General features: G+C 67.7%; 101 protein-coding genes and 3 riboswitches (2 of these 104 only partly in view). Of the genes, 55 read left to right on the forward strand and 46 right to left on the reverse strand.

Going from position 1 to position 115,343, the window contains the following annotated elements:
• From CW348_RS07820 to CW348_RS07840, 5 genes are all read left to right on the forward strand, one after another.
• Positions 1–630: the 3' portion of a universal stress protein gene (locus tag CW348_RS07820; protein WP_104612639.1), read on the forward strand. It extends 273 nt beyond the left edge of the window; the window shows 630 of its 903 coding nt (coding positions 274–903); its start codon lies beyond the left edge, outside the window; it ends in the stop codon at positions 628–630.
• 150 nt (positions 631–780) lie between these two features.
• Positions 781–1,146 carry a hypothetical protein gene (locus CW348_RS07825; RefSeq protein ID WP_011290803.1) on the forward strand — a complete coding sequence of 122 codons (366 nt, stop codon included), beginning with the start codon at positions 781–783 and terminating at the stop codon, positions 1,144–1,146.
• Positions 1,139–1,594, forward strand: a complete 456-nt coding sequence (locus tag CW348_RS07830) for a hypothetical protein (RefSeq protein ID WP_011290802.1) — start codon at positions 1,139–1,141, stop codon at positions 1,592–1,594. Before CW348_RS07825 ends, CW348_RS07830 begins: the two co-directional genes overlap by 8 nt.
• Before the next feature lie 9 nt (positions 1,595–1,603).
• Positions 1,604–2,461 carry a sulfurtransferase gene (locus tag CW348_RS07835; protein WP_016188132.1) on the forward strand — a complete coding sequence of 286 codons (858 nt, stop codon included), beginning with the start codon at positions 1,604–1,606 and terminating at the stop codon, positions 2,459–2,461.
• Positions 2,462–2,756: 295 nt separating this feature from the next.
• Positions 2,757–4,508 carry a S1C family serine protease gene (locus CW348_RS07840; protein WP_104612638.1) on the forward strand — a complete coding sequence of 584 codons (1,752 nt, stop codon included), beginning with the start codon at positions 2,757–2,759 and terminating at the stop codon, positions 4,506–4,508.
• Here the strand turns inward: CW348_RS07840 and CW348_RS07845 are convergent.
• Together CW348_RS07845 and CW348_RS07850 are read right to left on the reverse strand one after the other, a co-directional pair.
• Complete coding sequence (locus CW348_RS07845) at positions 4,477–5,487, reverse strand: DMT family transporter (protein ID WP_016188131.1); 1,011 nt, start codon at positions 5,485–5,487, stop codon at positions 4,477–4,479. The genes CW348_RS07840 and CW348_RS07845 overlap by 32 nt on opposite strands.
• A gap of 236 nt (positions 5,488–5,723) precedes the next feature.
• Positions 5,724–6,113 (reverse strand): MarR family winged helix-turn-helix transcriptional regulator, encoded by a 390-nt coding sequence (locus CW348_RS07850; RefSeq protein WP_011290798.1) that lies wholly within the window; start codon positions 6,111–6,113, stop codon positions 5,724–5,726.
• A 174-nt stretch (positions 6,114–6,287) separates the two neighbouring features.
• Here CW348_RS07850 and CW348_RS07855 point away from each other — a divergent pair, with 174 nt between their 5' ends.
• From CW348_RS07855 to mnhG, 6 genes are read left to right on the forward strand one after another with little or no spacing between them, the layout of a single operon-like run.
• Complete coding sequence (locus CW348_RS07855; RefSeq protein WP_061783885.1) at positions 6,288–9,236, forward strand: Na+/H+ antiporter subunit A; 2,949 nt, start codon at positions 6,288–6,290, stop codon at positions 9,234–9,236.
• Positions 9,233–10,045, forward strand: a complete 813-nt coding sequence (locus CW348_RS07860; RefSeq protein ID WP_011290796.1) for a Na(+)/H(+) antiporter subunit C — start codon at positions 9,233–9,235, stop codon at positions 10,043–10,045. The genes CW348_RS07855 and CW348_RS07860 overlap by 4 nt, the downstream gene beginning before the upstream one ends.
• On the forward strand, positions 10,045–11,688 hold the full coding sequence (locus tag CW348_RS07865; RefSeq protein ID WP_104612636.1) for a Na+/H+ antiporter subunit D: 1,644 nt from the start codon (positions 10,045–10,047) through the stop codon (positions 11,686–11,688). Before CW348_RS07860 ends, CW348_RS07865 begins: the two co-directional genes overlap by 1 nt.
• Complete coding sequence (locus tag CW348_RS07870) at positions 11,685–12,260, forward strand: Na+/H+ antiporter subunit E (RefSeq protein ID WP_011290794.1); 576 nt, start codon at positions 11,685–11,687, stop codon at positions 12,258–12,260. Before CW348_RS07865 ends, CW348_RS07870 begins: the two co-directional genes overlap by 4 nt.
• Positions 12,257–12,547 carry a monovalent cation/H+ antiporter complex subunit F gene (locus CW348_RS07875; protein WP_011290793.1) on the forward strand — a complete coding sequence of 97 codons (291 nt, stop codon included), beginning with the start codon at positions 12,257–12,259 and terminating at the stop codon, positions 12,545–12,547. The genes CW348_RS07870 and CW348_RS07875 overlap by 4 nt, the downstream gene beginning before the upstream one ends.
• Complete coding sequence (gene mnhG / locus CW348_RS07880) at positions 12,544–12,891, forward strand: monovalent cation/H(+) antiporter subunit G (protein ID WP_011290792.1); 348 nt, start codon at positions 12,544–12,546, stop codon at positions 12,889–12,891. The genes CW348_RS07875 and mnhG overlap by 4 nt, the downstream gene beginning before the upstream one ends.
• Before the next feature lie 96 nt (positions 12,892–12,987).
• Here mnhG and CW348_RS07885 read toward each other — a convergent pair whose 3' ends face one another.
• Together CW348_RS07885 and CW348_RS07890 are read right to left on the reverse strand one after the other, a co-directional pair.
• Entirely contained in the window at positions 12,988–14,427 is a 1,440-nt protein-coding gene (locus CW348_RS07885; protein WP_011290791.1) for a HAMP domain-containing sensor histidine kinase, read from the reverse strand.
• Positions 14,427–15,125 carry a response regulator transcription factor gene (locus tag CW348_RS07890; RefSeq protein ID WP_011290790.1) on the reverse strand — a complete coding sequence of 233 codons (699 nt, stop codon included), beginning with the start codon at positions 15,123–15,125 and terminating at the stop codon, positions 14,427–14,429. The genes CW348_RS07885 and CW348_RS07890 overlap by 1 nt, the downstream gene beginning before the upstream one ends.
• 141 nt (positions 15,126–15,266) lie before the next feature.
• Here CW348_RS07890 and CW348_RS07895 point away from each other — a divergent pair, with 141 nt between their 5' ends.
• Positions 15,267–15,692 (forward strand): hypothetical protein, encoded by a 426-nt coding sequence (locus tag CW348_RS07895; RefSeq protein WP_011290789.1) that lies wholly within the window; start codon positions 15,267–15,269, stop codon positions 15,690–15,692.
• Positions 15,693–15,728: 36 nt separating this feature from the next.
• Here CW348_RS07895 and CW348_RS07900 read toward each other — a convergent pair whose 3' ends face one another.
• A complete protein-coding gene (locus tag CW348_RS07900; RefSeq protein WP_011290788.1) occupies positions 15,729–16,685 on the reverse strand; it encodes a CoA ester lyase in 957 nt (318 codons plus the stop codon).
• 127 nt (positions 16,686–16,812) lie between these two features.
• On the opposite strand from CW348_RS07900, the gene CW348_RS07905 reads away from it, so the two are divergent.
• The 8 genes from CW348_RS07905 to CW348_RS07940 all read left to right on the forward strand — a co-directional run bounded on the left by CW348_RS07905 (position 16,813) and on the right by CW348_RS07940 (position 27,292).
• Positions 16,813–19,143 carry a molybdopterin guanine dinucleotide-containing S/N-oxide reductase gene (locus CW348_RS07905; RefSeq protein ID WP_104612635.1) on the forward strand — a complete coding sequence of 777 codons (2,331 nt, stop codon included), beginning with the start codon at positions 16,813–16,815 and terminating at the stop codon, positions 19,141–19,143.
• 51 nt (positions 19,144–19,194) lie between these two features.
• Positions 19,195–20,394 (forward strand): hypothetical protein, encoded by a 1,200-nt coding sequence (locus tag CW348_RS07910; RefSeq protein ID WP_104612634.1) that lies wholly within the window; start codon positions 19,195–19,197, stop codon positions 20,392–20,394.
• 170 nt (positions 20,395–20,564) lie between these two features.
• Positions 20,565–21,650, forward strand: coding sequence for an iron ABC transporter permease (locus CW348_RS07915; RefSeq protein ID WP_016188125.1), 1,086 nt, complete (start codon positions 20,565–20,567; stop codon positions 21,648–21,650).
• Positions 21,647–22,687, forward strand: a complete 1,041-nt coding sequence (locus tag CW348_RS07920) for an iron chelate uptake ABC transporter family permease subunit (protein WP_011290784.1) — start codon at positions 21,647–21,649, stop codon at positions 22,685–22,687. Before CW348_RS07915 ends, CW348_RS07920 begins: the two co-directional genes overlap by 4 nt.
• A gap of 16 nt (positions 22,688–22,703) precedes the next feature.
• On the forward strand, positions 22,704–23,525 hold the full coding sequence (locus CW348_RS07925) for an ABC transporter ATP-binding protein (protein WP_011290783.1): 822 nt from the start codon (positions 22,704–22,706) through the stop codon (positions 23,523–23,525).
• Positions 23,526–23,641: 116 nt separating this feature from the next.
• Positions 23,642–24,130 carry a DUF6069 family protein gene (locus CW348_RS07930; RefSeq protein ID WP_016188124.1) on the forward strand — a complete coding sequence of 163 codons (489 nt, stop codon included), beginning with the start codon at positions 23,642–23,644 and terminating at the stop codon, positions 24,128–24,130.
• A gap of 86 nt (positions 24,131–24,216) precedes the next feature.
• Positions 24,217–26,556 (forward strand): hypothetical protein, encoded by a 2,340-nt coding sequence (locus CW348_RS07935; RefSeq protein ID WP_104612633.1) that lies wholly within the window; start codon positions 24,217–24,219, stop codon positions 26,554–26,556.
• A 385-nt stretch (positions 26,557–26,941) separates the two neighbouring features.
• Positions 26,942–27,292, forward strand: a complete 351-nt coding sequence (locus CW348_RS07940; RefSeq protein WP_061783887.1) for an STAS domain-containing protein — start codon at positions 26,942–26,944, stop codon at positions 27,290–27,292.
• A 43-nt stretch (positions 27,293–27,335) separates the two neighbouring features.
• On the opposite strand, the gene CW348_RS07945 is transcribed toward CW348_RS07940, so the two are convergent.
• The 4 genes from CW348_RS07945 to CW348_RS07960 all read right to left on the reverse strand — a co-directional run bounded on the left by CW348_RS07945 (position 27,336) and on the right by CW348_RS07960 (position 31,119).
• Positions 27,336–28,052: a M50 family metallopeptidase gene (locus CW348_RS07945; protein ID WP_011290779.1), complete on the reverse strand. Its 717-nt coding sequence runs from the start codon at positions 28,050–28,052 to the stop codon at positions 27,336–27,338.
• Between the two features lie 139 nt (positions 28,053–28,191).
• Entirely contained in the window at positions 28,192–29,115 is a 924-nt protein-coding gene (locus CW348_RS07950; RefSeq protein ID WP_011290778.1) for a DUF4097 family beta strand repeat-containing protein, read from the reverse strand.
• A gap of 34 nt (positions 29,116–29,149) precedes the next feature.
• Positions 29,150–29,809 carry a response regulator transcription factor gene (locus CW348_RS07955; protein WP_016188122.1) on the reverse strand — a complete coding sequence of 220 codons (660 nt, stop codon included), beginning with the start codon at positions 29,807–29,809 and terminating at the stop codon, positions 29,150–29,152.
• Between the two features lie 2 nt (positions 29,810–29,811).
• Complete coding sequence (locus tag CW348_RS07960; protein WP_104612654.1) at positions 29,812–31,119, reverse strand: histidine kinase; 1,308 nt, start codon at positions 31,117–31,119, stop codon at positions 29,812–29,814.
• Positions 31,120–31,378: 259 nt separating this feature from the next.
• Between CW348_RS07960 and modA the strand changes: the two genes are divergently transcribed.
• From modA to CW348_RS07975, 3 genes are read left to right on the forward strand one after another with little or no spacing between them, the layout of a single operon-like run.
• A complete protein-coding gene (gene modA, locus CW348_RS07965) occupies positions 31,379–32,146 on the forward strand; it encodes a molybdate ABC transporter substrate-binding protein (RefSeq protein ID WP_011290775.1) in 768 nt (255 codons plus the stop codon).
• On the forward strand, positions 32,124–32,945 hold the full coding sequence (locus CW348_RS07970) for an ABC transporter permease (protein ID WP_104612632.1): 822 nt from the start codon (positions 32,124–32,126) through the stop codon (positions 32,943–32,945). The genes modA and CW348_RS07970 overlap by 23 nt, the downstream gene beginning before the upstream one ends.
• Positions 32,942–34,000, forward strand: a complete 1,059-nt coding sequence (locus CW348_RS07975) for an ABC transporter ATP-binding protein (RefSeq protein ID WP_104612631.1) — start codon at positions 32,942–32,944, stop codon at positions 33,998–34,000. The genes CW348_RS07970 and CW348_RS07975 overlap by 4 nt, the downstream gene beginning before the upstream one ends.
• A gap of 58 nt (positions 34,001–34,058) precedes the next feature.
• Here the strand turns inward: CW348_RS07975 and CW348_RS07980 are convergent, their stop codons facing one another.
• From CW348_RS07980 to CW348_RS07990, 3 genes are read right to left on the reverse strand one after another with little or no spacing between them, the layout of a single operon-like run.
• Positions 34,059–34,502, reverse strand: coding sequence for an SRPBCC family protein (locus tag CW348_RS07980; RefSeq protein ID WP_011290772.1), 444 nt, complete (start codon positions 34,500–34,502; stop codon positions 34,059–34,061).
• A gap of 27 nt (positions 34,503–34,529) precedes the next feature.
• Complete coding sequence (locus tag CW348_RS07985; RefSeq protein WP_011290771.1) at positions 34,530–35,507, reverse strand: NUDIX domain-containing protein; 978 nt, start codon at positions 35,505–35,507, stop codon at positions 34,530–34,532.
• Positions 35,500–37,608, reverse strand: coding sequence for an RNA degradosome polyphosphate kinase (locus CW348_RS07990; RefSeq protein ID WP_011290770.1), 2,109 nt, complete (start codon positions 37,606–37,608; stop codon positions 35,500–35,502). Before CW348_RS07990 ends, CW348_RS07985 begins: the two co-directional genes overlap by 8 nt.
• Positions 37,609–37,916: 308 nt before the next feature.
• Between CW348_RS07990 and CW348_RS07995 the strand changes: the two genes are divergently transcribed.
• Complete coding sequence (locus CW348_RS07995) at positions 37,917–38,105, forward strand: hypothetical protein (RefSeq protein WP_016188119.1); 189 nt, start codon at positions 37,917–37,919, stop codon at positions 38,103–38,105.
• A 67-nt stretch (positions 38,106–38,172) separates the two neighbouring features.
• On the opposite strand, the gene CW348_RS08000 is transcribed toward CW348_RS07995, so the two are convergent.
• The 3 genes from CW348_RS08000 to cobN form a co-directional block, all read right to left on the reverse strand.
• Positions 38,173–38,646 (reverse strand): flavodoxin family protein, encoded by a 474-nt coding sequence (locus CW348_RS08000; protein WP_011290768.1) that lies wholly within the window; start codon positions 38,644–38,646, stop codon positions 38,173–38,175.
• Between the two features lie 92 nt (positions 38,647–38,738).
• Positions 38,739–39,527 (reverse strand): precorrin-6A synthase (deacetylating), encoded by a 789-nt coding sequence (gene cobF, locus CW348_RS08005; RefSeq protein ID WP_011290767.1) that lies wholly within the window; start codon positions 39,525–39,527, stop codon positions 38,739–38,741.
• A complete protein-coding gene (gene cobN, locus CW348_RS08010) occupies positions 39,524–43,153 on the reverse strand; it encodes a cobaltochelatase subunit CobN (protein WP_011290766.1) in 3,630 nt (1,209 codons plus the stop codon). Before cobN ends, cobF begins: the two co-directional genes overlap by 4 nt.
• Positions 43,154–43,257: 104 nt before the next feature.
• A riboswitch (cobalamin riboswitch) is annotated at positions 43,258–43,459 on the reverse strand.
• A gap of 59 nt (positions 43,460–43,518) precedes the next feature.
• On the opposite strand from cobN, the gene CW348_RS15930 reads away from it, so the two are divergent.
• From CW348_RS15930 to CW348_RS08025, 3 genes are read left to right on the forward strand one after another with little or no spacing between them, the layout of a single operon-like run.
• Positions 43,519–44,655: a nitrite/sulfite reductase gene (locus CW348_RS15930; protein WP_196794328.1), complete on the forward strand. Its 1,137-nt coding sequence runs from the start codon at positions 43,519–43,521 to the stop codon at positions 44,653–44,655.
• Positions 44,652–45,326: a precorrin-8X methylmutase gene (locus tag CW348_RS08020; RefSeq protein WP_011290764.1), complete on the forward strand. Its 675-nt coding sequence runs from the start codon at positions 44,652–44,654 to the stop codon at positions 45,324–45,326. Before CW348_RS15930 ends, CW348_RS08020 begins: the two co-directional genes overlap by 4 nt.
• Entirely contained in the window at positions 45,323–46,858 is a 1,536-nt protein-coding gene (locus CW348_RS08025; RefSeq protein WP_011290763.1) for a precorrin-2 C(20)-methyltransferase, read from the forward strand. Before CW348_RS08020 ends, CW348_RS08025 begins: the two co-directional genes overlap by 4 nt.
• A 255-nt stretch (positions 46,859–47,113) precedes the next feature.
• Here CW348_RS08025 and CW348_RS08030 read toward each other — a convergent pair whose 3' ends face one another.
• Together CW348_RS08030 and CW348_RS08035 are read right to left on the reverse strand one after the other, a co-directional pair.
• Entirely contained in the window at positions 47,114–47,884 is a 771-nt protein-coding gene (locus CW348_RS08030) for a cobalt-precorrin-4/precorrin-4 C(11)-methyltransferase (protein WP_011290762.1), read from the reverse strand.
• Positions 47,881–49,098 carry a bifunctional cobalt-precorrin-7 (C(5))-methyltransferase/cobalt-precorrin-6B (C(15))-methyltransferase gene (locus CW348_RS08035; RefSeq protein WP_011290761.1) on the reverse strand — a complete coding sequence of 406 codons (1,218 nt, stop codon included), beginning with the start codon at positions 49,096–49,098 and terminating at the stop codon, positions 47,881–47,883. Before CW348_RS08035 ends, CW348_RS08030 begins: the two co-directional genes overlap by 4 nt.
• Positions 49,099–49,173: 75 nt before the next feature.
• A riboswitch (cobalamin riboswitch) is annotated at positions 49,174–49,369 on the forward strand.
• Positions 49,370–49,405: 36 nt separating this feature from the next.
• Between CW348_RS08035 and CW348_RS08040 the strand changes: the two genes are divergently transcribed.
• Genes CW348_RS08040 through CW348_RS08050 form a run of 3 tightly spaced genes read left to right on the forward strand, consistent with a single transcriptional unit; the run spans position 49,406 to position 53,443 of the window.
• Positions 49,406–51,415, forward strand: coding sequence for a VWA domain-containing protein (locus CW348_RS08040; RefSeq protein ID WP_016188116.1), 2,010 nt, complete (start codon positions 49,406–49,408; stop codon positions 51,413–51,415).
• Positions 51,415–52,029 (forward strand): cob(I)yrinic acid a,c-diamide adenosyltransferase, encoded by a 615-nt coding sequence (gene cobO, locus CW348_RS08045; RefSeq protein WP_011290759.1) that lies wholly within the window; start codon positions 51,415–51,417, stop codon positions 52,027–52,029. The genes CW348_RS08040 and cobO overlap by 1 nt, the downstream gene beginning before the upstream one ends.
• Complete coding sequence (locus CW348_RS08050) at positions 52,019–53,443, forward strand: cobyrinate a,c-diamide synthase (protein WP_011290758.1); 1,425 nt, start codon at positions 52,019–52,021, stop codon at positions 53,441–53,443. The genes cobO and CW348_RS08050 overlap by 11 nt, the downstream gene beginning before the upstream one ends.
• Positions 53,444–53,668: 225 nt before the next feature.
• On the opposite strand, the gene CW348_RS08055 is transcribed toward CW348_RS08050, so the two are convergent.
• The 11 genes from CW348_RS08055 to ectA form a co-directional block, all read right to left on the reverse strand.
• The gene (locus tag CW348_RS08055) at positions 53,669–54,415 is read right to left on the reverse strand and encodes a cobalt-precorrin-6A reductase (RefSeq protein ID WP_011290757.1); all 747 of its coding nucleotides are present in this window, start codon (positions 54,413–54,415) and stop codon (positions 53,669–53,671) included.
• Positions 54,412–55,917, reverse strand: a complete 1,506-nt coding sequence (locus CW348_RS08060; protein ID WP_011290756.1) for a cobyric acid synthase — start codon at positions 55,915–55,917, stop codon at positions 54,412–54,414. Before CW348_RS08060 ends, CW348_RS08055 begins: the two co-directional genes overlap by 4 nt.
• Complete coding sequence (locus CW348_RS08065) at positions 55,914–56,708, reverse strand: CbtA family protein (RefSeq protein ID WP_011290755.1); 795 nt, start codon at positions 56,706–56,708, stop codon at positions 55,914–55,916. Before CW348_RS08065 ends, CW348_RS08060 begins: the two co-directional genes overlap by 4 nt.
• Positions 56,699–56,899, reverse strand: coding sequence for a CbtB-domain containing protein (locus CW348_RS08070; protein WP_011290754.1), 201 nt, complete (start codon positions 56,897–56,899; stop codon positions 56,699–56,701). Before CW348_RS08070 ends, CW348_RS08065 begins: the two co-directional genes overlap by 10 nt.
• A 27-nt stretch (positions 56,900–56,926) precedes the next feature.
• Positions 56,927–57,078, reverse strand: a riboswitch (cobalamin riboswitch).
• A 613-nt stretch (positions 57,079–57,691) separates the two neighbouring features.
• Positions 57,692–58,495, reverse strand: a complete 804-nt coding sequence (gene ehuA / locus CW348_RS08075) for an ectoine/hydroxyectoine ABC transporter ATP-binding protein EhuA (protein WP_104612629.1) — start codon at positions 58,493–58,495, stop codon at positions 57,692–57,694.
• The gene (gene ehuD / locus CW348_RS08080) at positions 58,482–59,120 is read right to left on the reverse strand and encodes an ectoine/hydroxyectoine ABC transporter permease subunit EhuD (protein WP_011290752.1); all 639 of its coding nucleotides are present in this window, start codon (positions 59,118–59,120) and stop codon (positions 58,482–58,484) included. Before ehuD ends, ehuA begins: the two co-directional genes overlap by 14 nt.
• The gene (ehuC, locus tag CW348_RS08085) at positions 59,117–59,839 is read right to left on the reverse strand and encodes an ectoine/hydroxyectoine ABC transporter permease subunit EhuC (protein ID WP_011290751.1); all 723 of its coding nucleotides are present in this window, start codon (positions 59,837–59,839) and stop codon (positions 59,117–59,119) included. Before ehuC ends, ehuD begins: the two co-directional genes overlap by 4 nt.
• A 14-nt stretch (positions 59,840–59,853) precedes the next feature.
• Positions 59,854–60,744, reverse strand: a complete 891-nt coding sequence (ehuB, locus tag CW348_RS08090) for an ectoine/hydroxyectoine ABC transporter substrate-binding protein EhuB (protein WP_016188113.1) — start codon at positions 60,742–60,744, stop codon at positions 59,854–59,856.
• A 171-nt stretch (positions 60,745–60,915) separates the two neighbouring features.
• Positions 60,916–61,320, reverse strand: a complete 405-nt coding sequence (locus CW348_RS08095; protein ID WP_011290749.1) for an ectoine synthase — start codon at positions 61,318–61,320, stop codon at positions 60,916–60,918.
• A 158-nt stretch (positions 61,321–61,478) separates the two neighbouring features.
• Positions 61,479–62,744, reverse strand: a complete 1,266-nt coding sequence (ectB, locus tag CW348_RS08100) for a diaminobutyrate--2-oxoglutarate transaminase (protein ID WP_061783892.1) — start codon at positions 62,742–62,744, stop codon at positions 61,479–61,481.
• A gap of 73 nt (positions 62,745–62,817) precedes the next feature.
• Complete coding sequence (gene ectA / locus CW348_RS08105; protein ID WP_016188112.1) at positions 62,818–63,303, reverse strand: diaminobutyrate acetyltransferase; 486 nt, start codon at positions 63,301–63,303, stop codon at positions 62,818–62,820.
• A 741-nt stretch (positions 63,304–64,044) separates the two neighbouring features.
• On the opposite strand from ectA, the gene CW348_RS08110 reads away from it, so the two are divergent.
• The gene (locus CW348_RS08110) at positions 64,045–64,311 is read left to right on the forward strand and encodes a WhiB family transcriptional regulator (protein ID WP_011290746.1); all 267 of its coding nucleotides are present in this window, start codon (positions 64,045–64,047) and stop codon (positions 64,309–64,311) included.
• A 208-nt stretch (positions 64,312–64,519) separates the two neighbouring features.
• Entirely contained in the window at positions 64,520–65,152 is a 633-nt protein-coding gene (locus CW348_RS08115; RefSeq protein WP_011290745.1) for a copper resistance CopC family protein, read from the forward strand.
• Between the two features lie 64 nt (positions 65,153–65,216).
• Here the strand turns inward: CW348_RS08115 and CW348_RS08120 are convergent, their stop codons facing one another.
• Entirely contained in the window at positions 65,217–65,981 is a 765-nt protein-coding gene (locus CW348_RS08120; protein ID WP_011290744.1) for a PP2C family serine/threonine-protein phosphatase, read from the reverse strand.
• 1,324 nt (positions 65,982–67,305) lie between these two features.
• On the opposite strand from CW348_RS08120, the gene CW348_RS08125 reads away from it, so the two are divergent.
• Positions 67,306–68,547: a glycosyltransferase gene (locus CW348_RS08125; protein ID WP_011290742.1), complete on the forward strand. Its 1,242-nt coding sequence runs from the start codon at positions 67,306–67,308 to the stop codon at positions 68,545–68,547.
• 197 nt (positions 68,548–68,744) lie between these two features.
• Here CW348_RS08125 and CW348_RS08130 read toward each other — a convergent pair whose 3' ends face one another.
• Positions 68,745–69,116 carry an STAS domain-containing protein gene (locus tag CW348_RS08130; RefSeq protein WP_038043157.1) on the reverse strand — a complete coding sequence of 124 codons (372 nt, stop codon included), beginning with the start codon at positions 69,114–69,116 and terminating at the stop codon, positions 68,745–68,747.
• Positions 69,117–69,378: 262 nt separating this feature from the next.
• Complete coding sequence (locus CW348_RS08135; protein WP_104612628.1) at positions 69,379–70,128, reverse strand: GAF and ANTAR domain-containing protein; 750 nt, start codon at positions 70,126–70,128, stop codon at positions 69,379–69,381.
• 227 nt (positions 70,129–70,355) lie between these two features.
• On the opposite strand from CW348_RS08135, the gene CW348_RS08140 reads away from it, so the two are divergent.
• From CW348_RS08140 to CW348_RS08160, 5 genes are all read left to right on the forward strand, one after another.
• Positions 70,356–71,507, forward strand: coding sequence for a GAF domain-containing protein (locus tag CW348_RS08140; protein WP_011290739.1), 1,152 nt, complete (start codon positions 70,356–70,358; stop codon positions 71,505–71,507).
• 137 nt (positions 71,508–71,644) lie between these two features.
• A complete protein-coding gene (locus CW348_RS08145; protein ID WP_104612627.1) occupies positions 71,645–72,619 on the forward strand; it encodes an ABC transporter ATP-binding protein in 975 nt (324 codons plus the stop codon).
• A 32-nt stretch (positions 72,620–72,651) separates the two neighbouring features.
• The gene (locus CW348_RS08150) at positions 72,652–73,509 is read left to right on the forward strand and encodes an ABC transporter permease (RefSeq protein WP_104612626.1); all 858 of its coding nucleotides are present in this window, start codon (positions 72,652–72,654) and stop codon (positions 73,507–73,509) included.
• A 72-nt stretch (positions 73,510–73,581) separates the two neighbouring features.
• A complete protein-coding gene (locus tag CW348_RS08155; RefSeq protein WP_287463328.1) occupies positions 73,582–74,853 on the forward strand; it encodes a sensor histidine kinase in 1,272 nt (423 codons plus the stop codon).
• Positions 74,850–75,455 carry a response regulator transcription factor gene (locus tag CW348_RS08160; protein WP_011290735.1) on the forward strand — a complete coding sequence of 202 codons (606 nt, stop codon included), beginning with the start codon at positions 74,850–74,852 and terminating at the stop codon, positions 75,453–75,455. The genes CW348_RS08155 and CW348_RS08160 overlap by 4 nt, the downstream gene beginning before the upstream one ends.
• Before the next feature lie 61 nt (positions 75,456–75,516).
• Here CW348_RS08160 and CW348_RS08165 read toward each other — a convergent pair whose 3' ends face one another.
• Positions 75,517–77,748 (reverse strand): SpoIIE family protein phosphatase, encoded by a 2,232-nt coding sequence (locus CW348_RS08165; RefSeq protein ID WP_016188104.1) that lies wholly within the window; start codon positions 77,746–77,748, stop codon positions 75,517–75,519.
• 304 nt (positions 77,749–78,052) lie between these two features.
• Between CW348_RS08165 and CW348_RS08170 the strand changes: the two genes are divergently transcribed.
• A complete protein-coding gene (locus tag CW348_RS08170; RefSeq protein WP_287463386.1) occupies positions 78,053–81,985 on the forward strand; it encodes a HAMP domain-containing protein in 3,933 nt (1,310 codons plus the stop codon).
• A gap of 2 nt (positions 81,986–81,987) precedes the next feature.
• The gene (locus tag CW348_RS08175) at positions 81,988–82,608 is read left to right on the forward strand and encodes a two-component system response regulator (RefSeq protein ID WP_011290732.1); all 621 of its coding nucleotides are present in this window, start codon (positions 81,988–81,990) and stop codon (positions 82,606–82,608) included.
• 48 nt (positions 82,609–82,656) lie between these two features.
• On the opposite strand, the gene CW348_RS08180 is transcribed toward CW348_RS08175, so the two are convergent.
• The 6 genes from CW348_RS08180 to CW348_RS08205 form a co-directional block, all read right to left on the reverse strand.
• Entirely contained in the window at positions 82,657–84,078 is a 1,422-nt protein-coding gene (locus tag CW348_RS08180) for an FAD-binding oxidoreductase (RefSeq protein ID WP_011290731.1), read from the reverse strand.
• A gap of 39 nt (positions 84,079–84,117) precedes the next feature.
• On the reverse strand, positions 84,118–84,942 hold the full coding sequence (locus CW348_RS08185) for an ABC transporter permease (protein WP_011290730.1): 825 nt from the start codon (positions 84,940–84,942) through the stop codon (positions 84,118–84,120).
• Positions 84,939–85,802 (reverse strand): ABC transporter permease, encoded by an 864-nt coding sequence (locus CW348_RS08190; protein WP_107491279.1) that lies wholly within the window; start codon positions 85,800–85,802, stop codon positions 84,939–84,941. Before CW348_RS08190 ends, CW348_RS08185 begins: the two co-directional genes overlap by 4 nt.
• Before the next feature lie 6 nt (positions 85,803–85,808).
• Positions 85,809–87,047, reverse strand: a complete 1,239-nt coding sequence (locus CW348_RS08195) for a spermidine/putrescine ABC transporter substrate-binding protein (protein WP_011290728.1) — start codon at positions 87,045–87,047, stop codon at positions 85,809–85,811.
• A 53-nt stretch (positions 87,048–87,100) separates the two neighbouring features.
• Positions 87,101–88,255, reverse strand: a complete 1,155-nt coding sequence (locus CW348_RS08200; protein WP_011290727.1) for an ABC transporter ATP-binding protein — start codon at positions 88,253–88,255, stop codon at positions 87,101–87,103.
• Between the two features lie 93 nt (positions 88,256–88,348).
• Entirely contained in the window at positions 88,349–89,803 is a 1,455-nt protein-coding gene (locus CW348_RS08205) for a gamma-aminobutyraldehyde dehydrogenase (RefSeq protein ID WP_011290726.1), read from the reverse strand.
• Between the two features lie 241 nt (positions 89,804–90,044).
• Between CW348_RS08205 and CW348_RS08210 the strand changes: the two genes are divergently transcribed.
• Positions 90,045–91,433 carry an aspartate aminotransferase family protein gene (locus tag CW348_RS08210; protein ID WP_011290725.1) on the forward strand — a complete coding sequence of 463 codons (1,389 nt, stop codon included), beginning with the start codon at positions 90,045–90,047 and terminating at the stop codon, positions 91,431–91,433.
• A gap of 1,040 nt (positions 91,434–92,473) precedes the next feature.
• Complete coding sequence (locus CW348_RS15935) at positions 92,474–92,590, forward strand: LPXTG cell wall anchor domain-containing protein (protein ID WP_016188097.1); 117 nt, start codon at positions 92,474–92,476, stop codon at positions 92,588–92,590.
• A 75-nt stretch (positions 92,591–92,665) separates the two neighbouring features.
• On the opposite strand, the gene CW348_RS08220 is transcribed toward CW348_RS15935, so the two are convergent.
• Both CW348_RS08220 and CW348_RS08225 read right to left on the reverse strand, forming a co-directional pair.
• Positions 92,666–93,430 carry a crotonase/enoyl-CoA hydratase family protein gene (locus CW348_RS08220; RefSeq protein ID WP_011290723.1) on the reverse strand — a complete coding sequence of 255 codons (765 nt, stop codon included), beginning with the start codon at positions 93,428–93,430 and terminating at the stop codon, positions 92,666–92,668.
• 11 nt (positions 93,431–93,441) lie between these two features.
• Complete coding sequence (locus CW348_RS08225; protein ID WP_011290722.1) at positions 93,442–94,215, reverse strand: SDR family oxidoreductase; 774 nt, start codon at positions 94,213–94,215, stop codon at positions 93,442–93,444.
• 327 nt (positions 94,216–94,542) lie between these two features.
• On the opposite strand from CW348_RS08225, the gene CW348_RS08230 reads away from it, so the two are divergent.
• Complete coding sequence (locus CW348_RS08230; RefSeq protein WP_011290721.1) at positions 94,543–95,373, forward strand: hypothetical protein; 831 nt, start codon at positions 94,543–94,545, stop codon at positions 95,371–95,373.
• A 9-nt stretch (positions 95,374–95,382) separates the two neighbouring features.
• Positions 95,383–96,468, forward strand: a complete 1,086-nt coding sequence (locus CW348_RS08235) for an ROK family glucokinase (protein WP_011290720.1) — start codon at positions 95,383–95,385, stop codon at positions 96,466–96,468.
• On the opposite strand, the gene CW348_RS08240 is transcribed toward CW348_RS08235, so the two are convergent.
• Positions 96,445–97,788, reverse strand: coding sequence for a lysine 2,3-aminomutase (locus CW348_RS08240; RefSeq protein WP_287463389.1), 1,344 nt, complete (start codon positions 97,786–97,788; stop codon positions 96,445–96,447). The genes CW348_RS08235 and CW348_RS08240 overlap by 24 nt on opposite strands.
• A 399-nt stretch (positions 97,789–98,187) precedes the next feature.
• Here CW348_RS08240 and plsX point away from each other — a divergent pair, with 399 nt between their 5' ends.
• The 4 genes from plsX (at position 98,188) to CW348_RS08260 (ending at position 103,175) form a co-directional block, all read left to right on the forward strand.
• Positions 98,188–99,270, forward strand: coding sequence for a phosphate acyltransferase PlsX (gene plsX / locus CW348_RS08245; RefSeq protein ID WP_011290718.1), 1,083 nt, complete (start codon positions 98,188–98,190; stop codon positions 99,268–99,270).
• 52 nt (positions 99,271–99,322) lie between these two features.
• Positions 99,323–100,648, forward strand: a complete 1,326-nt coding sequence (locus CW348_RS08250; protein ID WP_016188094.1) for a hypothetical protein — start codon at positions 99,323–99,325, stop codon at positions 100,646–100,648.
• Positions 100,649–100,697: 49 nt separating this feature from the next.
• Entirely contained in the window at positions 100,698–102,428 is a 1,731-nt protein-coding gene (argS, locus tag CW348_RS08255; RefSeq protein WP_104612788.1) for an arginine--tRNA ligase, read from the forward strand.
• Positions 102,429–102,575: 147 nt separating this feature from the next.
• Complete coding sequence (locus CW348_RS08260) at positions 102,576–103,175, forward strand: YceI family protein (protein WP_016188092.1); 600 nt, start codon at positions 102,576–102,578, stop codon at positions 103,173–103,175.
• A 50-nt stretch (positions 103,176–103,225) separates the two neighbouring features.
• On the opposite strand, the gene CW348_RS08265 is transcribed toward CW348_RS08260, so the two are convergent.
• Both CW348_RS08265 and CW348_RS08270 read right to left on the reverse strand, forming a co-directional pair.
• Positions 103,226–104,182, reverse strand: a complete 957-nt coding sequence (locus tag CW348_RS08265; protein WP_051122452.1) for an alpha/beta hydrolase — start codon at positions 104,180–104,182, stop codon at positions 103,226–103,228.
• A 704-nt stretch (positions 104,183–104,886) separates the two neighbouring features.
• Positions 104,887–105,267 carry an ATP-binding protein gene (locus tag CW348_RS08270; protein WP_353801406.1) on the reverse strand — a complete coding sequence of 127 codons (381 nt, stop codon included), beginning with the start codon at positions 105,265–105,267 and terminating at the stop codon, positions 104,887–104,889.
• A gap of 386 nt (positions 105,268–105,653) precedes the next feature.
• On the opposite strand from CW348_RS08270, the gene CW348_RS08275 reads away from it, so the two are divergent.
• Both CW348_RS08275 and CW348_RS08280 read left to right on the forward strand, forming a co-directional pair.
• Entirely contained in the window at positions 105,654–106,466 is an 813-nt protein-coding gene (locus CW348_RS08275) for a helix-turn-helix transcriptional regulator (protein ID WP_258076869.1), read from the forward strand.
• A complete protein-coding gene (locus tag CW348_RS08280) occupies positions 106,463–106,651 on the forward strand; it encodes a DUF397 domain-containing protein (protein ID WP_011290709.1) in 189 nt (62 codons plus the stop codon). Before CW348_RS08275 ends, CW348_RS08280 begins: the two co-directional genes overlap by 4 nt.
• Positions 106,652–107,112: 461 nt before the next feature.
• Here CW348_RS08280 and CW348_RS08285 read toward each other — a convergent pair whose 3' ends face one another.
• Positions 107,113–109,155 (reverse strand): N-6 DNA methylase, encoded by a 2,043-nt coding sequence (locus tag CW348_RS08285; RefSeq protein WP_104612787.1) that lies wholly within the window; start codon positions 109,153–109,155, stop codon positions 107,113–107,115.
• A gap of 227 nt (positions 109,156–109,382) precedes the next feature.
• Between CW348_RS08285 and CW348_RS08290 the strand changes: the two genes are divergently transcribed.
• Positions 109,383–110,006, forward strand: coding sequence for a DUF4352 domain-containing protein (locus CW348_RS08290; RefSeq protein ID WP_011290707.1), 624 nt, complete (start codon positions 109,383–109,385; stop codon positions 110,004–110,006).
• A 93-nt stretch (positions 110,007–110,099) separates the two neighbouring features.
• Here the strand turns inward: CW348_RS08290 and CW348_RS08295 are convergent, their stop codons facing one another.
• Both CW348_RS08295 and CW348_RS08300 read right to left on the reverse strand, forming a co-directional pair.
• Complete coding sequence (locus CW348_RS08295) at positions 110,100–110,987, reverse strand: ribokinase (RefSeq protein ID WP_011290706.1); 888 nt, start codon at positions 110,985–110,987, stop codon at positions 110,100–110,102.
• Between the two features lie 36 nt (positions 110,988–111,023).
• Positions 111,024–111,818 carry an exodeoxyribonuclease III gene (locus CW348_RS08300; RefSeq protein WP_011290705.1) on the reverse strand — a complete coding sequence of 265 codons (795 nt, stop codon included), beginning with the start codon at positions 111,816–111,818 and terminating at the stop codon, positions 111,024–111,026.
• 322 nt (positions 111,819–112,140) lie between these two features.
• Between CW348_RS08300 and CW348_RS08305 the strand changes: the two genes are divergently transcribed.
• The 4 genes from CW348_RS08305 to CW348_RS08320 all read left to right on the forward strand — a co-directional run.
• Positions 112,141–112,866 carry a response regulator transcription factor gene (locus CW348_RS08305; protein WP_011290704.1) on the forward strand — a complete coding sequence of 242 codons (726 nt, stop codon included), beginning with the start codon at positions 112,141–112,143 and terminating at the stop codon, positions 112,864–112,866.
• Complete coding sequence (locus CW348_RS08310) at positions 112,863–114,287, forward strand: cell wall metabolism sensor histidine kinase WalK (RefSeq protein WP_011290703.1); 1,425 nt, start codon at positions 112,863–112,865, stop codon at positions 114,285–114,287. Before CW348_RS08305 ends, CW348_RS08310 begins: the two co-directional genes overlap by 4 nt.
• A 364-nt stretch (positions 114,288–114,651) precedes the next feature.
• The gene (locus CW348_RS08315; RefSeq protein ID WP_011290702.1) at positions 114,652–115,170 is read left to right on the forward strand and encodes a hypothetical protein; all 519 of its coding nucleotides are present in this window, start codon (positions 114,652–114,654) and stop codon (positions 115,168–115,170) included.
• 32 nt (positions 115,171–115,202) lie between these two features.
• A protein-coding gene (locus tag CW348_RS08320; RefSeq protein ID WP_104612786.1) for a winged helix-turn-helix domain-containing protein crosses the window boundary here: on the forward strand, positions 115,203–115,343 show its 5' portion. It continues 1,071 nt past the right edge of the window; only the first 141 of its 1,212 coding nucleotides appear in the window; the start codon lies at positions 115,203–115,205; its stop codon lies off the right edge, out of view.

The following is a 115,343-nucleotide window of genomic DNA, read 5'->3' on the forward strand; positions in this document are numbered from 1 at the left end:
ACCCGGGTCGCACTCCGCCGCCCCGCCGAAGCGCTCATGGAAGCCGCGGAAGAACCGGGGACCGAACTCGTCGTCGTCGGCTCGCGGGGCCGCGGCACCCTCGCCTCGGCCTTCGCCGGATCGGTCGGTGTGGAACTCGCTGCCCACTCCCCCGTCCCGGTGGTGGTCCTCCCCAAAGAACACGAGACCGCGCCCGGAGTCCGGGAACGCGTCGTCCTCGGCGTGGACGGCTCACCCGCCAGCCGCAACGCCATCGACTTCGCCTTCGCCGAAGCCCAACGGCGCGGCACCGAACTCGTCGTGGTCTGCGCCTGGCAGCCCATCACCGCCTTCGCGTTGACCATGGGGCCGCTTCCCCCCGAGATCTTCGACGAAGAACCGCTCGCCGAAGCCGCCCAGCAAACCATCGAAGAAGCCATCGCCGACTACCGGAAGCGCTACCCCGACGTCTCCGTCACCGTCCGCACCGTCCGCGCCCACCCGGCCGCGGGCCTGCTGGAAACCGCCACCCCGGCCGACCTGATCGTCGTAGGCTCCCGCGGCCGGGGAGGATTCCGGGGCCTGCTCCTCGGCTCGGTGAGCCAGGCGGTCCTCCACGGGGCACGCGGTCCCGTGGCTATCGTCCGCTGACCTGCTGCTCCCCGGCCATCCCACCCTCCCGCACCGCTCACCGCGCTCCAGTGGCCCCCGGTGCGGGAGGCGTTCTGCTATGGACTACATTGCGTCGTAGCAGTCAGGCTTCTTCGGGGAAGGTGGACGGAATGCGAGACGGAGCCAGCCGTGAGTGACCTGTGGACCACGATCGTCCAACTGGCATCGCTCGTGCTGGCCGTCTGGTGTGGGATCTCGGCGTTCCGAGGCCAGCCGATGCTGGTGCCGCACCTGATCGGACTGGCAGTGCTCGAAGTGCTGCTGCTCGTCCAACTCGTCCTGTCGATCGTGCTGCTCGTGCAAGGGCCGCGGCCGCCCGACACCGTCACCTTCGTCAGCTACCTGGTCACCCTGGTGCTGGTCCCCCCGGCCTGCGCGGTGTGGGGACTCATGGAACGCAGCAAGTGGGGCCCCGCCGTGATCGCGTTCGCCGGCCTCGTCCTGCCGGTCTTGATGGTCCGTCTCGAACAGCTCTGGAACGCGCCCGTTGTCTGAGACCACGCACACCGCCGCCACCACGCGCGCCAGCGGCCCCGGACGGCTGCTGGTCGCCGTCTACGCCCTCTTCGCGGTCGCCGCGACAGGGCGGTCCACCGTACAGATCCTCACCCGCTTCGAGGAAGCTCCCCTCGCCTACTCGCTGTCCGCGCTCGCCGCTGCCGTCTACATCGCGGCGACCGTGGCGCTCGCCCGCAGCGGGCACACCTCCCGGCGCGTGGCCCTCGCTGCCTGCACCTTCGAACTCGTCGGCGTGGTCGCGGTCGGCTTGTTCACCCTGCTGGTCCCCGAAGCCTTCCCCGACGACACGGTCTGGTCGCTCTTCGGCATCGGCTACGGGTTCGTGCCGCTCGTCCTCCCCGTGCTGGGGCTGCTGTGGCTCGGCCGGTCCCACCCCCGCACCCCTGACGCGGCATCCTCCGCACCACCCAGCCATCGCGGCTAGCCTGGATTCATGGCACGTTCCGAGTCCGCCGCATCCCCATCCTTCCCCGTTATCGTCACCGCCGACTGGCTGCGCGCCCACGCCGACGAGGTGATCCTCGCGGACGTGCGCTGGTACCTGGACGGGCGCTCCGGCCGCCAGGCATACCGCGACGGGCACCTTCCCGGCGCGGTGTTCGTCGACGTCGACACGGACCTGGCCGCCCCGCCCAGTCCCGCGGGGGGACGGCACCCACTTCCCGACCCCGCTGACTTCGCCGCGGCGCTCTCCCGGCTGGGCATTGGCGACGACAGCGTGGTCGTGGCCTACGACGACGCGGGCGGCTCCACCGCGGCCCGCCTCGTGTGGATGCTGCGCGTCCTCGGCACGCGTGCCGCACTGCTGGACGGCGGACTCCAAGCGTGGCCGGGGCCGCTCGAGACGGGTGACGTCACCGCCGAGCCCCGCACCCGCACCCCCGTGCCGTGGCCCGCAGACCGCGTGGTGGACACCGACACTGTCCGGCAGGAACTCGGCGAACCGGGCAGGCTCCTGCTCGACGCGCGGACCTTCGGCCGGTTCACCGGGGAACAGCCTGCCCCCGTGGATGCCCGGCCCGGCCACATTCCCGGGGCGCGGAGCGCAAGCTGGCAGGACAACCTCGACGACACGGGACGGTTCGCCCCGCCCGACGTCCTCCAGGCCCGCTTCCGCGCGCTCGGCGTCGACACCGCCACCAGCGTCACCGTGTACTGCGGTTCCGGGGTAACCGCCTGCCATGACCTGCTCGCTCTGGAACACGCCGGTTTCCCCGACGCCCGGCTCTACCCAGGGTCGTGGAGTGCCTGGGGAGCTGACGAGTCCCTCCCCGTGCAGACCGGCGAATGACCCGCCCTGCCCCCTCCCGGAGGCGGACAGGGATCGCCTCCGGGTCAGGCACCGCGTGGCCTGGGATAGGGGCACAGTGCACGGCCACGCGGTGAGTCCACCGGCGCCGGGGACCGGTTCCCCATGGTTGACTGCTCGGCGCACGAACCGGTGGCGACACGCCGGACCAGAGCGGACTGCCAGGTCCGTGCCTCCCGCGAACTCTTCGAAACCGGACCTTTCCGCTGTCTCACCGTGTTCTAACCCTGAATGCCGATGCTGAAGGCAAGCACCAGATGTCCGGGAGGAAACTCGCATGAGCGCGATCGACCGCGGTAGCGGTTCTTCCATGGAAGAACCAGAACGCCCTGAGGGACCGCTGGCCGACGCGGACGGCCGGGAGAGCGTCACGGACCACCAAGACACCACCGCTGCGGACACTCCGGAAGACGCCACGACCGGCTCCGCTGCCCGCTCTGAGACCGGAGCCGCACCCGACACTGCCCAGGCGGCTTCCGCACCCTCCGCAGCAGCCGCACCCGCTTCGGAGCCTGCCGCCTCCGCGGCCGAGCAGCGTGACGCTTCCCACGAGGCTCCCGCACCGGGCAGTAGGGAGACTCCGCCGCACCCGGCGCCCCGTCCCGCACCGTTCGCGCCGCAGTCCCACGCTCCCCACCCCGCATGGGGCCCGCCCGCACCCGACCAGGCCACGGCCCGGCACGGGGCGCAGGCCTACCCCGGGCCGGAGGCGCCCCAGCCGGCCCCCGGCCGTCCCGGGCCTCCGCCTGCGGGCGGCGTCCCGGCCGGTGCTGCCCAAGGCGCCTGGCAAGAACGGCCCGCTCAGCACGACCAGCCGAACTCCCCCACAGGCGCCTGGGCCGTGCCGCCGTCCCCCGGAGGGTTCTTCCCGCCGACCGGGGGATTCCCGACACTGCACGGCTCCTCCCCGTTCGAAGGCGCCCCACCGCCCGGCAAGCCGCAGCGCAGCGGCCGGGTAGTGCTGATCGCTGCCGTGACCGCCCTCATCACCAGTCTGATCGTCGGCCCGGCAGCATCCGTCGCCACCGCCTACTTCCTCAGCGAGCAGGTGGCAGCCAACCCGGCTGCCACCTCGGCGGCCTCGGGGGACGTCACCAAAGTCGCCGCGAAAGCCCTGCCGAGCGTGGTGTCCATCGCCACCGCCGAAGGCGGCGGCAGCGGGTTCATCATCAGGGACGACGGGCTCATCGTCACCAACAACCACGTGGTCTCTGACGCGCAAGAGCTGACCGTGCTGTTCCACGACGGTTCGCAGGCGTCCGCCACGATCGTGGGCACCGACCCGGTCTCCGACCTCGCCGTCATCCGGGCTCAAGGCGTCTCCGGGCTCACCCCGGCGTCCCTCGGCGACTCCGACCAGGTGGAAGTCGGAGCTGAAGTAGTCGCCATCGGCGCGCCGCTCGGCCTGTCCGGCACGGTCACCTCGGGCGTGGTCAGCGCGGTGGAACGCCCCGTCAACACGGGTGTCAGCGGACAGCAGGACAGCCCGCTCCTGCCCTCCCCCGACGAGGAGGAGCCGCAGGCCACCACGTCGACGGTGATCGACGCGATCCAGACCGACGCCCCGATCAACCCCGGGAACTCGGGGGGACCGCTCGTGAACATGAACGGCGAAGTCATCGGGATCAACACGGCGATCGCGACGACGAGCAGCAACTTCATGTCGCAGTCCGGGTCCATCGGACTCGGCTTCGCCATCCCGATCAACCAGGCCAAACCCATCATCGAAGAGCTGATCAACACGGGCAAGGCCACCTACGCCGCGATCGAAGCCTCCGTCACCGTGGCTGAGGACGGTCCCGGGGCGGAACTCGTGGAAGTGAACCGGGGCGGCGCAGCAGACCAGGCCGGGCTGCGCAAGGGCGACGTCATCATCCGGATCGAAGACCGCATGGTGACCGACCCCAACGTGCTCATCGCCGAGATCCGCTCCCACCGTCCCGGGGACACCGTCACCATCACCTACCAGCGCGGCGGCCAGACCGCGCAGACCACGGTCACGCTGGCCGCCCAGTCGCTGGACAACTGACGGTTGTCGTCCGCGTCGGAACGTCGCCAGACTTCCCCGGCCGTTCCTTCCTACGGCCCGCATCCTCAGGCCGGGGAGAGGGCTGCGGGCCGTCGCTCACCACCGAGGGCGCGGCCCGCAGCCGAGTCCTGCGCTGGCGGGCCACCGACGAACGGGCCAAGGTGATGGTGCCGCCCACCGTGGCGAGCGCACTGACCACGATCACGGTGAGCGGAAGCGCCCCCGTGGGCAGGGACTCGCCGAGCAGCGAGACCCCGATGAGCACCGCGGTGAGCGGGTCGCTGATCAGTAGCGTGGCATAGGCGAGAGCGAAGTGGTCGGTGCGGTAGGAGCCTTGGACGAGCAGGTAGCCGCACACCCCGATCACCGCGGTCACCAGCGTCAACGGGCGGAGCACCGAGAGCGGGTCGTCGAGCGCGGCCACCCCGATGACCCTGACCAGGGCGGACAGGGTCGCAAACCCGACACCCCCGCAGAGGGCCAGCACCCACGCCCGCAGCGCCCCGGAGACAAACCGGGAGACGAGCAGGCCGCCGAGCATGACCACCCCCGTTGCCGTGGGCAGAATCCACGCGGTGGACGGAGGAGGGTCGACAGGGGGACCGGAATGCCCGTACAGGGTCCCGACCAGCGCGACCAGACCGAACGTGACTGTGAGACATCCCACAATCTCTGTTCCGGTGAGTGCGCGCCGGTGCAGCACCGCCGACACCACCACAGCGCATAACAGGCCACCGACCCCGATGGGTTGGACAATCATGAGCGGCGCTCCGGTCAGCGCCCAGACATGGGCGACCGTGCCGATTCCACTGAGTCCGGTGCCTATCAGCCAGAGCGGGCTGCGGAGCAGACAGCGCAGCAGTTCCCACTGCCCCGACACCTCGGCCGGGACACCCCCCAGAATCGCTCGTTCCTGGAGTGCCGCACCGGTCGCGAAAGCAACCGCCCCTAGCGCGGCAGCGATGATGGCCCCCGTCATAGACCAGCCCCTTGCCTGACAGCGGCGCACGGCACGCGACACCTCCGAAAAGCGTTCCGGTGTCCGCGGTGCGCGACGGTTCCAGCAATCGCCCCCCGTCGCGGGCGAAACGTCGGGACCCTGAAAGGGGGACAAAGTGGAGACTACTGGCTCGGCTGACCTGGACAGCACACCGGACCGGCGTCACCCCGGACAGGCCGGCCCCGGCTCAGAAAAAAATACCGGAACACCACAGATCACAGCCGATCAGCGAGGTCACGCATAGTGTGCAGGAGGTCCACCAGCACCGGGCGCAGCCTCGGGTCGACCTGGTGGAACAGGTCGTGCAACCGGTCGCGGACGAGCGTCTGATGCGCGTGGAGCGCCCGCATACCCTCGTCAGTGACACTGACGACTGTGGCCCGCTCATCCTCCTCGGAGCGGCGGCGCCGCACCATCCCTTTCCGCTCCAACTGCTGGAGCATCCGGGTGGCAGAAGGAGAGGAGATCCCAGCAGCGTGAGCAATCTCGCCGACCGTAGGGTGGGTGACCGCGAGGGCACTTTCCAGCAGCAGGGCCTGGGCGAGAGTCAGGCGGGGCTCCGCTCCGCTCGGCACACGGCCCCGGGCACGAGCGACTGCTCGCACCAGTTCTCCCCATGCGTGTGAGAACTCCGCGAACTCAGCGTCGCTGCGCTCCACCTCTGTACCTCGCTCGACGGTTACTCCGCGCTTTTAGTTAGCATAGACAATAATTAGTCAAGTCACATAAGAAGGCGGAAAATCCGGCAACCGTATCGACCATTGTGAGGGGGGCGCATATTGATATGGCTACTGGTTGCGCACTTCACGGCTGCGGCACTAGCTCCGGCGCTAGTCCGTAAGTGGGGGCGGCAGGCCTTCTTCGCGCTCGCACTTGTCCCCGCGAGCGCCGCAATCTGGGCACTCCCCCGGGCGCCAGGCGTGATCGCCGGTGAACCGGAACTGTTCTTCCTCCCATGGGCGCCCAACTACCAGCTGGCCCTGGCCTTCCGCATGGATGCGCTCAGCCTCGTCATGCTGCTGCTGGCAGCGGGGATCGGCGCCCTCATCCTCCTCTACTGCGCCCGCTACTTCAGCGACGACGAACCGGGCCTCGGCCGCTTCGCCGGAGTCCTCACCGGTTTCGCCGGTGCCATGATCGGCCTGGTCCTCGCCAACGACCTCATCCAGCTCTACCTGTACTGGGAGCTGACCACCGTCTTCTCCTACCTGTTGATCGGCCACTACCCCGAGCGGCGCGACAGCCGGCGTGCCGCAGCCATGGCGATCAACGTGACCACCATGGGCGGCCTCACCATGCTGGTCGGCCTGGTCATCCTGGGGGAAAGCGCGGGCACCTACCTCATCTCCGGCATCCTTGCCGAGCCGCCGAGCGGGACCGCCGTCACCGTGGCGCTCGTCCTGATCCTGGTCGGTGCCCTGTCGAAGTCGGCGATCTTCCCGTTCAGCCTGTGGCTTCCCGCAGCCATGCAGGCCCCCACCCCGGTCAGCGCCTACCTGCACGCCGCTGCCATGGTCAAAGCCGGGGTGTACCTGATCGCACGGCTCACCCCCGCCTTCGGTGACATCCCGGCCTGGCAGTACACCGCGGTCATCCTCGGCACAGCGACGATGATCGGGTCCGGGTGGCGGGCCCTGCGCCAGCACGACCTGAAACTGCTGCTGGCCCACGGAACCGTGAGCCAGCTCGGCTTCCTCACCGCGATCTTCGGCATAGGGACGCGGGATGCCGCACTCGCCGGACTGGCCATGCTGTGCGCGCACGCACTGTTCAAAGCCCCGCTGTTCCTCGTCGTCGGCATCATCGACCACAGCACCGGAACGCGGGACCTGCGGGAGCTGTCCGGGCTGCGCAAGAAGATGCCCGTCGTGTTCTGGACGTCGGTAGTCGCACTGATGTCCATGGCCGGCCTGCCGCCCATGGCCGGGTTCGCCGCCAAAGAGGCCGCGTTCGGCGCGTTCGAGCACGCCGACACCCTCCTCGCCACCCTCGCCCTGGCCGGAGTGGTGGTCGGCACGCTCTTCACCGTCGGCTACAGCCTGCGGTTCCTCTGGGGCGCGTTCTTCGACAAAGAGAACACCTCCCCCACTCCGCTCCTCCATCCCCCGGGACCGCTGTTCGTCGCTCCCGCCATCGTCCTCGCGGCCCTCAGCCTCCTCGGCGGGTTCGGCGCGTCCCTCGCCGACCCGGTGTTCGCCAGCTACGCCGACACCGTTCCCGGCGCTGGGCACGACCCCGCCCACCTAGCGCTCTGGCACGGCCTCTCCCTCCCGCTGCTGCTGACCGCGCTCTGCCTGGCCGGCGGTCTCCTGCTGTTCCGCTGGCGGGTCATGGTCGCGTGGCTGGGCGCCCGGTTCGCGCTTCCCGAAGCCGGGAACGTCTACCGGCGGATCGTCTACTACCTCTCCAGCTTCGCCACCCAGGTCACCGGCCTCACCCAGCGCGGGTCCCTCCCGCTCTACCTGGGCACGATCCTCGTGTCCCTGCTCGTCGTCAGCACGGCGCCGATCGTGTGGGGACGGCTGTGGACGCTGGACGTGCCGCCGGTGCGCTGGATCGACACGCCGCCCCAGCTCATCCCGGCCGCGATCATCATCATTGCGGCGCTGTGGACGCTGATCGTGCGCGGGCGGCTGTTCGCGGTAGTGCTCGTCGGCATGACCGGCTACGGCACCGCCACCCTGTTCGCCCTGCACGGCGCCCCCGACCTGGCGCTCACCCAGTTCCTAGTGGAGACCGTCAGCCTCGTCGTGTTCGTGCTCGTGCTGCGGCGCCTCCCACCCCAGTTCTCCACGCCGGTGCTCCGCAGCCGCCGCCTCGTGAACCTGGCGATCGGCATCGGCAGCGGAATCCTGGTGGCTGTCATGGCCTACCTCACTCTCGCGGGACGGCAGGCCGAATCCATCTCCGAAGGATTCCCCGCCGCGGCGGAAGAAGCCGGGGGAAGCAATATCGTCAGCGTGCTGCTGGTGGACGTCCGCAGTTGGGACACCATGGGGGAGATCTCGGTGCTGGCCGCGGTCGCCGCCGGCGTGGCGAGCCTGCTGTTCGTCCGGCGCCGCACCCGCCTGCCCCACACCCACATCGAAACCGGGCGAATCGTGGCGCGGCTCCCCCAGCCGCCCTCCAACGGGGAAAGCGAATGGTCGCCGCTGCCGCTGACCTATGTCGGCGACATCATCACCCCCCGCGTGGCGCACAAGCCGCTGTGGCTGCCTGGGGTGCTGACCCTCGCGCAAGAGCGCCGGTCGATCATCTTCGAGGTCGTGGCGCGCCTCATGTTCCCCGTGATCATCCTCATCTCCGTCTTCCTCCTGCTCACCGGGCACAGCCACGTCGGAGGAGGATTCGCGGGCGGCATCGTCGCGGGCCTCGGCCTCATGGTGCGCTACCTGGCGGGCGGCCGCCACGAGCTGTACCTCTCGCTGCGGCTCCCCCCGGGCCTGCTCATCGGCCTCGGGCTCTCCATCACCACGGGCACGGCACTGGCCGGAGCCATCTTCGGGACCGAGATCTTCGCCGGAGGGGCGTTCGACCTGCACCTGCCCTTCTTGGAGCCGATCCACCTCACCTCGGCACTCGCTTTCGACTTCGGTGTCTACGTGCTGGTCATCGGCCTCATCCAGGACATCCTGTACAGCCTCGGCGCGGGCATCGACGAACAGGCTGAGAAGGACAGCCGTACCGGTAAGGCACCCGAATACGAAAGCGAGGAGGTGACCGCGTGAACGACACCCCTACCCTCCTGCTCGTCATCGTGATCGGTGTCCTCGTGACTGCCGGGGTGACGCTGCTGCTGGAACGGAGCCTCACCCGCATCCTGCTGGGCGTGGTCCTCCTCGGCAACGGCGTCAACCTGCTCATCCTGTCCGCAGGGGGCGCCGCGGGGGGACCACCGCTCCTCAGCCTCACCCCGGAAGGGGAGATGGCTGACCCGCTTCCCCAGGCGATGATCCTCACTGCGATCGTCATCACCCTGGGCGTGACCGCGTTCCTGCTGGCCATGGCCTACCGGAGCTGGCAGCTGCAGGGCAACGACGAAGTCCAGGACGACGCGGAAGACCGGCGTATCGCCACCGGCGGGGAGCGGCGGCGCCTGCGCCAGTACATCCGCGCGCAGAAACGGGCGCTGCGCCAGGCGATCCGCGCCCAGCGGATGGAACTGGAAGCGCAGATCGAAGCGCAGGACGAACTGGAAGAAGCCGAGCGGGCGATCCTCCGCGAACAGATCGCCCAGGCCCGCCGCGACCTGGACGAACGCTTGGAAGCCGCGGACGACAAAGACCGGGAGCGGATCATCTTCCAAGCCGATCACGCGCAAGCGGCCGCGCTGGATGAGGCCAAACGGCGGGTGCGGGAAGCCCGCAAGGAGCTCGCTGAGCACCGGCGTGCCGACCGGGAGTACGAACGCCGCCTGCGGCGGGAGCTGCGCCAGCGCATCCGCGCCCAGAAACGGCAGCTGCGTGCGAGCATCCGCGCAGAACGCGAACGCCTGGCCCGAGCCGAAGACAGCGACATGCAGGGGGTGGACTACTGATGGAGGCCCTTCTTCCCTACCTGGTGCCGCTGCCGGTGGTGGTGCCGCTCCTCGCGGCCGGCCTGAAGTTCGCGATCGGTGTCCGCTCCCCCCTCCTCAACCAGATGATCAGCGTGGTCGCCCTGGTCGTGGTACTGGCCACGGGCGGGGCACTGCTGTTCGGGGTGCACGCTTACGGACCCCAGGTCGTGCAGGTGGGCGGCTGGGAGTTCCCGATCGGGATCACCCTGGTCGCGGACCGGCTCTCCGCGCTGATGGTGACCGTCTCCTCAGCGATCACCCTGGGCGTCCTCGTGTACTCCATCGGGCAGGGGATCGCCGACCAGGAGGAAGCCACTCCGCTCGCGATCTTCTACCCCACGTTCCTCATCCTGGTGGCGGGGGTGTCCAACGCTTTCCTCACCGGGGACCTGTTCAACCTGTACGTCGGGTTCGAGATCCTGCTGACCTCCAGCTATGTGCTGATGACGCAGGGCGGCACCCTCGCCCGGATCCGGGCGGGATCCACCTACGTGGTGGTGTCGCTGCTCTCGTCCGTGGTGTTCCTGATCGCTATCGCCCTGATCTACGCGGCCACCGGCACCGTGAACATGGCGCACCTGGCGCTGCGGCTCGCGGAACTGCCGACCGAACTGCAACTGACTCTCCAGGCGATCCTGCTGATGGCGTTCGCCATCAAAGCCGCGGTGTTCCCGCTCTCGGCGTGGCTGCCTGACTCCTATCCGACCGCGCCCGCCCCGGTGACCGCGGTCTTCGCGGGGCTGCTCACCAAGGTCGGCGTCTACGCGATGATCCGCACGCAGACCCTGCTGTTCCCCGAGGACAGCGTGGTGGACACGCTCCTGCTGTGGGCGGCGCTCGCCACCATGGTGATCGGGATCTTCGGCGCGATGGCGCAGACCGACATCAAACGCATGCTGTCGTTCATCCTGGTCAGCCACATCGGCTACATGGTGTTCGGGATCGGGCTGGCCAGTGTCCACGGCATGTCGGGCGCGGTGTTCTACGTCGCCCACCACATCACGGTGCAGACCACCCTGTTCCTGGTCGCCGGGCTGGTGGAGCGGCGCTGCGGCAGCTCGTCCCTGAACAACGTGAGCGGGTTGGCGAAGATCTCCCCCGTGCTGGGCGTGCTGTTCTTCATCCCTGCGATGAACCTGGCCGGGATTCCCCCGCTCTCCGGGTTCCTCGGGAAACTGGGGCTCATCCAGGCCGGCGTCCAGGACGGGTCGCCGCTGGCCTACCTGCTGGTGGGCGGGGCCGTGGCCACCAGCCTGCTCACCCTGTACTCGATCGTGCGGCTGTGGAACTACGCGTTCTGGCGCGCCCCGGAGGAAGGCCGGCCTGTCGCGCTCGGCACCCTGCTGGAAAGCTCCGAGGACGAATCCTCCGACCTGCCCAACGGGAACGCCGTGCCGATTCCGGCAGGCCGAGCCCCGACCGGGATCGGCGGGAAAGCCGTGGTGACCTCCGACGTGTTCCCGCCGCTGATGCTGGGAGCGACGGTGGCCCTCGTCTTGCTGGGCGTGGCGTTCACCGTGTTCGCGGGACCGCTCATCAACTACAGCTATGAGGCCGCGGTCGAACTCACGGCCCGGACGTCCTACCTGAACGCCGTGATCCCGGGAGGTGCTGCCCAGTGACCCCGCCGTCGGTGATACCGAAGCGGTCGCCGCTGGATCTGCGGATCGGGCGGCGGATCATCAACCTGCCGACCCTGCTCACCCTGACCGTGGTGTGGATGCTGCTGTTCGGGGAGCTGTCGCTGACCATGGCACTGGGCGGCGTCCTGGTCGGCACGCTCATCATGCTGGTGTTTCCGCTGCCGACCGTGTCGCTGGGCCTGCGCCTGCACCCGGTGGGGCTCGCAGTGTTCCTCGGCCACTTCATCGTGGACCTGGTGGTGTCGAGCGCCCGCGTGGTCGCGCAGTCGTTCGCCCGGCGCCCCCCGCGCAGCTCGATCCTCGCCATCCCGCTGCGCACCCGCTCCGACCTGCTGCTCACCATCACCGCCATCTGCGTCTCGGTGATCCCCGGCAGTGTGATCGTGGAGGTCCGCTCCGGGACTTTCACCCTGTTCGTGCACATGCTCGGCACCGACGTGGACGCCGCGGAAGACGCGCGGCGCAAGGTCTTCGCCCTGGAAGAGCGGGTGGCGCGGGCGTTCGGCACCCGGGAGGAGATCGAACGCGTCGAGGCGGGAGGCGACACATGATCTACCTGTGGACCGTGATCGGGGTGCTGCTCGGTGCCGCGTCCCTGCTCGGCATGGCGCGGCTGCTGCTGGGGCCGACCATCCTCGACCGGGCGCTCGCGGTCGACGTGCTCCTGGCCTCGGCGATCACCGGGATCGGAGCGTACGCAGCATTCCACCGCGACCCCACCGTGCTGCCCACCATGCTGGTGCTGGCGGTGCTGGGATTCGTGAGTTCGGTCAGTGTCTCCCGGTTCGTGGCACGGCGGCAGCGGGGGATTGACGAGTCGGAGGGGGTCGACCAGTGACAGGGACGGAAATACTCGACTGGATCTCCGTGATCCTCCTGCTGCTGGGGGCGGCGCTGTCGTTCGCGGCAGGAGTCGGCCTGGTGCGGTTCCCCGACCTGCTGTCCCGCATGCACACCGCGGCGAAGCCGCAGGTGATGGGCCTGGTGCTCATCTCGGTCGGGTTGGGGCTGCGCCTGTTCCCCGACCCGCGAGTCGGCTTCCTGTTCCTAGTGGTGCTGTTCCAGATCCTCACCGTCCCGGTCGCCTCGCACATTGCGGCCCGGGTGGCGTATCGGACCGGACGGGTCCGCCGGGACCTCATCGGGGTGGACGAGCTGGAAGAGCAGCTTGAACCGCGCTGACCCCTGCGTGCGCTGCGTGAGCAGCTAGTACCAAGGCCGCGGACGGGTCCACCCCGTCTGCGGCCTTGTGGTGTCTCGAGCGGGCCCAGGGTGCGGTCACTGCGGCGGTTCGTCGGGGATCGTCGGCAGCCGCATGCCGATCACCGCGCCGCCGCCCTCCCGGTTGTAGGCGAACACGGTGCCGCCGTGGGCAGCCGCAATGTCGTGGACCATGGACAGGCCGAGCCCGGAGCCGGGCAGGCCGCGCGCGGCCGGGGAACGGTAGAAGCGTTCGAAGATGTGAGCGAGCTCGGATTCCGCGATCCCGGGCCCCCGGTCCCGGACCTCCACCACCCCGTCGCGGATGTGGATCTCGATCGGGGCCGTGCCCTCCGGGTCGAACTTGGCGCTGTTCTCCACCGGGTTGGAGATCGCGCGCTCCAACGCACCAGGCCGCCCCAGCACCGCGCTGTCGTCCGCGTCCACAATGATCTCCCGGCCGGTGCGGCGGCGGCTGCGCGCCGCTACCCGCTCCGCGACCTCCCGCAGCACGACTTCTTGGACCGGCTCGTCCTGGTAGGTCTCGGTCGCCAGGCTGACCAGCTCGTTGACCAGGTCGGTCAGCTCCCGGGTCTCCCCTTGCAGGTCGTCGACGAGCCGCTGCTGCGCTTCCGGGGAGAGCCGGTCGAACTGCTTCATCACACTGACGTTGGTCCGCAGGCTGGTCAGGGGGGTGCGGAGCTCGTGGGAAGCGTTCTGCACCAGCCGCCGCTGCTCTTCTTTCGCGGCGGCCAGCCTGCCCAGCATCTCGTTGAACGCGGCGCCGAGCCGTCCCACCTCGTCCCGGCCTCCCGTACTGGTCCCGCCGTCCGAGACGGCCCGGTCCAGCCGCCCCGTGGACGTGACGTATTCGGCGGCTTCAGTCAACCGCACCAGGCGGCTGGTGATGCGACGCGCCACCAGCCAGCCGGCGAGTCCGGCACCGACAAGCGCCACCACGCCGACCACCACCAACTGCGCGGCCAGAGTGTCCAGCAGCCGCTCGGTCGGTTGCAGGCGCTGCACGATCTGCACCGCGCCCAGCCCTTGGCCGAAGGAGACGGTGGCCACGCGCAGCGGCTCCCCGAGCGCATTGTCGTCCCGCAAGTGGACCAGCCCGCCAGCGTAGTGCCCGGCCACAGCGCGGTCGGCTTCGGTGACCGGCAGCGGAGCCGAAGCGCGGCCGCCGCCCAGCGGCACCATGATCTCGCCCGCCCCGTTGATGAGCTGGAACGAGAACCTCTCCGAGTGGACGAGGGTGAACTCGTGGAACCGGCTGTTGCCGGTCGACGAGTTCCGCAGCGTCTGGGCGACGTTGGAGACGGTGGCGTTGAACTCCTGTTCCGCACTGTTGCGGATCAGGGTGGCGGCAGCACTGTAGGCGAGCGACCCCATCAGCACGATCACCGCGGCAGCGACCGCGGCAAACGTCACCGCGAACCGGGTGCCGAGACTGGCACCCCCGAGCCCGCGGACCCAGCCGCGGACCTTCTCCCCTAGGGCAGCGGCAGCGCCCATTACTTCGGCCTGAGGGTGTAGCCGACGCCGCGGACCGTCTGGATCAGCGGTGTGGTGCCTTCCGGCTCCAGTTTGCGGCGCAGATAGCTGATGTAGACCGCCAGATTCTTCGATTCGGGACCGAAGTCATACCCCCAGATCCGGTCGTAGATCGTGGAGTGGTCCAGCACGATCCCCGCATTGCGGGCCAGCAGCTCCAGCAGGTCGAACTCGGTTTTGGACAGTTCCACTTCGCGTCCGGCCCGCCAGACGCGCCGCGCCCCCGGGTCGATGCGGAGGTCGCCGACTTGGATCAGCGGCTCCGCGGCCCCCTCCCCCGTGGTGGGCGCGGCACGGCGCAGCAGCGCCCGGATACGGGCCAGGAGCTCGTCGAGTTCGAAAGGCTTCGGCAGGTAGTCGTCGGCTCCGGCGTCCAGTCCAGCGACCCGGTCAGAGGTTTCCACCCGCGCGGTCAGCATGAGGATCGGGGTGCGGTCCCCTTCAGCACGCAGCACCCGGCACACGCCGAGCCCGTCGACCCCCGGCATCATCACGTCGAGGATGAGCAGGTCCACGGGGTCGGAGTGCACTGCGGCGAGCGTCTCCACACCGTCGGCGGCGGTGCGGGTCTGGTATCCCTCCAGTTGCAGCGCCCGTTCGAGGGACTCGCGGATAGCGCGGTCGTCGTCAGCGATCAGCACGGTGCGGGCAGGGCTCATATCCTCATCGTCACCCATGGGGGTTAGTGGTCGGTAAGAGGAAGCGCCAAGTGTGGTGAGAAAAGCCGGGCGTGCGGTTGGCCCGCGGAAAACGGGTAGTGGAAGGCCGTTTTCCGGTCCACCACCTCTGTGGAGGAGCATATGGCTTTCCGTATCGCCCACCTGCCGATCCGGCTCGCCGCGGGCGCGTACATCCTCAACTCCGGGCTGAACAAACGGGAAGCGGACGCGGACACCGCAGCCTACCTGCACTCCGCTGCTTCCCGAGTGCTGCCCACGCTGCGGGACATGCCGCCGGAGAAGTTCACCCGGATGCTGAGCAACAGCGAGATCGGGCTGGGCGCCGCCCTGCTGCTGCCGCTGCTGCCCAGTGCCCTGGTGGGCGCGGCGCTCACCGTGTTCGGGGCAGGGCTGCTCGGCCACTATTTCACGGAGCCGGGCGCGCGCATGGAGGACGGGATCCGTCCCACTCCCCAAGGCCTCGCCCTCGCCAAAGACGTGTGGCTGGTCGGCATGGGGCTGACCCTGCTCATCGACGGGATGCGCCCGCCCTGCCCCGTGCGGTGAGCGGGAACGGGCCTGCGTCCCCGCAAGGATGCGGGTCTACTCGGTGTCGGGCACGAACGTCTTGGTCCGTTTCATACCGGCCGCGCGTCCCTTGGCCGCGATGACCAGCGCCATCTTGCGGGACGCTTCGTCGAGCATCTCGTCGCCGAGCATGACCGCGCCGCGCCGCTGCACCCTGGTGGCGTAGTCGTAGGCGTCCAGGACGAGTTCCGCGTGGTCGTAGTCCTCCTGGGTGGGGGCGTAGACCTCGTTGGCCGCGTCCACCTGGCCGGGGTGCAGCACCCATTTGCCGTCGAAGCCGAGGGCCGCGGTGCGCCGCGCGGCGCGGGTGAAGCCGTCCACGTCGCGGATCTTCAGGTAGGGGCCGTCGATCGCCTGCAGGTCGTGGGCGCGGGCGGCAGTGAGGATGCGCATGAGCACATAGTGGTAGGCGTCGCCGACGTCGTAGCCGGGGGGCTGCTCCCCCACCGTCAACGTCTTCATGTTGATGCTGGCCATGAAGTCGGCGGGGCCGTAGACGAGGGTTTCCACGCGGGGTGAGGCGGCAGCGATCTCGTTGATCCGGGTCAGTCCGCGCGCGTCTTCGATCTGCGCTTCGATCCCGATCCGCCCCACTTCCAGGCCGACTGCGCGTTCGATCTGAGTGAGCAGCGTGTCCAGCCACAGGATGGGGGCGGGACCGGTGACTTTAGGCAGCACCAGGCAGTCCAGTGCGGCTCCGGCGCCTTCCACCACGGTGATGACGTCGCGGTAGGCCCAGGCCGTGGTGGCGTCGTTGATGCGGACGGTGCGCACTTTGCCGTCCCAGCCGCCCTCGTTGAGCGCGGCGACCGCGGCCTCCCGGGCTCTCTCTTTCTCCGATGGCGCGACCGCGTCCTCCAGGTCGAGGAAGAAGGCGTCTACCGCAAGCCCGCGGGCCTTCTCAATGAACCGGGGGTTGGATGCCGGGACCGCGAGCACCGACCGTCGCGAACGCGACGCGACCGCATTCATGGCTGACTCCCTGAACTGAGAAAACACCGGTATTACCGCCCCCATCCTGACAAAACAGGGGTTGGGGAGCCGGCGCGGGGCCCCTAAGCTGGCGCGCGGAGCAGTCGATGCGGGAGACGGGAGGGCCATGACGAACACCGGTCCGGTGGAGGCGTATCCGACCAGCGCGCACTGGGGCACGTTCGAAGTCCTGGTCCGCGACGGCCGCGTGGTGGGGGTTCGCCCCGACCCGGCGGATCCGGCGCCTTCCCCGCTCATCGACAACGTGCCGGACGCCCAGCACCATCCCACGCGGATCGATCGGCCCGCGGTGCGCCGGCGCTGGCTGGAGCACGGCCCCGGTCCGGATGCGCAGCGCGGGGAGCGCGACGACGAGTACGTGGCAGTGGACTGGGATACCGCGCTCGACCTGCTCGCCGCCGAACTCGACCGGGTGCGGCGCACCTACGGCAACGAGGCGATCTTCGGCGGCTCCTACGGGTGGGCGAGCGCGGGACGCTTCCACCACGCGCAAAGCCAGTTGCACCGTTTCCTCAACACGATCGGCGGCTACACCCGGTCGGTGGCCACGTACAGCCACGGGGCCGCCGAAGTGTTCCTGCCGCACGTGGTGGGTGCTGAGGGCGCCCACGCACTGCTGTACCGCGCCCCGACGTGGGAGACGATCGCGGAGCACACCGACCTGCTGGTGAGCTTCGGCGGGCTGCGCGTGTCCAACACGTGGGTGGCCTCCGGCGGGCGGGCCGCGCACACCGCGGAAGGGGGGATGCGGGAGGCGGCGCGTCGGGGCACCGAGTTCGTGTCCATCAGTCCGCTGCGGGACGACGCCGCTGCCGAGCTCAACGCCCGCTGGCTTCCGGCCGTCCCGGGCACGGACACGGCGATCCTGCTGTCCCTCATCTTCACGCTGATCGCTGAAGACCGGGTCGACACCGCGTTCCTGGAACGGTACACGGTGGGCTGGCCGCACCTGCGCGACTACGTGCTGGGGAAGCGCGACGGGGTGGCGAAGACCCCGGAGTGGGCGGCGGCGCTCAGCGGAATCCCCGCGGCTGAGCTGCGGGAGTTGGCGCTGCGGATGGCCCAGGGGCGCACGTTGATCAATGTCGGCTGGTCGGTGCAGCGCGCCCGGTACGGGGAGCAGCCGCTGTGGGCAGGGCTGGCCCTGGCCGCCTGCCTGGGGCAGATTGGTCTCCCCGGGGGCGGGTTCGCCACCGGGTACGGGTCGATGGGCAGCTACGGGGGCGGGTTCACTCCGCGCGCGCTGCCCCGCCTGCCGCAGGGCCGCAACCCGGTGGACACGCTGATCCCCGTGGCGCGGATCGCTGACATGCTGCTGTGCCCGGGAGAGCCGTTTGACTTCAACGGGCAGCGGCTGCGCTACCCCGAGATCCACCTCGTGTACTGGGCGGGCGGCAACCCCTTCCACCACCACCAGGACTTGGCCCGGCTGCGGCGGGCGTTCGCCCGCCCGGACACGGTGATGGTTCACGAGACGCACTGGACGGCGACGGCCCGCCACGCCGACGTGGTGCTTCCGGTGACCACGTCGCTGGAACGCGAGGATTTCGCGGCGAGCCGCGGGGATCTGCGGCTGCGGGTGATGCGGCGGGCGGTGCCGCCGCACGGTGCGGCCCGTGACGAGTACGCCATCTTCACCGGTCTGGCGGAGCGGCTGGGCACAGTGGAGGAGTTCACGGAAGGGCGCGACGTCCGGCAGTGGCTCCGCCACTTGTACGAGGAGTGGCGTGAACGGCAAGGGCCGGAGGTGGAGCTGCCGGACTTCGACCGCTTCTGGGCGGATGGGGGCGTCGACATCCCGCACCGCGTGATGGATACCACATTTTTCGGTGCTTTCCGTGCCGACCCGCAGGCGCATCCGCTGGGCACGCCGAGCGGACGCATCGAACTGTACTCGGAGACGATCGCCGGGTTCGGCTACCCCGATTGCCCGGGGCATCCGACGTGGCTGGACCCGCCCGAGCGGCCGGGGACGCCGCGCGCCCAGCAGTGGCCGCTCGTCTTGGTCGCCAACCAGCCCAAGGACCGGCTGCACAGCCAGCAGGACATGGGCGCCCACAGCCGGGCAGGTAAGATCGCCGATCGTGCCCCGGTGCGGCTGCACCCGGACGACGCGGCTGCGCGCGGCATCACCGACGGCGATGTGGTACGCCTGTTCAACGACCGGGGCTCCTGCCTGGCGGGCGCCGTACTGGACGACGGGGTGCGGCCGGGTGTGGTGCAGTTGTCCACGGGTGCCTGGTTCGACCCGTCCTCGCCGGACACGGCGACCTGCGTGCACGGCAACCCGAATGCGGTCACTATCGACGTGGGCGCATCGCGGCTGAGCCAAGGCTGCACCGGCCAGGTGACACTAGTCGAGGTCGAACGGTTCGACGGTGCGCCGCCCCCGGTACGCGCGTTCGTCCCCCCGCGTATCGTCGGACACACCCATTGACCGGGAGGACTTCCCCCTGGGGTCCCTCAATCCCCTGGAGTGCAAACCACCATGAAACGTCGATCCTCTTCGCGGCCTGCCCGATCTGCCCGGCCTTCGTCGCAGCGCCAGCGCTCCGGCACGGGCCGCCGTTCCCTCGGCCCGCTGCTGCGGCTCGCCCTGCCGGTGCTCGCCACCGCGCTCACCTTGGGGTCGCTTCTCATCAACGTCATGGCGGGCGGTTTCACCACGACGCAAGGGGTGACCGCGTGGGCGCTGACCGGGGTGAGCGCGCTGGTGTGCGCTTTCGCATGGTGGACCTATGTCGCGGCCTCTGCCGCGGAGAAGAAGAAGCGCGCCGCTGAGCCTCCGTACCCTGGCGTGGGGGAAGGTTTCGACTCTGAGAGCGCCTACGGTTACGGCGACGGTTACGACGACGCGGACCGGGCTGCCCCTGAGGGCCCCGCGCACGCGGACGAGGCCGCGTACGACGCTCCTGCTGACGGCGCTTACGACGGCCCCGGCGGCTCCGGGGAGAGCACTGCGGTGTGGAATCCGCCGCCCAGCGGTGGTGCAGCGGAGTCGACCGCTGTCTTCAGCCCAGGGGACACTGGCGGCCCTGCCTTGGGGGACACTGGCGGCTTCCCGCCTCCTGCGGACGCTGCGGCTCCTCCCGTCCAGGACGCCGAGCACACTATCGTCGGGGCTCGCTGGGACGCCACCCCGTCCGAACCCGACAGCACTCCGCCGCCTCCCCCCGGTCCCGCACCGTCCTCCGGCCCAGCGCCCACTCCCCCGCTGGCGGATCCGCCCGCCCCGGAAGCGGGGGACACCCGTGGTTTCCCCACCATTCCCGCACCGCCGTACAGCACGCCGTACTCCGGCGGTCCCAGCAGCACACCGCCGAGCTCTTTCGCCGACGACCCGCTCAGTGGCCCCGCCCCCGCCTCCGGGCCGTGGCGTCCCGCAGGGGAGGCTGCGCCTCGTGAGGAGCGCACCCCGTGGGCTTCGAACCCGACCGGCGGTGTCAACTCCGCGAGCGACATCCTCGGCGGCGGTCCCGCTCCGGGCCAGGGAGCGCCCCCGGCAGACCCGCTTGGCGGGCCGCCCACCCCTCCGAACAGCGGAACCGTCCCCCGCTACCCCGCCCAGGGAGTGAGCCACTACCCGGGCTACCGGGGCGACCTTTTCGCGGACCACGAGCGTCGGGAGACCGGACCCGACCGCCGTGAAGACGGCCCGTGGCCGTATCCGCCGCCGCCTCAGCACTGACCACCGGATCGCCGCACGGATCGGGGTTTCCGGCTCTCCTCCGCTACCCGACGCCAGAACAATAGGTTAGCCTTGTCTAAGTTTTTGGCGGTGTGTCCACGGAGGACTACGGTGCCTTTGCGGCTACAGCACTCCCCTGTCCGGGTTGGCATCCGGTGAGTCGAGAGCAGTTGGCTACAGTCGTCCGCGACCACGTTGACCTCGACGACGCTTCCACTGCCCGTGCCGCACTGGTCCGGCACACGTCCGCGCGGGCCACGACCCATGCGCTGCGCGCAGGCGGACTTGCTGCGGCCCTCGGCGTCCTCGTGCTGGCGGCACTCCTCAGCCTGGCCGTGGGAGCCAAACCCATCCCGCTGTCCGTGGTGTGGGACGCGCTCTGGCACTTCGACGGCTCCTACGACCACACCGTCATCCTGGGGCTGCGCGGTCCCCGGACCGTCCTGGGGGTCACGGTCGGCGCGGCCCTCGGCCTCGCCGGAGCCCTCATGCAGGTGCTGGTCCGCAACCCGATCGCCGACCCCGGGCTGCTCGGCGTCAACATGGGGGCCACCACCGCCGTGGTGGCAGCCATCTACCTGTTCGGCCTGACCGGTATCGACGCCTACGTGTGGTTCTCCTTCGCGGGGGCTGCGCTGACCGCCCTCCTCGTCTACTTCCTCGGCACGCGGGGCCGCACCAGCGCCACCCCGGTCCGGCTCGCTCTCGCGGGCACCGCGGTCAGCGCCGTCCTGCTCGGCCTCACCAACGGCGTCATCCTCTTCCACGACTTCGTCTTCCAAGAGATCCGGTTCTGGCAGGTCGGCTCCCTGGCCGGACGGGACCTGGCGATCTTCGGCACGGTCGCCCCGTTCCTCGCCGTCGGCGCGCTGATCGCCCTCGCGTTGGGCTGGTCGCTGAACGCGCTCGCGCTCGGTGAGGACCTCGCCGCCGCGCTGGGCGCGCGGATCGGCCGCATCCGGTTGTGGACCGCAATCGCCATCGTCCTGCTGTGCGGGGCGGCGACCGCCGCGACCGGGCCGATCGCCTTCGTCGGCCTCGCCGTGCCGCATGCGGCACGGCTGCTCACCGGACCGGACCAGCGCTGGCTCCTGCCGTTCTCGGCCGTGTTCGGGGCGATCCTGCTCGTGCTCTCCGACACGCTGGGCCGGGTGGTGCTGCCCAACGGGGAGCTGGAAGTCGGCATCATCACCGCACTGGTGGGCGCCCCGGTCTTCATCGTCCTCGTCCGTCGTGCGAGGTTGGTCCAACCGTGACCGCGATCCCCCTCCGCTCGCTCCGTGTGGGGCCGGTAGCGCTCCGCCTCCGCCCGCGCGTACTCGTCTCCTGCCTGGCTCTGGCTGTCCTCGTCCTCGCAGCGTTGACGGCCTGCCTCATCGTCGGCGACTACTCGATTCCGCTGCGCCGCATCCCCGCCGCGCTGTTCGGCTCCGGGGAGCGGCTCGACGTGTTCTTCGTGCGCGACGTGCGGCTGCCGCGCGCGCTCACCGCGGCCCTGGTGGGCGCGGCCCTAGGCACGGCAGGCGCCGTGTTCCAAAGCCTGTCGCGCAACCCGCTGGGCAGTCCGGACATCATCGGGTTCACCGCGGGAGCCTCCACCGGGGCGGTGCTCACCATCCTGGTGGTCGGCGGCGGCATGCTGTCCACTGCGCTGGGGGCGATGCTCGGCGGAGTGGGTACGGCCGTGCTCGTCTACCTGCTCGCCCTCCGCCGCGGCGTGCAGGGCTACCGCCTCATCCTGGTGGGCATCGGGATCAGCGCCATGCTCGGTGCGGTGACCCACTACCTCATCACCCGCGCGGAACTCACCGATGCGCTGTCCGCCCAGGTGTGGCTGGTCGGTACCCTCAACTCGCGCGAGTGGCCGCACGTAGCCGCGGTGGGGATCGGCTGCGCCGTGCTGATCCCGTTCCTGCTGCGGCTAGGCGCCCAGTTGCGGCTCATGGAAATGGGGGAAGACACCGCGCGGGCCTTGGGCGTGGCCACGCAGCGCACCCAGACACTGGCGCTGCTCGCGGCGAGCGCGCTCACCGGGATCGCTATCGCGGTCTCCGGCCCGATCGCTTTCGTCGCTTTGGCTGCCCCTCAGCTCGCCCGCCGGCTGACCCGCGCCGACGGGACGACTCTCGTGGCCTCTGCGCTCATGGGAGCAGCACTCCTGCTCTGCTCGGACCTGGTGGCGCTGCGGCTGCTGGCACCGGTCCAGCTTCCTGTGGGCGTGGTCACCACGGTTGTTGGCGGAACCTACCTGGTGTGGCTGCTGTACGCGGAGTGGCGGAGCGGCCGTGCCTGACACACGAGGTGAGAACATGTCCCAGCCCACTTCCTCCCGGTTGCGGGGAGAGAACCTGACCCTGGCCTACGACCAGCGCGTCATCTCCCGGAACCTCGAAGTGGCGATCCCCGACCACTCGTTCACCGTGATCGTCGGCCCTAACGCGTGCGGCAAGTCCACTCTGCTGCGCGCCCTGTCGCGGATGATCCGTCCGACGACGGGCGCGGTGTACTTGGACGGCAAGCTCATCCACTCGTATTCGTCGAAAGAGGTGGCACGGCGGCTGGGACTGCTGCCGCAGACGTCGATCGCGCCGGACGGGATCACCGTGGTCGACCTGGTCTCCCGGGGCCGCTACCCGCACCAGCGGTTTTTGCGGCAGTGGTCGCGGGAGGACGAACGGGTGGTCGCCGAGGCGATGGCGGCGACCCGGGTCTCCGACCTCGCCGACCGGCTCGTAGACGAGCTGTCCGGGGGCCAGCGGCAGCGCGTGTGGTTGGCGATGGTGCTGGCGCAACAGACCCCGCTGCTGCTGTTGGATGAGCCGACCACCTTCTTGGACATCGCCCACCAGCTGGACATGCTGGACCTCTGCGCTGAGCTACACCAGGAGCGCGGGCACACGCTGGTGGCGGTGCTGCACGACCTGAACCAGGCCTGCCGGTACGCCACCCATCTGATCGCGATGAAGGACGGCGCAGTGGTCGCCCAAGGGGACCCGCAGGAGATCGTCACCGCGGAGCTGGTGGCGGAGGTCTTCGGGCTGCCGTGCCAGATCATCCCCGACCCGGAGACCGGAACCCCCATGGTGGTGCCGAGCGACCGGCGGAAGCGGGCCGGGCGGAAGGCTGCGTGACCTGCGCCGGAAGGGCACACCCCTCCCCCCGGCGGGGCTTACCGCGGGGTTACCGATTTCCTACAGAGGGTATGTACCGAAACGACCATATAAGTGCCGTATCGGGGGGTAACGGCATGACCGAATATGGCTCCGATGCCGGACGCCTGCGGCGCGTCACGGCGGTACGCCTCTGGACCGGGGGACTAGCCACCGCCGTGGTCGCGGCACTCGTCATCTTCGTAGGAACCCTGCTCGTCAACGGCCTGCTCGGCGCGTCAGTGCTCTCTCCGGAAGGGTCCTGGCGCTTCAGCGCTCTCGGCATGACCGCCTACGCGGCACTCGCCGCCTTCGGTGCGCTCGCCGCCACCGGCCTGCTGCACCTGCTGCTCCCGAACACACCTCGACCGCTGCACTTCTTCTCCTGGATTGTCGGCCTGGCCGTAGCAGGGGCCACGGTCGCCCCATTCGCCCAAGACGGCCCCGTCGTCGTCACCGTCGCCACCTCGCTGATTAACCTGGCCGCGGGCGGCACCATCCTGTCGCTGCTCAGCGGCGTGGGCGCGGTGGCCCACGCGGAACTCCGCGGCAGGACGCCTGCGCGCACACCGCTCGGGAAGAGCTGACCCTTCCCCAGTTGCGCCTCCCTCTCCGCGTCGATTAGGTGACGTAGAGTAGTTTTCACGGCCTAATCGTGGGAGGGGGACCCGGTGTGGCTGTAGGCAGGTGGCTCGCCCATGTGCTGACCACGCTGGCTGTCCTGATCATCTTGGTCTCGGCGGCGCCCCCGCCTCCGGGGACCGCCGCTGCGCCGCACACCGCACCCCGCCGCGGGCCGGTCGTCCTCGTCGGGGTTCCCGGCCTCCGCTGGGACGAGATCACCCCGCAGACCACTCCCCACCTGTGGGAGCTGGCGCGCCGCAGCGCGATCGGCAACCTGTCCATCCGCACCGTCACCTCACGCACCTGCCCCGTCGACGGCTGGCTGACCGTGGCCGCGGGACAGCGCGCCGCAAGCGAACGGCAGACCTACTCCATCTGCGAAATGCCGCGCCTCCCCGAGATCGACGGGGAAGGCGCGGTCATCCCGGACTACTCCGACCACGTCACCTACAACGCCGCTTCCCGCTTCGGCGCGCGGGTAGGACTGCTCGGCGACACGGTGCGCTCCTACGGCGGGACCACTCTCGCCGTCGGGCCGGGCGCTGCCCTGGCCGCCGCAGGCAGCGACGGACGGGTCGACCGCTACCTGGGCGGCACCTCCGGGCTGACCCGCGAATCGTGGGACGGGGTCACCCTCGGCGTGATCGACCTGAAAGACCTCGCCGACCTGTACCTCGACCCGCCCGCCCCGGAACCGGTCGGCGACGAGCTTGTCGACGGCACCGGCACCGTGGACGGGGTCCCCCGCGACCTCCAAGTCCCCCTGCGGCTCCCCGGAGACACCGACCCGTTCGACGACGAGGAAGAGGTCGAACCGGAACCGGACCTCACCGAAACCAGCGAACTCCAGGAGCGGCACGAACGGCTCGCCGCGATCGACCGGGACCTGGCCACCATCCAGGCCACGCTGCCCCCCGACTCGACCCTGCTCGTCGCCGGGATCTCCGTGGAAGCTGGCGCGTCCCGCCTCAACACCGCCCTGCTGCACGGGCCCGGCCCTGACGGCACCGTCTTCACCGGCGGCTACCTCGTCTCCGAGTCCACGCGGCGCCCCGGACTGGTGGCGTTGACCGACATCACCACCACCCTGCTGTACACCCTGGACTTCCCGCCGCAGCAGGGCATGGTGGGGCGGGCGTGGCGGCAGACGCCCCGGCCCGCCGAGTTCGACACGGCAGTCGACCAGCTCCGGAAATTCGCTACCGCGGCCGAAGTCGTGGAATCGCTGGTTCCCGGCTTCTTCAGCGGGCTGGTGGCCACCCAGCTCCTCCTCTACGTGTGCGCCGCGTACGCCCTGAAACGCTACGGCGGGCGCGACCTCGCGAAACGGCGCCTCGTCCTGTCCGCGACCCGAGTGGTGGCACTCGCCGGCGCTGCTTTCCCGGTCTCCAGCTACCTGGTCAACCTGGTGCCGTGGTGGTCGGCGCCCTTCCCCCAGGCGGCCCTGCTCGGCGGGGTGCTGCTCGCCGACGCCGCAGTCGTGGCGGTGGCGCTGGCCGGGCCGTGGCGGCGGGACATCCTGGCCCCTACCACGATCGTCGCGGCGATCACCACCGTGGTCCTCTTCGCCGACCTGTGCACCGGATCCCACCTGCAGATGAACTCCCCCACCGGGTACACCCCGATCGTGGCGGGCCGGTTCTACGGGCTCGGCAATATCGCGTTCGCCACTTTCGCCACCGGCGTGCTGATGACCGCCGCGGGGATCGCCCACCACCTCCTCGGCCACGGCCGTCGCACCTGGGCCGTCGCCGTGTCCCTCGTCTTGGGGACGGCAGCGCTGTTCGCCATCGGCTGGCCGGGGCTGGGCACCGACTTCGGCGGGGTGCTGGCACTCGTCCCCGGGCTCGCGGTGACCATGCTCATGATCGCCGGGCTGCGGGTCACCGTGGGCCGGATCGCGGTGATCGGCGTTGCCGCGGTAGCCACGATCGGCCTCCTGTCGTTCCTGGATTATCTCCGGCCACCGAACGAACGCAGCCATTTCGGTTTGTTCGCGGGACAGGTCCTTGACGGCACCGCATGGCCGGTCGTATCCCGCAAAATCGATGCAATGCTGGGTTCTTTGGGCAACTGGCAGCTCACCCTCCTGGCCGCGGGGGCTTTGCTGTTCCTCTTTGTCGTATTGAACAATCCGCTGAACTGGCGGGTAGGGGTGCTCTCGCGGGTCTACGAATACGCGCCGACATTGCGGGCCGGACTCACCGGATCGCTGGTCACCGGGCTTGCAGGGTTTGCATTCAACGACTCAGGAATCGCTATTCCGGCGCTCGCGCTGACCGTTGCGGTCCCCCTCACCCTGGCGTCCTGCGTGTGGGTACTGCAACAGACCGTGCCGCTTTCCCACCCCCCCACGGTTTCGGTATGTGGTCGAACCGCAACTGTATGATCAAAACCGGAGAGAAAAGCCAAAATTCGCCGACTGCCGTGTGATATCGTCCGGGACGGACGTCCCCGCTGGCGTTCCGCACAAACAGCGATCAGGCGCAGCAGTGCCGTGTAGGACCACTTCGAACGTCCACCATCGCGCCGGGAGCGAACCGCCCCAGACGTACTGATCCACCACGGTCCGCGAAAGACTCGCAGGCGTTCGGCGACTCGTATCGTCGAAACGAGGAGTGGCACACGATATGACACAGATCTCCCGGCCGGTCCGTATGCCTGTCCGTAGGCCTTTTCGCGCCTCGTCCCAGTGTTCCGGTCAGTGGAAGGTCTCCACGCCTGCGCCCGTCCCCGACCGGATGCCAGCATCGGCGTATCTTTCCGGAGTCACCATGTCCGCGTTGCAGATCACCGTTGACGAGCGCAACGACGCCACTGTCATCGTGCTCGACGGAGAGATCGACATCGCCACCGAGAACGACTTCCGGGACGCGGTCACCAGCGCCCTGGAACAGCGCCCCGGCGGTTGTGTCGTGCTGGACTGTGCCGGTCTCGCATTCATCGACTCCAGCGGCCTTCGCGTACTGGTGCAGAGCTACAAGGCCGCACAGGAGCACAGATGCCAATTGCGGATCGCGGCTCCGCCTGAGCGGGTCGCGAAAATCCTGCGGGTGACGGCGATCGACACGCGGATCCCCGTCCACCCGACCGTCGAAGCGGCTCTGGCAGCGCCTGCCGCGTGACCCACGAGCAGGCCGCGCCGCTTCCCGCGACCGCGGCCTCCCGTCAGGTGAACAGCAGCAGCCAGACGCCCAACCCCACCATGGCCAGGTTGAACACCGCGAAAACCATCACCCACATCGTGCCGGGAACCCCGGTCAGCCGGGCCAACTGGTCGGCGTCCGAGTGCGGGGACGGATGGCGGCGGCGCTGGGACTGCAGTTCGAACACGGGACGCACGCTGGCGAACAGCATGAACCAGGTGAACAGGTAGGCGAAGAAACTCTGGACTGCGCTGGGGGTCCACCAGGAGACCGCGAAAACCACGGCTCCGGTGCCCACCACCGCCACCACACCGTAGACGTTGCGGATGAGCAGCAGCATCGCTGCCAACAGCAGGATGCTGATCCACAGCAGACCGGTGATCCGCCCGGCGGTGAGCAGGATGATCCCGGCCAAGCCCACTACGGCGGGGGCGGTATAGCCCGCCAAGATGGTGACGATCATGCCGATACCGTCGGGGCGGCCCCGGGAGACGGTCACCCCTGAGGTGTCGGAGTGCAGCCGGATACCGCTCAACTGCCGGCCGCTGAGCAGGGCGGCAAGCGCGTGACCGCCCTCATGGGCGATGGTCACCACGTTGCGGGCCACCCGCCACACCCGGCCTCCCGACACCACGACGAGCAGCGCAACCGCCCCGGTGGCGATGACGACCCACAGCGGGGGGTCGGGCTGCACGGAAAAGACGTCCTGCCACACCTGGGAGAACGAGTTGGCTGCCATGTGCCCTCTTCCGTCTCGGCTGCTACGCAACTCTAGCCATTCTGGTGCGGCCGTGACGGTTCCGGAGCTGTCCCGGCAAAACGGGACGGGTGCGCACGCGGAAGCCCCGCCCGGGCGGTGCACGGGCGGGGCCGCAGGCTCAGCGGGGGGTGATCGTGATGTCCCCGGTGTCGCTGCGTGCTTCGATGACGGAGGTGGCGTCCCTGGACTGGTCCACGGCGACCTTGGGGGATCCGACAGTGGTGTCCGCGGTCACCCGGTAGACCCGGTCGGGCACCTGCAGTTCGATGTTCCCGATCGCCGTGGTGGCATGCAAGGTCTGGAACTCGGTGTCCGTGGTGACCGTGATCGCGCCGGTGTCGCTGCGCACCCGGGCAGTGTCGAAGCCCGAACCGATGCGGATCGCACCGATTGCGCTGGTCGCCTGGACGTCGGCGGCTTGGAAGTCCTCCAGGTTGATCTCGCCGGTGTCGCTGGTCACCACGGCGCTGGGCCCGGAGCCTGCGGCGGTGATCCTCCCGGTAGCGCTCTCCGCGGTGATCTCCCCGGTGACGTCGGCCAGCCGGATCTCGCCCGTGTCGGTGGACGCGTCCACGCGGGCGGAGACCCCGGTGACGTCCACGTCCCCGGTCACGGTGTGCACGGAGACTTCGGTTCCTTCCGGGACCGCCACCTCGTAGTCGACGGAGCAGCGACCAAACACGGTGAAGATGAGACTGCAGTTCGCGGCGAGCCGCAGGGTGTCGCCTTCCGTCTCCGTGTCCCAGGAGGGCTGGGACATCATGGAGGACCACACGTCCACGCGCACGGTGACCGTGTCGGTGTCCTCGGCGACGAGGGTCACGCTGCCTTCCGTGTTGTTGTCGATCTCGAGCCGGGACGGCGCAGGAAACTCCGTTGTGTCGGTGGTGGTCTCCGAGACCGCCGTAGTGAGGATGCCCAGCACGCCCGTGCCGAGGGCGGCCAGGCCGACGATTGCGCCGATGACCAGCCACCACCGGCCGCGGCGGCCCCGGGGTTCCTTGCTGGAGGACGCGTACAGTCCTCTGGCCGTAAACGTCATGGCAGTGTCCGTTCCTTCGTGGGTGTGGGGAGGGTCACGGCTGGCGGGAGCTGGCCCGCAGGTATTGCAGGACGGCCAGCACCCTGCGGTGCTCGTGGGTGTCGGGAAGCAGGTTGAGCTTGGTGAAAATGGACCGGATGTGCTTCTCTACCGCGCGTTCCGTGATGAACAGCCGCGCCGCGATCCCGGCGTTGTTGAGGCCCTCGGCCATAGCGGCGAGCACCTCGGTTTCGCGTGGACTCAACCGGTCCAGCACGTTGTCGGTGTTGCGGCTCAGCAACTGCGCCACCACCTCCGGGTCGATGGCGGTCCCGCCGTCGGCGATACGGCGCAGGGTCTGCAGGAACTCGTCGATGTCGGCCACGCGGTCTTTGAGCAGGTAGCCGACCTTGGACGCGCCACCGCCCAGCAGTTGCGAGGCGTAGGTGCCGACCACGTGCTGGGAGAGCAGCAGCACCGCGACATCGGGATGCTCCTTGCGGATCCGGATCGCGGCGTGCATGCCTTCTTCCGAGTAGGTTGGCGGCATGCGGATGTCCACCAGGCACAAGTCCACGTCGTCGTGGCGGGCCACTGCGGCGAGGAGCGCGTCGGCGTCACCGACCTGGGCGACGATCTCGATACCCGCGTCTTCCAGAAGCCGGGCCATGCCGCCCCGCAGCAGTACCGAGTCCTCAGCGATGATCACGCGCACGGTTACGCCCTCCACGGAATGTCAGCGGTGAGGACCGTGCCCTCACCGGGCGGACTGTGGATGAACAGTTCACCGTCGACCGCCTCGACCCGGTCGGACAGTCCGTGCAGCCCGGTGCCGGACTGCGGGTCGGCGCCTCCGCGGCCGTTGTCGATGACGGTGATGCGGAGCAGGTCGTCCCGGCGGCGCCGAATCCGTTCGGCCCGGACCGTGACCGCGGACGCCTGCGCATGCTTGGCCACGTTGGTGAGCGCCTCGCAGACCACGTAGTAGGCGACGCCTTCAGCCCGTGGCGACGGTCGTTCGTCGAGGTGCACTTCGAGACGGACCGGCACCGGGCACCGTCCGGCAGCCACAGGGAGCGCGGCGTCAAGCCCATGGTCGGTGAGGACCTTCGGGTGTAGCCCGCGGGCCACCTCCCGCAGTTCCGCCATCACTGCCCGGGCTTCGCGCTGGGCTTCCTCCACCAGTTCCCGAGCCTGCTCCGGGTCGCGGTCGAATTTGGCGCGCGCCCGTGCCAAGGTCAGCGTGAGGGACAGCAGCCGCTGCTGCGCACCGTCGTGCAAGTCCCGTTCGATCCGGCGGCGTTCCGCTTCGGCCGCGTCCACCATGCGGGAACGGGTGTCGCTCAGCTCCCACAACCGACGGCGGACACGCACCTGGGGAGAGTCGAACAGGGTCCGTCGCATCACGGCGAGGTCGAGCCGCACCAGCCAGGGCGCAACCCACAGTCCGGCCACCACCAGGGGAGGCCCCGCCACGAGCACCGCCACCACCAAGGCCATACCGGTGACCTGCACCGATCCGCTCGTGAGGAGAGTGGCGGCGAGCGCGCCGATCCCACCGATCACCCCGCCCGCCCCATAGGCGATCAACAGCACGGCAAGCCCGCCGAACAGCAGCCCGGTGAGTCCGATCACCGTGGTGTGCCCCACCGCGGCCCAGGCGTCCCGGCCGACCACGAACCCGATGCCGCGGAGCAGTCGGAGCGTCCCGTCTCCCGCGGGAACCGTGGTCTCCACGATGCCGAACAGGGCCCCCGCCCGCCGTTTGTGGATGTGCACTCCCAGCCGGGCCAGGAGCGTGGCCACGGGGCCCGACCCCAGGGTGGCGGCGGAGAGGAGCAGCAGACGCCAGTCCGCAGGAGTCGTGCCGCGCACCACCTCGACGGTCGTGGACGACAAGGCGCCCACCATGACCGCCAGCAGCGCGGCCGGCACAAGGGAGACGGGAGCCAGCGCGAACGAGGTCAACAGGGAAAGCACGGCGACCAGGCGTTCCCACCACACCCCCACTCGGCTGTCTGCCATCTGCCGCTCCGTTTCGCCCGCTGGTTCATCGAACGCTTTCACGGTAGAAAACAACGGGATCCGGCACAGGAACGGCAGCACGTCAGATCACGGTGGTGTCAGCACTACCAAGCAGCGACTTTCCTGTTCTCGCCGCGCTGCTGCACCGGGTGTGCCGTGCTGCGTCCCGCAGCGCCAGGGGCACAGCGGACAGGTGGTGCGTCGGTTTCCGCTGGTGGGGATGGGGAGACAGGCTACCGTCCTCGGTAGGGTCTGCTGCGTGAGGTTCGCCCGATGTGTCGTTGCGGTGTGCGCTGTGCTGGTCGGAAGCGCGTGCACCCCCGTCGCCGACGGCTCCGCCTCGGGACCCCCCGAACGGACGCTCACCGTGTTCGCCGCGGCCTCCCTCACCGACGTCTTCCGGACGTGGGGCGCCCAGTTTGCGGAGCAGCATCCCGGCACCACCGTGGAGTTCGCTTTTGCGGGCAGCTCCGCGCTCGCCGAGCAGCTCGCGCAGGGCGCGCCCGCCGACGTGTTCGCCTCCGCCGACCAGGCCACCATGGACCGGGTCGTCGCTGACGTCGGCGTCGCCGACGAACCGGTGGTGTTCGCGCGCAACACGCTGCAGATCGCGGTCCCACCGGAGAACCCTGCCGGTATCGGCTCGCTGGACGACCTCGCCGCGGACGGGACAACGGTGGCGCTCTGCGCCGAGCACGTGCCGTGCGGTGCGGCATCCCGCGCGGTCCTGGACGCCGCCGGAGTGGCAGTGGACCCGGTGACGTGGGAGGAGGATGTGCGGGCCGCGCTCACCCGGGTCCGGTTGGGCGAAGTGGACGCCGCCCTCGTGTACCGCTCCGACGTGGTCGCCGCCGGAGGCGACGTGCACGGCATCGACATTCCGGAAGCGGCGGCCGCAGTCAACGACTATCCGATCGCGGTCCTCGCCGACGCGGCCGAACCGGAACTCGCCCAAGCGTGGACGGCTTTCGTGACCTCCCCGGACAACGCGAAAGTGCTGGACGATGCCGGCTTCCTCCTCCCCTAAGCCTGCCGGTGCCCCGCTGACAGGCCGGGTTCCCCGACTGCTGCTGGTGCCCGCGCTGCTCGGCTTCGGCTTCCTGATGCTGCCGCTGTTCGGCCTGCTTGCCCGCACCCCGTGGTCCACGCTGGGCGCCCAACTGTTCTCCACGGGGGTGCGCGACGCGCTCCTGCTCTCCCTGGCCACAGCGAGCGCAGCCACCGTGGTCTCCCTCGTGCTGGGGGTGCCGTTGGCCTGGCTGTTGGCCCGCACCGAGTTTCCGGGACGCAGCCTCGTCCGGGCCCTGGTCACCGTGCCGCTGGTGCTGCCTCCGGTCGTGGGCGGGGTGGCGCTGCTCATGGTGTGGGGGCGCAACGGGCTGCTCGGCCGCTACGTGGCCGAGTGGACCGGCTACGGGCTGCCGTTCACCCCCGCCGGGGTAGTGGCCGCGCAAGTGTTCGTGGCCATGCCGTTCCTGGTGATGAGCGTGGAAGGCGCGCTGCGCGGCATGGACCGGCGCTACGAGGAGGCTGCGGCCACGCTAGGGGCGAACCGGTGGACCGTGTTCCGCCGGGTGACGCTGCCCATGGTGGCGCCGGGGATTCTCGCCGGCGCGGTCCTGTGCTGGTCGCGGGCGCTCGGCGAATTCGGGGCGACCATCATGTTCGCGGGAAACTACCCCGGCCGCACCCAGACGATGCCGCTTGCGGTGTACTTGGAGATGCAGCGCAGTCCGGAGGCGGCGGTCGTGCTCAGCCTGGTGCTGCTCGCCGTCTCCGTTCTCATCCTCGTCGTGCTGCGGGACCACTGGCTGGGGGCACGGTGACCGCGCCCGTCCCCGTCGTGGACGCCCACCTGGTCGTCCACCATCCCGGTTTCACCGTGGAAACCCGCTTCCAGGTGGCGTCCGGCCACGTGCTGGCGCTGCTCGGCCCGAACGGTGCGGGAAAGTCCACGGTGCTGCGCGCCCTGGCCGGGCTGCTCCCCGCGCAGGGACACCTGCGGGTGGACGGGGTCGACCTGTTGTCCGTGCCCGCGGAGCGGCGCCCGGTCGGTTTCGTGTTCCAGGACTTTCTCCTGTTCCCCCACTTGACCGTGGTGGAGAACGTGGCATTCGGCCCGCGCTGCCAGGGCATGCCCGCGCGGCAGGCCCGCCGGCTCGCGCTCGACCTGCTCACCGACATGGGGGTGGCCGAGTACGCGCGTGCGCGGCCGCGCACGCTCTCCGGGGGCCAGCAGCAGCGGGTGGCGCTCGCCCGGGCGTTGGCGACCCGGCCCCGGCTTTTGCTGCTGGACGAGCCGATGGCCGCGTTGGACGCGGACACGCGGATGTCGGTCCGCACTATGCTCCGCTGCCGGCTCACCGCTTTCTCCGGGGCGACCGTACTGGTCACCCACGACCCGCTGGACGCGATGGTGCTCGCCGACCGGGTGCTGGTCCTAGAGGACGGGGTGTCCGTGCAGGAGGGGACGCCTGGGGACGTGGCGCGACGGCCCCGCACCGACTACGTGGCCCGCCTGGTGGGGGTGAACCTGTACCGGGGCCGGGCCGCGGGCACGCGGGTGCAGCTTGCGGGACCCCACGGCTCAGCCGTGGCGTTGACGGTGGCGTCTCCCCACGACGGGGAGGTGTTTGCCGCGTTCCCGCCGCATGCCGTAGCCCTGTACCGGGAGCGTCCCCACGGCAGTCCCCGCAACACGTGGCTGCTGACCGTGGACGGGGTGGAACGGTTCGGCCCCCACGTGCGGGTCCGCCTGTCCGGGGCGGTGGAGGTGAACGCCGACATCACCGCGGCCGCGCTCGCCGACCTCTCCCTCCGTCCGGGGGACCGGGTGTGGGCCGCGGTGAAAGCCACCGAAGTGGAGTGCTATCCGGTGTGAGCGGCGGGCTGCGGGGCCGGACTGCCGTGGCCTACTCCGCGAGGTGAGCGCCCGGCTCCTACTCTGCTTCCGCCAGGGCTTTCAGCCGCAGCAGCGTCTGCTCGATAGCGCGGGCGTTGCGCGCGGGATAGCCCGCCAGCTGGTAGAGGATCGCGAACGGGCCCGCCGGCGAATAGTCGAAGGTCTCCGTGACCCGGGTCGTGTGGTCGTCCACCGGTTCCAGTTGCCAGCGCCAGCGGTGCGGGCCGATGTGTCGCCAGGCGATGCGCCGGTTCTTCTCGTATTCCACTACCCGGTTGGTCATCCGGTAGGGCACGCCGAGCATCGACATGTCCATGCGGAACTCGGAGCCCGCGGTGAGGGTTTCCGGTCCGTGCAGGCAGCCGCTGACCATAGCGGACCCGTCGATCTCGGCGTGGCGGCGCGGATTCGTGAGGATCGCGAAGATCCGTTCGGCAGGGGCGTTCACGGTGATGCTGCGGGACACCTTCTGTGTGGCCATGGGCCCAACTTAACCGAGTGGCCCCGGCTAGCCGGGCAGGCCGTGGTGCTCTACCGCAACAAGAGAACCGTCTTTGGCGTCCCGGTGCACCACCCAGAACGCGCCTTTCCGCAGCGCCCACCGCGACCGGGCGGGGGCACCGGTCTGGGCGGCGGCTTCCGCCATGAGATCCGCCACGAGTTCGCCGTGCGTGCACACCAGAGTGGGCTGCCGCTCCTCGACCAGGGCCCGCATCGTCTGGCGGGCGGCCTGCGGGTCGTAAGCCTGGGCCCCGGAGCGGAGCACCCCCACGGTGAACGTGTGCTCCGTGCGGATCTCTACCCCGTGGGCGGCCGCGTACGGCACCACGGTCTCGAGACAGCGCGCGGCCGTCGAGGAGACCACGCGCAAAGGCCCGAATACGGCGAGGATGTCGGCTACTGCGCGCGCGTGGGCCCGCCCTGCCTCGTCCAACGGCCGAAGCAGGTCGTAATCGTGCCATTCGTTTTTGTTCCCGGCCGAGGCGTGCCGCAGCAGCACCAGCGGCACGGTCTGTGCGGGTCCGTGCAGGAAGTCGTCAAGGACGCGGACGTCGCTGGGATAGGTGAGCCGGGCGCGGGCTTCTGCCGCGGGCAGCCATTCGACCGCGTCCACCTCCGCGGTGGGGGTGAACTGGGCGGTCGTGCCCGGTGCGGGGGTGGCGGCCCACCAGTCGACCTGTTTGGGCCAACCGGACTTCCAGTAGCGCTGCGTGGCCAGGCGACGGCCCAGCCTCGGGGTGACCCCGGTCTCTTCCACGGTTTCCCGCACCGCGGCGACGAGGACGTGCTCCCCTTCGTCCAGTTTCCCTTTCGGCAGGGTCCAGTCGTTGTAGCGGGGCCGGTGGACCAGGGCTATTTCGCGGCCGCGGCCGGTGTCCCGCCACAGGACGGTCCCCGCGGCCCGGACAGGTTCCAGGTAGCCGCCGGGCGCGGCGGATTCCACGGCGTCCGGATGCCGGTCAGGAGTGGGCGGCGGCTCAGTCATCGACCACCCTCAGGTAGCGGTCGCCGCGCAGGGTGCTCTGTACGTCCACGAGCGGGTTTCCTTCCTCATCGTGGGTGAACCGGGTCCAACTGCCGTCCGGGTTGAGGTGCCACGACGACGTGCTGTCCGCCATGGCCAGGTCCATGAGGGTCATGAGCCGGGAACGCTGCCCCGGATCAACGATGCGGACCAGCACTTCCACCCTGCGGTCCAGGTTGCGCGGCATGAGGTCGGCGCTTCCGATCCACACCTGCGGCTCTCCGCCGTTGGCGAAGACGAAGATGCGGGAGTGCTCCAGGAACCGGCCGAGGATGCTGCGCACCCGGATCGTCTCGGAGAGCCCTGGCACCCCGGGGCGGAGGACGCAGCTGCCCCGCACCCACAGGTCGATGGGGACCCCGGCCCGGGACGCGAGGTAGAGGGCGTCGACGATCTCCTCGTCGACCAGCGAGTTGGTTTTGATGCGGATGCGGGCTGGCAGCCCTTGCTCATGGTTGGCGATCTCGTGCTGGATCTGGCGCAGCAGGGCTTCCCGCAGCGCGTGCGGGGCCACGAGCAGCCGCCGGTAGTGCTTTTTACGGGAGAAGCCGGTGAGGTGGTTGAACAGGTCGCTGAGGTCTTCGCCTACTTCCGGGTCGGCGCTGAACAGTCCGAAGTCCTCGTAGATGCGGGCGGTGCGCGGATTGTAGTTGCCGGTACCGATGTGGCAGTAGCGGCGCAGGCTGCCGTCGTCTTCTTCCCGGACGACGAGGGCGAGCTTGCAGTGGGTCTTCAACCCGACCACCCCGTAGACCACGTGGCAGCCCGCCATCTCCAGTTTGCGGGCCCAGCGAATGTTGTTCTGCTCGTCGAAGCGGGCCTTGATCTCCACGAGGACGATGACTTCTTTGCCGGAGCGGGCGGCTTCGATGAGGGCCTCCATGATCGGGGAGTCGCCGCTGGTGCGGTACAGGGTCTGTTTGATCGCCCGCACTTTCGGGTCGGAGGCCGCGAGTTCGATGAACCGCTGGGTGGTGGTGGCGAACGACTCGTAGGGGTGGTGGACGAGGAGTTCGCTGCGGCGCAGCACTTCGAAGAAGTCGTTGTGGGCGAGGACGCGCGGCTCGACCGGGACCATCGGCGGGTATTTGAGTTCCGGCCGGTCGAGTTCGTGGAGTTGGGCGAGGCCGGAGAGGTCCAGCGGGCCGGGCACGCGGTAGGTCTCTTCTTCGTCCGCGCCGAGTTCTTCGCGGAGGAGGGTGAGGATCTCGTCGGAGATGGTCTCTTCGACCTCCAGGCGCACGAGGGGTCCGAAGCGGCGGCGCAGCAGTTCCCGTTCCAGGGATTTGACGAGGTCGTCGGTTTCGTCTTCGTCCACTTCTAGGTCGGCGTTGCGGGTGACCCGGAACGCGTGGTGTTCCAGGATCTCCATGCCTTCGAACAGTTGCGGCAGGTGCGCGGAGATGACGTCTTCGACGGGGACGAAACGCTGGCCGCCGAGTTCGGTGAAGCGCGGCAGCGCCGGGGGGACTTTGATGCGCGCGAACGTCTGCCGTCCCGTGTGCGGGTCGCACACTCGGACCGCGAGGTTGAGGGAGCGCCCGGAAATGTAGGGGAACGGGTGGGCCGGGTCGACGGCGAGCGGGGTGAGCACCGGGTAGATCGTGCGGCGGAAGAAGCGGTGCATCTGCTGCTTCTCTTCGGTGGTGAGGTCGTTCCAGCGCACGATGCGGATCCCGGCTTCGGCGAGCGCCGGCGCTACCGAGGTGTGGAAGCATGCCGCGTGCCGTTCCATGAGCTCGTGGGTGACTTTGCTGATCTCCCGTAGTTGTTCGCGGGGGTCCTGCCGGGAGGAGACGGGGACCCCGGTGGCGAGGCGGCGTTTGAGTCCGGCGACCCGCACCATGAAGAACTCGTCGAGGTTGCTGGAGAAGATGGACAGGAACAGGGCCCGTTCCAGCAGCGGCAGCGTGGTGTCTTCCGCGAGTTCCAGGACCCGCTGGTTGAAGCGGAGCCAGCCGATCTCCCGGTTCATGAAGCGGTCGGGGGGCAGGAGGTCTCTGTCTCGGGTGAGCATCTGCGCTGCGTTCACCGCTACGGCCGCTGTCTTCTTCTGCACCATGCGAAGCTGCCCCCACTTCCCGTGCATCCGGGCACCGACGCCCCGCTGACCCCTGTGATATTCAGGCAACATGCCCCGGAACAGTGAACCCCAAAACGCCCACCGGGGGACTTTAGGCATATGCCACGTAACGTTCTGTGATGAATAGACCGGCGGGGAAGCGGCGGAACGCCGGAGAGGCACGGGATGCCCGGTCGGGTGCTGCGGGCCACGGCCCCGCCGCGGAACGCGGATTTCTACCCCTTGGTAGCGGGGTGTTTTCGCTATTTCACGGACAGCAGCGGGTTGTTCCCGCCATCCTGGGACGTATGCGACGCGAACGTGTGGAGTACATTGGCGGCCCGCTCGACGGCAAGATCGTGGAGCTCGGGCCAGACGAGGACGTCACGGTCGGCGCCTACCTGACCATTCCGGGGCACACTCAGCGGGCGGTCTACGAGCCGGTGCCCGGGGACATTGTGTACCGGTGGCATTTCCTGGGGTGGATCGACCGCTGACACCGCCGTGTCCGTGCCGCGGGGCGGCCCGGTCGGAATCGGCGCCGCCCGTCCGCGGCGGCCAGGCTCAGGCGGTGCGGGAAGCGGCACGCTCAGCCGCGGCCAGTGCAGTGACCGCGCCCAACTCCCAGCACGCTTCCCGGTCCGCGCGGGACAGTTCGCCGACCACGGTGACGGGCGGCCGGTGCCGGTGCCAGGACATGCCTTTGGCGATGGTCTCCACGGAGCGGACCGCGCCGGTGGTGTCGTTGTTGCCGTGCACGTAGAGCGTGTAGGGCAGGCCCGCGGTCTCTGAGAGGCACGGGTAGTACACCTGGTCGAAGAAGTGTTTGAGGGCGCCGGACATGTAGCCGATGTTGGCGGGGGTGCCGAGGATGACCGCGTCCGCGGCGAGCACGTCCACAGCGGTAGCGGCCAGTGCCGCGCGGGTCACCACTTCGACGCCGTCGATCTCGTCGGTTCGTGCTCCTTCCAGGACCGCTTCCAGCATCGCCTGGGTGCTAGGAGACGTGGTGTGGTGCACGATCAACAGTCGGGCCATGTCCCCAGTATCCCCGCACCACCGTGGCCAAGCCGATCAGGCCCGTACGCCACGCCGCCGTGCCTCTTCCCACGGCTCCGTCCGTCCACTGCTCAGCTCACAGCGGCCCGGCGCAGCAGATAGACGTCCATCACCCAGCCTTGCGCCGCCTTGGCGCGTTTTCGGGCGGCGCGGATCGCGTCCATCACCTCACCAAGCCGTCCTGCGACCAGCTCCTCGCTTGCGGTGCCAAGGTTGGCGCCCCACCAGATATCCCAGCCCGCACCGGGCAGCTCAGCACAGGACAGGCAGCCGTCGAGAAACACCACCAGAGTGTCGGCCCCGCGGGCCACATCGGTGCCGAGCCGCCGTCCGGTCGTCACCGTGATCGGGCCGCCGATGCGGTTGAGCACGATCCGGTGTCGGGCTGCGAGCAGCTGGACGCTACTCACTCCCGGAATCACCTGGTAGTCCAGGTCCACTCCGCAAGATCGGATGCGTTCCACCACCCGGATCGTGCTGTCGTAGAGGCTTGGATCACCCCAGACGAGAAAACCAAGCACCTCATCGGGGCGGGTGTGTTTCACGATGGCGTCCGTATAGGCGCGTGCTCGGGCAGCATGCCAGTCCCGGACCTGCCGGCCGTAGCCGTGGTCCGCCACGGGGGCACGGTCTCGCGGCGGGTCAGGCACCGTCACGATCCGGTAGTTGTTTCCAGTGATGTGGCGGCGGCAGATTTCTTCCCGCAGCGCCACCAAGTCACCGGTGCCTTCCCGGCCTGCCGCTGCCTCTTTGTCCGCGACAAGAAAGACGTCGACCTCGTTGAGCGCCCGGACAGCCTCGACCGTGAGCTGGTCGGGTCCGCCCGGCCCGATACCGATGAGCAGGGCTTTCCGGGTCACGTCCGATTCGTCCCCCGGTCCTCCAGTTCTCCCTCGACTTCCAGGTAGACGCGGCGCAGCGCCTCCATTGTCTGTGGGTGGGGCTCCCGCCACAGGCCACGATCAGCAGCCTCGGTGAGCCGCTCCACAATGCCCTGGAGCGCCCAGGGGTTCGCTTGCCGGAGGAACTCCTGATTCTCGGTGTCCAGGACATAGGTCTGGGCGAGGGTCTCATACATCCAGTCGTCGACCACCCCCGCGGTCGCGTCGTAGCCGAACAGGTAGTCGACAGTGGCGGCCAGTTCAAATGCGCCCTTATAACCGTGGTTCCGCATCGCCGCCAGCCACCGGGGGTTAACCACTCGGGCACGGAAAACCCGGGCGGTCTCTTCCCGCAGCGACCGGGTGCGCACCTGGTCCGGTGTGGTGGAATCGCCGATGTAGGCCTTCGGCTCGACGCCGGTGAGGGCGCGCACGGTGGCGACCATGCCGCCGTGGTATTGGAAGTAGTCGTCCGAGTCGGCGATGTCGTGCTCGCGGGTGTCCGTATTCTTCGCGGCTACCGCGATCCTCCGATAGTTGGCACGCATGTCTTCCGCAGAAGGCTCACCGTGCAGGTTGCGCCCGTAGGCGAAACCGCCCCACGCGGTGTAGACCTCGGCGAGATCAGCGTCGCTACGCCAGTCACCAGAGTCGATCAGCTGGAGCAGGCCTGCCCCGTAGGCACCGGGGGCGGAACCGAAGATGCGCCGCAGCGCGCGTTCACGGTCACCGTGTTCCGCGAGGTCGCTGCGGACGTGAGCCCGCACGTAGTTAGCGTCGTCCGGTTCGTCGAGTTCCGCCACCATGCGGACGGCGTCGTCGAGCATGGCGACCGCGTGAGGGAAGGCGTCTCGGAAGAACCCGGAGATGCGGACGGTGACGTCGATGCGTGGGCGTCCCAACTCGGGCAGCGGGATGACGCTCAGCTCCCGCACCCGGCGGGACACCTCGTCCCATTCGGGGCGCACCCCGAGGAGAGCGAGCACCTCAGCGATGTCGTCTCCAGAGGTACGCATAGCTGAGGTTCCCCATACTGATAGCCCCACCGAACGCGGATACTCGCCGGTTTCGGCGCGGTAGCGTTCAATAAGCGCGTCAGCCAATGCTTTCCCGGTCTCGTAGGCGAGCTGGCTCGGGATGGCCCGGGGGTCGACGGTGTAAAAGTTGCGGCCGGTGGGCAGTACGTTAACCAGGCCACGCAGCGGCGATCCCGACGGTCCGGCGGGAACGAAGCCGCCGTTGAGGGCATGGAGTACCGCGGTGATTTCTTGACGGGTGTCTGCGAGCCGTGGAATGACGTGCTCGGCCGCAAACCGGAGCACCCGGACCACGTCCGGAGCGGTCTCGCCGAGCCGGTCCGCCACGACCTGTGCCTGTTCCGGATCCCAGCCGGCTTCCTCCATGGCCTCGACCAGGGCGCGGGCCCGGGCTTCGACGGCGTCAACCTCCGCCCGGTTTCCGGTGTCTCCCGCCAGGCCGAGAGCACGGCGCAGTCCAGGCACAGCACCGGCCTGCCCACCCCACACTTGGACAGCACGCAGGATGGCCAGCACCAGGTTGACGCGGGCCTCGCCGACAGGCGCCCCACCTAGCACGTGCAGTCCGTCGCGGATTTGAGAGTCTTTGACTTCGCACAGCCAGCCGTCGACGTGCAGCAGGAAGTCGTCGAATTCCGCGTCATGCGGCCGCTCGGACAGCCCCAGGTCACGGTCGAGTTTGGCGGCCTGGATGAGAGTCCAGATCTGCGCCCGGATCGCGGGAAGCTTCGCCGGATCCATCGCGGCGATGTTGGCGTGCTCGTCGAGGAGCTGCTCCAGCCGGGCGATGTCGCCGTAAGACTCGGCGCGTGCCATCGGGGGCACAAGATGGTCGATGATCGTCGCGTGGGCCCGCCGCTTAGCCTGCGCCCCTTCACCCGGGTCGTTGACGAGGAAGGGGTAGATGAGCGGCACCGCGCCGAGTGCGGCATCGGTGGCGCACGCCGCGGACAGTGCGGCGTTCTTGCCGGGCAGCCACTCCAGGGAGCCGTGTTTGCCGAGGTGGACGATGGCGTGGGCGCCGAAGCCGCATTCCAGCCACCGGTATGCGGCGAGGTAGTGGTGGGACGGCGGCAGGTCGGGGTCGTGGTAGATCGCCACCGGGTTCTCTCCGAAACCACGCGGCGGCTGGATCATGAGCACCACGTTGCCTGCCTGGAGGGTAGCGAGCACGATGTCGCCGTTGTCGACGAAAAGCGTGCCGGGCGGCTCTCCCCAGTGCTCGTTCACCGCGTCAATCAGTTCACCGGGCAGGTCGGCGATCCACTCCCGGTAGCGTTCGGCCGGGATGCGCACCGGATTTCCCGCTAACTGTTCGGCGGTCAGCCACTCCTCGTCCTGTCCACCGGCTTCGATGAGGGCGTGGATGAGGGTGTTACCCGCTTCGGTCTCGTCCGCCAGGTCCACACCGGGAAACCCGTCTCCCAGGTCGTATCCGGCGTCCCGCATGGCCCGCAGCAACCGCACCGCGGAGACGGGGGTGTCCAGGCCCACGGCGTTGCCGACTCGGGAATGCTTGGTGGGGTAGGCCGACAGCACGATCGCGACCCGGCGCTGGGCGGGTGGGATGTGCCGCAGCCGGGCATGAGCGACGGCGATGTCGGCTACTCGGCGGCACCGTTCCGCATCGGTGACGTAGTGGGGCAGTCCTTCGTCGTCGAACTCCTTGAAGGAGAACGGCACGGTGATGATGCGCCCGTCGAATTCGGGGACGGCGATCTGGGATGCAGAGTCGAGGGGGGACGTCCCCTCGTCGGAAGCCTTCCACTGATCACGCCCCCACGTCAGGCAGAGCGCCTGCAGGATCGGAATGTCGAGTCGCGCTAGTTCACCAACGTCCCACGCCTCGTCGTCGCCTCCAGCACTGGCTGTGGCCGGGCGGGTTCCTCCCGCGGCGAGCACGGTGACGACCAGCGCATCCAGGGTGCCGAGCTCCGCGAGGAGTTCCGGGGATGCGCTGCGCAGCGACGTGCAGTAGATGGGGACGGCGACCGCTTCGCCGGTAGCGTCGACCGCGTCAGCCAGGTCGTGGACGAAACGAGTATTCCCGCTGGCCTGGTGGGCGCGGTAGTAGAGGATGCCAATCCTCGGCAGCCCGTCCCGGTCCGCCTGTGGTGGCGTGGACCGCTCAAGCAGGCCCCATTCGGGCAGTTCTGTCGGCGGATCAAAACTCCCACCGGTCAGCAGCACGGTGCTGCTGAGGAAGGCATGCAGCGCAGCGAGGTTGTCGGGCCCCCCGTGGGCCAGATAGCGGTGGGCTTCAGCAGCGATCCCGACGGGTACGGTGGAATGGCTCATCAGCTCCGCGTCCGGGGTCTGCTCTCCGCCCAGCACCACAACGGGGACGCCATGGGTTAAAACCTGGTCGAGGCCCTCCTGCCACGAGCGCGCAGACCCCAGAATGCGCACAATTACCAGGTCAGCGCCGTGAAGCAGGGCGTGGAGCGAACCGGGATCTGTTCCGGTGACGTCGAGACGCGACGGGTTGCCCCAGACGTAGTTTGCGCCGCTGGCACGTGCCGACAGCAGGTCGGTGTCCGAGGTGGAAAGCAGTGCTATGCGAGGCATCGGCGACCTCTCCCAGCCCCAACAATCGAGGGAGTCGGTGGACCCGCGGCGGGCGGTACAGGACGCGGCACAGCATCAGCCATGGTCATGGTCTCCAAACCCTCGTGGACATGACGCGTCGTGGCCGGTCTCCTGGCTGACGAGTCACCGCCGCCGAGCTGACCTTCCCAGGCTGGTGCCCGGTGGCCGCGGGGTGGTTTCCCCAAGCAAAGCTCGACGACTCCTCGATCACAGTGGCGAGGGCCGCGCCGGTCTTGCACCGGTCTTCCCGTTCACCACGACGCGACCACCATAGCGCAGGGCAAGAAAGCGTATGCAACCATGTTCCGGTGTTCTGTCTACAGCCACCTGACCGCTGCCCCGGCGTGCTGCGTCCCCATTTCGCAGCCGACGGCGCTCTGCTGCGTATTCGTATTCCCGGGGGGCATATTAGCCGTCGCGGGATAGCCACGCTTAGCCAGATCACCGCAAAATTCGGCGACGGTAATCTCCATTTAACTTCACGTGGAAACGTGCAAATCAGAGGGATTCCCGTCACAGATGATCAACAGATTCCCAACGAATTACCTCATATTGTGGCAGCATCCGGATTCCTGCCTTCATCTACCCATGATCGGGTACGCAATATTGTCGCTTCTCCCCTTTCCGGAATAATCGGTGGCAGAATGGATGTTCGCCCCCTCGTCTCCGCTCTAGACCGGGCACTGTGCACTGATCCACGACTGGCAGAGCTGCCCGGACGGTTCCTTTTCGGTCTTGATGACGGCCGCGGCGATCTCGCTGGAATGCCTATCGACTTAGGAATTTACGCGATCGACGAACGGTCGGCACAAATACGTGTCGGCACCTTTTCAGGGCCTGTGATTTCATCTACAGAAATCGTTGATATAATCCTTGATCTCGCTCACCGTTTTCTCGATATAAGCGAGGGAAAATGGAATGTCGTTCAGCTACCAAAAAAAGGACGAGAACTACTCAACAACGTCGAGTTTTCCAATTTTTTACGCCATACAAAAAGCGGCGATCGCTGGAGCGTTGAACGGTTTCGAAGAAACATCCTTCACGGAATTATCACCATTTCCACCGCTGAATCCGCTGTGGCGGGTTCAGTGCCGCTAGGCGTTCTCACCCCGCCCATGCAGCGGGCTCTCTTGGATGCAGCGGAGCACAGCGACAGCACGATCATCCTCACCCCGTGGCGGGGAGTGATCGTCACCCCTGTCCCCACCGACCAGGCCAGCAACGTCGCAGCTTTGCTCCAGGAAGCCGGGCTGGTCCTCGACCCGGCATCGCCGTGGAGCCGGATCAGCGCCTGCATCGGCTCCCCCGGCTGTGCTCGCAGCCGTGGCGACACCCGGTCTCAAGCCGTCAAGCTCGTCCGCCGCCTATCCTCCCCCGACACATCCGACGACGGATCCCCCTACCACATCGCCGGGTGCGAACGCGCCTGCGGTGCCCCGCACACCCCGCACACCCTCGTCCTTCTCGGGAGCAGCACGTGACACCGCATTCCGACAGGCCCACCCCGCTCTCCCCGCCGCCTCGGCGCTACACCTACGAGACCGACAGCGCAACCATCTACGCGCACTCCTTCGCCACCATCCGGGCCGAAGCCGACCTGTCCGGGCTCCCCACGGACGCCGAAAAGATTGCGGTCCGCATGATCCACGCCTGCGGCCAAACCGACCTCGCCCGTGACCTGGTCATCCACCCCAACCTGGTGCCCGCGGCCCGAGACGCGCTGCGCGGCGGGGCCCCCATCCTCACCGACGCACGCATGGTGGCGTCCGGGGTGACCCGTTCCCGGCTCCCCGCCGACAACGAGGTGCTGTGTCTGCTCAACGACCCTCGTGTTCCCCAACTCGCCACGGCGTGGGGGACGACGCGCTCCGCGGCCGCGGTGTCGCTGTGGACGGACCGCTTGGCAGGCGCAGTCATCGCGATCGGCAACGCCCCCACCGCCCTATTCCACCTGCTAGAGCTGATCGACTCCGGCGCGCCCCGACCAGCCGCGATCATCGGCGTGCCCGTCGGGTTCATCGGCGCGGCCGAATCCAAAGAAGCCCTCATGTCCCACCCCGCAGGCATCCCCTACCTGGTGGTACGTGGCCGCCGCGGAGGCTCGGCGCTAGCCGCGTCCGCGGTCAACGCTCTCGCGCAGGAGGAGGAATGAGCAGCACCCCCGGCCGCCTGTACGGCGTCGGCCTAGGTCCTGGAGACCCGGAATTCATCACCCGCAAAGCAGCCCGACTGATTGCCGAAGCCGACGTCATCGCCTACTACTCAGGGACACACGGCCGCTCTATCGCCCGATCTATTGCCGCAGATGTGATCCCGGAGGGAGTGATCGAGGAGAAACTCGTCTACCCGGTGACGACCGGAACCACGGACCATCCGGGCGGCTACGAGGGCGCCATCACCGAGTTCTACGACGCGTCCGCCCAACGGCTCGCCGCCCACCTGTCACAAGGGCGGGACGTCGTGGTGCTGTGTGAGGGCGACCCGCTGTTCTACGGCTCGTACATGTACCTGCACGACCGGCTGGCCTCCCGGTTTCCCACCGAGATCGTCCCCGGTGTGACGTCGATATCCGCGGCTTCTGCTGCGGCGGCGTGCCCGCTCGTGCGCCGCACCGACGTGTTGACGATCCTCCCAGGGACCCTGCCCCCACCCGAGCTGGCCCGGCGACTGGCCGACACTGACGCTGCCGCAGTACTGAAGCTCGGCCGCCGCACCTTCGCCGGTGTGCGCGAGGCGCTAGCCCAGGCAGGGCGACTGGAGGACGCTGTCTACGTGGAACGCGCCTCCATGGCTGAACAGCGGATACTTCCAGTAGGGGACGTAGCTTCCGACGATGTCCCCTATTTCTCGCTGATTCTCAGCTCCGGGGACAGCACGCCACGCAACCGGAGACCGCGAGGCAGAGTCCGTGCACCGCAGCGCACCCCAGCCCCCCATCATCCGGACTCGCCCGCCGAACTACTCGTGGTGGGTCTCGGCCCCGCTGGCGAGCAGTGGCTGACCCCGGAAGCAGCGCAGGCGCTCGCCAACGTCGACCACGTGGTCGGCTACGGCCCGTACGTGGACCGCGTTCCGGTGCGTCCCGGTCAGCAGCGGCACTCCAGCGGCAACACGGTCGAATTGGATCGGGCCCGGTTCGCTCTTGACCTGGCCTTAGCCGGGGAGCGGGTGGCCGTGGTCTCAGGCGGGGACGCTGGCGTGTTCGGGATGGCCTCGGCGGTCTTCGAAGCGGCCCAGGATCCCCGCTACGCGGACGTTCCTGTGCGGGTACTGCCAGGGCTGACCGCGGTGCAAGCAGTGGCGGCACGAGCGGGCGCGCCCATTGGCGGGGATTTTGCGGTGCTGAGCCTGTCCGACCGGCTCAAACCGTGGGAGGTGATCGAAGCCCGGTTGGAGGCGGCAGCCCGCGCCGACTTAGTGCTGGCGATCTACAACCCTGCGTCCCGTTCCCGGCGCACCCAGGTGGCGCGAGCCCGCGACGTCCTGTTGCGACACCGGCGGGACAACACCCCGGTGGTGGTCGGCCGTGACGTGGGCCGCGAGGGCGAGTCGGTGGAGGTCACCACGCTGGGAAAGCTCGACCCGGAAGGCATCGACATGCGGTGCCTGCTCATCGTGGGCTCCTCCAGCACCTCCGTGACGGCTGCGGGAGCGGTGTGGACACCGCGGTTTGTGGCGGAATAGCTCACGCAAATCCCGCTTCCGGGCAAGCACGCGGCGGGAAACACCCCTGCGCTGCAGCGGGGAACTCTCGTGGCCGTGCCGCGGCTGGCGGGGTGCGGTGCGCGCGCCGCACAGGGCGGCACTGCGCGGCCGGGTACACCCGCCCACACCCTCTCGGCAGGTCCTAGCCGCCCACGGCCTGCTCTACCCGTTTCCCGCCCCAACTGCGGTTCGCTCACGGACGTCCCGGTTTCCCCACATCCGCTGCCAGGGGATTTAGCTCGCCTCGCGGTTCCGCTCACGGGCCGGGTCGTACAAGTGCGAGCAGACGATCTCCGACACATCCCACTCGCGGCTGGCCAGCGCCCGCCCCACCAGGATGACCGCGGTATGGCGCAGCCCTGCCGCCTCCACGTGGTCGGCGATATCGGTGAGGGTGCCGCGGAGCACGAGTTCGTTGGGTCGGGTCGCGTGAGCGACGACCGCCACAGGACAATCAGCCCCGTATTCGGGGACCAGCTGCTCGGCAAGAACCCGGATGTGTCGGATCGCCAAGTGCAAGACGAGAGTCCCGTGGATCTTCGCGACGTTCTCCAACGCCTCCGATTCCGGCATTTTCGTGGAGCGTGCCCGGGTGCGGGTAAGCACCACCGTCTGCGCCACCTCCGGAACCGTCAACTCGGTGCCGAGCAGGGCCGCGGCCGCCGCATAGGCGGGCACCCCAGGGGTGACGTCCCACGCCACCCCTGCCTCGTCAAGCCTTCGTGTCTGCTCGGTTAGCGCGCTATAAAGCGACGGGTCTCCAGAGCAGAGCCGGACCGCGTCCAAACCGCGCCGGTCCGCGTCGACCAGGTGGGCGATGATCTGGTCCAGGTCGAGGTGCTGGGTGTCCACTAGTTCCGCGTCGTCAGGGCAGTGGGCCAGGATCTCAGCGTCGATATAGGTACCCGCATACAAGCAGACAGGAGTGGTGCGCAGCAGTTCGACCGCGCGTAGCGTCAGCAGGTCAGCTGCGCCGGGGCCAGCACCCACGAAATGAACCGTCATGTCTCTCTTCCCTGATCTGTTTTGGTCGCGGCCCACTGGACAACCGGACGGGCCGGACGCCATCCCGTGAACGACCCCAGGGGGGCAGCCCGTTCCACCGAGAGGCGTGTCAACTCTCCGCCGTGGCGCCGCCACCGTTCCACCAAGACTGCTTCCGTCTCCAAAGTCACGGCGTGCACTACGATGCGGCCCCCGGGCCGCAGGGCCGCCCAGCACCGGTCCAGCACGGACGGGTCGGTAGCCCCACCACCGACGAACACCGCATCGGGTGGCTCCAGTCCGCTCAGCGCGTCAGGCGCACTACCGTGGACCACGCGCAGGGAGGGCACACCAAGCCGGGCAGCGTTACGCGTGATCCGGTGCACCCGTTCGGGGTGCCGCTCAATCGCAACAGCCCGGCACCGCGGGTCGGCGCGCAGCCATTCCACGGCCACCGACCCTGCTCCCGCTCCCACATCCCACAGCAGGGCCTGGGGTTGGGGGCGGAGCGCACAGACCGCGGCAATCCGTATCTCTCGTTTGGTGAGCTGCCCGTCGTGGTCGAACGCCTCATCCGGCAGCCCGGGGGTAAGCGGGTACCCACCGTTTCCGGTGACCGCCACGCACACCACGTTCAACGGCGGCGCGTCCCGGCCCCGCCACTCGGCCGCGGTGGCTTCGATCCGTTCCTCTCTGCTGCTCCCCAGGTCGGACAGGACCGTCATGCGGCTATCGCCAAGGCCGTGTTCGACCAGCCGGGCTGCGACCGCGGCAGGCGTCGTCCCATCCGAGGAGAGCACCACCAGCCGCCGCCCGGGGGTGAGGTAGCGGCGCACCGCGTCGACGTCGCGTCCCACGAGCGTCACCACATCCACAGACTCCGCGCTCCACCCCATCCGTGCCCGGGCCAGGGCGACCGAGCTCACCGCGGGCAGCACCCGCACCCGGTCTGCGCCGAGCAGTCGCACCAGGGTGGTGCCGATCCCCGACAGGAGGGGGTCCCCGGAAGCCAGCACGACGACACGGCGGTCACGGTACCGGTCCAGGAGCATTGGAAGACCGCTCAGCAACGGGGACGGCCACGGTTCGCGTACCGCTCCCGTGTCGGGCACCAAAGCCAAATGTCGAGTACCGCCGAGGAGTACCTGGGCTTCGCGGATAGCGTCGCGGGACGCCGGCGGCAACCCTTCCCAGCCATCAGCGCCTATGCCGACGACAGTGACCGGTGTCTTCATGGCGGGCCACCTTAACACGGATCGGGGAAGTCTCCCAGCGCTCTGGGCACCCGGACCGCCGCTGGCTAGACTCGGCGACGGCGGAACCGCCGAGGTGCCCCAATCCACGGGGATAATCGGGAAGCCGGTGCGAATCCGGCACAGGCCCGCTGCGGTGACCTGGGAGCCGCCGATCACGCGCATCGCGCAGCCACTGGACGGCAGTCTGGGAAGGCGATCGGACGGTGTTGATCAGGAAGTCCGAAGACCGGCCTCGGCATGGCTGCCGTTTTTGCCGATCCCCCAGCGGGAGCCTGTGGAGGAGCGTGTGCACGTCTATCCGTTCAGCGCCATCGTCGGTTCGGACGACCTGGTGCTGGCCCTCATTCTGACCGGTATCAGCCCTGACATCGGGGGCGTCCTTATCCGCGGCGAGAAGGGAACCGCAAAATCAACCGCGGTACGCGCGCAGGCAGCTCTGCTGCCCCCGATCACCGTAGTCACCGACTGCCGGTTTTCCTGCGACCCTGCCGCCCCCGACCCTGACTGTCCAGACGGACCGCATCCCCCTTCAGTTGCTTCCGCGACCCGCCCAGTGCGTCTCGTGGAGCTTCCTGTAGGCGCGGGCGAGGACCGGGTCGTGGGCTCCCTACACCTGGAAAAAGCCCTGTCGGGCAGCGGTGTCGAATACGAGCCCGGACTGTTGGCCCGTGCCAACCGCGGCATCCTCTACGTCGACGAAGTCAACCTACTCCACGACCACCTGGTGGACCTGCTCCTCGATGCGGCAGCGATGGGGCGGGCCACCGTGGAACGTGACGGTGTCTCGCTCAGCCACGCCGCCCGGTTCACCCTTGTGGGAACGATGAACCCGGAGGAAGGGGAGCTACGGCCCCAGCTGTTGGACCGGTTTGGCTTGTCCGTGGAGGTTGCAGCACCCCGCGATCCGGCCGTGCGGGCGGAGATCATCCGTCGACGTCTCGCCTTCGACGCCGACCCCGCCGGTTTCACCTCCGCCTACGCCACTGCCGAGCAGCAACTGGCGGAACGTATCGCGGACGCACGTCTCCGGCTGCCCAAGGTGGTGCTCGGCCAGGAGGCACTGTTGGCTATCGCCGAGGTGTGCGCCGCGTTCGATGTGGACGGTATGCGTGCCGACCTAGTGTGTGCCCGGGCCGCGGTGGCCCACGCCGCGTGGTGTGGCCGCACCGACGTCACCCGAGCCGATGTGCGCGCTGCCGCCCGCCTTGCCTTACCGCACCGACGGAGGCGGACCCCCTTCGACAGTCCCGGCATGGATGAGGGCCTGCTGGACGAGATCCTCGGCGAAGATCACGATCCGGACCCTGGGCCGGACGGTTCCGGAGGGCCAGGCGGTCCACCATCGGACAGCGGTTCTGATACTCCGCCGCCCACCGCCGGCTCCACTCCTGACCCTCCCGCCAGCGGCCTCGGATCCCCCACCTCGTCCAACGACGATCCCCGGCCGGATGCTCCGGCCCCGGTGTCGGTCACAGCACCCGAGGAACCGTACCGCCCTCGGCTTTTCACGGTCGCTGGCACGGGGAAAGGCACGCTAGGCCGCCGTTCACGAGCTATCACAACATCGGGGCGCACCGTCGGCGACGTTCCCGCGGGCCGGGGAACTGGGCCGATCCACTTGGCCGCCACGGTTCGGACAGCCGCGCTGCGGCACGCGACATCTCGTTCTTCCCCGGACACCACACGGCTTTCTATTGCCCTCAGTGATCTACGCAGGTCCCTCTGTGAAGGCAAGGAATCCAACCTGGTGCTGCTCTGCGTGGACGCTTCCGGTTCTATGGCTGCCCGGCGGCGCATGTCCCAGGTGAAGACAGCTGTTCTCGCACTGCTGCTGGACGCCTACCGCAGACGGGACCGAGTGGGGTTGATCACGTTCCGAAACCATGAGGCTACGCTCACACTTCCACCCACCGGATCAGTGGACGTAGCAGCAGCCCGCTTGCGGGAGTTGCCTGCCGGAGGCCGTACCCCACTAGCTGAGGGCCTATTGAAGGCCGCGGAGACACTGCGCCGCGAACGGTTACGCGACCCGGATCGCCGCGCCCTGCTCGTGGTCGTCACCGACGGCCGGGCCACTGCCGGCCCTAAGGCAGTGGAGCGCTCGTTGCACGCCGCCGACCACCTGGCCCGCGAAGGGGTCTCCGCGCTGGTCATCGACTCGGAGACGGGACGGTTCCGGATGGGGTTGGCCGCTGCGCTCGCCCGCCGCATGGGTGCCGAGTACGTCCACGTTGGCGAGGTCAGCGCCGAAGCCATCACGTCAGCAGTAGCCGGAGCAACCACGAGGGCGGCTTGATGCCTCAAGGACAACCATCGTTCATCCCCGACGACGGACTCACCACCCGCCAGCGCCGCTACCGTCCGCTGCTCATCGTGCACACCGGTGACGGCAAGGGAAAGTCCACTGCAGCGTTCGGCCTGGCCTTGCGCGGGTGGAACCAGGGGTGGCGGATCGCGGTGTTCCAGTTCGTGAAGTCCGCGAAGTGGCGGGTTGGGGAGCAGACCGCATTCGACACGCTTGCCGCAGTACACCGTGCGCAAGGGGTGGGAGGCCCCATCGAGTGGCACAAAATGGGGTCAGGGTGGTCGTGGTCGCGCAAGCCGGGCACGGAAGCCGACCACGCGGCCGCTGCCGCAGAGGGGTGGGCCGAGATCAAGCGCCGCCTCGCCGAGCAACGGCACGACCTTTACATACTCGACGAGTTCACGTATCCGATCACCTGGGGCTGGGTCGACGTCAACGACGTGGTGTCGACGCTGCGTGAGCGTCCGGGACGCCAGCACGTGGTGATCACCGGCCGCCGCGCGCATCCCGCGCTGCTGGACGCAGCCGATCTGGTCACGGAAATGGTGAAAGTGCGACATCCCATGGACTCCGGGCAGAAGGGGCAGCGCGGTATTGAGTGGTGACGTTCCCGCCGCGGTCCTGCCACGGCTAGTGATCTCCGCTCCCACGTCCGGGGCGGGTAAGACCACCGTGGCTACCGGGCTCATGGCGGCGCTGCGCGCTGCCGGATACGACGTGTCCGGGCATAAGGCCGGACCGGACTATATCGACCCCGGCTACCATTCCCTGGCAACCGGGCGGCCCGGCCGCAACCTCGATGTGCACTTGCACGGTGAGAACCTGCTGGGCCCCTTGCTGCTACACGGCGCCTCCCATCCGCGGCCGGCCGACCTGGCCGTGATCGAAGGCATGATGGGCCTGTATGACGGGAAGCTCGGGGGGCGCGGGTTTGCGTCCACCGCGCATGTCGCCGCCCTGCTGGACGCTCCGGTGGTGCTGGTCGTAGACGTGTCTCACGTGTCGCGGTCGGCCGCGGCGATCGTGGCGGGCATGGCAGTGTTCGACCAGCGGATTCGGATCGCCGGAGTCATCTTGAACCGGGTGGGCTCCAGACGGCACGCCGCCGAGGTCGCTTCCGCGGTGGAGGACGTCGGTGTCCCCGTGCTGGGGGCACTGCGCCATGACAGCGGACTTGCTGTTCCTTCCCGGCACTTGGGTTTGGTTCCTGCCGAGGAACGGGCCGAGGCAGTAGCGGCCGTGGAGCTGCTGGCGGAACGCATCGCCGCACAGGTGGATTTGACTGCCGTGGTAGAGGTGGCACGATCCGCGCCACCGCTGCACGCCCAAGCGTGGTCCGCGCAGGAGGCGCTCCGTGCCGCAGGGTTTCACCCTGTCTCCGCGCAGCGAGACCACCCCGTGGTCGCGGTAGCTGGAGGGCAAGCCTTCACCTTCCGCTACGCCGAAGTCGAGGAGCTGCTTCGCGCCGCGGGCTGCCGCCCGGTGGTGTTCGATCCAATGTCCGACCCTGCGCTGCCCGACGGCACCGCGGGAATCTACCTGGGCGGCGGATTCCCCGAGGTGTACGCCGCAGAACTGGCGGGGAACACGGCGCTGCGCACCGCGCTGCGGGATGCGGTGCGCTCAGGCGTGCCGACGGTTGCCGAATGCGCGGGCCTGCTGTATCTGTGCCGTGACGTGGATGGCGCCCCCATGGTGGGGGCCTTGGACGCGGTGGGACGCATGACGTCCCGCCTGGCTCTCGGCTACTACTCGGCGCTGGCCCCCGCAGAAACACTCGTGGCGGCGGAGGGAGACCGGGTGCCCGGGCACACGTTCCACCGCACCACAGTCACCTCCACTGGAGAGCAGGCGGGTCCGGCCTGGCTGTTGGACGGGCAGCCCGACGGTTTCTCCTCCGATCCGGCAGGCATCGGCCGTCCCACACTCCACGCCTCCTACCTGCACACCCACTGGGCAGGCTGCCCGCAGGCCGCGGCCCGGTTCGCGGCTGCAGTCTCCACCCAGCGGCCTTGTTGATCCCGCACCGTGCCCCGGCTGAGAGTGCCGGGACCGGCGCGCACATGCCCAGGCAGCTTGCACACGATCGCTCGTCACAGCCAAGCCCTGCACTGAGCCTCACAGTGCAGGGCTTGGCTGCTCGAGAGCAACAGCACGAACCCGCGGCAACGGTCCTACCCATGTCCAGGGGCATGGCCGTCGACCGCCACAGAAGGAACACGTTTAGCAGTCGTGTCAGCGGGGTCAGCGAGTCTGAGACAGTCCAAGCCATTCCAGGGCAGCGGGAACGTCCGCAACAGTGGGAACGTCCCCCCGGTAGAGAGGTCTGCGCACCACCACCACGGAAACCCCCAGCTCGTCTGCGGCGTCCAGCTTGGCCCGGGTGTGAACTCCGCCAGAGTCCTTGGTGACCAAAACTTCCACCGCATGCTCGGCCATGAGCTTCCGTTCCCCTGCACAGGTGTAAGGGCCACGGCTGCGTATGAGGATCCACGTAGGCGGCAATGCGAGCTCTACGTCTTCCACCACTCGGGCTAACACCGTGTGCTCGGCCAGCGGCCCAATGAAGTGGTGCAGGGTCTGCCGTCCCGTGGTGAGCAAGACACGGCGCCCTAGTCTCGCGGCCTGCCAGGCTGCCTCGTCGTGGTCGTCCACCCATATCCAGCGGGACGCCGCAGGTTCGTTTTCCCACCCGGGGCGCACGAGACGCAGCAGCGGCACACCGGCCTGGGTGCACGCCTCGGCCGCGTTAGTGGACACCCGTATAGCGAAGGGATGGGTAGCGTCCACGACCCGCGTGATCCCGTTACTGCGAAGGAATCCGGCGAGTCCTGCGGCTCCCCCGAAACCACCGATGCGTACCTCACCGGCGGGCAGCCTGGGGTGGCTGACCCGCCCGGCGAGGGAAGACAGTACCGGTATCCCCGCGGCGACGAACGCCTCAGCAAGGGCTCTCGCCTCGGCTGTTCCGCCGAGGATGAGCACTTTCACCGCAGTTCTCCCCGCACGGTCGGCAGCTTTGGCGCGCCTTCAGTGATCAACCGCAGCACAGCATCCATGTCGAGGTGTTCTTCCGCGAGGTCGCCGAGCCGGTCAAGGTAGGCGTCACGGACCTCAGCGAAGCACACCTGTCCGTATTCGCTGCCGTCGTATCCCGCATTCTCGGCCGCGGCAGCCAGCCACGCACCGCGGAACGCGTCGTGTTCTAGGCTGCCGTGCCACATCGTGCCGAATACGGAGCCGTTGCGGAGCCCGCCGGGAAACGCCTCGCCATCACCGGTCTGGATGCGGCTGTAGTGGCTCTGGTATCCGCCGACCGGTATGCCCTGCCAGGTGCCGGAAGAGTAGTTCAGCGTCTGGTTTCGGGTGAAAACCGTCTCCAGGTCCAGCAGGCTCAACCCAGCAACGGTGCGCCCGGCCGGTCCTTCCACCCCCTCGGCGTCGACAATCGTGCGGCCCAGCATCTGGAAGCCGCCACCGATGCCCAGTACCGTGCCGCCGTGGCGGGCGTGGTTGGCGATCGCGTCGGCCAAACCGCGGGACCGCAGCCACTCCAGGTCGGTGAGCACGGCCCGCGTATCGGGGAGCACGACGATGTCGGCGGAGGCTAGCAGGCGAGGGCTGGTAACGAAGTCGACGCGCAGTCCTGGTTCCACGCCCAGGGCGTCAACGTCGGTGGTGTTGCCGATCCGGGGCAGCCGTACGACAGCGACCCGCAACACGGGTGTGCCCGCACTACCGTCCTCGCGTGCGGTAAGCGCTAGCGAATCCTCGGATTCCAGCCACAGGTTCTGCTGCCACGGCAGGACGCCGAGAACGGGTCGACCGGTGAGGTCTTCCAGGGTTTTCAGCGCCGGATCCAGCAGCGAAGGATCCCCCCGAAACTTGTTGATCACAAACCCGGCAACGAGTGCCTGGTCAGCGGGATCGAGTAAGGCGAGCGACCCGTACAGCGACGCGAAGACCCCGCCCCGGTTGATGTCGCCGATCACGATGACAGGCAGGTCGGCGGCGCGGGCAAGTCCCATGTTGATGTAGTCGTGGGCACGCAGGTTGATCTCTGCGACGCCGCCCGCGCCCTCGCAGACCACCACGTCGTAGCGGGAACGCAGCTCTGCGAGAGCGGCGTACGCAGCCTCGGCGAGCACTGCACGCGTGCCCGCAAACTCGCCTGCGGCTAAGCGGCCGAACGGACGGCCCCGCAGCACGACGTGGCTCCCGCGATCGCTGCTGGGTTTGAGGAGTACCGGGTTCATGGCGGTCTCGGGTTCGGCGCGCGCGGCGAGCGCCTGCACCCACTGGGCGCGGCTGATCTCGGCTCCTGTGCCATCGGGCCCGGGGACCACCATGGAATTGTTCGACATGTTCTGCGCCTTAAACGGCGCTACTTTGATCCCGTGCCGGGCCAAGGCCCGGCACAGGGCGCTGGTGACCAGGGATTTTCCTGCATCCGAGGAGGTCCCGGCCACCAGCAGCCCCTGCGCCTTGCTCATCGGACTCCCACTGTTTGCGCCGCGAAGCGGCGGTCAAACCGTTCGGTCAACCAGGCGAAGGCCAGTCCTAGCACCAGCCAAAGACTGGCTTGGGTGGCGAGTGAGGCCATGCGGAACTCCCACAGCAGGGTTGCTGGAAAGTCTTCGCCGACGTCGTTGATGTGGGGAAGAGCGAGGTAGCCGACGCAGACCACCGCGAGGAACACGGCGAGGGAGGCCACAATCCGTGAGGTCAGCGATGTCTCTGCTGGCAGTGCGCGTGCGAGGGCAACGGCCGCCGTAACCGCGACGAGCCCGAGGAGCACCGCGGCTACCCAAAGTAGGGTGCGCTGGTCGATTGTCTCGGGGACACCTACGGCAGGCGGGTTGGCCGGGTACTTGACGAAGGGCACCGCAGCGATGGCTGCCCATCCCAGGCCAGCGGCGACCAACGCCAGTGCCGGTCCGCTAAGCCGGCTGTGGCGCCGGACCGCGTAGAGCACCGAGGCGTAGAGCACCCCTAGGGACATGCCGGCAAACCCGGTGGCGAGGAACAACCCCACCTGCTGCCCGGTACGGCTGACTAGGGCATCGTCTCCGTGGGAGTGTCCCCCGTGCGCGCCATGGTCGTGGGAAGCGTGCTCTTCCAAAGCGATAGCCGCCTCGATGTGGGGTTCACCGAGGAAGAAAGCGACCACGCCCGCGGCCAGGCCGGCCAGTAGCCCGGCCAACAGCCCGCGGACAAGCAATCGCAGATAGGTTCCCCGCAGCGGACGGACCGAAGCAGAGGGGGTAGCGGAGGTCAGTGACACGGCACCCCCATGAGGTGTCGGCCGTCGTGCATCAGCTCGTGCAGGAACATTCCTGTACGCGAGACAGCTCCTTGGTCGAAACCGACCAGGTAGAGAACGAGAAGAGCAAGAAGGGTTACCGCTGTAGCGGTGAGTGCGAGCGGGATGGGCCCCAGCTCTGCCTCAACATAAGGGGCATGGACGGCCGACATGGTCCTCCTTACAGGATGACGCGTCCTACAGAGACCACTACGCCGGGTGAGTTTTCTGGCTCACGGGCTTGAGCCCGTCTACAGTGGCGCGACCGCTCCGGACTTTGACCGGATTGCCTGCACCCGACGCTCTTTTTGCTTTTAGTCGGGGGGAGTGTACCCAGACGCGTATTGCGCAAACTGACCGGTCCGCTTGTGGGATTCCCCTGCCACGGCAGCTGGTGACAGATACCGACGTCAGGACATGTCCTTAGCAAGAGTTTCTGGTGCCAATCCCGCCCAGTGGTGTCGTTATGGCCATGCGTATAAAGCGCATAAGGTAGCCACCGAAGTCTCCCAAGCAGGGGGTAGTGCATCACATCAAAAAATGCTTGAGGGCGCCGAGCAGGTAACTAATATCGGCGGGATACCAAGAATCACCACATCAGCAGCGGGCATATTCCCAACGATAGCGGTCAACATGGCCGGCCCCGCAGCGCGATCTGGCTGGGCACTTCGCTCCCGGGCGGGCGCAGGACCGGGTGCCTCGCAGGTGCGGGGGCGGCGCATGCGGTGAGTGTTTGGATCCACTAGGCGCGGTTGATTTCCGTGCCGTGGCTAGCGCAGCCGGGACCCCCTGGAGTTATCACCGTGTTTTGCGTGGCGCCACTTTGGTCCTGCGCCGGGACCGGTCCCGGCGCAGGACGGTGGTGACGACGGTTTCCCCCAACAGTAGAGGGTCCCGGGGCTATCGGGAGTCCGCGTGCTTTCTGCACTGGGCTGGCTATCTCACTCCGGGACCCGCCTGACCGGTCAGTCGAGGACGGCGTGGAGAAAGGCTTTGGTGCGTTCTTCTTTCGGGTCGCCGAAGATCTGTTCCGGCGGGCCTTCCTCGACGATACGGCCGTGGTCGAACATGAGTACCCGGTGCGAGACGTCCCGGGCGAACTGCATCTCATGGGTGACCAGCAGCATGGTGATGTCCGTGGTCTCAGCGACTGTGCGGAGCACGTCGAGGACCCCGGTGACGAGTTCGGGATCGAGGGCAGAGGTGACCTCGTCAAGCAGCAGGATCTTCGGCTGCATGGCCAGGGCCCGGGCGATCGCGACCCGCTGCTGCTGTCCGCCGGACAGGTGGGCGGGGTGGGCGTCGATCTTGTCGGCGAGGTCCACCATGTCCAGCAGTTCCTTGGCCCGCTGGTCGGCTTCCTCCCGCGGAATCCCCAGGCTGTGGACAGGGCCTTCGGTAACGTTCTCCCGCACGGTCATGTTCGGGAACAGGTTGAACTGCTGGAACACCATGCCGATCTGCTTGCGTACCCGGCGCTGGTGTTTGTCGGTGGCGCGGACCAGGCGGCCGCCTTTGTACCGGTGGCTGAGCGGCTCCCCGCCGACCCAGATAACCCCGGAGGTGACCTGTTCCAAGGTCATCAGCAGGCGCAGGATCGTGGTTTTCCCGGACCCGCTGGGGCCGATCAAGGTGACCCGCTCGCCGGCGTCGACCGTGAAGTCCAACCGGTCGAGCACGGTGAGCGAGCCGAACCGTTTGACGACTTGGTCGAAGCGGATGAGCGGTTCGTGCGTGCCGGTGCTGGTGCGGGGGTCAGACTGCGGCATAGCGTCGCTCCAGTTGTCGGATGAGGATGGCTGAAGGCACGCTCACCAGGAGGAAGAACAGACCCACGAGGGTCATGGCCTCCAGGTAGCGGAAGTACACGCCGCCGATCTGCGACGCCTGGTACATCAGTTCGCCGACGGTGATCGCGAACAGCAGCGGCGTGTCTTTGAACATGGCGATCAGGTAGTTGCCGAGCGGAGGGATGACGCGGCGGATCGCCTGCGGGAGGATGACCGCGCCCCACGTGCGGTGCAGGGGCAGGCTCAACGCCCGGCAGGCTTCCCACTGGCCTGCGGGCACGGCTTCGATGCCCGACCGGTACACCTCCGCGGTGTAGGCGGCATAGTGCACGCCCAGCACTGCCACGCCGATGGTGAACGCCGACAGCGTGTTCGGGGCCAGGGAGAACACGAAGACCAGTTGCACGAGCAGCGGGGTGCAGCGGATGAACTCCATGACCGCGAACACCGCGGTCCCGATCACGGGGATGCGGCGTACCAGGGCCACCGCGAGGCCGAGGACGAGCGCCAGGGTGTAGCCCAGCACCGTGGCTTGCACGGTGACAGCGAGGCCGTTGAGCAGGTCGGGGATGATCCGCCCGGTGAACTCCCAGTCCCAGGTCATCGCCGGCCACCTCCTGTCGCGGTCGCGGGCGGGGGCCGCAGCAGGGCGAGGAAGCCGGTGGCGACGGGCCGTCCCAGCCGCCGGTTGGCGCGGCGTTCCAGGAGCCGCATTCCCACGATCAGCAGCTGGGCGATGAGGAAGTAGGCGATGAGGGCGCCGGTGAAGGCCGCGACCGTCTCCCCGGTGGAGGCCCGCTGCTCTTGGGCGACCCGGGTCAGGTCGCTGACGCCGATGAGCGACACGATGGCGGTGGCTTTCATCAGTTCGATGACGAGGTTGCCGAAGGTGGGCAGCATCTGCGCCCACGCTTGGGGCAGCACGACCGCTCGCATGCGCCGCCACCACGACATGCTGAGCGCGATCGTGGCTTCCACTTGGGCTTTGGGCACCGCGTTGATGGCGGCCCGCACGACTTCCGCCCCGTAGGCGCCGACGTTGAGGCCGAGCGCGAGCACGGCGGCGAAGAGCGCGTCGATCTTGTAGGGGACGAGCTGGGGGATCGCGAACGCCATCCAGTACATGAGGACGAGCGCGGCTACGCCGCGGAACGTTTCGGTGTAGCCGGTGGCGATGGCGCGCGCTACGGGGTTGCGCAGGGTGCCCATGACCCCCACGACCATGGCGAGGGCGAAGGCGAGCACGGCCCCGAGCAGGGTGATGAGGAGGGTGGTTCCGGCCCCGCTCAGGTAGAGCGGGAGCCGGTCGATGAGGAACTCCACGGCGGTATCCGTCCTTAGGCCTGGCAGAGCTGCTCCGTAGTCAGGTCTCCGGGGAGTTCTTGTTCGGTGAAGCCGAACGGTTCGAGGATTTCGAGGAGACGGCCGCTCGCTTTGAAGTCGGCGAGGACCCGGTTGACTTCGGCGAGGAGCTCGGTGTCGCTCTGCCGGAAGGCGAGACCGCCGGCAGGGGTGACTTCTTCCCCGTCCACGACGGGGATGAAGCCTTCGGTGACTTCGAAGTCGCCGCCGCGCTGGTTGAGGAGCCGGTTGAGGGAGAGGGTGCTCAGCGCGACCGCGTCGACCCGGCCGTTGCTGAGGAGTTCGTAGGCGCTGGTCTGGTTGTCCACGGTTTCGATCTGTGCTTCGGGAACTCCCGCGCCTTTGGCGTAGCCCTGTTCCACGGAGGCGTTGAGCACGGCCACGGTCACGTCAGGGTTGGCGGCGATGTCGTCGAAGGTGGTCAGGCCGTACGGGTTGCCGGCGGGGACGAGGAACGCCTGGAGGACGCGGTAGGTCGGTTCCGCGAAAGCGACTTCGGCGCACCGTTCAGGGGTGATGTACATTCCGGCGGCGACCGCGTCGAACCGCTTGGCTTTCAGCCCGGGGATGAGCCCGTCCCAGGCCACGGATTCGGCACGGACTTCGGGAACGCCGAGTTCCGCGAAGATCGCGCGGAGCAGTTCGGGGGAGGAGCCGGTGACTTCGCCGTTCTCGTCGATGTAGCCGAAGGGGGCTTCGTTGTTGATCGCGACCTGGATGTAGCCCTGTTTCCGCAGGCTGTCGAGGGTCACAGTGTCTTCGGTGCGGGAGCAGGCGGCGAGTGCGGGACCGAACGCGATGGCGGCCAGGCCGATTCCTCCGGCGCGGAAGAGGCCGCGGCGGCTCACAGTTCCGTGGTCTGTCATGGTGTGGTTCCTGTCCGTTATCGCGGAAATGCGGGGATGTCGTGATGTGCGGGGCCGGCGGTGTTCCGGCCAGGGGACACCGCCGGGCTGTCGGGGAGCTGCACTGGACCGCGGGGTGCAGCACAGCTCCCCAGCAGCGGTTGCTCCGGCTGGTGTGGCCGGTGTCCGGTATCAGTCGGTGTCCGTGGCGTCCTCGGTGAGCAGCGGGTACGAGCCGTTCTCGTCGTGGACTTCGCGGCCGGTGACCGGCGGGGTGAACACGCAGAGGACGCGGAAGTCGGTCTTGGGGCGGACGGTGTGCCGCTCATGCCCGTTGAGCAGGTAGAGCGTGCCCGGTGTGATGAGGAAGGTTTCGCCGGTCTCGTCGTTGGTGACTTCTGCTTCGCCTTCGATGCAGTGCACCAGTTCGATGTGGTTGGCGTACCACATCGAGGTTTCGGTGCCCGCGTAGAGGACGGTTTCGTGGAAGGAGAAGCCGACGCCGTCCCGGGCCAGGACGATGCGGCGGCTGCGCCAGTTCTCGGTGACGACGTCGGCGTCGGTGCCGTTGATGTCGTCCAGGCTGCGCACGATCATGGGTGTCTTCCTTTCGGCTGGTAGAGGTGCGGCACCCCCACTGCTTTATGCGCGTGCATATGCATGTGCATGAAGCAGTGGAGCGTCGTCGCCGCAGACGTGCCGCAGGTGGACGGGGAAGGGCGCGAAGCACACCCGTCCGCGAGGGCTAGGGGAGATCAGGCGGGCTGGGGGGCGCGGACCGCAGCACGCACCGACTCGGCGAGGATGTCCAGCCCTTCCTCCATTTCGGCGACGGAAGTAGTGAGCGGAGGCAGCAGTTTGGCCACCTCGTCCTCGGGCCCGGACGTCTCCATGAGCAGACCGCGTTCGAACGCTTCGGCGCACACCCGCCGCGCGTCGCCTTCACCCGGCAGCACCAGGCCGCAGGCCATGCCGCGGCCGCGGACGCTCGCCCCGGCCTCCGCATGCTCGGCAGCGATCGCCTCGAGCCGCTCGGTGATGAGCTGCCCCTTGGCCAGGGTCTCCCGCTCGAGGGAGTCGTCGCGCCAGTAGGTGTTGAGCGCCACGGTGGCGGTGAGGAAAGCCGGGTTGAACCCGCGGAACGTACCGTTGTGCTCTCCGGGCTCCCACACGTCCAGTTCCCGTTTGAACAGGGTCAGCGCCATGGGCAGGCCGTAGCCGCTGATCGACTTCGACAAGGTGACGATGTCCGGCACGATCCCGGCTTCCTCGAAGCTGAAGAAGGGACCGGTCCGGCCGCAGCCCATCTGGATGTCGTCGACGATGAGCAGCAGTTCGTGCTCCCGGCACAGCTCCGCCAGGCCGCGCAGCCAGTCCGCTCTGGCCACGTTGATCCCGCCTTCGCCCTGCACCGTCTCCACGATGACGGCGGCGGGCCGGTCCAGGCCGCTGCCGCTGTCTTCCAGCAGGCTGCGGAGCCACAGGAAGTCGGGGACCTGCCCGTCCATGTAGTTGTCGAAGGGCATGGTGACGGTGTGGTTGAGGGGCACTCCCGCCCCTCCGCGCTTCATGGAGTTGCCAGTCACCGCGAGCGCGCCCAGCGTCATGCCGTGGAAGCTGTTGGTGAAGCTGATCACCGTCTCCCGGCCGGTGACTTTGCGGGCGAGCTTGAGGGCGGCCTCGACCGCGTTGGTGCCCGTCGGTCCGGGGAACTGCACTTTGTAGTCCAGGCCGCGGGGTTTGAGGATCACCTCCTCGAAGGTGTCGAGGAAGTCGCGTTTAGCGGTGGTGGCGGCGTCCAGGCTGTGGACGATCGAGTCGCTGCCGAGGTAGTCCAGCAGCGCGGTTTTGAGTGTCGGATTGTTGTGGCCGTAGTTGAGCGCTCCGGCTCCGGCGAAGAAGTCGAGGTAGCCGCGGCCGGTGTGGTCGTAGACGCGGCTGCCGCGTGCCCGGGTGAAGAGGGTGGGCCATCCCCGGCAGTAGCTGCGGACTTCGGACTCGAGTCGGGAGAAGGTTTCCATCGCGGATCTCCTTTGTCTCCGTTTCAGGGCAGGCGTCGAGGGCTCGGGGCACGGCCCGAGCGGTGTCGAGGGGTCAGCGCAGCGGACCGATCCGGACGAGGTCTTCGGGTTCGTGCTGCTCGGGGAGTTCTGCCGGGAAATGTCCGCGGTCGAACAGCGGAGTCCAGGAGAGGGCAGCGGACCGGGCACGGGCAAAAGAGGCGAACAGTGCTCGGGATGCCGTGTTGCCAGGGGTGACGGTGGCTTCGAGGTAGCGGATGCCGCGCTCGGTGATGCAGGAGCTGATGCGGTCGAGCATCCGGCGGGCCAGGCGGCGCCCGCGGAACGCGGGGTCGACCGCGACCTGCCAGAGGAAGTAGGTGTCGGGCGCGTCGGGACGCACGTATCCGGTGACGAAACCTCGGATCGTGCCGGTGCTGTCGCGGGCGACGAGCGATGTGGCGGCGAAGTCGCGGCACCACAGCACGTAGGCGTAGGGGGAGTTCACGTCCAGGTCGGAGATCCTGGCGAGGGCCCACAGCTGTCGGCCGTCGTCGAGTGTGGGCGGTTCGAGGGCCACGTCAGCGGCCTCGCCCGCCTTGAGCGAATGGTTACTTTCCGTATCTGAGCTATGTCGGTCCTCGGAAGGGGCTTGCTGTCCAAACACGTCGATGGACCCTAGCGAACGTTTCTGAGCAGGTTTTTCGCGAAAATTCGGGGTGATGTTTCGGTCCTCTTACTGCCGGGTAGGACAGCTCCCTTTGCCTTCATGGCTACTCTGCGCCACCACGCTTCTCCGCTTCCGCGACCACTGCCCCCGGGGGCGTTCGGGAACCTCACCAGGCGATACCCCAGGGTTTGGTCAGATCTTTACGACCCCGGCGAGAGAGGACGCCGCAGAGCAGGAAATACGGCTAGCACCCTTCCCTGAGAAAAATCCAAGGGAACTTTAAGGGTGAATTAGCTCACACCAATTCGGTGCAAAGGACTGATCAATCACGGCGCCGCCGCACCGCCGATTTCCCTGCCCCGCAGGGCTTTCTGGCCTGGACCAAGGAGAGCGCGCCCACGCTCTCTGAGGGGGCGTTTGGGGGACCTTTTCTAGGACTTTGCGTAGTACGACCTACCGTAGTACTACAATCGGTCGAGACGAGAGGCGCTACGGCGCCCCATCACCTGTCATCGCGGCCGGATCGCTCGACCGTGCGTGACGACAACAGCCACATAACGGCCACTGGAGTCAGAGCCAGCCGCGACAGGGCCCCGATCCCCGCGCCTTTGCCGGGGAGTTAGAGCCACGAGCCAGGATCGGAGGCGCCCGGTGAACCGCCTTTACCACGAGAGCGAAGACTGGGTCCGGCAAGGAGCCTGCCGCAACTACGACCCCGAGCTTTTCTTTCCGGTGAGCACCACCGGCCCCGGACGCGAAACCGTGGAACTCGCCAAAGCCATCTGCCGCAGTTGTACTGTTCGCCGAGATTGCCTGCGGTGGGCTCTGCGAGCCGGTGAAGCACACGGGGTGTGGGGGGCGACCACCCCCGAGGAGCGCCGCTATCTCCGCAGGGAACTGTCGCTGACGGTGAACTGACTCTGCCACACAACGACGATTCCGCGAGCCGCCAGGTGGTCAGGCCTGGCGGCTCGCGCATTGTGCTGCAACAACCGCGGTGCGGCGCGGTTGTCCCGCATTCGGGGTAGCGTAAAAGAAAACGGGCACCTCCCGACGCGACTGCGGCCCACTGCGGCCGCGTCCTCTTCCGCCCGCTATGTGGAGACGTCAGAAAGGTCCTCAGTCGATGTCAGCCTTCTCCGCCTCATCCCCCGGCGGTCGCATCATCGCGCTGGTGACAGGTCTACTCACCGCCCTGGCTCTGTCCCTGGGGGTCGCCCCCACGGCACACGCGCACAACACCCTCGTCTCCTCGTCCCCCGAGGACGGGGCCACCCTCGACTCTCTCCCCGAGAAGGTAGTGCTGACCTTCAACGCGGAAGTGCTGGAGGGAGGCAACGGGATCGTCGTCACCGGCCCGGACGGCACCAACTACGCCTCTGGTGATGTCGTCATCGACGGGGTGGAAGCCTCCATCGACCTGGAACCGCTCACCCAGCCCGGCGAATACACCGTCGAATACCGGATCATCTCCGCCGACGGCCACCCGCTTTCGGACACCTTCACGTTCACCGTGGACGAGTCCGCTATCCCCGAGCCCACCGAGAGCCCGGCTGCTGAACAACCTGAAGAAGAGGAGCCCACGCCTGCCCCTGCGGAAACTGAAGGGACGGAGTCCGAGGACAGCACCTCGACAACCGGCGTGGGTCTTTCCGGTCCGCTCGGAGCGATCCTGGGAATCGTCCTGGGAATCGGCGTCATCGCGGTGATCGCAATCACCATCATCCGCCTGCGCCGCCGTCCTGGCTCCGGAGACTGACACCGCTCACGCCCCCTCCTGTCCCCTTCGGGAGGGGGTGTCACCGGTGCCCGTATCCGAGACGTCAGGAGTGGCGACGTACCAGCAGGATGCTGATGTTGTCCCGACCGGACGCGTTCATCGCAGCCTGCCACAAGTTGTAGACGGCGATGTTGTCATCGCCCGCTTCAGCGATGATGCGCTCCATCTCCTCCAGCGGAACCAGGTCGGACAGCCCGTCGCTGCACATCAGCCAGGCACCGGGCCCCGGCTCGGTGTCCTGGCCCACGTGCGGCACGATGGTCGAGTTGCCGCTGCCGCCCAGCGACTGGGTGATGTAGTTCGTCGTGACCGGACGGCCGTCCTCTCCCGGCGGTAGCACCGGGGAGTCGTCCTCGGACAACTGGATCAGTTGGGAGCCCTTCAAGCGATAGGTCCGGGAGTCCCCAACGTTGAACCAGTAGTTCGCGTCGGGCGTGAGCAGGACCCCCGCGACCGTGGTTCCCATCCCCGAGAACTCCACGTGCTGCCCGGCATGCTCCTTGATCTCATCGTCGATGTGTTTGAGCAGCAGACCCACCGCTTCCGGGCCGGTCAACTGGGCGCTACTCTCCGCCATCCGGTGGACCGCGTGCTCCGCGGCGATCTCACCGGCGGCGTGGCCTCCCAGACCGTCGGCGACCGCGACGACGACGGGATCAGCGAGGGGCAGCCAGCAGTGCACCGGAGCGTTCATTTCGGCGCCCGCGACCGTGAGCGCACCCATGACCACGGCGTCCTCATTAGCCTGGCGGACAGCGCCTCTGTGCGTGAGGACTGTAACCTCGACTGCCCCACGAGCGACACCCATGCGCCCTACCTCCTGTTTCATCGGCATTACAGCCGAACAGTGCCAAGCAGCGCCCCGGCTGGACGGTAGCCAAGGCGCATGATCATGTAACCGTACCGATGGACGGTCGGCCGTGGTCAAAATCCATGTCCATCATGGCGGAAATCGTGCTGGTACGCAGTTCCCACGTGCCTGTCACCTCCGTAGTCGCTCCCGACAGCGGGTTACCGCTACACGAAGCGACCGTCGCCTCTTCCACCGCTGTCTCCCCGCTGACGGTGCGTCTCCGTCCGCATAGAGGGGAACCGCAGCGGACTCTGTTGTCCGCTCGTTTCCCTACGGCGTGTGTGATGCCCGTCGACGCACGGAGGTTCGCCCCTTTTTGGACAGCTTTTCCTTCCTGCCCCGCTACCGTGGCGCAAGACACCAAGCGGTGGAATCTTACGTGGTGAACCGCCGCAGGACAGGGAAGTCGGGAGCCGCGCCGCTGCATCCCCTGGAGCGGACCGCGGGTTCCGCGTCCGTACCCGTGGAGTCTCTGCCCGGGCCCGATCCCCGGTTCCGCTCCCACCGGTAGCTGAGGTTCTCGGCGGAACTGAGGAGTTCCGCGTTCCATGGCGCCGTCCCTCTCGCCGCTCCTCCCGGCATTGTCCCTCCGAGCACAGGGGCCGACGCGTCATCGCCGGGGCGGGGAAGTTGCGGAACTTCCCCTCGGGGGCCAGCTGCCGCGCTCACCGGTCCGACCGTGCCAGAGGCGCACTGCTGCACGTCACCAGCAGGCCAATGCCGTCCACCCTTCAGAATACGGTCCGGTAACCACCGGAATGCCCCAGGGTTCTGCCTCCGCGCCGCCCACGCGGGCAGCCCGCGTTCTGCCCCTCCCCCTGCCGCGCCCTCCTGTCTCGGTCAGAGGGGTCCGCCCAGCTCAACGACGGCCGCAGCGCAGACAACGCCGGTCAGGTAGAGCAGAGAATTCCGCACGCTGTTTCCGCGAAGTGGATACCACAGACGGCTGCCAGGGCTTGTCGCCCCCTGTCTGATCTGGCAGAATGGCGGACGTTGGGTGTCTAAGACGCAGACACACCTTTGCCTTTGTGCGCTCGCACCTGGCTTTTGCCAGCGGTATTTGCCGAGCGCTTTTTGTGTTTTTACCTCGGTTTAAAGGTGTGATCGCTGTGCGTCTGCCCTTGTCTGCTTTCTCTCGTTCCGCAATCCACGCAGTCGCCCAGCCGGGCTCGTCTTGGCGTGCTCTCATCCGCGCACAGTCCGACGCGGATTCCCACACCATCATCCCATCGCTCTGCGGAGAGCAGGCATACCCGACTGCTGCACTGAGGAGTCGCACGTGAAGATCGCTCTGATTGCCACCCATGCCACCCCGATTCCCGCACACAAGGGTGACCCCACCGACAGCGAAAGCCTGTACCTATGCCATCTGGCCCGGAACCTGGCCGCCCTAGGCCACCGGGTGACCATCCACACCCGATGCACTGACCCGCAGACCAGCGAACGCACCCGCATGGGACGCAGCGTCGTCGTGGCGCCCATTGTCGCCGGACCGCGGCGCCCCCTGCGTGAACAGGAGTACATCGAACACACCGGGACCTTCGCCCGCAGACTGACCGAGCAGTTGCGCGCCGACCCTCCCGATATCATCCACGCGTTCGGGTGGAGCAGCGGATTAGCCGCGCTCGCCGCGGTCCGCGACCTGGAACGCGACATCCCGGTCGTCCAAACCTTCCACTCCTTGAACGTCAGCGAGCAGCGGGTGGGCCTGCCCGCCAACCCGCAGCGGGTCCGATTGGAGGCCGCGCTCGCACACCACGCCAAAGCGGTTCTCGTCAACTCCGCTGACCAGCGCTTCGAACTCGCCCGGATGGGCGTGCCGCGCAGCCGCGTGTGCATCGTCCCCTTCGGCGTGGACACCGACCAGTTCACCGTCGAAGGTGCCGCGCACGGGCCGTGGCAGCGGCGCCGCTCCGCGGCTGGGCGGCCGCTGCGGATCATCGCGGTCACCCGCCTGGACCCACTCGGCGGCGTGGACACGCTGATCAGGACGATGGCGCGCCTCCCGGACGGGGAACTGCTCATCGTCGGCGACCCTGCACCCGAGCACCTCGCGATCGACCCGAACGCCCAACGCCTGGAACGGCACGCCAAGGAGGCGGGCGTCAACGACCAGGTCACGCTCACCGGAGCGGTCACCCGCCGGGACCTGGCCCGGATGCTGCGGTCGGCCGACGTGTTCGTCTCCACCGCCTTCTACGACCCCTACGGCAGTGCCGTCCTCGAAGCCATGGCCTGCGGCCTCCCGGTCGTGGCCCGCGCCGTGGGCGGCATCACCGGGGCCATGCTCGACGGCACCACCGGGGTGCTCCTCCGTTCCGCCCACCCCAGCACCCTCGCCCACGTCCTGCGGCAATTGGCTGCCGACACCACCCAGCGCACCGCCTACGGGATTGCCGGTGCTGACCGCGCTGCGTCCCGCTTCACCTGGGCCCGAGTTGCCGCGGAGACCGAACGGATCTACCAGAAACTGCTGCCTACCACTCCTGAACTGCCGCTGGCCTCCGGAAACGGCGCCTAGCGGATGCGTCGGCCACGCGCTGCCGGCCTGCAGCATTCCGCGCCGGATGCACCCGGCCGCGTGCGGCACCGTGCTCTGCACGGCTGCCGTCCAGGTTCCCTGTCCCGCATCCGTTCCGCTGCCGCCGACCGGCCCGCGGGCTGCGCGGTCTCACGCCTGCCACGGCTGCACTGCAGCGGCAGGCGAACCGGGGCCGGTCACCGCGGTGCTTCCGCGGCACGCATCCCCGCGACCGCGCGCGCCACATCTTCTTCCAAGGCGATCACCTGGTCAATGCCCGCGATCATGAGCAGTCGCCGCACCATTCCCTGGGAAGAGGCCACCACCAGGCCGATTCCGCGGTCTCGGGCATACCGGTAGCTGGCGAGCAGCACGCCGATGCACCGGGAATCGCAGGACGCCACCTCGGAGAAGTCCAGGACGATCCCCCGGCAGGACTCCTCTGCCCCGATCACGGTCTCCAGGGTCTCAGCCAACACCTGGGAAGTGCCGGCATCCAGGTCTCCCTTGGGGGCGACAACGACCACGTCCCCCTCAGTCCTGGTCGCAATATCGAATTCCGCGCTCACGTCTCTCGCCCACCCTGACCGCCGCCGCTGCGACACCTCTGGCCTTTTCGCAGCCGTTTGCGGGAAAGCCGCGGGCTGTGGAATTGGCCGATCTGGGATTCCAGCGGCAACCCTAGCGCTCGCAGCGGGATCAAACAGAGCGGAAGCTACGCTCCGTCGCTTTGTGTCGCCACCGGTACATCCCATCGTTGAGGATTGTCACTTTTGCACGCCCGGGAAACCGGACTGGGTCACCTTCGTGCCCAATCTGTCCGCTTTTTATTCACCGGCGGCCATTACTGAGGGCTTGTTCCGCCATGAGCTGCTGGGCGACGTCCGTGACTTTCATCCCGTTGCGCTGAGCCACTTTGCGCAGTTCCTCGAACGCCTGCTGCGAGGTGAGCCCGCGCGCGTGCATGAGGATCCCCTTGGCCTGGTCGATCACCGTGCGTGCAGACATCGCCCGGCGCATGTGCACGGCCTCCCGCAGCGCGTCGGCATCCCGGCCGAGGCTGCGCAGGGTGGTGACCACATGCTCGGCGAGCATGGCGAGCGGCAGCACCATGGTGTCCGGGGAGAGGCGGTTCCCCCGGCAGGAGTGGACACCGAGCGTCAAAATCTCACCGTCGAGATCGCACGGATAAGTGATCGAAGAGTGGTCCCCGCACTGGACGGCCATACTGGGATACTCCGGCCACCGCTCATCCCTCAGAATGTCCGCCACCACGACAGTGTGACGTTCCCGAACCGCTTGCACGGTCGGCCCCTGACCTGTTTCGTACTGGTACTCGAAAGCAGTGGCGAGGTCGGAGTGGGAGGCGGCATAGTCCACGACCACGTGGCGCCCCTTGAAGTCCACGCTGGGGTCGCGCTCCTCAGGGTGCGTGTCGCGCCACACCACCACGAGGGCCGCGGAGCACTCGGGCACGTGCCGCACCATGAGCTGGCTGACCTGATCCAGTACCCGGTCTCGGGCACCGTCCACGATCTGGGCCAGCTCGCCAATGCCCCGCGCCAAGCGTTCGACCCACATCGCTCCTCTGCCTCCCTCCCCCTCTGAGGAGGCAGCATCGCCGCCTCACTTTGTCACAGTAGCCACTCCGAAGACCTGCATAGCGCTCCTGACGTTGGGACTGCCACCCGTTTTTTCGCCCAATTCCTCGTAAAGATTCACCTAACGGCGGCCGTGTTTCAGGGTACGGTTCCACGCATCAACGCCATCCTGCCGGACAGCCGGGGAACGGAATCGGGAGCCGCAGCGTGCCGGAGCACCTCGCGAAACTAGAAGACGCGATCGCGGAACTGCGCGACCGGATCGCCGCACTGCGGGCCACGCACGCGATGTACCCGGACGACGGGGCCACCACCGCGGAAGCCGCGCTGGCCGAACTCGGATTCGCCGAACGGCTCCTGCGGGAATGTGGAGAACGCCTGGCCACCCTCGTCAGTCCGGCGACCGTGCGCCGCAACGACAACGAGCGGACCCTGCTCCGCGCCATCTTCCACGAACTCAGCATCCCGGTGGTCCTGCTCGACCACGAGGGCTACATCCGCCGGATCAACGCCATGGGCGCGAAACTGCTGGACAGCACGCCCGGCTACCTGGCAGGCAAACCGTTCTCCATCTTCGTGGACCTGCGATCCCGGGCCGCGCTCCGCAGCTGGCAGGCCGCGGTCTCCCAGGGCGGGGAGACCGCATCGTTCGACTCGCGGCTGGCCCGGCGCGGCTACGTCGAAGACGTCCGGTTGACCATCAGCCGCCTCGACGTCCCCAGCGAACCCAACCCGCTGCTGCTGGTCGCCATGTCCCCCTCCCTGCATCCCAGCAGCGACACCGGCCCCGCCCCCTTGGAGACCGAAGTTGAAGACCAGGTCGTGGTGCTCGCCGCCCGGCGGCTGGACGTGCTCACCCGGATGACCCGACTCCTGCTGCGCAGCGTAGGGTCGAGCCGGACAGGGACCCCGCTCGTCCTCGACGAAGCAGCCGCGCTGCTCGCCGACTCCTACGCCGACTGGGTGGTCATCGACCTGTGCGAGGCCCCCGGAAAACCGGACCGGCTCCGCCGCACCGCTGTCGCAGGCCCCTCCGGATCCGAGCTGAACGGGCTGGTGCGCTCGCTGGAGCCGGACGCTGCACCGCTGCCGCGCGAGGTCCTCACCACCAGTAAAACCGTGCTCCGGCAGCTCATCGACGACGAGACAGAATTCGGCGCCACGCTGGACGGCCTTCCGGTGCTGAGCGCGTTGCGGGCCCGCTCCCTGCTCTGCGTTCCCCTGCGCGACCACGACGACGTGGTGTACGGAGCCCTCACGTTGATCCGGTGCAGCAACCGTTCCTCTTTCCGGTTAGCCGACCAAGGGCTGCTCGAAGAGATCGGCGAGCACATCGGGATGGCCCTCGCCAAGGCCTAACCCCGAGGGCTTGCCGACAAAAACCCTTCCTGACCTCGGGATTTGACATTTGTCAACCCCACTGCCGTGGGTTTTTCACCGGGGAGCCGTGACAGAGGCGCCTACCCCGGACTGGCGGATCGCGCGACGCTTGAACCATGAACACGACGTCTCAGAACCGCAGCGTCGCCATCCACGTGAGCGACCTCCACCAGTCCTACGGCAGTTTCGAAGCTGTCCGGGGCGTCTCGTTCACGGTCGCCCCCGGCGAACTGTTCGCCCTCTTGGGCACCAACGGAGCAGGGAAAACCACCACGATCGAAACCCTCGAAGGCTTCCGCCGCCCCACTCGCGGGTCGGTGCGGATCTTCGGGATCGACCCGTTCGGCCAGCCTCCGGAGCTGCGTCCCCGGGTCAACGCGGTCCTCCAGCACAGTGGACTGTTCGAAGAGCTCACCGTCACGGAGAGCATCGAACTGGCCCGGGACCTGGCGGACGACCCCATGGACACCGCCGAAGTGCTGGAGGCCGTGGTGCTGGCCGACAAAGCCCGGAACACGGTCCGCTCGCTGTCCGGTGGAGAACGGCGCCGCCTCGACCTGGGGCTAGCGATTCTCACCCGCCCCGACGTGCTCTTCCTCGACGAGCCCACCACCGGCATGGACCCGGAAATGCGCCGGGAAACCTGGAAGATCATCAGCAGCCAGGTGGCGCGCGGCGCAGCTGTCGTACTCACCACGCACTACCTGGAGGAAGCAGAACGGCTCGCCGACCGGCTCGCCATCATGCACCGCGGGGAAATCCGGGTCTCGGGCACGGTCAGCGAAGTGGTCTCCCAGTGGGGCGACCGGATCAGCTTCCGTCTGCCCTCCCACATCCGCTCCCGGGAACTGCCGGAGCTCCCCGGGGCTGAACTCACCATCGACGTCCGCGGCGGCCACCAGTGGGCGGTGTACACGGTCACCACCGGCACTGACCCCGCGACCCGCACCCACCACGCACTCCTCCCCCTCCTGAAGTGGGCAGAAGAGCGCTCTTTGGACCTTGAACGGCTGGAGTCCCGTCCCGCCTCCCTCGAAGACGTGTTCCTCGCCGTCGCGCAAGGAGACGTCACCGACCTGGTGGACCTCTGACCCGACCGTCCCATGCTTGGAGAGGAGCCCTCATGACCACGGCCACCGCCGCCACTCCCCCGGCGTCCGACTCGCAGACGCCGCGGAAACCCGTCAGTGTCCTGCGGCAGGCCCTGCGCCTCACCCGCACCGAGTTCACCCTCTTCTACCGGTACCAGATGGCGTTGTACTCGGCTGCCCTGCCGCTGATCTTCCTGCTTCCCCTGTCCGTCTTCGAACCCTACGACGTGCTGCCCGGCGTGGACACCACCGTCCTGTCGCTGACCTGGTTCTTCCCGATCGCCGCCCTCACCGTCGGGCTCTCCCACGTCCCCAACGTCTACGCGATCCGCCGGGAACGGCTGATCCTCAAACGGCTCCGCGTCTCCGGGGTCACCCCGGCCGCGATCTTCACCTCCACGGTCCTGTCCGTGTTCAGTGTCGTCGTCGTGCAGACCGTGCTGGTCGCGGCTCTCCTCGCCGCGCTCAAGGAAGTCTTCCCGACAGCCCCGGTCCTCTTCCTGGTGTCCCTCGCGCTGACCACCGTCGTCATGGTGCTGCTGGGGGTGCTGATCGCCAACTTCGCCCGCAACGGCGAAAGCGCGCAGATCATCTCGATGGTGCCGTTCTTCCTCCTGATAATGCTGAGCGGCCTGTTCGGCCCCGTGGACCTTTTGCCGGACGGCATCGCGATGACGATCGGCCTGCTCCCCATGCTGCCTGCGGTCCGACTCGCCCAGTCCGCCTACCTCGGCTACGACCTGTTCGACGGGATTTCGAACGCGGAAGCGGCCACGGGCGTGGACCTGTGGCTGGCTGCCGGCCCCTCCCTGCTCATCCTGGTCGCCTGGATGGTGCTCCTCACCCTGCTGCTGCGGATCTTCCAGTGGGATCCGCGCGTCAACAAGTGAGAGACCACTGCGGCGGTCTGCTCTGCTCTTCGGAGCAGGCCGCCGTTACCCTCTCCATGAGAGGAGCTCCCCATGCCACGATCGCCCTCCCACTGGTCCGACATACCTCAAGCCGACGAACGCAGCATGCGACGGCTGCGGATCACCCGCTGGTTCGTGCTCATCTGCGTAGCCTTGCACGCCGTCTTCATCCTGGTGATGGCGCTGGTCCAGGTGGAGCTGGCGTTCACTTCCCCGGAGGAGGTGCAGTGGGGGCCGCCCTCCTGGTCCGGGATGACGCTGCCCTGGTATGCGGCGCTCCTCCTCGTGCTGGCCGGGGCCGTGGCCGTGCTCACCGTTCTTCTCGTCCGCTGCCGGATCAACGGGCGGCGCTCCTGTCCCCCCGCGCTGCTCTACTGGTCGCTCGGAGTGCTCCTCGCCCTGGTCTCGGTCATGGACGTGACCGTGTTCTCCGTTGCGATCGTGGCCACGTGGTGGTCGGCAGCGATCCTCGTCATCCCGCGCCGCACCGCAGTCCTCTTGTCCACGGCCGTCGTCGGCTTCCTCATCAGCTACACCCTGGTCCTGTCCTCGCAGCCGCCCGTGGTCGCGCTGGCGTTCATCATCCTCACCCTTCCGATGGCGCTGCTCAACGCGGCAGGGAGCTTCTCGGTGGTGTGGCTGTGGGAAGTCGCCCGCGAAGCCACCCTGGCGCGGGAGGCGCGGGCCCGGCTCGCGGTCAGTGAGGAACGGCTGCGGTTCGCCCGGGACATGCACGACCTTCTCGGCCACAGCCTGTCCGGTATTGCAGTGAAAAGCGAGCTCGCCGCCCGGCTTGCCCGGAGCGACCCGGAGCGCGCCGCGGCAGAAATGGCCGAAGTGCAGCGGATCGCCCGGGAAGCACTGCGCGAGGTGCGGGCCGCCGTCAGCGGATACCGCGCCGTGAACCTGGCCGACGAACTGGCGAGCGTGCGCTCCGTGCTGCTGGCTGCGGGGGTCTCCGCCACGGTCACGGGCAACCCCGCGGACATCCCAGCGCAGTCCCAGTCCTTGATCGCGTGGCTTGTCCGGGAGGGGGCGACGAACGTGCTGCGGCACAGCAGCGCACAGCGCTGCGACATCACGCTCTCCCGCCAAGACCGCACCTGGGTGGTGGAGGTGTACAACGACGGGGTGCGCGCCGGGAAAGCCACCAGGTTCGGCAACGGGCTGACCGGCCTGTCGGAGCGGGTGGCCTCCGCCGGCGGCACTCTCACCGCGAGCCACACCTGCAACGGCGGCTTCCTGCTGCGCGCGGTCCTGCCCGTCCCCGCCTCCGTCGAGGAGCCGGTCAGGGAAACCCAGGAGAAGAAAGCTGTCGCATGATCCGAGTGGTCCTCGCTGACGACGAGCGCCTCGTGCGGGGCGCGATCGCCACGCTGCTCAACTTGGAAGACGACGTGGAAGTCGTCGCGGAAGTGGGCCGGGGCGACGAAGTGGTGGCCACAGTGGTGAAGCACCGCGCGGACATTGCGGTGCTCGACGTGGAAATGCCCGGCATGACCGGGTTGGAGGCCGCAGCCGCACTGCACCAGGAGGTCCCCTCCTGCGGCATTCTCATCCTCACGAGTTTCGGCCGCCCCGGCTACCTGCGCCGTGCGCTGGCCGCGGGGGCGCGGGGGTTCCTCGCCAAGGACGCGCCCGTCGACCAGTTGGCCGGGGCGATCCGCACCGTGTACCGCGGGGGGCGTTTCATCGACTCTGAGCTTGCAGCCGACGCGATGATGGCCGGGGAGAATCCGCTCACTGCCCGGGAGATCGACGTCCTCCGCGCCGCCTCGACCGGGGCGTCGGTCGCCGCTATCGCCCGCACCCTGCACTTGAGCGAAGGCACGGTGCGCAACTACCTGTCGAGCGCGATCTCCAAACTGGGGGAGGCCAACCGCATCGCGGCGATCCGCAAAGCCAATGCGATGGGCTGGCTGTGACCCTGCCGCTGGCCTTCCAGCCGATACCTCCGCGCTAGGCGGCGGACCTGCGCGGGACTCCTCACCCGCCGAGCAGCATCCGCTCCTGCTGCTCCGCAGGGCGAGGTTCGAGGAACCGCAGCACAAGCATCGCCGTGTCGTCGGTGTGCCCGCCCGGCGCGAACGCCTCCAGTTCCCGGCCGATACGGGAGATGACCGCCTGCGCGGTCAACCCGGAGCACCGGGAGAAGATCTCCACCAGTCCTTCATCGCCGAGCATCTCGTCGCCGTTGCGCCGCTCGGTAACCCCGTCGGTCACCGCGAGCAGGACATCGCCGGGCTCCACCTCCACGGTTTCGGTGAAGAACTCCACGTCCTCGAAAGCCCCCAGCAGCGGTTGAGAGGTCGCCAGCGTGGTGACCTCGCCGTGGCGGTTCAACCGCAGCGGCAGTGGATGCCCGGCGGAGACGAGCCGGATGCGCATCCCGCGTTCCGCGTTCGGCCCGATCGGGGTCATCTCCCCGTACAGCATGGTCAAAAACCGGATGGTGAGGCTTTCTTCCAGGATCGCGAAGTTGAGCCGGTGCATGATGTGCGCGGGGGAGAAGCCTTCCCGGGCCAGGGCACGCAGCGTGTGCCGGGCCAGTCCGGTGACGGCGGCGGCCTCCGGGCCGGTCCCGCACACGTCCCCGATCGCAAAACACCAGCGCCCATCAGTGGCGAACAGGTCGTAGAAGTCCCCGCCCACCACGGTGCGCTCCCCAGCGGGCTGGTAGAACACCGCGTAGTCCACGCCGGGAACCACGGGCTGCTTCTCCCGGGCGGGTAGCAGGCTGCGCTGCAACGCTTCGCTCATGGACGTCTGCGCTGAATACAGCCGCGCGTTCTCCATGGCCGAGGAGACCCGCTGGGCCAGGTCGGCGGCGAGGTCCACGTCCTCTTTCGGGAAGTCTTCGCCGACGTCCCGCCCGATCGTGATCCGGCCCAGGATGCGGCCGTACGCGGTCAGCGGCAGGCTGATCCCCGGCCCTTGGGCAAGCTCCAGGCTGAGCTCGTCCCCCAGGCCGGCCGCGACCACTTTCTCGACCGGCCACAGCGGCCCAGGGTCCCGCCGCTCTTCAGGCATGAGCGCGGTCACCAGGTCGCGGAGGATGTCGGTGACGTTCTCGTCCCGGTGCATGGCGAACGCCAACTGGTGGGTGCCCAGCTCGTCGACCGTGTGCACCACACACCAGTGGCCCAGCCGCGACGTGCTGAGCTGTGCGGCGAGCGCCGCGGTCATCTGCTCGTCGAGCGTCCCGGACAGCAGGTCGTTGGCTTCGGCGAGGAAACTGAGCGCGGCCCGCCGGTGGATTTCCACTTGGGCGAGGCGGGCGCGTTCCACGGTGAGGGCGATCCGGTCAGCGGCTTCTTGGAGGCGGCGGGCCGCGTTCTTCCCGAAGTGGCGGACCCGGCGGGAAGCGACCCCGATCAGCCCGGTAATCCTGCCGTCGACACTGAGCGGTGCGGTGACCAGGGACCGCATTCCTGCGGCGGCGAGCACTCCCCGGTGGGCGCTGGCGATCATCAAGTCGTCGTTGATCATCGGCCGGGCTTCCGGGGTGGCAGCGGGGAAAGTCTCTTCGATGCGGCTGCGGAACGGCCGCCACGGGCCTGCGGAGAGTCCGACCGCGGCAGCCATCTCCCATTCGGTGTGGTCGGCGGTGGCGAGCGCGATATAGGCGGCGTCTCCGCCGAGCACCACGCGGACGTGCTCCACGATCCGTTCCAGGAGTTCCGAGGGGGACAGCCGTGCGGAGAGCAACGCGTCGAGGCGCGCCCACGGTTCCGGCGGGCTGGAGCGGGGGTGGCTGCGAATACTCCGCGGCGGCGACAAGGAGGAGCGTGCGGTTTCTTTAGTGCGTTCCTGAGTCGAGATCCGGAACCAGACTGCTTTGTCGTCCCTGCTGTAGCTGACTCCCCACGTGTCGGCGATCGCCTCCGCTAAAGCGAGGCCCAGGCCGCCACGGCTGTCCTCGTCTGAGGAGAGGACGACACGGAGGGGACCGGCTTTGGGCAGCGCCTGATGCGGCACCCGGTCGGCGACCACCACCTCGACATCGCTGCCGATCAGGCTTACGGTGAGTTCCAGGGTCGTCTTCGCGTGGACGACCGCGTTGGTGACGAGTTCGCTGGTCAGCAGGACGATCTCGTCTGCGCTCCGCTGCACCTCCCAGTGCTGCAGTGTGTCTTTGACGAACGTGCGTGCCTCCCCCACCGTTTCCGGGGTGGGTGAGAACTCTCGGCGGACGGTTTTCGTGACACTGTGTGGCATGGCGCAGCCGTGGATCTTTCAGCGGGCGGAGCGGACTATCGAATATGCCGACCTATTGCGAGAATAGGCGGCGCTGCCCAGTTCTGGACAGCATCGGAACCGGATGCTTGGGCCGGTTTGTTCCGGGTGGTGAAATTCCCCCACGCTGCCGAAACGTCATAGTAATGATCAGGTGTCTGATTAACGTAGTGCATCGCGGTCGTGGGGGAACTCTGAGGCCGGACTCTCTTGGGTGACGCCGCACGCCTGGACGCACGCAGCCAATGCTTCAGCCGCTGGAGGAGGGGATTTGATGCCCAGGTTGATGCCCAGGATGAAGAACCGGACCCTGACCGAAAGCGAATTGGATGCCTTGCTTGACGCGCTCTACCGGATGCGCGACGGGGATTTCACCGTGCGGCTCTCCCCCCGTGGTGCGACCAGGTTCAGCGAAGTCGCCCGCGTGCTCAACGAGGTCTTCGACCAGTGCGAGCAGTTGAGCAACGAAGTGCAGCGGGTCAGTGAAACGGTCAGCACGGACGGGCGGCTGTCCGAACGTGTCTCGATCAGTCCGGCCCGTGGCTCCTGGGGCCAGAGCGTGCGGGCGCTCAACCAGATGCTCGACGAGGTCAGTGAGCCGGTGACCGCGGTGGCGCGGATTCTGGACTCGGTGGCCAACGGCGACCTTTCACAGCGGGTGGATCTGGCCAGCCGGCACGGGGAGCTCCACGGCGACCTGCTGCGGCTCGCCACGTCGGTGAACCGGATGGCGGACCAGATGTCGGAGTTCGCGGGCGAGGTCACCCGGGTGGCGCGCGAAGTCGGCACCGAAGGCAAGCTCGGCGGCCGCGCCAACGTCAAAGGCGTCTCCGGCATCTGGAAAGACCTCACCGACAACGTCAACTCCATGGCCGACAACCTCACCAACCAGGTGAGGGACATCTCCCAGGTGACGACGGCGGTGGCCCGCGGCGACCTCACCAAAAAGGTCACCGTGGACGTCCAAGGCGAAATGCTCCAGCTCAAAGACACCGTCAACACCATGGTCGACCAGCTGTCGACCTTCGCCGACGAAGTCACCCGGGTGGCGCGCGAAGTCGGCACCGAAGGCAAGCTCGGCGGCCGCGCCAACGTCAAAGGCGTCTCCGGCATCTGGAAAGACCTCACCGACAACGTCAACTCCATGGCGGACAGCCTGACCCACCAGGTGCGCAACATCTCCCAGGTGACGTCGGCGGTGGCGGCAGGAGATCTGACGAAGAAGATCACCGTGGACGCCCAGGGCGAGATCCTGGAGTTGAAGGACACCGTCAACACGATGGTCGACCAGTTGTCCGCGTTCGCCGACGAGGTCACCCGGGTGGCGCGCGAAGTCGGCACCGAAGGCAAACTCGGCGGCCAGGCGCATGTGAGCGGCGTGTCGGGGGTGTGGAAGGACCTCACCGACAACGTCAACTCCATGGCCAACAACCTGACCCACCAGGTGCGGCAAATCTCCGTGGTGACGACAGCGGTGGCCCGCGGCGACCTCACCAAAAAGGTCACGGTCAACGCCAAGGGCGAGATCCTGGAGTTGAAGGACACCATCAACACGATGGTCGACCAGCTGTCGACCTTCGCCGACGAAGTCACCCGGGTGACGCGCGAAGTCGGCACCGAAGGCAAGCTCGGCGGCCGCGCCAACGTCAAAGGCGTCTCCGGCATCTGGAAAGACCTCACCGACAACGTCAACTCCATGTCGCACAACCTGACCACTCAGGTGCGCAACATCTCCCAGGTGACGACGGCGGTGGCCCGCGGCGACCTCACCAAGCGGATCACCGTGGACGCCCAAGGCGAGATGCTGGAGTTGAAGGACACCATCAACACGATGGTCGACCAGCTGTCCACGTTCGCGTTGGAGGTCACGCGGGTCGGCCACGAAGTGGGTATTGAAGGCAAGCTCGGCGTCCAAGCGAAAGTGGCCGGCGTGTCGGGGGTGTGGAAGGACCTCACCGACTCCGTCAACGAGCTGGCGAAGAACCTCACCACGCAGGTGCGGGCGATCGCGTCGGTGGCGAGCGCGGTGGCCCGCGGCGACCTGACCCAGTCGATCCAGGTGAGCGCCCGCGGGGAGCTGGCCACGTTGAAGGACAACGTCAACCTGATGGTGTCCAACCTGCGGGAGACGACCGCGGCCCAGCGGGACGAGGACTGGTTGAAGAGCAACCTGGCGCGGCTGTCCGGCCTCCTCCAGGGGCGCCGCGACCTCAACGAGCTGGCACGCCTCATCATGACCGAGGTGACCCCGCTCGTGGACGCCCAACACGGCGCCTGCTACCTGCCGGAGGACGAGAACGACACCGAGACCTTCCGGCTCTACGCCGGCTACGGCTACCAGCCGAGTGAGGAGCGCCGCCGGATCACCGCGGGCCAGGGACTGGCCGGGGAGGCTATTGCGCAGCGCAAGGAGCTGATCGTCCACAACGTCCCCGGCGACTATGTGCGGATCGAATCAGGACTGGGCGAGGCGCCTCCGTTGAGCCTCGCCATCTTCCCGATCGTGTCGGAAGACCGGGTGCTCGGCGTGATCGAACTGGGCTCCTACGGCACGTTCCGGGAGATCCATCTCAACTTCCTGCGACAGCTGGTCAGCCTGCTCAGCGCCACGATCACCACTATCCTGGCCAACTCCAAGACCGAGTACCTGCTGGCCCAGTCGCAGCAGTTGACGACCGCGCTGCAGGAGCGCTCCAACGAGCTGCAGCGCCAGCAGGAGGAGCTGCGCCGCAAGAACGCGGAACTGCACAGCAAGGCGGGGCAGTTGGCCAGCCAGAACCGCGCGATCGAACTGCAGAACCGGCAGATCGAGCGAGCCCGGCGGTCCTTGGAGGACCGGGCGCACCAGTTGCAGGTGTCCTCCAAGTACAAGTCGGAGTTCTTGGCGAACATGTCGCATGAGCTCCGTACCCCGCTCAACAGCCTGCTGATCCTCGCGCGGCTCCTGGCCGACAATAGCGAGAAGAACTTGACCCCCAAGCAGGTGGAGTTCGCGCAGACCATCTACAAGGCCGGCAGTGACCTGCTGCAGCTCATCAATGAGATCCTCGACCTGTCCAAGGTCGAGGCCGGGCGGATGGAGCTGAACCCGAGCCACGTGTCCATCAGCCAGCTGGTGGACTACGTGGAGGCGTCGTTCCGTCCACTGGCCAGCGAAAAGGGACTGGCGTTCGCGGTGGAGGTGTCCCCGGACGTCCCCGACCAGTTGTGGACGGACGAGCAGCGGCTCCAGCAGGTGCTGCGCAACCTGCTGTCCAACGCCGTGAAGTTCACCAGCAGCGGCGAGGTACGGCTGGTGATCGAACCGGCGTGGGCCGTGGAGGACATCGACGTGGACACGTTCACCGACCCCGACGAAGTGATCGCGTTCTCCGTGATCGACACCGGGATCGGTATCCCCGAGGACAAGCTCCAGTTGATTTTCGAAGCGTTCCACCAGGGCGACGGCGGCACGAGCCGCCGGTTCGGCGGCACCGGCCTGGGGCTGTCGATCAGCCGCAACATGGCGGAACTGCTCGGCGGGGAGATCCGCGTGTCGAGCACCGTGGGGGAAGGCAGCACGTTCACCCTCCTGCTGCCGGTGCGGCTGCCTGAGGGCACGTCTGAGCGGATGTACCGGTCGCTCAGCGACGCGGACGTGGTGACCTCGTTCGACAGGCCCACGGACACGGTCGTCCTGCCCACGGAAACGCCCGGGCCCAAGGCCGCGGACACCGATCCGCTCGCCTCGTCCGAGGACGAGCCCTACGTGCCGGTGCTGACCGCAGAGTCCGTGCCGCAGGCCGCGGGCGGCCCCCAGCAGGACGACGTGCTGGCGGGCAAGCGGGTGCTCATCGTCGACGACGACATCCGGAACGTGTTCGCGCTCGCGAGCGCGCTGGAAGCGCACGGCCTCGAAGTGCTCTACGCGGACAACGGCCGGGAGGGGATCGCGAAGCTGGAAGCCAACGAGGACATCGACCTGGTGTTGATGGACATCATGATGCCCGAGTTGGACGGTGACGCCACTACCCGCATGATCCGGGAGATGCCGCAGTTCGCGGACTTGCCGATCATTTCGCTGACGGCCAAGGCGATGCGGGGCGACCGGGAGAACAGTCTGGCCGCGGGAGCCTCGGACTATGTGAGCAAGCCCGTGGATCTCGACCACCTGCTGAATGTCATGCGGCGGTGGTTGGATCGCGGTAAGAGTGACAACAGCACAAGCCGGGAGCAGTGACCGTGTCCTACAAGGCCAACATCCTCCTCGTCGACGACCGCGAGGAGAACCTCACCGCCCTCGAAGCCATCCTGAGCTCGCTGGACCAGAACCTGGTCCGTGCGAACTCAGGTGAGGCCGCGTTGAAGGCACTGCTCGAACGGGACTTTGCGGTGATCCTGCTCGACGTGGTCATGCCGGGGATGGACGGGTTCGAAACCGCGACGCACATCAAGCAGCGGGAGAAGACCAAGGACATCCCCATCATCTTCCTCACCGCGGAGGGGATCGACCGCCACCGGGTGTTCCGGGGATATGCCAGCAGGTTTGTCGACTACATGACCAAACCGCTGGACCCGTGGCTGCTGCGTGCCAAGGTCGAAGTGTTCTTGGAGTTAGACCGGCTGAAGCGGCAGTTGCACAGCCAGACCGAGCTGCTGCGCCGGGACCTGTCCTCCAGCGCCGCCGGCGTGGAGATGGTGGTTGCTGAGCTGTCAGCGCTGGTCAACGAACTCAACGACACGTTGGAAGAGGTGCGGGAGCGGTCCGCCGGCGACCAGCGGGTGCTGGACATGGTCCAGGAACTGGACGCCCCGACCCAGCGGCTCACCCGGCTGGTGCAGGCACTGCGGCCACAGCGGTGATGCCGGACCGCCTCCCCGCGGCGGCGGGCCGTGGCCGGGGCGGCCTGATCAACTGTCGAATCCCATTCCGACCGCGTCCAGGGCGCGCAACCAGAGGTTGCGGCGGCCGCCGTTGCGGTCGGCTGCCGCGATCGAGCGGCGGGTCAGCTCGATCCCGAGGTAGCGGAGCGGTTCGGGCGGGAACGGGATCGGTTTGCTGCGGACCATCGCGGTCCGGGTGCGTTCGGTCTCGACCCCGGCGAGCCGGTCCAGCATGACTTCGGCACCGAACCGGGTCGCCCCCACACCGAGCCCGGTGAAACCGGCGGCGTAGGCGAGCCGTCCCCCGTACGCGGTGCCGAAGAAGGCGCAGAACCGGCTGCACGTGTCGATCACCCCGCCCCACTTGTGGGTGAACCGCACGTCTTCCAACTGCGGGAACGTGGTGAAGAAGTGCTCCGCCAGCCTCTGGAAGGTCTCCGGCCGCTGGTGGAACTCGGGGCGCACTTTGCCGCCGTAGTGGTAGATGACGTCGTAGCCGCCCCACAGGATGCGGTTGTCCGCGGTGAGCCGGTAGTAGTGGAACTGGTTGCTCGCGTCCGACATGCCCGCGCGGCTGGCCCAGCCGATCGCTTCCCGCTGCTCGGTGGTGAGCGGCTCGGTCATCAGCGCATAGTCGTACACGGGGGCGACGAAGTGGCGGATGCGGCGGAGCGGACCGGGGAACGCGCCCGTCCCCCACGCTACCTGCCGGGCCCGCACGGACCCGTGGCGGCTTTCCAGCCGCAGCCGACCGGGTTCGGAGCGGATCGCCCGCACCGGGGTGTGCTCGAAGATCCGCACGCCTAAGCGCAGGCATGCTTCGCGGAGCCCCCAGGCGAGTTTGGCGGGGTGCAGCATGGCCACCCCGTCACGGTCGTAGATGCCGCCGAGGTAGGTAGGCGAGTTCACTTCGGCCCGCATCTGGGCGGCATCCAGGTCGACGACGTCGTAGCCCAGGTCCCGCATCCGCTGCGCGTCTTCGCGGAGCCCGGGGAGCTGCCACTCTTCAGTGGCGGCGATGATGGCACCGGTGCGTTCGAATTCGCAGTCGATGCCGTACCGTGCCACGGCCTCCGCGATCCGGTCGAGGTTTTCGTGGCCCAGCCGTTCCAGTTCGGCGATTTCGTCGGGCCACCGCTCCACCCCGTTGGCGTGGCCGTGGGTGAGGCTGGACTCGCAGAAGCCGCCGTTGCGGCCGGACGCCGCCCATCCCACGGTGCGTGCTTCCAGCAGCACGACGTCCCGGTCAGGGTCGCGTTCTTTGGCGAGCAGCGCAGTCCACAGGCCGCTGTAGCCGCCGCCGACCACAGCCAGATCGGTGGTGATGTGTCCCCGCAGCTCCGGTTCCGGTTCGGGAACCGTGTGGCCCGCGACCTGGGGGTCCTGCCAGAACACCGTGGGTTTGGCGTCGGCGAGTGCGGCAGCGGCCAGACGTGCGAGAGCGGACACGGGATATCCCTCTTCTCGTCGGGAGGGTCGGCGCCCAGGTCAGGAGCGCCGCCGGGCGAGGATGATGTTGGTGATGGCGAGCAGCACACCCACCACGAAGATCAGCGTGCCCATCACGTTGACCTGCGGGGGGATGCCGACACGGGTGGAACCCCAGATCCACAGCGGGAAGGTGGTGAGGTCGCCGCTGACGAAGCTGGTGATGATGAAGTCGTCCACTGACAGCGCGAACGCCAGCAGGCCGCCCGCCATGATTGCGGGGAACAGCATGGGGAAGGTCACCAGCCGGAACGTGGTCCAACTGTCCGCGCCGAGGTCGCGCGCGGCTTCCTCAATGCTGGGGTCCATGGTCATGACCCGGGCCCGCACGGTGATCGCCACGAACGAGATGCTGAACATGACGTGCGCGATGATCACGGTGGTCATGCCCAGGGTCAGGTTGAGGGCGATGAACAGCGACAGCAGTGACGCGCCGATGACGACTTCGGGTGCGGAGATCGCGGCGAACATCACCAGGTTGCTGGCCTGCTGCCCGCGGAACCGGTAGCGGCCCATCGCCAAGCCGAGCAGGGTGCCGGTGATTCCGGCGATGAGCATGGTGGCGAACCCGATGAGCAGGGTGTTGAACAGCGCCTGGTTGAGGTCCGGGTAGACGAACGCCTTGCCGTACCACTTGAGCGTGAAGCCCTGCCAGGTGACGTTGTGGCGTCCGCTGATGTCGTTGAAGCTGAAGGCGATCATGCCCGCGATGGGCAGGAACAGCCAGACCAGGACGGCCCAGGTGAACACTTTGCCCAGTGTGATCCTGGGCCGCCGCTGGCGACGGGACACGGTTGCTTCGGCCTTGGTGGCTGTGGCGCTCATCCCGCCTGCACCTCCATCACCCGTTCAGTCCCCAGCGCCTTGGCGTAGCTGAAGATCCCGATGAGCAGGGCCGACATCAGCACGAAGGTAATGGCCGCGGCGGTCGGGTACGCGTTGTTGACCAAGTACTGCGACTGGATGACGTTGCCGATCATGGTGTTGTGCGTGCCGCCGAGCACCCATGCGGTGACGTAGTCGGCGCTGCTAGGCACGAAGACCAGCAGGACGCCGGCGAAGACACCGGGCAGGGACATCGGCAGGATCACGTGGACGAACGCGTGGAATCGGGACGCGTACAGGTCGTAGGCGGCTTCCACGACCCTGTGGTCCACCTGTTCCAGCACCGCGTAGATCGGCAGGACCATGAACGGCAGGAAGGTGTATGCCAGTCCGAAGATGACCGCGATCGAGGTGCTGAGGACGCGCGCATCCTGCGGCAGCAGGTGGATGGCTTTGAGCGTCCCCAGGATCAGGCCGTCGTCGGCAAGCAGGAACTTCCAGGAGATGGTGCGCAGCACCTGGGTCACGAAGAACGGAAGTAGGAGGAGGAGAAGGTAGGTGGACTTGTGGGCGCCACCGTGGAAGGCGATCCAGTAGGCCACCGGGTAGCCGATGGCGATGCACAGTAGGGTGGCGGCCAGTCCATACCCGAGGGAGCGCAGGATGTGCTCCCAGTAGGTGGTGATCACTTCCGGGTAGATGCCGACGTTGAAGGTCTGCTGGAACCCCACGATGATGTTTCCGGTCATCAGGGACATCCACAGCAGGCCGACGATCGGCACTACGAAGAAGAGACCTAGCCAGATCCAGGCGGGCAGCGCCAGCAGGTAGGGGGCGGCCCTGTTCAGCAACCGTGTCATGGTTCCCTAAGCGTGGGTCACCGCTTGGAAGATGGAGTTGAATTCTTCGTCTTCCCCGGCTTCCACGTCCAACACCACGTAGTTGTGGAGTCTGGCGTAGTCGCTCTCGGAGGGGAAGACGAGGGGGCTGTTCGCCAGCTCTTCGAGGGCTTCTCTGTCTTCGCCGTCGAGTTCCGCGGCCCGGTCGAGCAGTACTTCCTTCGCGTGCGGCACCGGGCAGATGTAGTTGATGTACTCGGTGAGGCTCGCGGCGATGTCCGGGTCGTAGAAGAAGTCGATGAGCATGAGGGCGTCGACCGGGTTCTGCGCCGTGATCGGGATCGTCAGGTTGTCCGTCCACAGCGTGGCGCCCTCTTCGGGGATAACGAACTTGAGGTTGGTGCCTTCTTCGGCGTTGACCTGGTAGATGTCACCGGACCAGGCCATGGTGATCCAGATGTCGCCGTTGGTGAGCGGCTGGATGTAGTCCTGCTCGTAGTAGGCACGCACGATCCCGTCGTCGCGCTGCTTCTTCAGGACTTCGGCAGCGGCTTCCCAGTCCTCGGGGGTGGAGTCTTCCGGAGCGACACCGTTGTAGAGCAGCGCGAAGTTGGAGATCTCCTGCGGGTCGCGCATCATGCCGACCCGTCCCTTGAACTCGGGGTCCCACAGGTCCTTGATGGAGGTGATTTCGCGTCCGACCCGTTCGGGGTCGTAGGCGATGCCGGTGATCCCCGAGGCGTAGGGAACGGTGTACTGGTTGCCGTAGTCGTAGGCCGACATCGTGTAGAACTCGTCGGCGAACTCGGCAAAGTTCGTCAACTGGTCGCGCTTCAGCGGGGCGAGGTAGCCCAGTGCGATGAGCTTGGTGAGCTCCTGCCCGTTGCTGATGACCATGAGGTCGGCGCCGATGTCGTCGCCGTTGGCCAGGAGCGGCTGGATCTCTCCGAACCACGACGGCATGTCCTGGATGGCCTCGCTGTATTCGACCTCGATGCCGGTCTGCTCGGTGAACCGCTTGAGCTCCGGCTTTTCGGGGTCCATGTAGAGCGGCCAGTTGACGAAGCGGACTTTGCCGTTGCTTTCCTTCCCGTTCCAGAAGTTCTCCGAGGTGGTGGACTGCTGGCCCTGTCCCTCGATACCGCAGCCGGCGAGCGCCAGGGCGGCAGCGGAAAGACCAGCGAGTTTGAAGGTGTCGCGGCGGCTCACACGACGCTGGGTGAAGCCACGCAGCACAGCAGGATTGATGGTGTGTTTTCTACGCACGGTGCCGTCGTTCCTGAGTTAGGGGGGATGGTGCAGAGGAACGGCTGAACTGTTCAGCCTGGAAGCACGTAAGAGTGCTCGGGACGCCAGGACAGCCACACGGTGTCTCCGTGATCTGCGAGGTTGCTGGCGTCGGAGGAGTTCTGTTGAAACACCACGATGTCGGTGTCGTCAACCGTTCGCACAGTGTAGTGCGTCGTTGCTCCCAAATAGACAACCTCACGCACCGTACCGCGAATGCGACTTACATTGGCATCCGGCACATCTTTCCCAAGTCGTATCTTTTCGGGACGAACGGTAATTACGAGCCCCAAATCCGACATTTGTTGCGGGGTGTTCGCGAGGACGTGCTGGTCGCCGCCGTAGTCGATGCGGACGAGAGTGTCAGAGACCCGCTGCGCGGTCCCGGTGAGGATGTTGGAGGTGCCGATGAACCCGGCCACGAACCGGGTCGCGGGGGTCTCGTAGATCTGCGCTGGCGTGCCGAGCTGTTCGATCCGGCCCTTGTTCATGACGGCGATGCGGTCGGACATGGTCAACGCTTCGCTCTGGTCGTGAGTGACGTAGACGAAGGTGATGCCGACCTCGCGTTGGATGCGTTTGAGCTCCAACTGCATGGCCTGGCGCAGTTTCAGGTCAAGAGCACCGAGAGGTTCGTCGAGCAGGAGTGCGCTCGGCCGGTTGACGAGGGCGCGGGCCAGTGCGACACGCTGCTGCTGGCCCCCAGAAAGCTGCCTGGGCTTGTACTTGGCCCGGTCCCCCAACTCGACGAGTTCGAGCATTTCAGCGACCCGAGTGCGGATCTCGGCCGCGGGGACTTTCTTGCGTTTCAGTCCGAAGGCCACGTTCTCCGCGACGGTCATGTGCGGGAACAGGGCGTAGCTTTGGAAGACCATGTTGACGTCGCGGCGGTTCGGGGGAACCCCGGTGACGTCTTTACCGGACAGGCGCACGACTCCTGAAGTGGGCTCCTCGAAGCCGGCGATCATCCGCATGGTGGTGGTCTTGCCGCAACCGGAAGGCCCGAGCAGGGAGAAGAACTCCCCTTGACGGATCTCCAAGTCGATGGATTCGACCGCGGTGGTGGTGACCTGCCCGGATCGGTAGGTCTTGCTGACTTTTTCCAGACTGATGGCGGGGACTGCCTGGTTGCTCTCTGTCGCTACTACGCCAGGCGCGGCCGGTGTTTTTTCCGTCGTGGTCGCCATAGTCGGGGGTCCTTTGGTGGGGGTCGTACTCTGCGGCGGGCCCGAAGGCCCGCCGACCTCAATCCTGGTCCACGGCGTGGACCTGCCTCATGATCAGTCCCTGCCGATGTAGCTCATCACGTGCTTGATGCGCGTGTACTCTTCCAGGCTGTAAAGGGACAGGTCCTTACCGTATCCGGAGTGCTTGAAGCCTCCGTGCGGCATCTCCGCGATGATCGGGATGTGCGTGTTGATCCACACGCATCCGAAGTCGAGGCGACGGGAGACCCGCAGAGCGCGCGCGTGGTCCTTGGTCCACACACTGGATGCCAGTCCGTACTTTACTGAGTTGGCCCACGCGACCGCCGTGTCCTCGTCGTCGAAGCGCTGGACCGTGATGACCGGCCCGAAGATCTCTTCGGAGACCATCTCGTCGCCTTGGCGCAGGTTGGACACGACCGTGGGCGAGAAGAAGTAGCCGGGACGGTCCACGGCGGAACCGCCGGTGAGCACTTCGGCGTGGTCGGGGAGGCGCTCGAAGAAGCCGCTGACCCGGTCCAACTGGTTGGGGTTGTTCAGCGGACCGTAGTAAGCGTCGGTCTCGTCCGGGCCGGCGGTCTTGGTCTTCTTCGCCTGTTCAGCAAGTGCCGCGGCCAGGTCGTCGTGGATGCCGGGGGCGGCCAGCACGCGGGTGGCAGCAGTGCAGTCCTGTCCCGCGTTGAAGTACCCGGCTCCGGCGATGCCTTCGGCGGCCTTCTCGACGTCCGCGTCGTCGAAGACGATCACCGGGGCTTTGCCGCCCAGCTCCAGGTGGAGCCGCTTGAGGTCGCGGGATGCGGACTGGGCGACCTCGTATCCGGCGCGGGTGGACCCGGTGAGCGAGACGAGCCGCGGGATCGGGTGGTCGACGAGGGCGCGCCCGGTGTCGCGGTCACCAGTGACGACGTTGAACACGCCGGGCGGCAGGAATTCTGCGGCGATCTCGGCGAGCAGCAGAGTGGAGACGGGCGTGGTGTCGGACGGCTTGAGGACGATGGTGTTGCCCGCAGCGAGCGCCGGTCCGATCTTCCACGCGGCCATCGCCATCGGATAGTTCCAGGGAGTGATCTGGCCGACGACGCCGATGGGTTCGCGGCGGATCCAGGAGGTGTGGTCGGCCATGTACTCGCCGGCCGCCTTGCCCTCCAGCACCCGTGCCGCACCAGCGAAGAACCGCAGCGCGTCGGTGACCTGCCAGATCTCTTCCTCGCGCGTGGCCTTGACAGGCTTTCCGCAGTTCTCGACTTCGGCGGCGACAAGCTCGTCGGCGCGTTCCTCCACTGCGTCGGCGATCTTGTTCAGGATGATCTGCCGTTCGGCGGGGGTGGAGTCGCGCCACCCGTTCTCGAAGGCGTCGGCGGCGGCACGGAAGGCCCGGTCCACGTCTTCTGCCGTGGACACCGGTGCTTCGGCGTAGGCCTCACCCGTGGCTGGGTTGACGACCGGTGCGGTTCGGCCGTCGACGGAGTCTACGTACTCACCATTGATGAAGTTACGCAGGCGGCGCAGGCCGTCGGAGTGGCTGGTCACTTTCTACTCCTTGGTCAACTGCGTCACGGCAAACGCAGGGTTGTTATGCATACCCTGACAGAACCAACGACACAAAACAAGGGATTCCGTTGTAAATATCGCGTTTCACGACTAATACTTGACATGTCTGCTTTTGATGCAACTATTTTCATCGGGAGCACCGCGTGTTCCCGCACTCTCTGTACGGAGGACGCCACAGCCCGGCCACCCCTCCGCTAGAACGCAGCTCTGGGGGAACCAAGTGACAGTGCGGTCAGGTAGTGGACTCGCGGCGAACGACTTTCAACAGGCGGCAAAAGACCACCTGTGGATGCACTTCACCGAGCTCGCGGCATACCAGGACACCGACGTCCCGGTCATCACGCGAGGTGAAGGGCCCTACGTCTACGACACTAACGGCAAACGGTACCTGGACGGTCTCGCCGGCCTGTTCGTCTCTCAAGTCGGCCACGGCCGCACCGAGATCGCCGAGGCGATCGCGGAACAGTCCCGGAAACTGGCCTACTTCCCGATCTGGACTTACGCCCACCCGACCGCCATCGAGCTGGCTGACCGCCTCGCCGACCTGGCGCCGGGAGACCTCAACCGGGTCTTTTTCACCACCAGCGGTTCCGAAGCCGTGGAGTCGGCCTGGAAGCTGGCCCGCCAGTACTTCAAACTCATCGGCCAGCCCACCCGGCACAAGGTGATCAGCCGCCGTATCGCCTACCACGGCACGACCATGGGCGCCCTGTCGATCACCGGCCTCCAAGCGATCAAAACCCCGTTCGAGCCGCTGGTGCCGAGCACGATCCAGGTGCCCAACACCAACATCTACCGGGCCCCGGTCCACGGCGACGACCCCGAAGCGTTCGGCCGCTGGGCTGCTGACCAGGTGGAAGAAGCCATCCTGCAGAACGACCCGGAGAGCATCGCAGCGGTCTACGTCGAGCCGGTGCAGAACTCGGGCGGCTGCTTCCCGCCACCTCCCGGCTACTTCCAGCGGCTCCGTGAGATCTGCGACCGCTACGGTGTCCTTCTCGTCTCTGACGAGGTCATCTGCGCGTTCGGCCGGGTCGGCGCGTACTTCGGCGCCCAGCGGTTCGACTACCTGCCGGACATCATCACCTTCGCCAAGGGTGTGACCTCGGGTTATGTGCCGATGGGCGGTCTTATCGCCCGGGAGCACCTGGTGGAACCGTTCCGGGAGGCGGGCAACACCTTCCTGCACGGCAGCACCTTCGCTGGCCACCCGGTGGCGGCCGCGGCCGCCCTGGCCAACCTGGACATCTTCGAACGCGAAGGCCTCATCGACCACGTGCAGGCCAACGCGCCGGCGTTCCGTGCGACCCTGGAGAAGCTGCTCGACCTGCCGATCGTGGGCGACGTGCGCGGCGAGGGCTACTTCTACGGGATCGAACTGGTCAAGGACAAGGAGACCAAGGAGACCTTCACCGACGAGGAAGCGCACCGCCTCCTCAAGGGCTTCCTCTCCCCCGCACTGTTCGACGCCGGCCTGGTGTGCCGCGCCGATGACCGCGGAGAGCCCGTCGTCCAGCTCTCCCCGCCCCTGATCTGCGGCCCCGAGCACTTCGCTGAGATGGAGAGCATCCTGCGCGAGGTCCTCACTGAGGCCTGGCAGCGGATCTGACCCTGGTCTTTCCCACCCTCGTCTTTCCGGGACCGGAAGGTGCGACAGCCTTTCCGGTCCCTTGCTGTTGCAGCCTGTCTACTGCTTCACGGTCCCGGTGCACACCGCCGGAGAAAGCACCCCACCAGCCCTGACGTACAGGAAACAGGAGACCACTCTCAGTTCATCAGCCATCGTTGTCACGATCATCTGCCGGTCAAAACTGGGTTGGCAGGGCCAATTGTTGACCAAGCGTACCGCGTGGCGAGTTTCAGGATTCCCCCCGACGGATTGTTGTTTGGGTTGCGCACCCGAAGCCCTGGGTGCGGAATCGGCAGCGCTCACTCCTGGGGGGAAGGTTGAGTCTTCTGGTGAGGGGAATTGCGGCGTCCGGACTCTCGGCTGCCTTGACTTTCTCCGCGATATCGTTCCTGGCCTGGCACACTGCTGACCGTTCCGTAACCGAGCCCGAGGCTGATTCGGCGACGGTGCTGGTCCACGATGCTTCGGACATCTCCGTCTGGGAATGCTTCTCTCCCGGCTCCGGGGCGGCAGGCTGCTCCGAGCGGGAACACCACAACCTTCCTGCTGGTGTGACCCTCCCCCCGAATGCCGCAGATCCGCGGGATCTCGCTGCTTCGTGGCCGACGGAATGGCCGCCTCCCGCGGCGACCCGGCTGGGAGGGGAAGCCTTGAACTCAACCTCTGGGCAGCACCACCACTCCCACAAGCCCACGCACCACCACCCGACTCATCTGCCCACGCATTCGCCTACCCATCGGCCGCCCCGGCCTACGCATCACCACCCGACGCACCACCCAACCCACTCACACCATCCGACGCACCACCCAACTCACCACCCGACCCACTCGCACAAGCCGACACACCACCCAACTCACCACCCGACCCACTCGCACAAGCCGACACACCATCCGACCCATTCGCACAAGCCGACGCATAAGCCCACCCACCACCCCACGCACTCGCCCACGCACTCGCACTCGCCGTCACCGTCGGTGGCACCGACGGCGCCTTCGACTCCCGGCGGCGGAACCCTGCCGGTGACGGGCAGCGAGACCTCGGCGTTCACTGTGATCGCTGCGGCTGCAGCGTTCCTCGGTGCCGTGCTCATCGCGATGACCCGACGCCGCCGTCCAGCCAGGCACAGGCTGAAGTAACCGCATGACTGTGGCCGTGCCACGGCACGGAGCGCCGTCAGCCGTGGCACGGCCACACCAGCAACCGAAGAGGTCCTACTCTCCGGTCCAGACGGGCTTGCGCTTCTCCGCGAACGCCGCCGCCCCTTCTGCCGCGTCCCGGCTGGTGAAGACCGGGCCGGTGAGCTCATCCTGGCGCTGCCACCGCTCCGCAGCAGACCAGTCTGCGGACTCGACGATGACCTGCTTGGAGACCGCGACGGCCAGCGGCGCGTTCTCCGCGATCCGCGCGGCGAGCTCCCGAGCCCCGTCCAGCGCCTTCCCACTGGGGGTGATCCGGTTGACCAGCCCCAGTTCAGCGGCCCGCGGCGCATCCACGAAGTCGCCGGTCAGCGCGAACTCCATGGCGATATTGCGGGGGATGCGCTGCGGCAGGCGCAGCAGCCCGCCCGCGGCGGCCACCAGGCCCCGTTTGACCTCGGGGATGCCGAACTTCGCGTCTTCGGCGGCGACCACGAGGTCGCAGGCGAGCACCGCTTCAAACCCTCCGGCCAGCGCATAGCCTTCCACCGCCGCGATCAGCGGTTTACGCGGCGGACGCTGGGCGAAACCGCCGAACCCGCGCCCCTCGATGATCGGGACCTCCCCGGCGAGGAAGGCTTTGAGGTCCATTCCCGCGCAGAAGGTGCCGCCTGCCCCGGTGAGGATCCCGACCGTGAGGTCCTTGCGGGAGTCGAGGTCGTCCAAAGCCGCAGCGATCTGCTCGGCCACCGCGCGGTTCACCGCGTTCTTCGCCTGGGGCCGGTTGATGGTGATGACGGCGACCCCGTCTGCCGCTTCGTAGAGAACTTCGTCGGCCATGCTTCCTTCCCCTACTTCGGCTGCATGCGCAGACCGCCATCGATCCGCACCACTTCAGCGTTGATGTAGCTGATCTCCAGCAGTGCCCGGACCAGCTGGGCGAACTCCGCCGGGGTACCCAGGCGCTTGGGGAAAGGCACCGGAGCAGCAAGCCGCTGCTTGAACTCCTCGGCTTCCGGCCCCTGGCCGTAGATCGGCGTATCAAGGATGCCGGGGGCGATCGTGTTGACGCGCACCCCGACCGCGGCCAGGTCGCGGGCGGCGGGAACCGTCATCCCGATGATTCCGCCCTTGGACGAGGAGTAGGCGATCTGGCCGATCTGCCCCTCGATCCCGGCCACGGAGGCGGTGTTGACGATCGCGCCGCGCTCACCGTCGTCGTTGATCGGCTCGGTTTTCGCCATCGCTGCTGCGGCTAGCCGCACCACGTTGAAGGTGCCGATCAGGTTGACGTCGATGATCTTGCGGAAGGAGGCGAGGTCATGCGGTGTACCGTCCCGGGCCACCGTGCGGGCCGCCCACGCGATGCCCGCACAAGACACCGCTGCTCGAAGCGGTTTCCCGGTGTCCACGGCGGCCTGGACCGCCGCCTGCACCTGGTCCTCGTCGGCGACGTCGGTGCGGACGAAGACACCGCCGACTTCCTTTGCCAGGGCCTCACCGCGTTCCGTGTTGACGTCCGCGATGACGACGGTCGCTCCAGCCGCCGTCAACTCCCGGACCGTTGCTTCTCCCAGACCGCTTGCGCCGCCGGATACGAGGGCGGCAACTCCGTTCAGTTCCATGGGGCGCACTCTATTAAGCAGCCCACCAAAAAACTAGAACGACGTTCGGTGTGGTGGGGAATTTCCCATCCCCCTACAGTGCTACTTCCGACATCCTGCACTCGCCCAGCCCGGGAAGTCCGCGACGGAACCGACCCCCATCGTGGAGGTTTTCACCACCAATATGGATGTCCGCACAGAAGTGTCGCCCCTACACTTTCCTATTCACCCACCAGGGCGTTGGACCGGGCATGCCTCCCCGTCCGATCGACCCCCGGGTACTCCGTGCCGTCCCGGCACCCCTCTCCCCTGGTTGCGAGCGCGTCCGTCCGGGCGAAGGAGGCATCTGTGAGCGAGTGGTTCGCCGTCCACATCGTGGCCACTGGCCGCTTGCCGCTCTTCAGCTTCTTTGTCGCATTCGTCGCCGGTTTCCTGATGATCCGCTGCAGTGTGCGGATGATCCGTGCCCGAGTGCGGTGGTGGCCCGGAAACCTCACCCCGTTCGGACTCCACATCCACCACGTGGTCTTCGGAGTAGCGTTCATGCTGATCGGCGGGGTCGCCGGGCTGCTCATCACCGACCGCGACGGCGCAGCCATGGCGACCGCCGCTGCCCTGTTCGGTTTCGGCGCCGCCCTCGTCCTCGACGAGTTCGCGCTGATCCTGCATCTGCGGGACGTGTACTGGACCGAACAGGGGCGCACCTCGGTCGACGCGGTGTTCGTCGCCATCGCCCTCAGCGGCCTGCTCCTGACCGGGCTGCGCCCCGTGGGCTGGGGGCTGTGGGGGATCACCGTGGACACCACCATCACCCAGATCGGGATGGTCGCGCTCATCCTCATCAACTTCGCGGGCGCCGCGGTGAGCCTGCTCAAAGGCAAGATCTGGAGCGGCATCATCGGGATCTTCATCCCCGTGATCAGCATCATCACCGCGATCCGCCTCGCCGTGCCCGGCTCCCCGTGGGCGCGGTGGCGCTACCCGGAAGGATCCGCCAAACTCGCCGCCGCGATCCGCCGCGACCAGCGACTGCGCCGCCCGTTCATCCGCGCCAAAATCTGGTTCCAGGAACTCATCGCCGGGCGCCACGACCTCATCCTGGAACCTTCCCCCGCGTTCCACCAGCAGCTCCCGACTGTTTCGGAGCGGTCAACCCCACCGGTCCGCCACGTCGACTAGTGTCACCGCGTGGTCTTCACGCGAACAACTGGACGCCGCACACGCGGACTCGTCATCGGCATCGACATCGGAGGTACGAAAGTCGCGGGAGGTGTCGTCACCCCCGCCGGACACGTACTGGACCGGATACGCACAGAAACCCCAGACCGCAGCAAAAGCCCCAAAATCGTCGAAGACACCATCGTCGACGTCGTCGAACAGTTACGCCGCGACCATCGCATCCAGGCAGTCGGCATCGGCGCCGCCGGATTCGTCGACGCACGGCGCTCCACTGTCCTCTTCGCCCCTCACCTGTCCTGGCGCGATGAACCGTTGCGGGAAGCGCTCCAGGACCGGCTCGGGCTTCCCGTCATCGTGGAGAACGACGCCAACGCCGCAGCATGGGCCGAAACCCGCTTCGGCGCTGGACGCGGCGTCCGCGATGCCGTCGTGGTGAACCTCGGCACCGGCATCGGCGGAGCCATCATCATCGACGGCGCACTGCGGCGCGGCCGCTACGGGCTGGCTGGAGAGTTCGGCCACATGGTTGTCGTGCCCGACGGGCACCGCTGCGAATGCGGCAACCGGGGCTGCTGGGAACAGTACGCCAGCGGCAACGCGCTGACCCGGGAGGCCCGGGAACTCGCCGCGGCGCATTCGCCCATGGCTTCCCGCCTGCTCGACGCGGCAGGCGGCGACCCCGCCCAGATCACTGGGCCGCTGGTCACCGCCCTCGCCCGTGAAGGCGACCGCGCCTGCATCGAACTCTTGGAAGACCTCGGCGCCTGGCTCGGCGCCGGACTAGCAAACCTCGCCGCGGCGTTCGACCCGGAACTGTTCATCATCGGCGGCGGGGTGTGCGAAGCCGACGAACTGCTGCTCGCTCCGGCGCGCGCCCACTTCCACCGCGCGCTCACCGGCCGCGGCCATCGGCCCGAAGCCCGGATCGTGCGGGCCGCTCTCGGCAACGACGCCGGGCTGATCGGCGCCGCTGACCTGGCCCGCAGCCTTCCCCTCCGCGGGCTCCGGCTGCCGGGAGGTGCGGCGCGGTCCCGGCTCTTCTTCCGCCCGCCGGGACCGCGACCGCGGCGGTCAGGGGTGCGGGGTGTCGACTAGCGCACCAGGCTCGCTGGGCGCTTCCTCCTCGTAAGGGAAGCGGGTGGCGCCCAGCGCGGGCTTCAAATCGAACAGCCACACCGCCTTCTCGTCGTACTTGGCGAAGAACGGGCGGTTGACCAGCTCGGGGTTCCGGGCCTGGATGAAGTGGAGCATGAACACCTTCTCACCGTTGATCTCGGTGATGCCGTCCACGCACACCTTGCCCGGGGTCGCCGACATCGACGGGCCCCGCACCGTCCGCGCCAGACCCGACACGCTGTTGTAGGCCTTGCGGAAAATCTCGTAGGCCTGGGCGAGCGGCACCGCGAAGTAGTCCTGCGGCCCGGTGTCGCGCTCCACGAACATGTAGTAGGGGATCATGCCGAGCCGCACCTGGGTGCGCCACATGGTCGCCCAGGTCTCCGAGGAGTCGTTGATCGTGCGGATCAGCGGCGCCTGGGTGCGGATGACCGCGCCGGTGTCACGGATCCGCCGCACCGCCTCCCGCACGATGTCCGGCTCCAGCTCCCGCGGGTGCGAGAAGTGCGCCATGAACGCCAGGTTCTTGCCGGAGTTCACGACCTGTTCGAACAGGCGGAGCGTGTCATCGGCGTCCGGGTCGGTGACAAACCGCTGCGGCCAGTAGGCCAGCGCCTTGGTGCCGATACGGATCGACTCCAGCGTCTCCACCTCGAGCAGCGGCTCGATGTAGCGGCGCAGCACCGCCTCGCCCATGATCATCGGGTCACCGCCGGTCAGCAGGACACCGGTGACCTCGGGGTGCTGCCGCAGGTAGGCCACCAGGCGGTCGATCTCGTCGGAGGCCATCTTCAGGTCGGGCTCTCCCACGAACTGCGCCCAGCGGAAGCAGTAAGTGCAGTAGGAGTGGCAGGTCTGTCCCTGCTTGGGGAAGAACAGCACAGTCTCCGGGTACTTGTGCTGCACGCCCGGCATGGGCTCGTTGTCCATCTTGGGTAGGTTGAGCTGCAGCTGCCCAGCCGGGTGGGGGTTGAGTCTGGCTCGCACCTCACTGGCGACCCGGTTGATCTCCTGGCGGGGCGCGTCCTTGCGCAGCAGGTCGGCAATGCGCGCCACATCCGCTTCGGGAAGCATGTCCGCCTGCGGGAAAGTCAGCCGGTAGATGGGGTCGTCGGGAGCAGCGTCCCAGTCGATGAGCTCGTCGATGACATACGAGTTGACCCGGAACGGCAGAACCGTGGCCACCGCGCGGATCGCGAGCCGCTCTTCTTCCCCGAATCCCGCACGGGCGGTCAATTCATCGAGGTGTTTCGACGTGTAGGCACGAAACCGGCGGCCAGCGGACGCCTGGGGTGCCATGTCGTGCGTCAAGCTCACGTCTCTCCTCTCGTATCACATGTCACTCGGTCAACGGTTGGCCAACCATAAGTGACATTGCGGTCGCACTGTGTGCGCACATCGGACTCGTTGTTGACCTTGTTGGCGCGGTCCGGGGGTGACAGGGGCTGCGTCGCCCCCGTTCACATGCGAAGTCCGATTCCGGCAGGCTTTCTACCCTATTCATCCCCTTGTGGGGCGAGAATTCCGGATACGGCATTATCCAGAAAACACAGCAATTTCCCAGCTTCCCGACTGGATGACGGTGCTCTGACACCCGGGTCCCCCCATAGTGCCCACTTGCCGACAAGGAGGAATACCCTGACGCCAGGGACGCATCGGTCTGGTCCGCTACCGCGTCCCACCCGCACGAGGAGCCCCATGAGCAGTCCAGTCACCGCCCAGCGGCCTCCGGCCGCCCCGCCCCTGATCGCGGTCGACGCGATGGGCGGGGACCACGCGCCTCGCGAGATCGTCGCCGGAGCGGTACGCGCTGTGCGCGAGCACGGACTGCGCCTCGCCCTGGTGGGACGCTCCTCCGAGCTCGCCCCCCTCGTCGCAGCGGAACAAGCAGCCCGGGAACTACCCATCGTGCACGCCGAGGAAGCCTTGGCCATGCACGAGGGGGCGCTCGCCGCCTGGCGGCGGGCTCGCTCCAGTGTCGCGGTGGGCTGCAAACTGGTCCGGCAGGGCACCGCCGCTGCCCTCGTCTCCGCCGGTTCTACCGGCGGAGTGGTCTCCACCGCCACGGTCCGCCTGCGTACGCTCCCTGGCGTGCTCCGTCCCGCGCTTGCCCTTGTCCTCCCCACCACCCCCACACCGACGATCCTGCTCGACGCTGGCGCCAACGCCGACGCCAAGCCGGAAATGCTGGTGCAATTCGCCCATCTAGGAGCAGCCTACGCACGGGTCGGACACGGCATCGCCGAACCACGAGTAGGCATCCTCACTATCGGCTCTGAACCGGGCAAAGGCAACAAACTAGCCCGACGAGCGGCGGAACTGCTCTCCGCGAACGCCACGGAAGACCGCCTGGACTTCCGCGGCAACATCGAAGGCCACGACCTGCTCGCCGGCCTCGTGGACGTGGTCGTCACCGACGGCTTCACAGGCAATGTTGCCCTGAAATCGGTGGAAGGCGCGGTCCGTTTCGCGTTCGACGAAATCCGCGCGGCACTCACCTCCAGCCCGCTGGCCCGGTTCGGCACCCTGTTCCAGCGCCGTGCGCTCCGAGAACTGCGGACCCGGTTCGACTCCGAAACCTACGGCGGCGCAGTCCTGCTCGGCCTCAACGGCACCGTGGTCATCGCCCACGGCGCCAGCCGCGCCGAAGGCATCGCCCACGCCTGCCTGCTCGCCCACAACCTGGTGGTGGGCCGCATCACCGACCAGATCCGCCGCGGCATCGCAGGCGTGAGCCGCACCCCTTCCTGGCTGCACCGGCTCAGCGCCCCCGAAGAGTAACCCCCACCACGCGCGGTTCCCCTCCCCGTTGCGCAACCGGCATTCTTGTCAAGTGACCGACGTGACCGACGAACCTCCCCACCGTTCCCCTGCCGGCACGACAGCGGCAGTGCTCCTCACCGTGGCAGCCGTCATGGTCACCGGGGTAGTGACTTTGGCGACTGTCCGCTCCCACACCCCCTCCCCGCTGGAGCGCACCGACGCCGACGTGGTCGCCGACGCGCTGCCCCGCCTCGAGTTCGTCCGGGAAGCACTGCACGAGGGAGCGGGCACGGCGATGCAGGAGCTGTTCCCCGAGGGGTACTTCTTCACGCACGCGCTGTACGGGCTGACGTGGCTGTCCGTGGCCCAGCGCGACCCCGACCTGCAGGACCGAGCGTTACGGGAGGCCCGCTGGTCCCTCAAACGGCTCTACTCCCCCGAAGGCACGGGACCGTTCTCCTCGGTTGCAGTCCCCGCCTACGGTGTATTCCACGCGGGCTGGAGCGCCTGGCTGCGCGGACAGATCGTGGCTGTCGCGGGCGGACCAGAGCAGGCTCCCGAGGAGATGGCCGCGCTCGACGCCGCCGCTGAAGAGATCGCCGAAGCGTTCGAAGCCTCCCTCGCCCACGGCACCCCCTACCTCACCTCCTATCCCGGCCAAGCGTGGCCGGTGGACAACGTCGTCGCCATGGCGGCCCTGCGACTCCGCGACCACCTGGCAGGCGAGGACCGCTACGCCGCACTGTTCCGCCTGTGGATGACCGAGGTGCGCGCCCGGCTCGACCCTGCCACCGGGCTCATCCCGCATCGGGTCGACCCCGTGACCGGACACCCGGTCGAAGGGGCGCGCGGCACTTCCCAGACACTGCTGCTGCGGTTCCTGTTCGAAATCGACCCAGAGTGGGCGGCCGCCGACTACACCGTGTTCCGGGAGCTCTTCGCCTCCGAGCACGCGATGCTGCCGGGGGTGCGCGAATATCCGCGGGGCAACCGCTCCCCCGGGGACGTCGACTCCGGTCCGCTGATCTTCGGCCTGTCCGCTTCCGCGAGCACTGTTGCTCTCGCTGGAAGCATCCTCGCGCAGGACACCGCCACGGCCGACGCCCTCACCGGGTTCGCCGAGGCCACCGGCATGGCCGTGGAATGGCGGGGCAAACGCCGCTACCTCGGCGGGGTGCTCCCGGTCGGTGACGCGTTCCTCATGTGGGCACTGACCACGGTCCCGACCGTGCCGGACCGGATCCCGGCCGCTCCCACCACCACCGTCTCCCCGTGGTGGCGGGTGCCGTGGTATGCGCTGACCCTGCTCCCCATCGCAGCCCTGTGGTGGATCGTCCTCGTCCGCTGGCGCTCCCTTCGCCCGCCCCGTCCCGTACCGGAGCGAAGTGACCCGTGATGACCTGCTCTTTCCGCGAAGTGGTCTCGCCACTCACTAAGCTGAGGACATGGCCGATCCGCAAACAGTTCTCGCTCGGCGGGTGCAGTCCGCGCTCGGTGCCGCTTTCGGCCCCGAGTACCGCGACACTGACCCCGTCATCCGTCCCTCGCAGTTCGCCGACTTCCAGGCCAACGTCGCGCTGGCCCTGGCCAAGCGGCTGCGACGTTCCCCACGCGACGTCGCCACTGCGATCACGGAGCACCTGGACATCTCTGATGTCTGCAGCAAAGTCGAGATCAGCGGACCGGGGTTCATCAACCTGACGCTGCGCGACGACTGGATCGCCCACCAGGTCCACGATCTGCTCACAGACGAGCGGCTGGGCACGCCGGTGCAGGAGTCCCAGAACATCCCGATCGACTACTCCGCGCCGAACGTGGCCAAGGAGATGCACGTCGGACACTTGCGCACCACCGTGGTCGGCGACGCGCTCGCCCGCATCCTGGAGTTCCTCGGCCACCACGTCATCCGGCAGAACCACATCGGCGACTGGGGCACCCCCTTCGGCATGCTCATCGAGCACCTGCTGGAGGTCGGCGAGGACTCCGCTGAAGCCGCCCAGCTCAAGAGCGACCCCAACGCCTTCTACCAGGCCGCGCGCGCCAAGTTCGACAGCGATGAAGACTTCGCTGACCGGGCCCGGCGGCGCGTGGTCGCGTTGCAGAGCGGCGACGCCGAAACGCTGCGGCTCTGGCGCGACCTCATCGAGCTGTCCAAGATCTACTTCAACCGGATCTACCGCAAGCTCGACGTCACGCTCACCGACGCCCACCTTGCCGGGGAGAGCACCTACAACGACATGCTCGGACCGGTCTGCGACGAACTGGCCGAGAAGGGCCTGGCGGTCGTCAGCGACGGCGCGCTGTGCGTGTTCCTTGAAGGCTTCACCGGCCGTGAAGGCAAACCGGTGCCGCTGATCATCCGGAAGAGCGACGGCGGATACGGTTACGCCACCACCGACTTGGCCACCATCAAGTACCGGGTGGAGCAGCTCAAAGCCGACCGGATCATCTACGTCGTCGGCGCCCCGCAGTCCCTGCACCTGCGCATGGTGTACGAGACTGCGCGCCAGGCCGGATGGCTGGGCAACGCCGAGCCGATCCACGTGCAGATCGGAAACGTGCTCGGTTCCGACGGCAAGATCCTGCGTACGCGCAGCGGCGCCCCGGTTCGGCTGATGGCGCTGCTGGACGAGGCTGTGGAGCGCGCCTCCGCGGTAGTCGCCCAGACCCGTCCCGACCTGGACGAGGAGACCCGCGCCGCGATCGCCCGCGATGTCGGTATCGGTGCGGTCAAGTACGCCGACCTGTCGATCGCGCACGACACCGAGTACGTGTTCGACTTCGACCGCATGCTGGCGCTCAACGGCAACACGGGCCCCTACCTGCAGTACGCGGTCGCGCGCATCCGCTCAATCTTCCGCAAGGGCGGCATCGACCCGGCGCAGGTCACCGGTCCAATCCAGGTCACCGAGCCTGCGGAGCGTGCTCTCGCGCTCAAACTGCTGGACTTCGGGGCCGCCGTGGTCCAGGTGGGCGACACTCTGGAACCGCACCGGCTGTGCACCTACCTGTTCGACCTGGCCCAGACGTTCACCGCGTTCTACGAGGCCTGCCCGGTGCTCAAAGCCGACCGGGACGAGGTGCGCAACTCGCGGCTGGCGTTGACCGCGGTCACCCTGCACACGCTGGTCAAGGGCTTGGACCTGCTCGGAGTGCGGGCTCCCGAGCAGATGTAGCCGTCTTCCGCTTCCCCGTGGGCCGTCCCGGTTTTTGGGGCGGCCCACGTGTGTTATGTGAATTTTCTAACCCGATTCTCAGCTTCCTGTGGCCCCCGGCATACTCACATCAGTCTCCCTATTCACCCCGTGACCAGAGAGCAGGCCATGACCGTACAGGAGGAGAAGGCGCAGCGGGTGGGCCCTCAGCCGGGGACGTGGTATCTGGACCCGCTGCACTCCAATCTGATCTTCGTCGCCCACTATCTGAAGTTCGGCCGCGTCCAGGGCACGCTCAACCGAGCCCGCGGAAGAGTGTGGGTTGCGGAAGACCCCCGCGAATCCAAGGTGGAAGTGACCGTCAACACCGCAAGCCTCAACACGGGGGTCAAAGCCCGCGACACGCACCTGCGCTCCGCCGACTTCCTGGACGTGGAGCGGTACCCCGAGATGCGGTTCGTCAGCACCGGGATCGAAACGCCCACCGACCGCAAAGCCAACGCGTTCATCTTGCACGGGGAGCTGTCGCTGCACGGTGTGACGGCACCGGTCTCCTTGGACTGCCAGTGGGTTGGTGAAGCGCCGCACTATCTGGGCGCCGAGCACGGCTACGGCCACTTCTTCAGCGGAAGCACGGTGCTGCGCTTGTCGGATTTCGGCATCAGCGACGGCGGCGAGCTGCCCTGGGGCGGTCGCCTGATCGGCGACGAAGTGGACATCGTGCTGGAGATCCGGTTGCAGGACAGCGACCCCGGCGACGTGGAATAGTTTCCGGTCAATTTCCGGTCGGTTTCCGACCGTCTTTCCCGATCCCGCGGTCACCATCCCAGGTGGCCGCGGAGAAACACGAGCTGATCAGCGACCACGCGCTCATACGACTCCCCGCCCCGGTAGACCTCCCAGTGGCGCCCCGGATAGCCGCGCAGCTCGATCCGCGGATTACGGGCCGCAACTTTCCGCACGTACTCGAAGGGAATCTCCTGGTCCTGCTCTGCCGCGCACACGAGGACAGGAACCGTGATCCGGTCCACCACCGACCCAGGGGCATAACGGGCAAGGGAGAACACTGCGCGCGGAGCGAACTCGTTGCGCCACAGCGTGTCTTCGCTGTCGTTGACGTTGAGAGCCCGCCGCACAGACGGGTCAGTGAACATCGCAGCCTGCCCCGGCTGTCCCACGACTTTCACCAGCAGCGGTGCCCGACCGCGCCAGGCCCGCCAGGCGTCCCGCACCGCAGCCACCGCCAGCTTGCGGGTGCTCGGATCAGCAAGGGAGCGGAGTTTGTCCCTGGTGGTGCGCCAGTCGCCGAGCCAGGGGATCTGCGCCACGGCTGCGGCAATCCGCTGGTCATCCGCTGCGACGGTAAGCACGTGGCCGCCGCCTAGGGACGACCCCCACAGGGCGATGCGGTCGGGGTCGATGTCGTCGCGGGAGCGGGCGAACCGGATCGCGGCGTGCCAGTCGGCTTGCTGTCCGGCGATGTCGACGAGTTGGCGGGGTTGTCCTCCGCTGGCCCCGAAGTTGCGGTAGTCGAAGGTGAGCACGGTGAGGCCTGCGTCTGCGAACCGCTGCGCGTAGTGGCTGAGGCGGTCCATGGTTCCGGTGAAACCGTGGGCCATCACCACGCACGGCTGCCTGCCGGGGGCGGGTTCCGCCGGGTGGTAGAGGATTCCGGCGCATGCGACGCCGGCAGAGTCGAAGCTCACCTGCTCTCGCCGGGTCTGTCCGGTCACGGCAGCCTCCAGGTTGGGCGGGCCTCGAGTGCCGTGGTTCATGACACGCCAGGGCACTGAGGCGGCACTCGGGTTGTTCTGTGCCTTCCGTACCCGCTTTTCGACGCTGTGAGGCTTACGCTGCGCTCGCGAAGGAGTCAAAGCCTTCTGGCGGAGCGAGCATGGCAGGACCGTTTCGCGCAATGCCCATCCGTCCGGTTGGGGTCTCTACCGTCCTGCCTGCCGGGGTGATCCGGCGGGGAAGGGCTCTTGGTGAGGCACTTCAGCCGCGCCGCCACCTGGAAAGTTCATAGCGGGCAGAAGGCTGTGAGCTGGGTGCAGGCGTGGAGCACCGTGCTGGCCAGCAGAGCCGTGCTCGTGAGGAGCACAAGCGTCCGCAGTCCTAGGCAGGACTGGATACGTGGGCTGGTGCACCGCTGCTTGTTCAGGTGTTCTGCCTGATCGGCGGTGCTCGCCGTCCGAGAGTCGTCCGGATGGATGATGCGGTAGGGGAAGCGCGGTTCCCGGCGAGCGTACATCCACGCTGGCAGCACGGTTTCGGGCGGATCGTTGGGGATCCAGGGACGAGGGGGCGTATTCGAGGCTGGGGGTGACGAATGGTTGTGGTCATGCGGGTTTCCTCGCGAGGCAGGGGGCGACAGCACTGTCGAGTGATGCGGTGGAGGCCGGTGTTTTCCGGCCTGCCGCTCGGCGGTGGAAAGAGGGTGGTGGTTAAGGTCAGCCCGTCGTTCCCTCAGAGACCGGGATCAATCGGATGGCTCCCAAGCCAGGAGAAAGTAGACGCCGTTTTCCCGTGGGGAGAGTGTTCCCCACTGCGTTGCCCACTGGTCGACGAGAAACATGCCTCGGCCATGCTCGGAGAACGGATCCTCTGGCGGGACGACACGGGGCACGGAGCGCGGGCGGCGCGGGGGCAGGGTGCGCACTTCGACGTGGACACCGCGTTCATCCGTGCACACGTGAACGTGGAACTTCTGTCCGGGATCCCCGGAACGGGTGTGGCGGATCGCGTTGGTGCAGAGTTCGGACACGATCAGCTCTACCCGGTGCACGACTTCGTCGGGAGCACTGGTCTGGGGGGCAGAGGCGGAGCATCCCGGTGACGAATCTGCGGGCGGCCGCCACACTGTCCGGAATTCCGGGGAAAGACGTGAGGGAAATCGTCACCGGGCCGCCTCCTGACCGAACGGTTCGAGAAAAGCGATCAGGATTAATGGGACAGAAAAGCAGATATTGCACATTCGCTGCATCCTGCGCAGCGAGGAGGCATTAGCCTGGTCCATGAGTCACCACCTGGTTTGGGAAGGTTGGAGGCTAAGGCCCTGGTTCGGCGGTCGCGACGCCGGCCAGGGCCGTTTATTTGACAGATCCATGCAGCTTCTCGAGGGGGCCTTAGACCGTCGCATCTAACACTCCCTCAACAAATCCAGAACATCCACTGATTCAACAGAACTGGTGTTTTTTGTCTTTCAGTGTTGTTAGATGTTGTGGACATGTGTTGAGGAGTGGAGGAATGGCAGACAGGGTCAACCCCCACTGGCTGAAGTTAGGTTCTCAAATCCGACTTCTCAGGGAGGCGCAAGGACTTTCTCAAGCCCAGCTCAGTCAAGCGCTCAACATCTCACAAGCGATGCTCAGCGCTGTGGAGCGAGGAATCCGGAACTGCAAACCGGATCTCGCAGCACAAATCGACCACGTCCTTAACACAGGCGGGAAGGTCAGAAGGCTGTGGGAGATCAACCACACCAACAGCGCCTTCCCGCACTGGTTCCGGGACATCGTGCAGTTGCAGCGTGCCGCTTCCGAGATCTGGGAGTTCCAGATTGCTTTGATCCCCGGCCTGCTTCAGACCAAGGAGTATGCGCGCACGCGGATCCAGCTCGCCCAGCCCACTGCCAGCGTCGAGGAGATCGACCAGAAAGTCAGAGCTCGTCTGGACCGTCAGTCCATCCTGACCTCAGCTCGTCCCCCGCTGCTGGTGGTCGTCCTCGACGAATCAGCACTGATCCGCCCAATCGGTGGGCGAGCAGTCATGGGACAACAGCTCGACCACCTCCTAGAGATCTCACAACTCCCGAATGTCAGGATCTATGTAGTCCCGATGTCGACCGAGTTCCACCCGGAGCTTATGGCGGGATTCCAGGTGATCACGGTGCCTGATCGAGGCCAAGTCCTCTATCTGGAAACACGGATCTCCGGCATGCTGGTCGACACCACAGACGAACTGCATCACTATGCGCGTCTCTTCGGGGAGCTACGAGGAGCCGCTCTTCCACCCGATGCATCACGGAAACTGATCGAGAAGATCAGAGGAGAGTTCCTATGAACCACCACACTGAATGGCGTAAGTCCAGCTACAGCAGCGACACCGGGGGAAACTGCCTGGAGATTGCTGAGGTTCCCGGATCGGTGCTAGTCCGTGACACCCAGCACCGGGAGCTGGGCCACCTGGACTTCACCCCGGAGGCATGGGCTGCTTTCCTCGCAGACGTCAAAGCAGGACGCCTGTAACAAGGATGACTTCTGGCCCCCGGACTTTGGATTCGGGGGCCACACCGGAGTAATTTCTCCCCCTGCCGTCTTCAGGACTATTGACCTAGCGATATTGTCCAGGAATTCTGCGAGGGGAAAGCAGCTCTTACCGTCCTGCCGCTCGTATGGACACCTGGATCCGTTACACGGACTGGAGCGTTCGAAACAGCAACCTCTCCTAGCTTCCTCGAAAGCACAAGGGCTTTCCCCAGTCTTCACATGCAGCAGCCATGGGACGGCCAGCCGCAGCGACCAGGCCGAGTACCGCAGACGCGTCCTTTCCGGACCCGGTGGGGCGGCCACGAGCATGGTGCGCTCCCTTCTGAATCCAATGAACCGCCCCGGCTGCGGGCAGCCACAGCGGTTCGTTGGATTCAGGCGCACCCACGCCCGGACTCCTTCGCGTCACGCACGTCCGATAGCACTCACGGCCTTTCAGTTCAGTCCTGTTCGGGGCGCAGAGTGCCCACTGCGAGCCCTTCGGTGAGCAGCCACCACAAGCGGTCGCCGACCTCGGTGGTGCGACGCAGGGTGCGGCGGAACTCGTGGAGGCGACGAAACGCGTCCCCGTAGGCGCGCTGCTCAGCGATCGGCAGGCGGGGCACCTCCACTTTGCGGAGCTCGGCGATGCGGGTGACCCCGGGACGGCTGGTAGATGCGGCCGCCGCGCAGGCTCCTGAACCGGTGAGGAATCCCGCAAGGAACCACGGGTCGACCACTTCGGGATTGGGGCGCAGCAGGTAGATGCTGCTGTGCAGCGCAGCCTGCTCGTCGGTGATCACCCGTGCCACGGGCCGCCGGGCGATCCGCGGCAAGACCACGTCCCCGGCTTGGAGCTGGACCGTGTTGTTGTCCGAGCGGACCCTGCCGGACGGTGCGGTGTCGCGTTCGATGTCTTCCGCGGTGAGTGCGGGCAGGGACGGTTCGTCGTCCCCCGAATCCTCTCCGGAACGCCGGTACACGATGTCCAACCCGCCGATGCGGCTCAGTTCGCCCAGGGTGACCATCGCCTGGTAGAGGGTGCCGGTGGCGGGACGCAGCCCAGGCAGGGAAGTGACGAGGTCCTCGGAAAGCCGCATGAGGTCGCTGCGGGTCTCGTCCAGGTTGTCGGTGCCGGCGCTCAGCCGCTGCACGTAGCGCCCGGGGGCGACGTCCACTGCCTCGTCCAGCAGGTCGGCCAAGGGCACGGCCCGGTGGCGGCCCGGGGTCTTCGCCACCGCATCCGGATCGGTGAGGAATTCCCGGTAGGTGGCGGTGATGGCGTGGGCCACGGCCGACCAGGGCTGGGTGGAGCTTTCCGGGGAGTCGTCGACGCGCCCATCGGAGGCGTCGAACAGCAGCACCTTGCCGGGCAGGTCGGTGCTGTCTTCCGGGTTGCGGAGGATCCACAGGGTCAGTGGCGTGCCCATCGGGGTGGCGAGTCCGGTGGGCAGGGCGATGACCGCGCGCAGCGCGCCACGCCGGAGCAGTTCGCGCCGGACCCGCCGGCCGCTGCCGCGGGACGCCACGGCGGGGGGCAGCACAACGATCGCGGTACCGCCGGGCCGCACGTGGGCGAGGGCGTGCTGCACCCAGGCGAGTTCGGGCTCTTTGCGGGCAGGAGTGCCGTACCGCCACCGGGAGTCGAAGCTGAGCTCTTCGAACCCCCAGTCGGTCTGGTTGAACGGGGGGTGGAGGACCACCGTGTCGGCGGCGAGACCGGGGAACGCGTCCGCGCGCAGCGAGTCGCCGACGCGGATGTCGGCGTCTGCTCCGGCGAGTTGCAGGCGGACTCTGGCGAGGCGGGCAGCCGCAGGGTCGATGTCCTGTCCGTAGAGGGTGACACCGGGGGCATGCCGTGCCATCGCGTGCAGCAGGGTTCCGCTGCCGCACGACGGGTCGAACACGGTGCCGGTCTGCAGGGCGGCGAGTTCCGCGATCAGGGCGCCGAGTTTCGGGGTGTCGGCGAAAAGCTGGCGGGAGGCTGAGGACAGGTAGCGCTGGTGGAGGTGTTCGAGGGCGTCCGGTGCGGGGCCGAGGACGCCGACGCGGGTGACTGCTTCGAGGAGGGGGCGGCGCCACACCGCGGGGTCGGGCAGCACCGGCGGATCAGGGTCTGGTCCGAGCTGGGCCAGGAGGTGGGCGCCCAGTGCGTCGTCGGAGAGTTCCGCCAGCTCGAAACCCTGGTCCCGGAGTGCCAGGGCGGCTCCGAGGAAGGCGACGGCGTCAGCCCCGTCCAGGTGCCTCCGGAGGGGGTCGAGCAGGCTCCACACCGCCTCCACCGCGGCTTCAGGGGTTTCTTTCTCGGCAAGCTTGTTCGTCTTGCGCAGCCACTCTTTCACTTCGGCGAGGTCGAAGAGCGGGCTGTTCTCGGTTCCGCCGACAGGAGCGGGAAAGTCCGGGTACCGCCGCCGCCAGTTGCTGACGGCTGCCCTTCCCACTCCGGCCAGGCGAGCGATTCCGACCGAGTTCACGGTGGCAGTCCCGGCTGGGGTGGATGGCATCGCGACTCCTGCGTGGTGAGGGCTTGCTGGGGGAACCCTACCGCGCAGTCAGTACACAAGCCACCACCACCCAAGAAGAATATGTATGTTGACTACGTACACAATCCATGTTTACATGTTTCTCAGTTTCCAGCAGGAATCACTGCGTAAACAACTCGGCGCCGTCTGGCGTCGCGTGCCTGTCCACGTCGACCTGCCACCACTCCCACCAGCGAAGGGACACTGCCATGACCCACCCCGTACCCCCAGTTCCCCAGCCTCAGCCGAAGAAGAGCCGCGGCTGCCTGTGGGCGACGCTGATCGGGCTAGGCCTCGTCGTACTCTTCGGCTTCGTCGGCTGTGTCGCGGTCATCGCCAGCGTGGGAAGCGACTCCTCCAGCTCGGGGCAGAGCGCCTCCTCCGGCGACAAGAAGGACGACAAGGGCGACAGCGCGGAAAGCAGCGACGAAGAGAAGACCGCCGGCATCGGCGACACCGTCGAGGACGGGGCGTTCGCCTTCACGGTGACCGACATCGAGACCGGCGTATCCCGGATCGGCAACGACTTCCTGCACCACGACGCCCAGGGCCAGTTCGTCATCGTGCACGTCACCGTCGAGAACATCGGCGACCAGGCCGAGATGTTCCACGGATCCAGCGTGAAGCTCTACGACGCCGACGGCAAGGAGTACTCCAACGATGGCGAGGCGGAGATCTACCTGGAGGACTCCGAAGCGTTCCTCACCGATATCAACCCCGGCAACAAGGTCGACGCGAAGGTGGTCTTCGACCTTCCTGAAGGCGTGGAGCCCGTCTCGGTGAAACTCCACGGATCCCTCTTCAGCAGCGGGGTCACCGTCTCACTGTCCTGACCCGCTTGTCGGGAGACCGCACACCGGCCCTGCCCCGGTCTGCCGGGGCAGGGCTGTCTGCTGTCGGGCACAGCAGCATGTGCCCGGCGCCGCTCAGAACGCGTCGATCTCGGCCCGGGTAGGCATCGACGTGCTCGCCCCAGGAATCCGCACCGACAAAGCGGCCGCTTTCGCGGCGAACCGCAGCGCCGACTCCGGGTCCTGGCCCTCGGTCCGAGCCACCGCATACGCCCCGCAGAACGTGTCCCCTGCCCCGGTCGTGTCGACGGCCTCCACCTGGACCACCGGGACCCACAGGGGTTCGCGGTCCCGGGCCCCGTAGAGCGCACCCCTGCTGCCCAACGTGATGATCACCTCGGGCACGGTCTCCAAGAGCGCGGCCAGTGCCCGCTCCGGGGTGTCCTCGCCGGTGATCGTCGCCGCCTCGTACTGGTTGGGCAGGAGGACGTCGACGCACTCCAACAGCTCCTGGGGGAGCGGCTGCGCCGGGGCAGGCGTCAGTACCGTGGTCACCCCGAGTGAACGACCCGCCCGAGCCGCCGCAATCACCCCGGACAGCGGCGTCTCCAACTGCAGCAGCAGCGCCTGGGCGCCGTCCAACAGCAGGGTGTCGTTCTCCCGCAGCCCGGTGACCGTGCCGTTAGCACCCGGGATGACGATGATCGAGTTGTTCCCCTCCCGGTCCACGACGATGTGGGCGATTCCGGAAGCGCCCCCGACTGTGCGCAGCCCGGAGACGTCGATGCCGTTGTCGACCAGGGTGGCGCGCAGTTGAGGGCCGAAAACGTCGTCGCCCACCGCGCCCAGGAAGACCACGTCCGCCCCGGCCCGTGCTGCGGCGATCGCCTGGTTGGCGCCCTTGCCGCCAGGAACCTGGCTGAACTGCCGTCCCTGGACGGTCTCCCCCCGGGCGGGCGGGGTGTCCACGTAGGCCACCAGGTCCATGTTGACGCTGCCGAAGACTGCGATCCGCGGTGCCACTCCTTGCTTCACACTCCCACGCTATCCAGGAAAGGCTCAGTCAAGCTGAAAATCAGCGATGACAGGGGCGTGATCGGACGCGCCTTTGCCTTTGCGTTCCTCGCGGTCGATCTTCGCGTCCGTGGCCCGCTCGGCGAGCGCGGGGGAGGCCAGGATGAAGTCGATGCGCATCCCTTTGCGCTTCGGGAACGCCAGTCCTTTGTAGTCCCAGTAGGTGTAGACCCCGGGGCCGGGCGCATGCGGCCGTACCACGTCGGTGAAACCGGCGTCCACTACGGCGTGGAAAGCGTCCCGCTCCGGCTTAGTGACATGGGTGCGGCCTTCGAACTCCGCCATGTCCCACACGTCCTCATCGTAGGGGGCGATGTTCCAGTCCCCGCACAGCGCGATCTGCGCTTTCGGGTCCTCGGAAAGCCACGCCTCCCCGGCTTCGCGGAGCCGGGCCAGCCACTGCAGTTTGTAGGTGTAGTGCGGGTGGTCGATTTCCCGGCCGTTGGGCACGTACAGGCTCCACACCCGCACTCCCCCGCAGACGGCGCTGATCGCGCGGGCCTCCGCCTCCTCCGGTTCCCCCCACCCGGGCTGGCCGGGGAAGCCGATCTGCACGTCGCTGAGCCCCACCCGGGAGGCGATCGCCACACCGTTCCACTGGGACAGCCCGTGGTGGGCTACCTCATAGCCGAGCTCGGTGAAGACCGCGGTGGGGAACTGATCGTCCCGGCATTTCGTTTCCTGGAGAGCGACCACGTCCACGTCGCTCCTGCGCAGCCAGGCAGCGATCCGCTCACTACGCGCCCGAACGCTGTTCACATTCCACGTCGCCAATCGCACACCGCAAGGCTAGCGCTCATGCTCTGCGCCCCCGAACCCGCTCAGTCAGGGAGGAAAGCCCGCATCTCCAGTTCTCAGCGTTTTCCCAGCCTGTACCCGCCTATATCCCAGGAAGAGGAGGTTGGATGGTCGATGTCCCATGGACTCTCCACCATGACCGGCGCGCGGCGGGTCCCGCCTCCGGGGACGGGGGCGGGACCGCGTCGGACGCGGGGCCGCGCCGGCCGCTGGGCGAGCGCAGCCCGGAAAGTTCCCCGGTTCAGCCTTGAGACCGGCATGAATACCATGGCAGGAGCCCCGAAGTCTCCCGCTAGGTGGATCGATGACGGAATCAGAGACCACGGCGCGACCCCATGTCCTCGTAATCGACGACGAACCGAACATCCGGGACTTGGTCCAGGCGGCCCTCCGTTTCCACGGTTTCGAGGTCAGCACCGCCGGTTCCGGGGAGGAAGGACTCGCCCTTGCGCGTTCAGAACGGCCGGACCTGATTCTGCTGGACGTCCTACTGCCGGACATCAGCGGCTTCGACGTGTGCCGCCGACTGCGGGACGAGGACGACGACGTCCCGGTGATCTACCTGACTGCTCGGGACACCCCTTCGGACACGGTGACCGGGCTTTCCCTGGGCGGCGACGACTACGTCACCAAGCCGTTCTCCGTCGAGGCCCTCATCGCCCGCGTGCGCGCCCTGCTGCGCCGGGTCAAACGCGACCCCAACTCCGCGCAGTCGTCCGACGGCGTCCTGCGGGTCGCCGACTTGGAGCTGGACGAGAAGACGTGGACGGTGCGCCGCGGCGGGGTGCCGATCGACCTGTCGCCCACCGAGTTCCGGCTGCTGGCCTACATGATGCACAACGCCGGACGGGTGCTGACCCGGGCCCAGCTGCTGGAAAACGTGTGGGGATGGGACTACGCGGGCCAATCCCAGATCGTGGAGACCTACGTCAGCTACCTGCGGCGCAAACTGGATCCCTTCGGCCCCAACCTGATCCACACCCAGCGCGGTGTGGGCTACGCGCTCCGCGTTAAAGAAGACGACAAATGATCATCGGCGGGCTGTTCGCGCCTCCGGGAACACTGCGGTCCAGGCTGCTCGCTGGCCTTCTCATCGTCACCGGGGTGGGGCTGCTGGTCAGTTCGCTGGTCAGCGTGCTGACCCTGCGGTCGTTCATCACCGAGCGGCTCGAAGCCCAACTGCTCTTCACCACGGAGCGGGCCATGATCCGGTTGGACAACGACACTCCACCGGTGGGGGTCGACGCCCCCAGTCCGTCCCCCTACTTCGTGGTGCTGCTCAACCCGGAGACCGGGGAGGTCAACCAGATCTACGGTGACACGCTCCGCGAAGACGTGGTGTTGAACCGGCTCGCCCACCTCTCCTTGACGGAGCTGCGCTCTTACGCCTCGTCGCAGGAGATCGTCGAACTGGACACCCCCGATGAAAGAGTTCCCCCGCACTTGATCACGGTGCGGATGCGCCCCAACGCGATCATGGTCAGCGGGGTGCCTACCGACGAGCGGGAAGACTATCCGCGCCAGTTGGTCACCGTGCAGCTGATCACCGCGGTGCTGCTGCTGGGCGGGCTGCTGCTGATCGGCGGCCGGCTGATTGTGCGGGCGCTGGCTCCGCTGGACCGGATGGCGACCACCGCTGGACAGATCAGCACCGGGTCCGACCTGGGCGATCGAATGCCCGACGCCGACCCGTACAGCGAGGTGGGGCGGCTCGGGATGGCGATCAACACCATGCTGGCCCGTTTGGAGAACGCGTTCCGCGCCAAGGCGGAGTCTGAGCGGCGGGTCCGTGATTTCGCTGCCGATGCGTCCCACGAGCTCCGCACCCCGCTCACCACCATCCTCGGCTACGCCGAGCTGTACCGGCAGGGGGCGATCCCCGACGCGGAGCTCCCCGAGGCGATGCGGCGGGTCGAAGCGGAAGCGACCCGCATGTCCAAGCTCGTGGGGGAGCTTTTGGAGCTGGCCCGGCTGGACCGCACCGGATCGCTGGAACTCGCCACCCGCGACGTGGCTGAGATCGTCCGGGACATGACCGGGGACGCGGCGTCGCTGGAACCGGAGCGGGAGTTCACCCTGGACGTTCCCGACCGGCTCTTCTGGCGGATCGACGAGACCCGCTTCCGGCAAATCCTCGCGAACCTCCTGTCTAACGTGCGCGAACACACTCCGCCGGACACCCCGGTGACGGTGCGGCTGCACTCGGACGGCGATGAGGTCGTGCTCTCGGTGACCGACGCGGGCCCGGGGATGTCCCCCGAGGACGCGTCCCGGGTGTTTGACCGCTTCTACCGGGCTGCTCGGGATCCCGGCGGGGGCAGTGGCCTGGGGCTGCCCATCGTGAAGGCGATCGCGGACGCCCACGGCGGCAGCGTCACCCTCGACACTCGGCCCGGCGAAGGGACAACGGTTACGGTGTGTATTCCTTCGGGGGATCACTCCACAGACTGACGCGTATCACCACCTACCACGCCCGGGTCGTTGAAAGTGCCGGTCAACCTTGAGATTTCGCTGATGTAAGCCGCGATCCTATGCCAGGATTGCCCATGGCGGCGAGCGCCGGAGAGGCGGTTTCACTCCCCATCTCCGTTACTTAGGGTAATAATCCCGACCTCTTCTCCGGAAAGCCGCGCATTGACCCCCGCTCCAGGTCCCCGGCGGGATCTGGACTCGTCCGCAACGGACACCCCCTCTGTGTGGGTATGGGTGGGCAATCCCCCATTCCACTACATAGAGAAACTGTTTAGTTGCATAAAGTTATAATCTGTGTTGTTGGGTGGTTTTCACCGTCACACTTGGGAGGAGACTCTTCTTCATGCGCCTAGCCTTCTGCCGCCGGCCGGGCTGCCGACCCCGACACGCGCGTCCGCCGTGGATCGTGCGCGCCACCCGGGCGCGTTGGCTGGTGGCCTCCTTCGCCGTGCTCTCCCTCGGCGGTGCAGCCGGCCTCCTGTCGCCCCACGCTGAGGATTCGATCGCGCAGTCCACACCCGACGCTGAGATCCAGCCCGCCGCTGTCGCCTCGTACTTTGCACCCCAGCACACCACACCCCCCGTGCCGGTGGTGCGCACCACTCCCCCGCAGACCCTGACGCGTGCCGCAGACCTGCAGCCCGTGACGCTGCCCCGCCCGTCGGAACCCACTCCCACACCCCCCGCGGAGACCGACGACCGCAGCAACGACCGACGGGAGATCGCTGAACTGTCCGGCCCCGACCACTGGTCCCCCCGCTCTGAAGCGCCGCACCGCTACTCCCCCTCGTCCAGTCCGGAAGCCACGTGCAGCGACTCCGTCTTCATGCTGTGGGAGGGCTGCGGTGAGGAAGATTTCTAACAGCGTCACCCCCCCGCCGCTAAGTTGTACACATGTACGAATCAGCGGCGCTTCCCTCGCCTCGGCGCGACGCGACTCTGTCCCTTACCCAAGCACGCCACGTAGCACTGGCTGCGCAAGGATTCGCCGACCCGCGCCCTTCCGGCACGGTCACCGCGCACTACCTGCGTCAG

The organism is Thermobifida sp., from assembly GCF_017577275.1.
Taxonomy (GTDB): domain Bacteria; phylum Actinomycetota; class Actinomycetes; order Streptosporangiales; family Streptosporangiaceae; genus Thermobifida; species Thermobifida fusca.

Coding starts and splice junctions, on each gene's coding strand:
- CW348_RS08135 (WP_104612628.1), bottom strand. CDS start 70,128: ATGTGGGTCGAACGCTTGGCGCGGGGCATTGGCGAGCTGGCCCAGATC.
- CW348_RS08000 (WP_011290768.1), bottom strand. CDS start 38,646: ATGGCCCGACTGTTGATCGTGCACCACACCACGTCTCCTAGCACCCAG.
- ehuD (WP_011290752.1), bottom strand. CDS start 59,120: ATGACCTGGGACTGGGAGTTCACCGGGCGGATCATCCCCGACCTGCTC.
- CW348_RS08260 (WP_016188092.1), top strand. CDS start 102,576: ATGACCGTACAGGAGGAGAAGGCGCAGCGGGTGGGCCCTCAGCCGGGG.
- plsX (WP_011290718.1), top strand. CDS start 98,188: ATGAGCAGTCCAGTCACCGCCCAGCGGCCTCCGGCCGCCCCGCCCCTG.
- CW348_RS07940 (WP_061783887.1), top strand. CDS start 26,942: ATGTCCGCGTTGCAGATCACCGTTGACGAGCGCAACGACGCCACTGTC.
- ectB (WP_061783892.1), bottom strand. CDS start 62,744: ATGGAAACCTTCTCCCGACTCGAGTCCGAAGTCCGCAGCTACTGCCGG.
- CW348_RS08315 (WP_011290702.1), top strand. CDS start 114,652: ATGCGCCTAGCCTTCTGCCGCCGGCCGGGCTGCCGACCCCGACACGCG.
- CW348_RS08095 (WP_011290749.1), bottom strand. CDS start 61,320: ATGATCGTGCGCAGCCTGGACGACATCAACGGCACCGACGCCGACGTC.
- CW348_RS07985 (WP_011290771.1), bottom strand. CDS start 35,507: ATGACTGAGCCGCCGCCCACTCCTGACCGGCATCCGGACGCCGTGGAA.
- CW348_RS08220 (WP_011290723.1), bottom strand. CDS start 93,430: ATGGCCGACGAAGTTCTCTACGAAGCGGCAGACGGGGTCGCCGTCATC.
- CW348_RS07945 (WP_011290779.1), bottom strand. CDS start 28,052: ATGGCAGCCAACTCGTTCTCCCAGGTGTGGCAGGACGTCTTTTCCGTG.
- CW348_RS08170 (WP_287463386.1), top strand. CDS start 78,053: ATGCCCAGGATGAAGAACCGGACCCTGACCGAAAGCGAATTGGATGCC.
- CW348_RS08310 (WP_011290703.1), top strand. CDS start 112,863: ATGATCATCGGCGGGCTGTTCGCGCCTCCGGGAACACTGCGGTCCAGG.
- cobN (WP_011290766.1), bottom strand. CDS start 43,153: ATGCCTCGCATAGCACTGCTTTCCACCTCGGACACCGACCTGCTGTCG.
- CW348_RS08225 (WP_011290722.1), bottom strand. CDS start 94,215: ATGGAACTGAACGGAGTTGCCGCCCTCGTATCCGGCGGCGCAAGCGGT.
- CW348_RS08185 (WP_011290730.1), bottom strand. CDS start 84,942: ATGAGCGCCACAGCCACCAAGGCCGAAGCAACCGTGTCCCGTCGCCAG.
- CW348_RS07990 (WP_011290770.1), bottom strand. CDS start 37,608: ATGGTGCAGAAGAAGACAGCGGCCGTAGCGGTGAACGCAGCGCAGATG.
- CW348_RS08035 (WP_011290761.1), bottom strand. CDS start 49,098: ATGAAGACACCGGTCACTGTCGTCGGCATAGGCGCTGATGGCTGGGAA.
- CW348_RS08290 (WP_011290707.1), top strand. CDS start 109,383: ATGACCCACCCCGTACCCCCAGTTCCCCAGCCTCAGCCGAAGAAGAGC.
- CW348_RS08060 (WP_011290756.1), bottom strand. CDS start 55,917: ATGAGCAAGGCGCAGGGGCTGCTGGTGGCCGGGACCTCCTCGGATGCA.
- CW348_RS08165 (WP_016188104.1), bottom strand. CDS start 77,748: ATGCCACACAGTGTCACGAAAACCGTCCGCCGAGAGTTCTCACCCACC.
- CW348_RS08280 (WP_011290709.1), top strand. CDS start 106,463: ATGAACCACCACACTGAATGGCGTAAGTCCAGCTACAGCAGCGACACC.
- CW348_RS07900 (WP_011290788.1), bottom strand. CDS start 16,685: ATGAATGCGGTCGCGTCGCGTTCGCGACGGTCGGTGCTCGCGGTCCCG.
- CW348_RS07970 (WP_104612632.1), top strand. CDS start 32,124: ATGCCGGCTTCCTCCTCCCCTAAGCCTGCCGGTGCCCCGCTGACAGGC.
- CW348_RS07905 (WP_104612635.1), top strand. CDS start 16,813: ATGACGAACACCGGTCCGGTGGAGGCGTATCCGACCAGCGCGCACTGG.
- CW348_RS08275 (WP_258076869.1), top strand. CDS start 105,654: ATGGCAGACAGGGTCAACCCCCACTGGCTGAAGTTAGGTTCTCAAATC.
- CW348_RS07845 (WP_016188131.1), bottom strand. CDS start 5,487: ATGACGGGGGCCATCATCGCTGCCGCGCTAGGGGCGGTTGCTTTCGCG.
- CW348_RS07995 (WP_016188119.1), top strand. CDS start 37,917: ATGCGACGCGAACGTGTGGAGTACATTGGCGGCCCGCTCGACGGCAAG.
- CW348_RS08145 (WP_104612627.1), top strand. CDS start 71,645: ATGAACACGACGTCTCAGAACCGCAGCGTCGCCATCCACGTGAGCGAC.
- CW348_RS08285 (WP_104612787.1), bottom strand. CDS start 109,155: ATGCCATCCACCCCAGCCGGGACTGCCACCGTGAACTCGGTCGGAATC.
- argS (WP_104612788.1), top strand. CDS start 100,698: ATGGCCGATCCGCAAACAGTTCTCGCTCGGCGGGTGCAGTCCGCGCTC.
- CW348_RS08155 (WP_287463328.1), top strand. CDS start 73,582: ATGCCACGATCGCCCTCCCACTGGTCCGACATACCTCAAGCCGACGAA.
- CW348_RS07865 (WP_104612636.1), top strand. CDS start 10,045: ATGGAGGCCCTTCTTCCCTACCTGGTGCCGCTGCCGGTGGTGGTGCCG.
- CW348_RS07885 (WP_011290791.1), bottom strand. CDS start 14,427: ATGGGCGCTGCCGCTGCCCTAGGGGAGAAGGTCCGCGGCTGGGTCCGC.
- CW348_RS08160 (WP_011290735.1), top strand. CDS start 74,850: ATGATCCGAGTGGTCCTCGCTGACGACGAGCGCCTCGTGCGGGGCGCG.
- CW348_RS08265 (WP_051122452.1), bottom strand. CDS start 104,182: ATGAACCACGGCACTCGAGGCCCGCCCAACCTGGAGGCTGCCGTGACC.
- CW348_RS08030 (WP_011290762.1), bottom strand. CDS start 47,884: ATGACGGTTCATTTCGTGGGTGCTGGCCCCGGCGCAGCTGACCTGCTG.
- CW348_RS08115 (WP_011290745.1), top strand. CDS start 64,520: ATGTCAGCCTTCTCCGCCTCATCCCCCGGCGGTCGCATCATCGCGCTG.
- CW348_RS08120 (WP_011290744.1), bottom strand. CDS start 65,981: ATGGGTGTCGCTCGTGGGGCAGTCGAGGTTACAGTCCTCACGCACAGA.
- CW348_RS07950 (WP_011290778.1), bottom strand. CDS start 29,115: ATGACGTTTACGGCCAGAGGACTGTACGCGTCCTCCAGCAAGGAACCC.
- CW348_RS07835 (WP_016188132.1), top strand. CDS start 1,604: ATGGCACGTTCCGAGTCCGCCGCATCCCCATCCTTCCCCGTTATCGTC.
- ehuA (WP_104612629.1), bottom strand. CDS start 58,495: ATGCCGCAGTCTGACCCCCGCACCAGCACCGGCACGCACGAACCGCTC.
- CW348_RS08025 (WP_011290763.1), top strand. CDS start 45,323: ATGAGCAGCACCCCCGGCCGCCTGTACGGCGTCGGCCTAGGTCCTGGA.
- CW348_RS07910 (WP_104612634.1), top strand. CDS start 19,195: ATGAAACGTCGATCCTCTTCGCGGCCTGCCCGATCTGCCCGGCCTTCG.
- CW348_RS07895 (WP_011290789.1), top strand. CDS start 15,267: ATGGCTTTCCGTATCGCCCACCTGCCGATCCGGCTCGCCGCGGGCGCG.
- CW348_RS07840 (WP_104612638.1), top strand. CDS start 2,757: ATGAGCGCGATCGACCGCGGTAGCGGTTCTTCCATGGAAGAACCAGAA.
- CW348_RS07960 (WP_104612654.1), bottom strand. CDS start 31,119: ATGGCAGACAGCCGAGTGGGGGTGTGGTGGGAACGCCTGGTCGCCGTG.
- CW348_RS08305 (WP_011290704.1), top strand. CDS start 112,141: ATGACGGAATCAGAGACCACGGCGCGACCCCATGTCCTCGTAATCGAC.
- CW348_RS07925 (WP_011290783.1), top strand. CDS start 22,704: ATGTCCCAGCCCACTTCCTCCCGGTTGCGGGGAGAGAACCTGACCCTG.
- CW348_RS08150 (WP_104612626.1), top strand. CDS start 72,652: ATGACCACGGCCACCGCCGCCACTCCCCCGGCGTCCGACTCGCAGACG.
- CW348_RS07890 (WP_011290790.1), bottom strand. CDS start 15,125: ATGAGCCCTGCCCGCACCGTGCTGATCGCTGACGACGACCGCGCTATC.
- CW348_RS07875 (WP_011290793.1), top strand. CDS start 12,257: ATGATCTACCTGTGGACCGTGATCGGGGTGCTGCTCGGTGCCGCGTCC.
- CW348_RS08240 (WP_287463389.1), bottom strand. CDS start 97,788: ATGGCACCCCAGGCGTCCGCTGGCCGCCGGTTTCGTGCCTACACGTCG.
- CW348_RS08200 (WP_011290727.1), bottom strand. CDS start 88,255: ATGGCGACCACGACGGAAAAAACACCGGCCGCGCCTGGCGTAGTAGCG.
- CW348_RS08070 (WP_011290754.1), bottom strand. CDS start 56,899: ATGTCGGCCGTCCATGCCCCTTATGTTGAGGCAGAGCTGGGGCCCATC.
- CW348_RS07930 (WP_016188124.1), top strand. CDS start 23,642: ATGACCGAATATGGCTCCGATGCCGGACGCCTGCGGCGCGTCACGGCG.
- CW348_RS07980 (WP_011290772.1), bottom strand. CDS start 34,502: ATGGCCACACAGAAGGTGTCCCGCAGCATCACCGTGAACGCCCCTGCC.
- CW348_RS08190 (WP_107491279.1), bottom strand. CDS start 85,802: ATGACACGGTTGCTGAACAGGGCCGCCCCCTACCTGCTGGCGCTGCCC.
- cobO (WP_011290759.1), top strand. CDS start 51,415: ATGCCTCAAGGACAACCATCGTTCATCCCCGACGACGGACTCACCACC.
- ehuB (WP_016188113.1), bottom strand. CDS start 60,744: ATGACAGACCACGGAACTGTGAGCCGCCGCGGCCTCTTCCGCGCCGGA.